The 115,343-nt window shown below is 70.5% G+C and carries 93 protein-coding genes, 1 tRNA gene, 1 other RNA gene and 1 riboswitch (1 of these 96 running past the window's edge); of the genes, 55 read left to right on the top strand and 40 right to left on the bottom strand.

The genetic code is table 11. The features are described 5' to 3' along the window. Window positions 1-669, top strand: the 3' portion of a protein-coding gene (locus ASF49_RS06280; RefSeq protein ID WP_056469469.1) for a di-trans,poly-cis-decaprenylcistransferase. 51 nt of this gene lie to the left of the window's left edge; the window shows 669 of its 720 coding nt (coding positions 52-720); its start codon lies beyond the left edge, outside the window; the stop codon is at window positions 667-669. Between the two features lie 80 nt (window positions 670-749). Here the strand turns inward: ASF49_RS06280 and ASF49_RS06275 are convergent, their stop codons facing one another. Further along, window positions 750-1,064: a hypothetical protein gene (locus ASF49_RS06275; RefSeq protein ID WP_056469465.1), complete on the bottom strand. Its 315-nt coding sequence runs from the start codon at window positions 1,062-1,064 to the stop codon at window positions 750-752. Between the two features lie 422 nt (window positions 1,065-1,486). On the opposite strand from ASF49_RS06275, the gene ASF49_RS06270 reads away from it, so the two are divergent. Next, complete coding sequence (locus tag ASF49_RS06270) at window positions 1,487-2,338, top strand: outer membrane protein (RefSeq protein WP_056469463.1); 852 nt, start codon at window positions 1,487-1,489, stop codon at window positions 2,336-2,338. Window positions 2,339-2,497: 159 nt separating this feature from the next. Here ASF49_RS06270 and parE read toward each other — a convergent pair whose 3' ends face one another. From parE to ASF49_RS23520, 7 genes are all read right to left on the bottom strand, one after another. Then, the gene (parE, locus tag ASF49_RS06265; protein WP_056469459.1) at window positions 2,498-4,552 is read right to left on the bottom strand and encodes a DNA topoisomerase IV subunit B; all 2,055 of its coding nucleotides are present in this window, start codon (window positions 4,550-4,552) and stop codon (window positions 2,498-2,500) included. Between the two features lie 267 nt (window positions 4,553-4,819). After that, complete coding sequence (locus ASF49_RS06260) at window positions 4,820-6,796, bottom strand: PhoX family protein (RefSeq protein ID WP_056469455.1); 1,977 nt, start codon at window positions 6,794-6,796, stop codon at window positions 4,820-4,822. Between the two features lie 80 nt (window positions 6,797-6,876). Then, the gene (locus ASF49_RS06255) at window positions 6,877-8,610 is read right to left on the bottom strand and encodes a methyl-accepting chemotaxis protein (protein ID WP_162240957.1); all 1,734 of its coding nucleotides are present in this window, start codon (window positions 8,608-8,610) and stop codon (window positions 6,877-6,879) included. A 286-nt stretch (window positions 8,611-8,896) separates the two neighbouring features. Further along, window positions 8,897-11,722, bottom strand: a complete 2,826-nt coding sequence (gene topA / locus ASF49_RS06250; protein WP_056469448.1) for a type I DNA topoisomerase — start codon at window positions 11,720-11,722, stop codon at window positions 8,897-8,899. Window positions 11,723-11,881: 159 nt separating this feature from the next. Continuing rightward, a complete protein-coding gene (locus tag ASF49_RS06245) occupies window positions 11,882-13,786 on the bottom strand; it encodes an AI-2E family transporter (protein WP_056469444.1) in 1,905 nt (634 codons plus the stop codon). A 95-nt stretch (window positions 13,787-13,881) separates the two neighbouring features. After that, entirely contained in the window at window positions 13,882-14,265 is a 384-nt protein-coding gene (locus ASF49_RS06240; RefSeq protein WP_056469573.1) for a response regulator, read from the bottom strand. 237 nt (window positions 14,266-14,502) lie between these two features. Continuing rightward, the gene (locus ASF49_RS23520; RefSeq protein ID WP_156652891.1) at window positions 14,503-14,823 is read right to left on the bottom strand and encodes a hypothetical protein; all 321 of its coding nucleotides are present in this window, start codon (window positions 14,821-14,823) and stop codon (window positions 14,503-14,505) included. A gap of 268 nt (window positions 14,824-15,091) precedes the next feature. On the opposite strand from ASF49_RS23520, the gene ASF49_RS06230 reads away from it, so the two are divergent. From ASF49_RS06230 to ssrA, 4 genes are all read left to right on the top strand, one after another. Next, a complete protein-coding gene (locus ASF49_RS06230) occupies window positions 15,092-16,264 on the top strand; it encodes a zinc-dependent alcohol dehydrogenase (RefSeq protein WP_056469441.1) in 1,173 nt (390 codons plus the stop codon). 154 nt (window positions 16,265-16,418) lie between these two features. Continuing rightward, on the top strand, window positions 16,419-16,610 hold the full coding sequence (locus ASF49_RS06225) for a hypothetical protein (RefSeq protein WP_056469438.1): 192 nt from the start codon (window positions 16,419-16,421) through the stop codon (window positions 16,608-16,610). 31 nt (window positions 16,611-16,641) lie between these two features. Further along, window positions 16,642-16,971 carry a hypothetical protein gene (locus ASF49_RS06220; protein WP_082510923.1) on the top strand — a complete coding sequence of 110 codons (330 nt, stop codon included), beginning with the start codon at window positions 16,642-16,644 and terminating at the stop codon, window positions 16,969-16,971. 5 nt (window positions 16,972-16,976) lie between these two features. Further along, window positions 16,977-17,356, top strand: a transfer-messenger RNA (tmRNA) gene (gene ssrA, locus ASF49_RS22930). Window positions 17,357-17,557: 201 nt separating this feature from the next. Here the strand turns inward: ssrA and ASF49_RS06215 are convergent. Beyond that, the gene (locus tag ASF49_RS06215; protein WP_056469432.1) at window positions 17,558-18,247 is read right to left on the bottom strand and encodes a hypothetical protein; all 690 of its coding nucleotides are present in this window, start codon (window positions 18,245-18,247) and stop codon (window positions 17,558-17,560) included. A 52-nt stretch (window positions 18,248-18,299) separates the two neighbouring features. Next, window positions 18,300-18,686, bottom strand: coding sequence for a PepSY domain-containing protein (locus tag ASF49_RS06210; protein ID WP_056469429.1), 387 nt, complete (start codon window positions 18,684-18,686; stop codon window positions 18,300-18,302). 439 nt (window positions 18,687-19,125) lie between these two features. On the opposite strand from ASF49_RS06210, the gene ASF49_RS06205 reads away from it, so the two are divergent. Continuing rightward, window positions 19,126-19,202 (top strand) — tRNA-Arg (locus tag ASF49_RS06205). 6 nt (window positions 19,203-19,208) lie between these two features. On the opposite strand, the gene ASF49_RS06200 is transcribed toward ASF49_RS06205, so the two are convergent. Beyond that, window positions 19,209-19,520 (bottom strand): hypothetical protein, encoded by a 312-nt coding sequence (locus tag ASF49_RS06200; RefSeq protein WP_156652889.1) that lies wholly within the window; start codon window positions 19,518-19,520, stop codon window positions 19,209-19,211. A 1,360-nt stretch (window positions 19,521-20,880) separates the two neighbouring features. Between ASF49_RS06200 and ASF49_RS23515 the strand changes: the two genes are divergently transcribed. Continuing rightward, window positions 20,881-21,045 (top strand): hypothetical protein, encoded by a 165-nt coding sequence (locus ASF49_RS23515; protein ID WP_156652886.1) that lies wholly within the window; start codon window positions 20,881-20,883, stop codon window positions 21,043-21,045. A gap of 177 nt (window positions 21,046-21,222) precedes the next feature. On the opposite strand, the gene ASF49_RS22925 is transcribed toward ASF49_RS23515, so the two are convergent. Continuing rightward, window positions 21,223-21,729, bottom strand: a complete 507-nt coding sequence (locus tag ASF49_RS22925) for an NUDIX hydrolase (protein WP_082510922.1) — start codon at window positions 21,727-21,729, stop codon at window positions 21,223-21,225. Window positions 21,730-22,373: 644 nt separating this feature from the next. On the opposite strand from ASF49_RS22925, the gene ASF49_RS06195 reads away from it, so the two are divergent. Next, window positions 22,374-22,751: a hypothetical protein gene (locus ASF49_RS06195; protein WP_056469420.1), complete on the top strand. Its 378-nt coding sequence runs from the start codon at window positions 22,374-22,376 to the stop codon at window positions 22,749-22,751. 33 nt (window positions 22,752-22,784) lie between these two features. Here the strand turns inward: ASF49_RS06195 and ASF49_RS06190 are convergent, their stop codons facing one another. Beyond that, entirely contained in the window at window positions 22,785-23,030 is a 246-nt protein-coding gene (locus tag ASF49_RS06190) for a hypothetical protein (RefSeq protein ID WP_056469418.1), read from the bottom strand. A 506-nt stretch (window positions 23,031-23,536) separates the two neighbouring features. Between ASF49_RS06190 and ASF49_RS06185 the strand changes: the two genes are divergently transcribed. Beyond that, window positions 23,537-25,510, top strand: coding sequence for an acyltransferase family protein (locus tag ASF49_RS06185; protein WP_056469414.1), 1,974 nt, complete (start codon window positions 23,537-23,539; stop codon window positions 25,508-25,510). Window positions 25,511-25,546: 36 nt separating this feature from the next. Here ASF49_RS06185 and ASF49_RS06180 read toward each other — a convergent pair whose 3' ends face one another. Further along, on the bottom strand, window positions 25,547-26,833 hold the full coding sequence (locus tag ASF49_RS06180) for an acyltransferase family protein (protein WP_082510921.1): 1,287 nt from the start codon (window positions 26,831-26,833) through the stop codon (window positions 25,547-25,549). A 169-nt stretch (window positions 26,834-27,002) separates the two neighbouring features. Then, window positions 27,003-27,191 (bottom strand): DUF2934 domain-containing protein, encoded by a 189-nt coding sequence (locus ASF49_RS06175; protein ID WP_056469407.1) that lies wholly within the window; start codon window positions 27,189-27,191, stop codon window positions 27,003-27,005. Between the two features lie 159 nt (window positions 27,192-27,350). Then, window positions 27,351-27,554: riboswitch (cobalamin riboswitch) on the top strand. A 446-nt stretch (window positions 27,555-28,000) separates the two neighbouring features. On the opposite strand from ASF49_RS06175, the gene ASF49_RS06170 reads away from it, so the two are divergent. From ASF49_RS06170 to ASF49_RS06160, 3 genes are all read left to right on the top strand, one after another. Next, on the top strand, window positions 28,001-30,115 hold the full coding sequence (locus ASF49_RS06170) for a TonB-dependent receptor (protein ID WP_243214853.1): 2,115 nt from the start codon (window positions 28,001-28,003) through the stop codon (window positions 30,113-30,115). Further along, window positions 30,115-31,530 (top strand): peptidase, encoded by a 1,416-nt coding sequence (locus ASF49_RS06165; RefSeq protein ID WP_056469403.1) that lies wholly within the window; start codon window positions 30,115-30,117, stop codon window positions 31,528-31,530. The genes ASF49_RS06170 and ASF49_RS06165 overlap by 1 nt, the downstream gene beginning before the upstream one ends. A gap of 134 nt (window positions 31,531-31,664) precedes the next feature. Continuing rightward, window positions 31,665-33,218 carry an FAD-dependent oxidoreductase gene (locus tag ASF49_RS06160; RefSeq protein WP_056469401.1) on the top strand — a complete coding sequence of 518 codons (1,554 nt, stop codon included), beginning with the start codon at window positions 31,665-31,667 and terminating at the stop codon, window positions 33,216-33,218. A gap of 174 nt (window positions 33,219-33,392) precedes the next feature. Here ASF49_RS06160 and ASF49_RS06155 read toward each other — a convergent pair whose 3' ends face one another. The 5 genes from ASF49_RS06155 to ASF49_RS06135 all read right to left on the bottom strand — a co-directional run bounded on the left by ASF49_RS06155 (window position 33,393) and on the right by ASF49_RS06135 (window position 39,232). Continuing rightward, window positions 33,393-34,280 carry an alpha/beta hydrolase gene (locus ASF49_RS06155; RefSeq protein WP_056469567.1) on the bottom strand — a complete coding sequence of 296 codons (888 nt, stop codon included), beginning with the start codon at window positions 34,278-34,280 and terminating at the stop codon, window positions 33,393-33,395. 118 nt (window positions 34,281-34,398) lie between these two features. Then, window positions 34,399-36,591 (bottom strand): TonB-dependent siderophore receptor, encoded by a 2,193-nt coding sequence (locus tag ASF49_RS06150; RefSeq protein ID WP_056469399.1) that lies wholly within the window; start codon window positions 36,589-36,591, stop codon window positions 34,399-34,401. 499 nt (window positions 36,592-37,090) lie between these two features. Beyond that, window positions 37,091-37,324: a hypothetical protein gene (locus tag ASF49_RS06145; protein WP_156652883.1), complete on the bottom strand. Its 234-nt coding sequence runs from the start codon at window positions 37,322-37,324 to the stop codon at window positions 37,091-37,093. A gap of 360 nt (window positions 37,325-37,684) precedes the next feature. Further along, window positions 37,685-38,560 carry an SDR family oxidoreductase gene (locus tag ASF49_RS06140; protein WP_056469394.1) on the bottom strand — a complete coding sequence of 292 codons (876 nt, stop codon included), beginning with the start codon at window positions 38,558-38,560 and terminating at the stop codon, window positions 37,685-37,687. An 84-nt stretch (window positions 38,561-38,644) separates the two neighbouring features. After that, window positions 38,645-39,232, bottom strand: coding sequence for a phosphatase PAP2 family protein (locus ASF49_RS06135; protein WP_082510915.1), 588 nt, complete (start codon window positions 39,230-39,232; stop codon window positions 38,645-38,647). Window positions 39,233-39,550: 318 nt separating this feature from the next. On the opposite strand from ASF49_RS06135, the gene ASF49_RS06130 reads away from it, so the two are divergent. After that, window positions 39,551-40,213, top strand: coding sequence for a DUF2147 domain-containing protein (locus tag ASF49_RS06130; RefSeq protein ID WP_056469388.1), 663 nt, complete (start codon window positions 39,551-39,553; stop codon window positions 40,211-40,213). Between the two features lie 81 nt (window positions 40,214-40,294). On the opposite strand, the gene ASF49_RS06125 is transcribed toward ASF49_RS06130, so the two are convergent. Next, window positions 40,295-41,521, bottom strand: coding sequence for a serine hydrolase domain-containing protein (locus tag ASF49_RS06125; protein WP_056469385.1), 1,227 nt, complete (start codon window positions 41,519-41,521; stop codon window positions 40,295-40,297). Window positions 41,522-41,755: 234 nt separating this feature from the next. Here ASF49_RS06125 and ASF49_RS06120 point away from each other — a divergent pair, with 234 nt between their 5' ends. Continuing rightward, window positions 41,756-42,874, top strand: a complete 1,119-nt coding sequence (locus ASF49_RS06120) for a metallophosphoesterase (protein WP_056469382.1) — start codon at window positions 41,756-41,758, stop codon at window positions 42,872-42,874. Between the two features lie 87 nt (window positions 42,875-42,961). On the opposite strand, the gene ASF49_RS06115 is transcribed toward ASF49_RS06120, so the two are convergent. Continuing rightward, entirely contained in the window at window positions 42,962-43,456 is a 495-nt protein-coding gene (locus ASF49_RS06115; protein WP_056469380.1) for a DUF427 domain-containing protein, read from the bottom strand. 160 nt (window positions 43,457-43,616) lie between these two features. On the opposite strand from ASF49_RS06115, the gene otsB reads away from it, so the two are divergent. The 10 genes from otsB to ASF49_RS06065 all read left to right on the top strand — a co-directional run bounded on the left by otsB (window position 43,617) and on the right by ASF49_RS06065 (window position 52,553). Beyond that, complete coding sequence (otsB, locus tag ASF49_RS06110; RefSeq protein WP_056469376.1) at window positions 43,617-44,372, top strand: trehalose-phosphatase; 756 nt, start codon at window positions 43,617-43,619, stop codon at window positions 44,370-44,372. Window positions 44,373-44,438: 66 nt separating this feature from the next. Beyond that, a complete protein-coding gene (locus tag ASF49_RS06105; protein WP_056469373.1) occupies window positions 44,439-45,449 on the top strand; it encodes a glucokinase in 1,011 nt (336 codons plus the stop codon). 14 nt (window positions 45,450-45,463) lie between these two features. Continuing rightward, entirely contained in the window at window positions 45,464-46,204 is a 741-nt protein-coding gene (locus ASF49_RS06100; protein WP_056469370.1) for a DUF2459 domain-containing protein, read from the top strand. Between the two features lie 86 nt (window positions 46,205-46,290). Further along, a complete protein-coding gene (locus ASF49_RS06095; RefSeq protein ID WP_056469367.1) occupies window positions 46,291-47,820 on the top strand; it encodes a Do family serine endopeptidase in 1,530 nt (509 codons plus the stop codon). Window positions 47,821-48,111: 291 nt separating this feature from the next. Further along, window positions 48,112-49,407 carry an aminotransferase class I/II-fold pyridoxal phosphate-dependent enzyme gene (locus tag ASF49_RS06090; protein WP_056469363.1) on the top strand — a complete coding sequence of 432 codons (1,296 nt, stop codon included), beginning with the start codon at window positions 48,112-48,114 and terminating at the stop codon, window positions 49,405-49,407. 64 nt (window positions 49,408-49,471) lie between these two features. Then, window positions 49,472-49,963, top strand: a complete 492-nt coding sequence (locus ASF49_RS06085) for a hypothetical protein (protein ID WP_156652881.1) — start codon at window positions 49,472-49,474, stop codon at window positions 49,961-49,963. Between the two features lie 39 nt (window positions 49,964-50,002). Continuing rightward, window positions 50,003-50,512, top strand: a complete 510-nt coding sequence (locus ASF49_RS06080) for a hypothetical protein (protein WP_056469359.1) — start codon at window positions 50,003-50,005, stop codon at window positions 50,510-50,512. A 9-nt stretch (window positions 50,513-50,521) separates the two neighbouring features. Next, a complete protein-coding gene (kdsA, locus tag ASF49_RS06075) occupies window positions 50,522-51,382 on the top strand; it encodes a 3-deoxy-8-phosphooctulonate synthase (protein WP_056469354.1) in 861 nt (286 codons plus the stop codon). A gap of 214 nt (window positions 51,383-51,596) precedes the next feature. Then, window positions 51,597-51,926: a hypothetical protein gene (locus tag ASF49_RS06070; RefSeq protein ID WP_056469351.1), complete on the top strand. Its 330-nt coding sequence runs from the start codon at window positions 51,597-51,599 to the stop codon at window positions 51,924-51,926. Between the two features lie 147 nt (window positions 51,927-52,073). After that, window positions 52,074-52,553, top strand: a complete 480-nt coding sequence (locus ASF49_RS06065) for a hypothetical protein (RefSeq protein WP_056469347.1) — start codon at window positions 52,074-52,076, stop codon at window positions 52,551-52,553. Window positions 52,554-52,619: 66 nt separating this feature from the next. Here ASF49_RS06065 and queF read toward each other — a convergent pair whose 3' ends face one another. After that, window positions 52,620-53,081, bottom strand: coding sequence for a preQ(1) synthase (gene queF / locus ASF49_RS06060; RefSeq protein WP_056469342.1), 462 nt, complete (start codon window positions 53,079-53,081; stop codon window positions 52,620-52,622). 126 nt (window positions 53,082-53,207) lie between these two features. On the opposite strand from queF, the gene ASF49_RS06055 reads away from it, so the two are divergent. The 4 genes from ASF49_RS06055 (at window position 53,208) to ASF49_RS06040 (ending at window position 56,107) form a co-directional block, all read left to right on the top strand. Beyond that, a complete protein-coding gene (locus tag ASF49_RS06055) occupies window positions 53,208-53,411 on the top strand; it encodes a hypothetical protein (RefSeq protein WP_056183260.1) in 204 nt (67 codons plus the stop codon). A 206-nt stretch (window positions 53,412-53,617) separates the two neighbouring features. Then, a complete protein-coding gene (gene eno, locus ASF49_RS06050; protein ID WP_055951092.1) occupies window positions 53,618-54,907 on the top strand; it encodes a phosphopyruvate hydratase in 1,290 nt (429 codons plus the stop codon). An 83-nt stretch (window positions 54,908-54,990) separates the two neighbouring features. Then, entirely contained in the window at window positions 54,991-55,401 is a 411-nt protein-coding gene (locus ASF49_RS06045) for a thiol-disulfide oxidoreductase DCC family protein (RefSeq protein ID WP_056469338.1), read from the top strand. Window positions 55,402-55,453: 52 nt separating this feature from the next. Beyond that, window positions 55,454-56,107 carry a DUF1345 domain-containing protein gene (locus ASF49_RS06040; RefSeq protein ID WP_056469335.1) on the top strand — a complete coding sequence of 218 codons (654 nt, stop codon included), beginning with the start codon at window positions 55,454-55,456 and terminating at the stop codon, window positions 56,105-56,107. Window positions 56,108-56,129: 22 nt separating this feature from the next. Here ASF49_RS06040 and ASF49_RS06035 read toward each other — a convergent pair whose 3' ends face one another. Further along, window positions 56,130-57,173, bottom strand: coding sequence for an endonuclease/exonuclease/phosphatase family protein (locus ASF49_RS06035; protein WP_056469332.1), 1,044 nt, complete (start codon window positions 57,171-57,173; stop codon window positions 56,130-56,132). 173 nt (window positions 57,174-57,346) lie between these two features. On the opposite strand from ASF49_RS06035, the gene ASF49_RS06030 reads away from it, so the two are divergent. The 4 genes from ASF49_RS06030 (at window position 57,347) to ASF49_RS06015 (ending at window position 63,765) form a co-directional block, all read left to right on the top strand. Next, a complete protein-coding gene (locus tag ASF49_RS06030; protein WP_056469329.1) occupies window positions 57,347-58,723 on the top strand; it encodes a pentapeptide repeat-containing protein in 1,377 nt (458 codons plus the stop codon). Between the two features lie 18 nt (window positions 58,724-58,741). Continuing rightward, window positions 58,742-59,512, top strand: coding sequence for a potassium channel family protein (locus tag ASF49_RS06025; RefSeq protein ID WP_056469326.1), 771 nt, complete (start codon window positions 58,742-58,744; stop codon window positions 59,510-59,512). Window positions 59,513-59,764: 252 nt separating this feature from the next. Continuing rightward, window positions 59,765-62,749, top strand: a complete 2,985-nt coding sequence (locus ASF49_RS06020; RefSeq protein WP_056469323.1) for a response regulator — start codon at window positions 59,765-59,767, stop codon at window positions 62,747-62,749. A gap of 71 nt (window positions 62,750-62,820) precedes the next feature. Further along, window positions 62,821-63,765 carry an aspartate carbamoyltransferase catalytic subunit gene (locus ASF49_RS06015; protein WP_056213529.1) on the top strand — a complete coding sequence of 315 codons (945 nt, stop codon included), beginning with the start codon at window positions 62,821-62,823 and terminating at the stop codon, window positions 63,763-63,765. Between the two features lie 22 nt (window positions 63,766-63,787). Here the strand turns inward: ASF49_RS06015 and purN are convergent, their stop codons facing one another. Together purN and purM are read right to left on the bottom strand one after the other, a co-directional pair. Continuing rightward, window positions 63,788-64,444, bottom strand: coding sequence for a phosphoribosylglycinamide formyltransferase (gene purN, locus ASF49_RS06010; protein WP_056469319.1), 657 nt, complete (start codon window positions 64,442-64,444; stop codon window positions 63,788-63,790). Then, on the bottom strand, window positions 64,444-65,511 hold the full coding sequence (purM, locus tag ASF49_RS06005) for a phosphoribosylformylglycinamidine cyclo-ligase (RefSeq protein ID WP_056469317.1): 1,068 nt from the start codon (window positions 65,509-65,511) through the stop codon (window positions 64,444-64,446). Before purM ends, purN begins: the two co-directional genes overlap by 1 nt. Window positions 65,512-65,732: 221 nt before the next feature. On the opposite strand from purM, the gene ASF49_RS06000 reads away from it, so the two are divergent. The 6 genes from ASF49_RS06000 (at window position 65,733) to ASF49_RS05975 (ending at window position 73,125) form a co-directional block, all read left to right on the top strand. Beyond that, window positions 65,733-66,824 (top strand): AI-2E family transporter, encoded by a 1,092-nt coding sequence (locus ASF49_RS06000; protein WP_056469315.1) that lies wholly within the window; start codon window positions 65,733-65,735, stop codon window positions 66,822-66,824. Next, window positions 66,825-67,604 carry a hypothetical protein gene (locus tag ASF49_RS05995; RefSeq protein WP_056469312.1) on the top strand — a complete coding sequence of 260 codons (780 nt, stop codon included), beginning with the start codon at window positions 66,825-66,827 and terminating at the stop codon, window positions 67,602-67,604. It abuts the gene before it with no gap. A gap of 137 nt (window positions 67,605-67,741) precedes the next feature. Next, the gene (locus ASF49_RS05990; protein WP_243214856.1) at window positions 67,742-70,204 is read left to right on the top strand and encodes an RNA degradosome polyphosphate kinase; all 2,463 of its coding nucleotides are present in this window, start codon (window positions 67,742-67,744) and stop codon (window positions 70,202-70,204) included. 22 nt (window positions 70,205-70,226) lie between these two features. Next, window positions 70,227-71,774: an exopolyphosphatase gene (gene ppx / locus ASF49_RS05985; RefSeq protein WP_056469309.1), complete on the top strand. Its 1,548-nt coding sequence runs from the start codon at window positions 70,227-70,229 to the stop codon at window positions 71,772-71,774. Between the two features lie 51 nt (window positions 71,775-71,825). Then, complete coding sequence (locus tag ASF49_RS05980; protein ID WP_056469306.1) at window positions 71,826-72,149, top strand: hypothetical protein; 324 nt, start codon at window positions 71,826-71,828, stop codon at window positions 72,147-72,149. A 226-nt stretch (window positions 72,150-72,375) separates the two neighbouring features. After that, window positions 72,376-73,125, top strand: coding sequence for a class I SAM-dependent methyltransferase (locus ASF49_RS05975; RefSeq protein ID WP_056469303.1), 750 nt, complete (start codon window positions 72,376-72,378; stop codon window positions 73,123-73,125). Between the two features lie 19 nt (window positions 73,126-73,144). On the opposite strand, the gene ASF49_RS05970 is transcribed toward ASF49_RS05975, so the two are convergent. Next, complete coding sequence (locus ASF49_RS05970; protein ID WP_056469300.1) at window positions 73,145-74,590, bottom strand: acetamidase/formamidase family protein; 1,446 nt, start codon at window positions 74,588-74,590, stop codon at window positions 73,145-73,147. A 203-nt stretch (window positions 74,591-74,793) separates the two neighbouring features. On the opposite strand from ASF49_RS05970, the gene ASF49_RS05965 reads away from it, so the two are divergent. Then, the gene (locus ASF49_RS05965) at window positions 74,794-76,239 is read left to right on the top strand and encodes a helix-turn-helix transcriptional regulator (protein WP_056469297.1); all 1,446 of its coding nucleotides are present in this window, start codon (window positions 74,794-74,796) and stop codon (window positions 76,237-76,239) included. 126 nt (window positions 76,240-76,365) lie between these two features. On the opposite strand, the gene ASF49_RS05960 is transcribed toward ASF49_RS05965, so the two are convergent. The 4 genes from ASF49_RS05960 to ASF49_RS05945 form a co-directional block, all read right to left on the bottom strand. Next, the gene (locus ASF49_RS05960; RefSeq protein WP_056469294.1) at window positions 76,366-79,188 is read right to left on the bottom strand and encodes a bifunctional transaldolase/phosoglucose isomerase; all 2,823 of its coding nucleotides are present in this window, start codon (window positions 79,186-79,188) and stop codon (window positions 76,366-76,368) included. A 107-nt stretch (window positions 79,189-79,295) separates the two neighbouring features. Continuing rightward, window positions 79,296-81,371 (bottom strand): transketolase, encoded by a 2,076-nt coding sequence (gene tkt / locus ASF49_RS05955; RefSeq protein WP_056469293.1) that lies wholly within the window; start codon window positions 81,369-81,371, stop codon window positions 79,296-79,298. Window positions 81,372-81,422: 51 nt separating this feature from the next. Beyond that, window positions 81,423-83,327, bottom strand: coding sequence for a glycoside hydrolase family 15 protein (locus tag ASF49_RS05950; RefSeq protein WP_056469292.1), 1,905 nt, complete (start codon window positions 83,325-83,327; stop codon window positions 81,423-81,425). A gap of 145 nt (window positions 83,328-83,472) precedes the next feature. Beyond that, window positions 83,473-84,021: a hypothetical protein gene (locus ASF49_RS05945; protein ID WP_156652879.1), complete on the bottom strand. Its 549-nt coding sequence runs from the start codon at window positions 84,019-84,021 to the stop codon at window positions 83,473-83,475. Between the two features lie 338 nt (window positions 84,022-84,359). Between ASF49_RS05945 and ASF49_RS05940 the strand changes: the two genes are divergently transcribed. The 10 genes from ASF49_RS05940 to cysG all read left to right on the top strand — a co-directional run bounded on the left by ASF49_RS05940 (window position 84,360) and on the right by cysG (window position 98,312). Further along, window positions 84,360-84,947 (top strand): ANTAR domain-containing response regulator, encoded by a 588-nt coding sequence (locus tag ASF49_RS05940; RefSeq protein WP_056469287.1) that lies wholly within the window; start codon window positions 84,360-84,362, stop codon window positions 84,945-84,947. A 13-nt stretch (window positions 84,948-84,960) separates the two neighbouring features. Next, window positions 84,961-85,977, top strand: a complete 1,017-nt coding sequence (locus ASF49_RS05935) for a CmpA/NrtA family ABC transporter substrate-binding protein (RefSeq protein WP_056469284.1) — start codon at window positions 84,961-84,963, stop codon at window positions 85,975-85,977. 411 nt (window positions 85,978-86,388) lie between these two features. After that, complete coding sequence (locus ASF49_RS05930) at window positions 86,389-87,678, top strand: CmpA/NrtA family ABC transporter substrate-binding protein (protein WP_056469281.1); 1,290 nt, start codon at window positions 86,389-86,391, stop codon at window positions 87,676-87,678. Next, window positions 87,678-88,559 carry a nitrate ABC transporter permease gene (gene ntrB / locus ASF49_RS05925; RefSeq protein ID WP_056469278.1) on the top strand — a complete coding sequence of 294 codons (882 nt, stop codon included), beginning with the start codon at window positions 87,678-87,680 and terminating at the stop codon, window positions 88,557-88,559. The genes ASF49_RS05930 and ntrB overlap by 1 nt, the downstream gene beginning before the upstream one ends. Before the next feature lie 12 nt (window positions 88,560-88,571). Beyond that, the gene (locus ASF49_RS05920) at window positions 88,572-89,366 is read left to right on the top strand and encodes an ABC transporter ATP-binding protein (protein WP_056469275.1); all 795 of its coding nucleotides are present in this window, start codon (window positions 88,572-88,574) and stop codon (window positions 89,364-89,366) included. 16 nt (window positions 89,367-89,382) lie between these two features. Further along, complete coding sequence (locus ASF49_RS05915; protein ID WP_056469272.1) at window positions 89,383-90,606, top strand: NAD(P)/FAD-dependent oxidoreductase; 1,224 nt, start codon at window positions 89,383-89,385, stop codon at window positions 90,604-90,606. A gap of 11 nt (window positions 90,607-90,617) precedes the next feature. Continuing rightward, window positions 90,618-92,408 (top strand): NirA family protein, encoded by a 1,791-nt coding sequence (locus ASF49_RS05910; RefSeq protein ID WP_056469269.1) that lies wholly within the window; start codon window positions 90,618-90,620, stop codon window positions 92,406-92,408. Continuing rightward, window positions 92,405-94,003 carry a sulfite reductase subunit alpha gene (locus ASF49_RS05905; RefSeq protein WP_056469265.1) on the top strand — a complete coding sequence of 533 codons (1,599 nt, stop codon included), beginning with the start codon at window positions 92,405-92,407 and terminating at the stop codon, window positions 94,001-94,003. The genes ASF49_RS05910 and ASF49_RS05905 overlap by 4 nt, the downstream gene beginning before the upstream one ends. Before the next feature lie 106 nt (window positions 94,004-94,109). Next, complete coding sequence (locus ASF49_RS05900) at window positions 94,110-96,779, top strand: nitrate reductase (protein WP_056469261.1); 2,670 nt, start codon at window positions 94,110-94,112, stop codon at window positions 96,777-96,779. Between the two features lie 39 nt (window positions 96,780-96,818). After that, window positions 96,819-98,312, top strand: coding sequence for a siroheme synthase CysG (gene cysG / locus ASF49_RS05895; protein WP_056469257.1), 1,494 nt, complete (start codon window positions 96,819-96,821; stop codon window positions 98,310-98,312). Between the two features lie 15 nt (window positions 98,313-98,327). Here the strand turns inward: cysG and ASF49_RS05890 are convergent, their stop codons facing one another. After that, window positions 98,328-99,266 carry an acyl-CoA desaturase gene (locus ASF49_RS05890; RefSeq protein ID WP_056469254.1) on the bottom strand — a complete coding sequence of 313 codons (939 nt, stop codon included), beginning with the start codon at window positions 99,264-99,266 and terminating at the stop codon, window positions 98,328-98,330. An 88-nt stretch (window positions 99,267-99,354) separates the two neighbouring features. On the opposite strand from ASF49_RS05890, the gene ASF49_RS05885 reads away from it, so the two are divergent. From ASF49_RS05885 to ASF49_RS05875, 3 genes are all read left to right on the top strand, one after another. Continuing rightward, window positions 99,355-99,699, top strand: coding sequence for a metalloregulator ArsR/SmtB family transcription factor (locus ASF49_RS05885; RefSeq protein ID WP_056469251.1), 345 nt, complete (start codon window positions 99,355-99,357; stop codon window positions 99,697-99,699). 113 nt (window positions 99,700-99,812) lie between these two features. Beyond that, window positions 99,813-100,394, top strand: coding sequence for an SCO family protein (locus tag ASF49_RS05880; RefSeq protein WP_056469248.1), 582 nt, complete (start codon window positions 99,813-99,815; stop codon window positions 100,392-100,394). Window positions 100,395-100,470: 76 nt separating this feature from the next. Next, on the top strand, window positions 100,471-101,355 hold the full coding sequence (locus tag ASF49_RS05875; RefSeq protein WP_056469246.1) for a dihydrodipicolinate synthase family protein: 885 nt from the start codon (window positions 100,471-100,473) through the stop codon (window positions 101,353-101,355). A 320-nt stretch (window positions 101,356-101,675) separates the two neighbouring features. Here ASF49_RS05875 and ASF49_RS05870 read toward each other — a convergent pair whose 3' ends face one another. Then, the gene (locus ASF49_RS05870) at window positions 101,676-103,535 is read right to left on the bottom strand and encodes a glycosyltransferase family 2 protein (protein WP_056469243.1); all 1,860 of its coding nucleotides are present in this window, start codon (window positions 103,533-103,535) and stop codon (window positions 101,676-101,678) included. A 45-nt stretch (window positions 103,536-103,580) separates the two neighbouring features. Between ASF49_RS05870 and ASF49_RS05865 the strand changes: the two genes are divergently transcribed. Further along, window positions 103,581-104,501: a transporter substrate-binding domain-containing protein gene (locus ASF49_RS05865; RefSeq protein WP_200930017.1), complete on the top strand. Its 921-nt coding sequence runs from the start codon at window positions 103,581-103,583 to the stop codon at window positions 104,499-104,501. 195 nt (window positions 104,502-104,696) lie between these two features. Here ASF49_RS05865 and ASF49_RS05860 read toward each other — a convergent pair whose 3' ends face one another. After that, the gene (locus tag ASF49_RS05860; RefSeq protein ID WP_056469240.1) at window positions 104,697-105,878 is read right to left on the bottom strand and encodes an MFS transporter; all 1,182 of its coding nucleotides are present in this window, start codon (window positions 105,876-105,878) and stop codon (window positions 104,697-104,699) included. Window positions 105,879-106,191: 313 nt separating this feature from the next. Between ASF49_RS05860 and ASF49_RS05855 the strand changes: the two genes are divergently transcribed. After that, window positions 106,192-107,865: a lysine--tRNA ligase gene (locus ASF49_RS05855; protein ID WP_056469237.1), complete on the top strand. Its 1,674-nt coding sequence runs from the start codon at window positions 106,192-106,194 to the stop codon at window positions 107,863-107,865. A gap of 339 nt (window positions 107,866-108,204) precedes the next feature. Here ASF49_RS05855 and ASF49_RS05850 read toward each other — a convergent pair whose 3' ends face one another. From ASF49_RS05850 to ASF49_RS05825, 6 genes are all read right to left on the bottom strand, one after another. Next, window positions 108,205-109,065 carry an SDR family NAD(P)-dependent oxidoreductase gene (locus tag ASF49_RS05850; protein ID WP_056469234.1) on the bottom strand — a complete coding sequence of 287 codons (861 nt, stop codon included), beginning with the start codon at window positions 109,063-109,065 and terminating at the stop codon, window positions 108,205-108,207. Between the two features lie 13 nt (window positions 109,066-109,078). After that, entirely contained in the window at window positions 109,079-109,258 is a 180-nt protein-coding gene (locus tag ASF49_RS05845) for a DUF1328 domain-containing protein (protein WP_056469231.1), read from the bottom strand. A 74-nt stretch (window positions 109,259-109,332) separates the two neighbouring features. Next, window positions 109,333-110,655 carry a chloride channel protein gene (locus tag ASF49_RS05840; RefSeq protein WP_056469555.1) on the bottom strand — a complete coding sequence of 441 codons (1,323 nt, stop codon included), beginning with the start codon at window positions 110,653-110,655 and terminating at the stop codon, window positions 109,333-109,335. A gap of 154 nt (window positions 110,656-110,809) precedes the next feature. Continuing rightward, complete coding sequence (locus tag ASF49_RS05835; RefSeq protein ID WP_056469228.1) at window positions 110,810-112,210, bottom strand: deoxyribodipyrimidine photo-lyase; 1,401 nt, start codon at window positions 112,208-112,210, stop codon at window positions 110,810-110,812. Window positions 112,211-112,628: 418 nt separating this feature from the next. Further along, window positions 112,629-113,741, bottom strand: a complete 1,113-nt coding sequence (locus tag ASF49_RS05830) for a TRAP transporter substrate-binding protein (protein ID WP_056469224.1) — start codon at window positions 113,739-113,741, stop codon at window positions 112,629-112,631. A gap of 169 nt (window positions 113,742-113,910) precedes the next feature. Then, the gene (locus ASF49_RS05825; protein ID WP_056469222.1) at window positions 113,911-115,047 is read right to left on the bottom strand and encodes a branched-chain amino acid ABC transporter substrate-binding protein; all 1,137 of its coding nucleotides are present in this window, start codon (window positions 115,045-115,047) and stop codon (window positions 113,911-113,913) included. Window positions 115,048-115,343 lie beyond the last annotated feature (296 nt).

Genomic DNA, 115,343 nt, shown 5'->3' with positions numbered 1-115,343 from the left:
AACGGCCGCTGGGCGACCGAGCGCGGATCGCCGCGGGTGGCGGGCCACAGGGCCGGTGTCGCGGCGACCCGGCGGGTCGTCGCGGCGGCGGCCGGGGCCGGCATCGGCACCCTGACGCTCTACGCCTTCTCCAGCGACAACTGGCGCCGGCCGCCGGACGAGGTCACCGGCATGATGGAATTGCTGCGCCACTACCTCCAGACCGAGGCCGCGCACCTGGCGCGGGCGGGGATACGCCTCAGCGTGATCGGCCGGCGGGATCGCCTGCCCGCGGGTCTCGCCGAGGCCATGGGCCGGGCGGAGCACCTGACTTCGGCCGGAAACGGCCTGCACCTGCGCATCGCGATCGACTATTCCGGCCGCGCCGCGATCCTGGCGGCGGCGGGCGCGCTGGCGGGCACGTCGACCGAGCCCGGCTCGCCATCGGCCGCCGCCTTCGGGCGGGCGGTCAGCGGCGAGCCGATCCCGGACGTCGACCTCGTGATCCGCACCAGCGGCGAGCAGCGCCTCTCGGACTTCCTGTTATGGGAGAGCGCCTATGCCGAGCTGCACTTCACGTCCACGCACTGGCCCGATTTCGGTCCGGAGGACCTCGCCGCCGCGCTCCGGGCCTTCTCGGGGCGAACCCGCCGTTTCGGCGGTCTCGCCGCGCCCGCCCGGGCCGCCTGAATCCCCGGGCTTCGGGGCCGGCAGCGCGGACGAGCCCTCGAGGCGCGCGGAGCGGGCGGCGCCCTCCTCGGCGCGCGTGCTCAGCGCCTGAGGTCGAGCGCCGTGCAGGGATCGAGGCGCGTGCGGGACGCCGCGGGGCCGATGGCGCCCGTGGTCTCGGGATCGGCGGCCGGGATCCGCGCCTCGCGCTGGCGATCCGGGCCGCGCTCCACGGCGCGGGACAGGTACTGGGTGGCGCCGAAGGCGCACACCGCGACGACCAGACCGACCTTGAGCGCCCAGGGCAGCAGGGTCGCCGGTCGCGGCGGCTCCGCCGCCCCGCGCCCGAACTCCGTCCTCGCCTCGCGGGCGAGCGCGTCCGCGGGCAGGTCGAGAGGGGGGCTGGGCAGGAGCATGGGCGCGATCGTCCGTCTGGCGGCGCGGACCCTGGCCGCGCGTCCCGAAGTCTCGCCCGGCATGGTTAAGGAGGACTTGCGCCGGCGGCGCTTCGAGACAGCGCCACCCCGCGGCGGACGGCAATAAAACGTGAGATCGACCCGCAATCCGGCACAATGCTGCAGGTAATTCGGATCTGAAGAAAGTCTTGCGGCGGGTCTTGATTTCAACAGGCGACGTCCAATGACGGGATCATTTGTCTCCCGAGGATGTGCGTGATGGCACCGACGTACAAAGCTCGAAATGACCGATCGCTAACCTTTACCCTTCTTTGACATCTGGGGTCCTAATAGGTGGCCTTGTTGCAGGAAAGCGACAGACCTCGCGTCGGCCAGGGACTACAAGCGCGCCGGCTCTCGCCAACCAGGACCAGGTTAAATCCATGAAAAGACTGCTTCTCGCCTCCACCGTGCTCGCCGGCCTGACTGCCGTCGCTTCGGCCGCCGATCTTCCGCGCCGCGCGGCTCCCCCGGTGTTCGTGCCGGTGCCGGTGTTCACCTGGACCGGCTTCTACGCTGGTTTCAACGCCGGTTACGGCTTCGACGCCTCGAATCGCCAGACCAACGTCTACAACAATGTCTTTCCGAACCTTGTGCAGCCGAGCATCGCAGGCGCTCAGATCGTCTACTCCAACAACTCGAACGAGGGTTTCACGGGTGGTGGCCAGATCGGCTACAACTATCAGTTCACCCCGGGCTCGGGTGTCGTGATCGGTGTTGAGGCCGACGCTCAGTACGTCGATTTCGGCCGTAGCCGGAACAACGCTCTCGTCGGTCCCGGCACCTTTGCAGCCACCCCTGGCGTCACCTTCGTCGATCCGCGCGGCACCGCCAGCCTCGACTACTTCGGCACCGTGCGCGGCCGCCTTGGCTATGCCTTCGACCGCACCCTCGTGTACGGCACCGGTGGCTTCGCCTACGGCGCTGGCAGCAATGAGCGCTCCTTCGGCGGCTTCCGCGGCAACGACGACTTCCGCACTGGCTGGGCCGCTGGCGGCGGTATCGAGTACGCCCTGCCGACCGACTCGTTCCTGAACTTCTTCAAGTCCTCGGCCGTCACGCTCAAGGTCGAAGGCCTGTACGTGAACCTCGAGAACAACAACCGCAACGCTGGCGTCTACGCTTACGACACCAACAACGTTCTCTACCGTCAGCCCGGCTTCACCAACCGCAACAGCGGCACCGAGTTCGCCGTCGTCCGCGCCGGCCTGAACTACAAGTTCGGCTCCTACTAGGATCCGAACGGCCGCCCGCGCGACCGATCCGGTCGCGCGGGCTCGGGCCAACGGGAAAGCCCGGCCTCGCGGCCGGGCTTTCGCGCGTCTGGGGCCCTGTCCGAGCGCCCGTCGATCGCCCGCGCCACCGGAATGCCGGAGGCGCGGGCGATCGCGTTCTCAGATGTCGAGCTCGGCCCCGTCGGCGAAGGCGGCGCGCTCGGAGATGAAGGTGAAGCGGGCCTCGGGCTTGTTGCCCATCAGCCGCTCGACCGCGTCCCCGGTGGAGTCGCGGGCCTCGTCCAGCACCTCGACCCGCAGGAGCGTGCGCTTCTTGGGGTCCATGGTGGTCTCCTTCAGCTGCGCCGGCATCATCTCGCCGAGGCCCTTGAAGCGGCCGATCTCGACCTTGCCGTTCTTGAAGACCGTCCGGATCAGCTGCGCCTTGTGGTCGTCGTCGCGGGCATAGGCCGTCTTGGCGCCCTGGCTGATCCGGTAGAGCGGCGGGATCGCCAGGTAGAGGTGCCCGCGGTCGATGAGCTTGGGCATCTGCCGGTAGAAGAACGTGATCAGCAGCGAGGCGATGTGGGCGCCGTCGACGTCGGCGTCCGTCATGATGATCACCTTCTCGTAGCGAAGGTCCTCCGAGCGGTAGCCCGCGCCGGTGCCGCAGCCGAGCGCCTGGGTCAGGTCCGAGATCAGCTGGTTGGCGCCGAGCTTGTCCCGGCTCGCCGAGGCGACGTTGAGGATCTTGCCGCGTAAGGGCAGGATCGCCTGGGTGGCGCGGTCGCGCGCCTGCTTGGCCGAGCCGCCGGCCGAATCGCCCTCGACGATGAAGATCTCCGAGCCGGCCATGCCCGCCTTGGAGCAGTCGGCGAGCTTGCCCGGCAGGCGCAGCTTGCGGGTGGCGGACTTGCGCGCGACCTCCTTCTCCTGGCGCCGGCGCAGGCGCTCCTCGGCCCGGTCGATCACCCAGTCGAGGAGCTTGTTGGCCTGGCCCGGGGAGGCGGCGAGCCAATGGTCGAAGGCGTCGCGGATCGCGGTCTCGACGATGCGCGAGGCCTCGACGGTGGCGAGCTTGTCCTTGGTCTGGCCCTGGAACTCGGGCTCGCGGATGAACACCGAGAGCATCGAGGCGCAGGTCGCCATGACGTCGTCGGTGGTCACCGCCGTCATGCGCTTGGCCTGGCCGACGCGCTCGGCATGCTCGCGCAGGGCCCGCAGCAGGGCGACGCGCAGACCGCTCTCGTGGGTGCCGCCCTCGGCCGTCGGGATGGTGTTGCAGTACGAGGCCGAGACGCCGTCGTCGGTCACCATCCAGGCGACGGCCCATTCGAGGGAGCCGTGTCCGCCGGGCTTGGTGATCTTGCCCGAGAAGATCGCGTCGGTGACGAGCTCCTTGCCCTCGAGGTCGCGGGCGAGATAATCGCGCAGGCCGCCGGGGAAGCGATGCACGGTCTCGGCCGGCACGTCGTCGAGGCCGTCGAGCAGGGCGGGCGCGCAGCGCCAGCGGATCTCGACCCCGCCGAACAGGTAGGCCTTGGAGCGCGCCATCTTGAACAGGCGGCGGGGGTCGAACTTCAGCGCCCCGAAGATTTCGGCATCGGGGTGGAAGCGCACGCGGGTGCCGCGCCGGTTCTGCACCCGGCCCACGGTCTCCAGCGGCCCCTGCACGTGGCCGCGCGAAAAGGTCTGGCGGTAGAGGGTCTGGCTGCGGGCGACCTCGACCTCGAGTTCGTCCGAGAGGGCGTTGACCACCGAGATGCCGACGCCGTGCAGGCCGCCCGAGGTCTCGTAGACCTTCGAGTCGAACTTACCGCCCGCGTGCAGGACGGTCATGATGACCTCGAGCGCGGACTTGTTCGGGTATTTCGGATGCGGGTCGACGGGGATGCCGCGGCCGTTGTCGGTGACGACGAGGTGGCCGCTCTCCTCCAGCTCCACCTCGATGAAGCTGGCATGGCCGGCCACGGCCTCGTCCATGGAATTGTCGATCACCTCGGCGAAGAGGTGGTGCAGGGCGCGCTCATCGGTGCCGCCGATATACATGCCGGGGCGGCGGCGCACCGGCTCCAGCCCCTCCAGCACCTCGATGGTGGAGGCGTCGTAGCCGGCCTCCGCCGAGACGGGCGGCGGCGCGAGCGGCGCCACGGCGGCCTCGAGCTTGCGGCGCTCGGCGGCCTTCGGCGCGGGCGCCTTGCCGCCGGCGAAGAGATCGCGTGCGGGGTCGCTCACCGGAGCGCCTCGCGCGGGTGATGGTGAGGCCGCGGGCTTCGCGGGCCGGATCGCAGAGGGAGACCGTGCAGCATTCGCCTTCATCCTCTCACCATACCGGAACAAACCGGAAACAGAAAGGGGTTCCCGCCCTGTGCGGCAGGGGCCGGAAGCCCCCGCCGCACAGGGCGTACCACCCCATGACATGGTATGGATGTGGTTAAGAAGGCCTGACGGTGGCGTGATCGGTGGATCGTCGCGGAACGGGCGCGCTTCCCGCGCCCCGCCTCAGGTCCCGACGCGGCCGCCGCCGCGGCGGGTGATCGTCAGCACGGCGGGGCGGGGCGGCATCGCCGGGTCGAAGTCGGGCCAGCGCGTGGCGGGCGCCTCGAAGGTGGCGGGCACCGCCTTCGGATCCTCCTCGTCGGCCTCGCCGGGATGCTGGACGGCCACGAAGAAGGTGGTGTCGTCCGGCGTGAAATAGGGGCCGCACATCTCGGCGCCGTCGGGCACGCGGAAGAAGTGCTTGCCCGTGCCGCGACCCGGCCCTTCCGTCTCCACCGCCCAGATGCCGTCGTTGCGGCCGGTGCGCGAGGGCGCGTTGCCGTCCGTGGCGACCCAGAGCCGGCCGAGGCCGTCGACCGAGCAATTGTCCGGCATGCCGAACCAGCCGTTCGCCGTGGTGGCCGACGAGAAGGTGGCGCCCACCGCCGCGACGCTCGGATCGCCGCAGCGGACCAGGATCTCCCAGGTGAAGCCGGGGGCGGCATGGTCGCCGTCGTCGGGGGTGAGCTCGACGATGTGCCCGAAGCGATTGTCGGCGCGCGGGTTGGCGGCGTCGACCTGGTCGGCCTTGCGCTTCCCGTTGTTGGTCAGCATCACGTAGACCTTGCCGGTCTTCGGATTGGCCTCGACGTCCTCGGGCCGGTCCATCTTGGTGGCCCCGAGGCGGTCGGCGGCGAGCCGGGCGCCGATCACCACGTCGGCCTGGCCGTGGAAGCCGTTCCCGGGCGTCAGCGGCCCCTGGCCGAACACCAGCGGCATCCAGGTGCCGCGCCCGTCGGCGTCGAAGCGGGCCACGTGCAGGGTGCCGGAATCGAGGAGGTCGCGGTCGCCGCTGTCGGCCCGGCCCGCGGTGACGAACTTGTAGACGTAGTCGAAGCGCTCGTCGTCGCCCTGGTAGATCACGTACTGGCCGCCCCTGGCGACGATGCCCGCCGCGCCCTCGTGCTTGAAGCGCCCCAGGGCCGTGCGCTTCTTCGGGGTCGAGGTCGGGTCGAACGGGTCGATCTCCACCACCCAGCCGAAGCGGTTGGGCTCGTTGGGCTCCTTCGAGACGTCGAAGCGCTCGTGGAAGCGGCCCCAGGCATAGGCGCTGGCCGGCAGGTTGAACCGCTTGTGGTTGGCGGCCTCCGGCGAGCCCTCGGCCGAGGCGCCCGAGAAGTAGTAGTTGATGTTCTCCTCGCAGGTCAGCCAGGTCCCCCAGGGGGTCGTGCCGCCGGCGCAGTTGTTGATCGTCCCGAGGACCGCCCGGCCGCCGGGATCGGCCGCGGTCCGCACCCGGTCGGTGCCGGCGGCCGGGCCGGTCAGGACCATCGGCGTCGTGGCCGTGAGGCGGCGGGCGTAGCGCGAATCCGGCACCACCGCCCACTTGCCGTCCTGCCGGCGGATCTCGACGACCGAGCCGCCATGGGCCGCCATCTCGATGTCGACGAGTTCCCGGGTCATGCCCTTGAAGGCGACGGCCTTGACGTCCTGGCGGCCGAGGCCGGGGAACATCAGCTCCTCGTTGGTGTATTCGTGGTTGACCACGAGGAGGCCGTGCGACGCCGGGTCGGCCGCCCCCGGCATGGGGAAGTAGCCCACGAAATCGTTGTTGTAGCCGAACTGCCGGCTCTGCGCGGCCGCCGTCTGGTTGCGCGGGTCGAAGGCCGGCGCGCCGGGCAATACCGGATCGCCCCAGCGGATCAGGATCTCGGCGTCGTGCCCGGCGGCGACGTGATGGTGCGCGTCCGATCCGGCCTCGATCTCGGCGAAGGGGAAGCGGGTGTCGGGGGCTTCGGCGGCCTGCGCCGCCCCGGCGGCCAGGGCGCGGGGCGTCACCACCGCCGCGATGGCGCCGACGCCGAGGAGCCCGCGCAGGAGGTCGCGCCGGTCGAAGCGCGCCGCCACGATGTCGCCGAAGGTCGGGTTGGCGCTGCCGTTCGACCCGCGATCCTCCGCCGCCTCCGCGGCCTGCGAGCGGGTTCGCGTCGGTTTGGTCATGCGTCAGGTCCGTGAAGGCGGGTGGCAAACCCTTCCGCTAGCCGGCACGCATGGCACCGGTGTGACAGCGCCCCCAGTGGTCAGAAGCGGTAGGCCGTCCGGCAGGCGCCCCAGTGACGGCCCTGGACGCGGATGGGCGCGTCGACCTCGCGCACCATGACGATGCGGTCGCCGACCTCGCGGCGATAGACCTGGACGGTGGCCGGGCGGGTGGAGCGCGCCGCGGTGATGCCGGTGCGGTCGTCGAAGATGCGCCGGTTGCGGCTGTGGGCGTTGTTCCAGACGGGGTCGCCGGGCCGCTGCGGCTGCGACACCGCGCGGTTGTGCACCGGCACGTAGCCGTTCCGGTCGGCCACGATGCAGAACATCATCGCCGGATCCTCGGCGAGCGGCGCCTCCAGCACCGGGCGCAGCAGGCGCTCCAGGACCTCGACCGAGCGGGTCGTGAACTGGCGCGGGTCGGTGTCGAGCACCGCCACGTAGTCGGTGTCGAACAGGAGGGCGGGGGAGAGGCGCCCGGCGGCGATCTCGGCCTGCATCAAGTCGCCGATGCGGCCGGCGAGGCCCTGGGCCCGGGCGACCAGGGGGGCGTACTCCGCCTGGATCGCCCCGAGCCGGTCGGCGAGCCTCGCGTCGGTTCCGGCATCGAGCCCGTCGAAGGCGCAGTGCAGACCCATGGGGCTCACCGCCGCCACCCGCGCCCGGACGGCGCCGATCGAGGCGATGTCGAGGTCGAGGCTCTGGCCGGCGGCGATCTCCGGCCCGACCTCGGGCCGGGCCAGCAGGGCGCCGCCCGCACTGAGGTCGATGGTGCGGGTGCGCGCGCCACCGCGGATCGCCACCGTCAGGTCGGCCGGGTAGCGGTCGGCCCGGCGCCGGTCTCCGATCTCGTTCTGGCGGATCACGGCGACGAAGCGGCGCCCGAGGCCGGCGGCCTCCTCGGCGGCCTGGCCGGCCGCGCTCTCCATGGCCTCGGCCCGTCGATCGAGGGCGACGGTGGCCGCGCTGGTCTCGCCGGCACCGGCGCTCACGTCCGCGATCAGCCCCGCCGTGCGCGTGGCCTCCGAGACCACGTGGGTGACGATGCCGACCTGCTGGTCGACGATGCCCCGCACGGTGCCGAAGGCGGGCCGGACCGCCTCGATCGCCTCCGCCGCCGCGCCGATGGCCGCGCTGGAGGCGGTCGCCCCCTCGCGCAGCCGCGCGATCCGGCTGCGGACGTCGTCGGCCGCCCGGGCGGTCTCCACCGCGAGGGCCTTCACCTCGGCTGCCACGACGACGAAGCCGCGGCCCGCCTCGCCGGCCCGGGCCGCCTCGATGGTGGCGTTCAGCGCCAGCAGGTTGGTCTGGCGCGCCACCGTCGAGATCGTGTCGACGATGCTGGCGATCTCGTTGCCGGCCGTCGCCAGGGCGCCGATCAGGGCCCGGGCCTCGGCGCCCCGGCTGCCCGCCTGGTCGAGATGCCCGGAGGCCTGGTCCATCGCGTCGGTGATGCGCGTCGAGACCGTGGACAGGCCCTCGGTCCGCCCGGTGAAGCCGGCGCTGGCCGCGCTCGCCGCCTCCGCCGCCTCGGCGAGGTGGCTCATGCGGGCGCGGATGGCGGCCAGCCCCGCCTGCATGTCCACGACCTCCGTGCGCGTGACCGCGATGGAATCGCCGACGTTGCCGATCGCCTTGAGGACGTCGCTCTCGATCGCGTCCAGCACATCGCCGTGGCCGGCCTGCGGCGACGGATCGGCCCCCGCCCGAAGCTCCGCGAGGGGCGGGGCGTGCGCGGGAGTCGCGGGGGGCCGGGCGGCCTGTTGTCTCGACAAGAATCGCATGTCCGCAATGTTCGGCACGATCCCGTAAGCAATCGCTAACAACGCGGCGCGCACCGGTCCGCAGCGCCCGGATTTCGAGCGCGGGACCGATCACGTGTTCGGGATTCGTCGGGACGGAATGCCGAGGCCGGCAGGGTCTCGCGTCCGGGGAACCTGTCGGCCTCCCACCGTCGAGCGGAGCGCAGTCCCCCGACCGTCGTGGTTTCAGATGAAACCGCAACGATCACGGAACGAAGGGGATGTCGACTTGCGCGGATCCCCCAGGCCTTCCTCCGCCTCAGGCCTTCTTGCGGGCCGCGGCGGCGGGCGTGTCGGCACTCTGCGCCGGCTCCTTGGAAGCGGACTTCGAGGCGGACTTGGAAGCGGACTTGGGCGCAGACTTGGCCACGGGCTTGGCCGCGACCTCATCGGCATCCGCCGCACGTCCCTCGGCCGCACTCGCCTTGGCCGGAGCCTTCTCGGCGGCCGCCTTCTTGGCTGGGGCCTTCTTGGCCGGCGCCTTCTTGGCGGGAGCCTTGGCACCCGCCGCCCGCTTCGCCGGAGCCTTCTTCTTGCCGCCGCCCGCGGCTTCCCGGGCCGCGATCAGCTCCAGCGCCTGGGGCAGGTCGACCGCCTCGGCGGCCATGGTCTTGGGCAGCGTGGCGTTGGTGGTGCCGTCGGTGACGTAGGGACCGTACTTGCCCGACTTCACCACGATGGGCTTGCCCGTCTCGGGGTGCTCGCCCAGCGGCCGGCCCGGATCGGCCGCCGGCCCGCGCCGGCCGCCGCCCTGCTCCTTGGCGACGATGAGGTCGATGGCCCGGTTGGCGCCGATCTCCAGCACGTCGTCGTCGCGGCCCAGATTCGCGTACATCTTGCCGTGCTGCACGTAGGGTCCGAAGCGGCCGAGATTGGCCAGGATCGGCTCGCCGGTCTCGGGATGCCGGGCGACCTCGCGCGGCAGGGAGAGCAGCTTCAGGGCCATTTCCAGGTCGACCGAGGACGGGCTGGTGCCCTTCGGGATCGAGGAGCGCTTGGGCTTGGGCGCCTCCTTCTCGGTGGAGGCCTCGCCGAGCTGCACGAAGGGGCCGAAGCGCCCGTCGCGCACCGTCACGGGCAGGCCGGAGACGGGGTCGTTGCCGAGGACCCGCGTGCCGGGCTGGCCGCCGTTCTCGGACGAGCCCTCGCCGTCGCCCTCGACGCCGGAGGCGGCGAGCTGGCGGGTGTACTTGCACTCCGGGTAGTTCGAGCAGCCCACGAAGGCGCCGAACTTGCCGAGCTTCAGGGAGAGCTGGCCGGAGCCGCAGGTCGGGCAGGTGCGCGGGTTCGAGCCGTCGGCCTTCTCGGGGAAGATGTGGGCGCCCAGGAGGTCGTTGAGGGCATCGAGCACCTCCGCGACGCGCAGCTCCTTGGTGCCGGCGATGGCCGCGGAGAACTCGCGCCAGAAGTCGCGCAGCACCTCGCGCCAGTCGATCTCGGCGTTCGAGACCCGGTCGAGCTGCGTCTCGAGATCGGCGGTGAAGTCGTACTCGACGTAGCGCTTGAAGAAGCTCTCGAGGAAGCCGGTGACGAGGCGGCCCTTGTCCTCGGCGACCAGGCGCTTCTTGTCGATGCGCACGTATTCGCGGTCGCGCAGGGTCTGCAACACGGCGGCGTAGGTGGAGGGGCGGCCGATGCCGAGCTCCTCCATGCGCTTGACGAGGCTCGCCTCGGAATAGCGCGGCGGCGGCTCGGTGAAGTGCTGGGTCGAGGCGATGCGCTCGCGCTTCAAGGGGTCGCCCGCCTTCATCGGCGGCAGGCGCCGGCCGTCCTCGTCCTCCTCGTCGTCCTTGCCCTCCTGGTAGAGGGTGAGGAAGCCGTCGAACTTCACCACCTGGCCGGTGGCGCGCAGCTCCAGCTTGCGCGGGCCGACCTGGGCGACGACGTCCACCGTCGTGCGCTCGAGCTCGGCCGATTCCATCTGGCTCGCCACCGTGCGGGTCCAGATCAGCTCGTAGAGCCTGGCCTGCTCGGCATCGACGGTGCGGGCCACCGTCTTCGGCAGCCGGCTCATGTCGGTGGGGCGCACGGCCTCGTGGGCTTCCTGCGCGTTCTTGGCCTTGACGCTGTACTTGCGCGGGCTCCCCGGCAGGTAGCGCTCGCCGTACTCCTTGGCCACGACCCGGCGCACGTCCTCAATGGCCTCCGGCGCCATGTCGACGCCGTCGGTCCGCATGTAGGTGATCAGGCCCACCGTCTCGCCGTCGATCTCCACGCCCTCGTAGAGCTTCTGGGCGGCGCGCATGGTCTGGGCCGGCGCCATGCCGAGCTTGCGGGAGGCCTCCTGCTGCAGGGTCGAGGTGGTGAAGGGCGGGGCGGGGTGGCGCTTGGCGGGCTTCGCCTCGACGCTGCCGACCGAGAAGGTGGCGAGTTCGAGGTCGCGCTTGAACGCCGCCGCCTCGTCGCCCGAGCCGACGTCGAGGCGCTGGATGCGCTTACCGTCGGCGCCGGTGAGGCGGGCCTCGAAGCTGGCACCGTTCTCCGTGATCAACGTCGCCACCAGCGACCAGTACTCGCGGGGCTTGAAGACCTCGATCTCGCGCTCGCGCTCGCAGACGAGGCGCAGCGCCACCGATTGCACGCGGCCGGCCGAGCGGGCGCCGGGCAGCTTGCGCCAGAGCACCGGCGAGAGGTTGAAGCCCACGAGGTAGTCGAGCGCCCGGCGGGCCAGGTAGGCGTCGACCAGGGCCTGGTCGATCTGCCGGGGCTGGCGCATGGCGGTCTCCACCGCCGCCTTGGTGATCGCGTTGAAGGTCACGCGCTCCACCGGCATGCCCTTGAGGGCGCGCCGCGCGGTGAGCGCCTCGACCACGTGCCAGGAGATCGCCTCGCCCTCGCGATCCGGGTCGGTCGCGAGAATCAGGCCGTCGGCGCCCTTGAGCGCCTTGACGATGTCGGAGACGCGCTTCGATCCGCGGTCGTCGAGCTCCCACAGCATGTGAAAGTCCGCCTCCGGATCGACGGAGCCGTCCTTGGCCGGAAGGTCACGGATATGGCCGAACGAGGCGAGAACCTCGTAGTCGCGGCCGAGATACTTGTTGATCGTCTTGGCCTTGGCCGGCGACTCGACGACGACGACTTTCATGTGCTGATACGAGCCTCTCGTCAGGGCCTGACCCGCGGCAACGACCGTGCGCAGATTGTGCGGGGGGCGTCGCCATCCGTCCGGAGAGGGGGTCGGCGCGGGGGAGAAGTGGGTCAAGCCCAGGGGGATGTCAAATGCCCCCCGCGGTCCGGACCGGTCTCACGCCCGCCTGGCGAAGGTCAGGGCCGCGTCCAGGGCGCCGTTCAGGGTGGTCACCAGCACGTCGGCGGAGAGGGTGCGGCGCAGGCGGTCGAGGGAGGCGGGATCGCGCTCGCGCCAGAAGCCGACCAGGACCCGGACACCGGGAATCGCCCGGCGCGCCTGGCGCACGTTCAGGCGGATCTGCGACAGGCTGACGGGCTCCAGGTAGGAGAAGCACACCAGGGCGATGCCCGAGAGGTCGTCCGGCGTCTCGCCCCGGCGCAGCTGCGCCATCGACATCACCTGGGCCCCGAGGCCGTGGCGGCCGAGGATCTGCCCGAGCATCAGCGTGGCCGCCTCGTCGAAGGGGCCGCGGCTGGAAACGCAGAGCACCGGCCGGGGCGCCCGCCAGCGGGCCGGGAGCTCGTCGGGGCGCAGAACCACCGCGGCGACCTGCCGGTCGGGTCCGATGGCCGCGATGGCCGCCGAGGTCTCCGAATTGCCGGCCGCGGCGGCGGACCCGCCCCTGCGGCCCACCGGCACGGTGCCGAGGCGGGCAACCACGGCGCGCAGGGCGGCGCCGACCTCGTCCTGCCGGGTCCGGTCGAGGGTGCCGCGCGAGAGGTCCTCCTGCGCCATCAGCAGGCCGGCCAGCACGACCTCGTCGTAATAGGTGACGAGGGCGCGGGCCTTCAGGAACATCCGGCCCTGGTCGATCGCCTCCTCGGGATCGCCCGCCAGCATGCGCTGGTAGAAGATCTCCGGCGGCGCCAGGGCCGGGCGGTCGCCCAGGAGGACGTCGAGGTACCAGAGCCGCTCGATGTGACGCCCCAGCACCACGAGGCAGACGGTGATAGGCGTGGCCAGCACGAGGCCGATCGGCCCCCACAGGAATGCCCAGAGCGTGGCGGCCAGGATCACCGCGATGGGCGAGAGGCCGGTGGAATGGCCGTAGAGCAGCGGCTCGACCACGTGGCCGGCGATGGGCTCCACCACCACGAACAGGATCGCGGTGGCGATGACCATGCTCCAGCCCGGATCGACGGCGCCGGCCACGATGAGGGGCAGGAGGGCGCTGATCGCCGCGCCGATATAGGGCACGAAGCGCATGATCGCGGCCAGCACCCCGAACAGGATCGGGTTCGGCACGCCGATCCACCACAGGCCGAAGCCGATCACGACGCCGAAGGCGATGTTCAGGACGAGCTGGGCGAGGAAGAAGCGGCTGAGGCGGGCCACCGCGTCGTCGATGGCCGCCGTGGTCCGCCGCAGATCCCCGGAGCCCGCCAGCCGGATCGCCCGGTTCCGCAGGTCCTCCCGCTGCAGCAGGATGAAGATCGTGAAGATCAGGATCAGGCCCGTGGTGGCGAGGGGATGCAGGATCGGCCCGGCCACGGCGCCGAGGGTGCCGAGCAGCCCCGCCTTGGCCGAGGCGATCTGCACGTGGAGGGGATGGGCGGGGCTGCCCGCGCTGCCCTCGGGGGCGGCGGCGTTCGGGTCCGGCTGCAGCTCGGCGCCGAGGTCCTGCACCATGTCGACCATGCGGGAGAGGGTGCCGCTGCCGGCGGTCGCCTCCTTCAGGGAGGCGATCTTCTCGCGCATCGTCACCTGGTAGCGCGGCAGGTCCGAGGCGAGCTGCGCCGCCTCGTTGGCGATGAGGAGCGAGATCCCGAGCAGCGCCCCGAAGGCCGTGAGCACCACGGCGAGGACGGCCAACGCCCGCGGCACCCGGATGCGGCGCAGGAGGCGCACCCCCGGCACCAGGACGAAGCTGAGCAGGATCGCCAGGGTCACCGGCACGAAGATGTCGCGGCCGAGATACAGGGCCGCCGCGATGGTGATCACGAGGAGGCAGGAGGCCAGGGTCGTGAAGACCGGCATCGCCTGCCGGAGGAGGCGGGCGGTGATAGGATCGTCGCTCATGGATGGGATGGGTCTCGTTGAGGTGAGCGACGCGGGCGCCCGGTGCCCGGGGCTCCGGGGACGCCGACAGGGGAGGCGCGGACCGGAACGGCGCCTCAGGCGACGGCGGGCGCCTGGGGTCCGACGGCGGCGTTGATCTGGGTCAGCAGCTTGGAGAAATCCACCGGCTTCGGATGGTAGTCGTTGCAGCCGGCCTGGATCGCCTTGTCGCGATCGCCCGACATGGCGTGCGCGGTCAGCGCGATGATCGGGATGCCCTTGGTGTCGCTGCCGGATTTCAGCACGCGGGCCGCCGACCAGCCGTCGAGGATCGGCAGGTTCATGTCGAGGAGGATGACGTCGGGCCGCCCGGTGCGCGCCTGCTGCACGCCGGACTCGCCGTCATGGGCGAGGATCACGTCGTAGCCGCGCCGCTTCAGCCGGCGGGACAGGAAGTCCCAGATCTCCTCGTGATCTTCCACCAGCAGGATTTTCGCCATCGCCCCCATACCCCTCGTTCGTCGCCGGCCCCGATTCCGCCCGGGACCCGAGGCCCCAAGACGCGGCCTCCCGAGCGAGACATGGGCTCGGGCCGTGCTGTGAACGCACGATCGGCCCGAACGGTCCATGGCAACCGACGCGATCCAGCGACACAGGGGCCGAAGAGAAACCGGGGTCGAAGAGAAGCCCCGAAGAGAAGAAGAGAAACCGGGGCGGTGCCGCGACGGCCGGGTCCGTCAGGGCGCGCGCGGGGGCGTGGGCATGGGAGGCGTGGGCATGGGAGGCGTGGGCATGGGAGGCGCAGGCATGGGCGGCGCAGGCATGGGCGGCGCAGGCATGGGCGGCGCGGGCAGGGGCGGGTCGAGGCTGGTATGGGGGCGGCTGTCGCTGAACCGGCCCTGGGTCCCGGGGAGGAGCCCGTTGTCCTGCATCCAGATCATCAGCATGGCGACCGCCAGCAGCGTCGCCAGGGAGGTGAGGCGGCCGATGTAGCGCCGCCGGACGACCATCAGCACCAGGGTCGCGAAGAGCAGGAGGAACAGGACGAGGAGCAGCATGCGGCCTTCGCAGGACAAGCGGATCCGGCGCGGACGCCCGGCGCGGACCGCGGGGCCAACGGGGCGAGGCCCGTCCCCGTTCCACCCGCCGGATCGATCCAGGGACCGGATCCCTGAGAGAACAGGGCCCGGAGAGAACTAGACCCGGAGGGAACAAGGCCCGGCGCGGGCGCCTTCTCGTCGGGACGGCCGGCTCACGGCCGCCGCTTCCCTCACAATCAGGCCTGCCGCGCGCCGGATTCCGGCCCCGGGCGGGCGGAGATCCGCCATGAAGGCACTGTGCTGGCACGGCAAGGGCGACATCCGCTGCGACACCGTCCCCGATCCGCGGATCGAGGATGCGCGCGACGTCATCATCAAGGTGACGTCCTGCGCGATCTGCGGCTCCGACCTGCACCTGATGGACGGGCAGATGCCCACTATGGAATCGGGCGACGTGCTCGGCCATGAGTTCATGGGCGAGGTGGTCGAGGTCGGGAGCGGCTTCACCAAGTTCCGCAAGGGCGACCGCATCGTCGTCCCCTTCAACATCAATTGCGGGGAGTGCCGCCAGTGCCGCCTCGGCAACTGGTCGGTCTGCCAGCGCTCCAACCGCAACGCCGAGATGGCGGCCGCCCAGTTCGGCTACACCACCGCGGGCCTGTTCGGGTATTCGCACCTCACCGGGGGCTATGCGGGGGGCCAGGCCGAGTATGTCCGCGTGCCCATGGCCGACGTCGCTCCGATGAAGGTCCCGGACGGCATGGACGACGAGTCGGTCCTGTTCCTCACCGACATCCTGCCCACCGGCTGGCAGGGCGCCGAGCATTGCGAGATCAAGGGCGGCGAGATCATCGCGGTCTGGGGGGCCGGGCCCGTCGGCCTGTTCGCGATCCAGTCGGCCAAGATCATGGGCGCCGAGCGCATCATCGCCATCGAGACCGTGCCGGAACGCATCGCGCTGGCCTGGAAATACGGCGCGACCGACGTCATCGACTTCATGAAGGAGGACGTCTTCGAGCGCATCAAGGAGATCAGCAAGGGCGAGGGCGCCGACGGCGTCATCGACTGCGTCGGCATGGAGGCCACCGCCGGCCACGGCATCGCCGGGGTGCTCAGCACCCTGCAGGAGAAGCTGACCTCGACCGAGCGGCCCTACGTGCTCGCCGAGGCGATCAAAGCCGTGCGCCCCTGCGGCATCGTCTCGGTGCCGGGCGTCTATGGCGGCCCGGTGCCGGTCAACATGGGCTCGATCGTGCAGAAGGGCCTGACCCTGAAGAGCGGGCAGACCCACGTGAAGCGCTACCTCGAGACGCTGACGGCCCTGATCCAACAGGGCAAGTTCGACATGACCTCGCTGATCACGCACCGGTCCAGCAACCTCGCCGACGGTCCAGACCTCTACAAGACTTTCCGCGACAAGAAGGACGGCTGCGTGAAGGTGGTCTTCCACCCGAACTGAGCCGGGACCGCCAAGACGGAGTCAGGATCTTCGAAGTCTGAACCCTGTCGCGCGTCGGATTTCGGCGCGCGACAGGACAACAGCCAAGGATATCTTCCATCCCTCGCCGCGATGTGCATTGCAGGCCGGCCCCGGCATCCGCTAAAGCCGAGCGATGTCAGACTTGGAATCCCTCCTCAACCGTCTCAAGGACGCTCAGAGGACCCTCATCACCGAAGCCGCGAAGATCGAGATGCTGCCGCCCGACAGCGTGCTGCGCCGCGTCGCCGATCTCGAGAACACCATCGCGGCCGTCGAGGCCCTGATCGAGGAGCAGGCCCATCGCCGCGGCCGCGCCACGGGGTAGGGCCGCGCCACGGGAGACGGCCGCCGCGCCGCTGGTGACGCCGGACGGACGCTACCTCGTCGTCCGCGGCCGGCTCTGGCGCCGGACCCGGCCCGACCTCGCGCCGGCCCAGCGCGATGCCTTCGTCGCCGCCCTGATGGACGCGCGCCGGGCGGTGAAGGCCGGCAGGGCGGCCGGGGACCCGGACGCCGTCGCGGCGGCCCGTCGCGCCGTCGACGCGGCCAAGCGGAGCCTCGGCGAACGCGGCCCCGTCTGGTGGGAGGACGGCGCGCCCGACCTCAACCGGCACATGGCCCGCACCACCTCCTACGCCGCCTGGTTCGCGCAGGCGACGGATCCCGGGACCGGTGCGGCGGGATAGCGCGCCGGCTGGACCCGCGGGGCGATCTCGCCTATATCGGGGCTGCGGTTGATGACCGGTTCGTAATAACGTTTCAGGACCCGGAGGGCAGTACTCCGGCGCCTCCACCACAAGCCCATCGCGCCCCGGCACGTCGCTGCGGCAGGCGGTCTTTTGATGGGGGCGAAATAGGATCGACTGGGCGGTAAAGGGATCGCGAGTTCGCTTTCACTTCGGTGAGGGACGATGCGGCTGTCGGTAAGGACTCGACCGGTTCGACGCAGGCAACCCCTGTTTCGAGCATTTGGCCAAAACTCTAAATGCCAACGATAACGTTGTCATGGATGCCCGCCTCGCGGCGTAAGCATCTTGCGGTAGGGTAACCGTCGAAACAGAACCCGGAGCTTCGGCTCCGGGACCCACCCTGTCCTCACCATGCGCAGATCGTCGAGAGATCGGGACCCGATGGCCCGGGGTGCGCCGTCGCGCCCACGCTCCGAAGCGCCATCCGTCCCATCCCGACACGAAGAGCCCCGGCGCCGAGGGCACCGGGGTTCTTCGGCTGTGTCGGACCGCCTGCGCGAAGCAGGCGGCCGCAATCCGCCGCTCAGACCGGGGTGGTCGGATAGGCACGCACACGGTTGCGACCCTCGACGGTGCCGCCCAGGGCGTTGCCCGGGATCGCATCCGGCGATGTCGCGGCGGCGGCCTGCGGGGCGGTCCAGCCCTCGGCCCGCCAGTTCTGCGCGCGCTCGTCGACGTCGATCGAGCCGTGCTCCTCGAGGATGTCCATCACCCGCGCGGCATGGGCCTGGTCGGCCCGGACCGTCACCAGGGTGCCGCCGCGGCGCACGCCCTCGCTGTAGGTATGGGCGTCGGACTCGCTGAGACCCGCCCCCGTGAGGCCGCCGGCGAGGCCGCCGGCCGCGGCGCCGATGCCCGCGCCCGTGAGCGTGGCCACGAGCCAGCCGGCCGCCACCACCGGGCCGACGCCCGGGATCGCCAGGAGGCCGAGGCCGGTCAGCAGGCCGGCGGCGCCGCCCAGGACCGTGCCGACGGTGGCACCCGCGCCGGCGCCGCTCGACGCCTTCTCGGGGGTGTCGCCATGGACCGCAGCGGTATGGCCGGGCGCATCGAGGTCGGTGGTGGTGCGCAGGCGCCCGGCATGCCGGTCGCCCTCGTTGCTGCTCACGATGCTGATGTCGCCATGCGCCACGCCGGCGGCCTCCAGCTTGGAGACGGCCGCGCTGGCATCGTTGTAGTCGTCGTACAGGGCGGTGATGGTCTGCTGGGCCATGGGAAACTCCTGTGGGCGGGCGAGGGGGTGCGGGCGGGTTTCGCGAACGGGCCTACTGCGCCGCCACGTTGCCCTTGAAGTCGACGCCGACCTTGACCGGCTTGCCGTCGAGCACCGCTTCGCCGCGCCAGATGCCCTTGTCGTCCTTGGTCAGGCCCTTGACGTCCTTGTAGCCGGCCTCGGTGAGGCGGTGCTGGGTCTGGGCCTCGGTGAAGCTGTTGGCGCCTTCCTCGAGCTTGGCGTTGGACGCGGCCTTGGCGGTGGCGGGCTTGGTGGCGTCGGGCTTGTCGGTGTTGGGGCGGGTCACCGCCTCCTGGCCGCCGGAGGTGGCGCTCGACTTCGCGTCCGGGGCAGGTGTGCCGGTGACGGTGGTCTGGGCGAAGGCCGAACCCGCACCGAGGACCGTCAGGATGGCGAGGGTGGTCAGGGACCGTTTCACGGCGTTCTCCTTGGATAAGTCTGCGACTGGCGGAAGTCCCTCTCAATCCCGCAGGAGGGGAAAGCGTTCCAGGCCAGAACCGAGGAATTCCCTTTCGAATGGCCACGCTGGAGCCTTGTCACAATTGTTCCACCTTGGCCTGACACAGATCATCGAATGAAACGCCAAGGTCAGGTTCCGGCAAAGCATTGGATTTGATCGACGCATACGCTGCGCATCGCGACCCGCATCGCTCAAGCGCGTCGAAACACCTGGTCCCGCCGCACGGTATCCCCGGATCGCGACCGGACGCGCCGCGGCGGCCTCGCCGGGCGCCGCACCAACCGGGCGCCACTCCCGCCCGTGCGAAAAATCTGTCCGGCCAGGGTTGCCAGCGCAAAAGGGAGCCTCTAAACACCCGCTCACACCGGGGCGGCACCAACCCGCCCACCGGTCGCAGGCGCCCGTAGCTCAGCTGGATAGAGCACCAGACTACGAATCTGGGGGTCAGAGGTTCGAATCCTTTCGGGCGCGCCATTCCCTTCAAAACCGCGAACCACAGGCAGCGATCCGGCTCGGTTCGCGGACACCGCGTGTGGGGCAGGCCGCGTCTGCGACACCGCGGAGAACGGCGTCGCCCGTCTCGATGCGATCGACGATGGTCGGCAGCCACGCAGTGCGCAACTGGATCGCGCCAGCCATGACGGGCTCGGGCATCGGCCTCCCGAATGGCTCGATCAGGTCCGGATCGATGACCAACGGCGGCCGTGACACCCCGCTCATGTGGTCGAGGGCCACGCGCGCCCGGCTCCGGTCGAGCTTCAAACCAGGGAAGCGTCCGTGCAGGATGGTCACAGATTCGATCAGGCCGCAGGGCCGCTCGAGTCTGTCATCGGCCGCTCGCATTTCCGCTTGCAGCGTCGAGACCTGCCCACCAATCCCGCCGCCTTCTGCCGCGCCGTAGCGGAGCCCATCTGGCCGTGAGCCGGTCGGGCAGGAGCCAACGCCGGACGAGGCTGTCGACCACCGGCGCCTCGAGCGTGTCCATGCGGATCGCCCGACCCTCGCAAGGACTCTTTCCCATGCGCCCGCGGGTCGAGCGGGAACAAGCTCAGCGCCCTCGTCCCAACGCGAGGACGCGGTGGACAGCGCCATCGGACCGCCGTGGGTCGCGCGAGGGCGAGTCCGGCCACGGGGATCGGACCGGTCACCACGCGCCGCGCAGCCACCCGCGGATCACGCCCCTCGCGATGTCTCGGACACATCGTACCTCGCCGTGGCCTGCTCCCTCGAACGTGGTCCTCCCCGAGGCAGGGCTTCGAGCATGTTTGGAGTTGACCCGGTTTCTGGTCCACGACCTCTGCAAGGTGTCGGTCGGCTCGCCCGGTCGTGAGAAGGCGATCTCGACCCCGTTCAGGTAGGCCCACGGGTCAAGTCTGACACGCCCATCTCGCCGCACGGGCCTCGTCCACCGTCGCACCCTTCTCCGCCTGCTGCAGGGCGAAGGCGATCGGTTCGTTCGTGAAGCGTTTGCGAGGCGTGGCATCCGCCCGCCTTCGGGGTTCGGGATGTCCAAACCCTTGCGCTCGGCGTGGACCGGTTTGCTGGGCCAGGATTAAACCTCAGCCTGCATCCCAAGCATCCTGCATGTTCTGTAAGGTACCCGACCTTTCTCATGAGACTCGAAAAGGTACTCATTTATTAGTTTTCAGAAGGGTGCCGCGCAGATATCGTAGGGCATCGCGGCTATCCACTCGGCGTTCCGCGCTTGTGAGACCTCGTGTGCTCGCGCCTCCTGCAAACCGGGGACCAAGTGTTTTGCTGCTTTTCGACATACATGATGGCCGGATGCACCACGTCGGTAAGGGTACGAACCTCACCGGTCCCGAGGGGCCGGTTGGCCTGCACAGAGGGCTAGCTTGCTAGAACGGCGCATGATGTGCCGAGGGGCGGCGAGCACCAGGTCTTTTCGGTGCCGGTGACGGCTGACAATGGGTGCCCGATCGTCTCGGCTGCCGTGATCCAAATCGTCACCGCGTTGATCCGTTGACCCATTCCGCTCCAGGGCAAGCGTCGCGGCCGGAAGGCTGAAAAGAGGCCGCCCTTTGCGGGGACGAGATCCGCCCGACAATCGGCATCGCTGTCTGAGCGCAAGTTTCGTCTCGAAAGAACGCCAGATTAACACTCGGCAAAGATAAACATCGACGGATATTCAATGAGCCTGACACAAGACGTCATCGAACTCATCTCAGCCAAAGCCGATAATCTTTATAATCTGTTTCAAGAGAAAATTTCTTCGACAAAAGTCAAACGAAAGAAAACTCGCAAAAAATCCGGTGCCGACCGAAGAATGGAACGTGCTCGCGACAATTTTGAATAGTTTATGATCTTCGAGATACACAGACTTATTATTGGATTGCATGCCAATGGCGGAGCTTGATCACACGTTCTACGGATAAGTATGCTTGGTGTATGACAGACGTTGACGCGTTGTTTCGAATGCCTAGCCAGGCGTGGTGAAGGAATGTCGGCGCGCGCACCAAGACTATTTCGAGCTCTAAGACTTTCCTCCTTTATTGCTTATAAGCATCCTGTCTCTGATATATGACGACAAATGAGGGATGATGTTCAGCCGGCAAGCGTCGCTCGGCGAAAACCATTTCGCGTCAATGATCTCACGGTTGTCTATTTTTATGAACGGCTTTTCTCTTGGGTGCCACTCGAACAAACTTACCTTGTCTGTGCGAAACCGAAAGCTGCGCTCGATGTCTCGAACGAACACCATTTCGCTCTGATCGATATCGAGTTCGATTTCTTCTTTGCATTCTCTGACGGCGGCTTCAATCAAGCTTTCAGACGCTTCGATCGCTCCTCCTGGCGCCGACCAACAGGGTTGATAGGAGTTGCGCACCAGCAAAACTTGATCTTGAAACCAAATCATCACGAGGGCTCCATGATGATTTGGGCGGCGTATAAACCACCAGACGCGCAGGTTCAGAAAAACAAAACTCAGTGCGATTTGATAGCAACGATCCAGAAGCGTCATTGGTGATTGGGATTTCATTTCTACGTTCTTTTTCTATAACCGTTCGGATTTTTGGCGTGACGGAACCCATCTAGCCGAGTCCACCAAAACTTATCAAGCATCCGGTCGGGGTGGATGGCGATAAAATATGGCAAAATATCGATTATAACGATCGGATCAGAGATCCGAATCTGCAATTTGCTTTTGCGATACAGAACATCGCAATGCGCCGTCTCCGATAAATCGATCTTATACAGATCGAATGCCGGAGATTCGATCCCGTTCCCGGCGTCGCGGATGAGGCTCGAGTGATGCCACCCCCCTCGGGCATGGCATCGCTCGAGCCCGTCGAGGGAGGCCGCGATGCGGAGGACGCTCATGCAGCCGATTGCGGTCTTCCCGTAGCGGGTCGCGATGGCGCGACCGGAGACGCGCGAGGACGCGTTGGTTCGCGACGTCGTCTCGCGCGCCGCAGCCGCACGCCGACGCGACCCGGCCGGGTCGGCCGGTCGCCCTGCTCCAGCGGGATCGCCAGCAGGGGCGTGACGCGCGCTAGGACCAGGGCCCGCCGTCGCCTGGACGACGGGGCATGGCTTGCGTTTTGTCTCTCGTGAGGCAGGAGGGGGGGATGGTCGCGCGCCGGCGGAGCCGCCCGCGACCGGCACGCGAGAGGGGGATTCGTCATGCCGCAGATCGGCGCCGTTCATCCGAGGCTGTTCCGCGCGGCGGCGTGGCTGTGCGTCGGCGCCCTCGTCTGGCTCTCGTGGATCCCGCGGGACTGGGAGGCGCGGACGTCGCTGCCCGGCCAGTTCGAGCACGCCATCGCCTATTGCGGGACGGCCGGCCTGTTCGTCCTCGGCTTCCACGGGCGGCCCTGGTGGCGCATCGGCCTTCCCCTCGTCGCCCTGGGCGCCGTCCTGGAGGTCGGGCAGCTCTGGATTCCCGGCCGGACCGCCCAGTTCATCGATTTCGCGGCGAGCGGCTCGGGAGCCGTCCTCGGCGCCCTGGGCGGCACGGTCCTGGCCCGGCTGCTGATCAGGGGCCGGATCCTGGGGCGCTGACCCTCGGCGGCGCTGGCCGGCCCGTGTCCCCGGTCAGGCCTTGTGATGGGAGACGGGCGACGGCTCGGCGTTCCAGAGCAGGGACGTCGCGACGTAGGTCGCCTCGACCGTCACCAGCATCCAGCCGGCATCCGCCAGCACCGCCCCGAAGGACCGCTGCTCCAGCACGCCCTCAAGTCCGATGGCCAGCGCCAGCACCAGGACGATGAGAAGAAGCCCGGGCAGGCGGACGGCTTGACTTGCGGCGGCACCGAGCGAGGCGAAACAGATCAGAAGCATTTCCACACCGACATCAACGCCAACCAGACTACCTAGGTATATGTAGGATACAAGAAGAAATAAAAGGCAGTTTTGTGCTTCGCAACATTTGAGTTGCACTGCAAACGTGGCCGTCACGTCAGGCATAGCCGAGCATCGGGAGCCTGGACCGGGGCTCCGGTCTCCAAGGGCCGCTCTCCACGGCGCCGGTCTCCAGAGCGACAGGCAGGCCCCCGGGCGCAGGGCCGGCAGGTTCGTGCTCCGGCACGGCCGAGACCCCGCGCGCGCCCGACCCCGCTGATCCTGCCGCCGATTCGCACAGGGCGAGCGTTCTTCGAAGATACCATTTGTTAAAGACAAGCACCCGAAGGACATTAACCGGCCCAAAGGCGCCACGTCCGAGGGCCGTAACTTTCTTCATGCGCCATCATTTGTTTCAATCAAATGATGTTACTTGTGGTATATTAGTTCCGAATTTTGAACGACAATCCTTTCGTGTATCACTCCGTTGACGACTGGAGTGGCGCATGTCTTTTCGATCCGAAATCAACGGGCTGCGCGCCATTGCTGTCGCTGCGGTCGTGCTGTTCCATTTCCGATTTACGTGGGCGAGCGGTGGCTTCACCGGCGTCGACGTGTTCTTCGTCATCTCAGGCTACCTGATGACGAAGATCATCTGCTCGCGCCTCGCGAACGACACGTTCTCGATCTGGACGTTCTACAAGGATCGCGCCCGCCGAATCGTCCCGGCCCTGATCGGGCTCTGCGCCTTCGTCCTGGTCTTCGGCTACCTCTTCGTGGAGCCGATCACCTACGCGCAGATCGGCAAGCACGCGCTCGCGGCCCTGACCTTCGTCTCGAACGTGGTGTTCTACCGGGAGTCCGGGTACTTCGACGCGCGCTCGGACAGCAAGTGGCTCCTGCACACCTGGTCGCTCTCCGCCGAGTGGCAGTTCTACATGGTGTATCCGCTGATCCTGGTCCTGATCCGGATGGTCGGGCGGCTGCGCCGGTGGCAGCGGCCGATCCTGTGGGCCGGATTCCTGCTCTCCCTCGCGACCTGCATCCTGGCGACGCCGATCCTACCCCAGGCGTCCTTCTTCCTGCTGCCCACGCGCGCCTGGGAGATGCTCGCCGGAGGCCTGGTGTTCCTCCATCTCGAGGGCCGGCCGATCGGCGCCGGGCGCGCCCGCGTCCTGGAACTCGCCGGGCTGGGCGCGATCGCGGTCGCGGTGCTGACCTTCGACGGCACCATGCCGTGGCCGTCCTACCGGGCGCTCCTGCCCGTCCTCGGCGCGTGTCTCGTCATCGCCGCACGGCGCCCCAACGCGCTCTGGTCCAGCAACCTGCCGGTCCAGGCCGTGGGACGCTGGTCCTATGCCATCTACATCTGGCACTGGCCGATCGTGGTCGGGTTCGCCTATTTCGACCTGCCCCAGAACCGCCCGGCGATGCTCGCCCTCCTGGTCGGCCTCCTGGCCGGCTGGGCCGGCCTGTCCCGGATCGCATCGCGCCACCGGCCGGCCGTCCGGCCGTCCGGGTGGACGACCGCCGGGATCGGCGGCGCCGGCTTCGCGGCGACGGCCCTCCTGGCGGGCCTCGTGTTCCTCGGCCACGGCCTGCCCGCCCGGGTGCCCGGCGAAACCTCGCGGTTCGCGGAGCTGGAGGCGGCCCGGAACGACGGCGACTACCCGCGCAGCTGCGGAGGCCTCGACAATTTCGGCGCCCTGCGGCCGTGCCGGCTCGGCTCCGGCGACGGGCCGAAGGTCCTCGTCATCGGCGATTCCCACGCGGAGATGATGTACGCGCGGTTCGCCGACGACGGTCACCGCATGCCGCGGGAGCGCCTGGAATTCATCACCGCGAACGGCTGCTCGCCGGTGCCGACGGTGGGCCGCACCACCAGCATCCGCTGCGACGTCTTCGCGGAGAAGGCGCTGGCCCAGGCCGAGACCGGGGGCTATGCGCGGGTCGTCCTGGCGTCGATCTGGACGCCCTACTTCGTGCCGCCCCTCCCCGGCACGATGCCCAGCGTCGACCGGACCTGCTTCATCGTCGGCGAACGATGCCTGACGGAAGCCGCGCCCGACATCTTCGAGGGGCGGGTCGACGCGGCCTTCGCCAGGCTCGAGGACCGGCTCCGGGCGATCCGGCAGCAGGGGACCGAGGTCGTCCTGGTCCTGCCGTTCCCGCGCATGAAGGACGACCTGACCCTGGAGATCGCGAAGCGGATCTTCCGCGGCAGCAGCATCGCCGACCTGCACACCATCGACCGTGCCGGCTTCGAGACCCGGAACGCCGCGATGGAGGCCCGGCTGCGCACGCTGGCGCGGCGGGTCGCGGCGCAGGTCGTCGATCCCGTCGCCTCCCTGTGCGGCCCCGAGACCTGTCCGGCCCTGGATGCGCGGGGCTACCCGCTCTACCGCGACTCCAACCACTTCCGCGCCACCGCCATCCGCACCGACCGGTTCCGGTTCCTCGACGGCATCGCGGACCTCTGAGGAGCCCGCATCCCCCCGGCGCGCGAGGGACCGTGGTCAGGCCCGTCTGGCGAAGGGCCGGAAGCGGAACGCCCGGAGCAGCGGCCGCTCGAGAACGACATGGACGGCCAGGCCGAAAAGGTTCGCGAAGACCAGCAGCAGGAGGATCCGCGCGAAGGCCTGGTCGATCGACAGCGCCCCGACCAGCATGAAGCCCCAGCGGATCGCGAAGGTGTGCACCAAATAGGTCGAGAACGACGCGTCCCCGAGGAGGTTCAGGGCTCTGGCGACGGGGGTCTCGGGAGCCCTGTGGGGGATCAGGCAGATCAGGATCGCCAGGACGGCCGCGACGTGCACGCTCCACTTCGCGAAGACCGAACGCGGCACCGAATCGTCCGTCAGGATCGCGAGGCCACCGACGAAGCAGAGCAGGAACGCGGCGAGGAGGGCGAGGCCGAGGGCGGGCGAGGTCGCCGGCAGGCGGGCGGCGAGCATCGGGCGGAGCAGCCCGGCGAGGGCGCCCCCCAGGAAGGTCAGGATGATCGGATCGGTGCAGAACTCCAGCGTGGTCGACGCGGACCGCGTGTCGAGCAGCGACTTCTGGGACAGCCCGATCCCGAACAGCGCGAGGAACACCGCGCAGAGCACGATGACCCCCGTCCGCTTCGCGAACAGCAGGCTGAACGCGAAGATGAGGTAGAACAGCATCTCGTAGTTCAGCGTCCATCCCTGGGGCAGGACGGGCCGGACCTCGCCGAGGGCATTGGTCACGGGCAGGAACAGGAACGACGCGAGGATCTCGTTCATCGGCGGCAGGGGGTGCTTCCGCACGATGGCGAACAGGAGCAAGGCGGTGATGAACCAGTAGAGGGGGATCAGGCGCTGGAAGCGCTTGCGGATGAACGTGGCCGGCGCCCCCCGCCGGCCGAACGCGTCCTGCGACGTCACCATCATCAGGCAGCCGCTGATCGCGAAGAAGGTTTCGACCCCGAGATCGCCGAACATCCACGCGATGCTCTTCAGATTGACGCCGTAGATCTCTTCCGTCGCAGAATACAGTAGGATATGATCCATGATCACGAACGATGCGACGAGGCAGCGCAGGATCTGAATGGAATAGAGCGGCGCGTGTTTCGATGCCTGGATCGGCCGATCGCGTGCGCGGCTGCCGACGTCTTGAAGCGAAATCGGTATATTGACCGACAAACTCAAATCCAGGCCTCCGACATCTTGCAAATCTGTTGCCGGCGCATCAGACAGCGTGACGCATGAGATCCGGCATACGCCCTGATCCGGGTCGAGCAAAGCCTCAATATTAGCATTTGATAGTCCGATCGCGGCCATCGTGCCTGATCGTACCGCATCCCCCCGCCGCCGGCGGGCCAGGAACGAGGCGGCCCGGCGCGGTCACGCGGGGGTGCGACTCCAGGCGCCGATGACCCGAGTCCCCCCGGCCCGAGTCCCCCCGGCCCGAGTCCCCCCGGCCCGAGTCCCCCGGCCCAAGTCTCTCGGCTCAGGATGCCGCGGACCTCTCCGGCTCCCGTGCGGCCGTCTTCGATTCGTTGCGGGTGCGCTCGGCGCGCAGCTCCCGCTCGGCCATCAGCCAGAACTCGACCTCGAATCCCTCGGGGCGGTGGTTACGCTCCCAGATCTCGTGGGCGCGCTCGCGGATCCGCTCGAACGTGATCTCCTCATCGGACATCGTGCTTCCTGCTCCTTCGGTCTCGGTCACAGCGCGCCGCGTCGACGCTGGGCCAACGCTCCAGGGCGGGATTTGTCCCCGGATTCCCGCCGCCCGGCGGCTTTCCCACAGGCGGCCGGCGCCGGCAGCCGACGCCGTTTGACCTCCGCCCCGGAAACCGCCTAGCTTGAATGCGACGGTTCCTCTTTATCGAGGATCAAAAGGGAACGCGGTGAGGGCGCAAGCCCGAGGCCGCGGCTGCCCCCGCAACTGTAAGCGGCGAGCCCATCATCAACACGTCACTGGGTGCCTTTCGCACCTGGGAAGACGATGAGAGGGCGGTGACCCGCGAGCCAGGAGACCTGCCGTCAGTCGTGGTCACACGCGAAACGCATCGGGCGGGGTGTCCTGGTGGGTGTCGGGGCGGAGGCCGTGCGGCATCCGGGCCGGCCTCGTTCGCGGTGACGTGCCACTTCGCGCGACCCGTCGCGTCAGCCGTCCCGTCGATGTCCGTCCTCGCCCGCGCCTTCCGCTTGCCCACGCCCGATCCGGCCGCCCCGCGCGGTCCGGACCGGGCTGTGCCGCGAACGGACCCGCATCCGGCACCGCTCAGCGATTGTAACATTATAACATACGCTTTAGCGAGGACGGCTCGTCGGCCCCGGCCGATGCCCGCGCCCTGTCCCGGTTGTCCCATGCCCGTCGCCCAGCCCCGTCTCCTCACCGCGAACGCCCGATGCGCGCGGCCGGATCGAGCCCCGCCGTCCCGCCGGATCCCGAGATCCCCGCCGGTCCTGCCCCTGGCGGCCCTGCTCGGCGGCCTGCTGCCGATGCCCGCCGAGGCCCAGAGCCGGGAGGTCCCGTCCGCCGTCACCCTGGAGACCCTGGAGGTCTCCGGGTCCGGGCGGGGCGGCCCGGCCCCCGCCGAGGGCCTCAACCTGCGCACCGTCGGCCGCAGCGCCAGCCGTCTCGGCCTGACGCCCCTGGAAACCCCCGCCAGCGTCGATGTGATCGCGGGCGAGACCACCCGCCTGCGCGGCCAGAACACGGTCGCCGAGGCCGTCACCCAGAACGCCACCGGCATCACCACGGTGGCGTCGCCCGGCAACGGCAACGGCGCCTTCACGGCCCGGGGCTTCGCCGGCCCGAACTCGATCCAGCAGCTCTACGACGGCACCCGTCTGTTCGTCGGCGCCGGCACCGTGACCTTCCCGTTCGACACCTGGAACGTCGAGCGCATCGAGGTCCTGCGCGGCCCGGCCTCCGTGCTCTACGGCGACGGCGCCATCGGCGGCGTGGTCAACGTGGTGACCAAGAAGCCGGTCTTCACGCCCCTCAACGAGGCCCGCGCCGCAATCGGCTCGGACGGCCTCGCGCGCCTCGCCCTCGATTCCGGCGGCCCCATCGGCGAGGCCCTGGCCTACCGCCTCAACGTCAGCGGCAACCGCGCCGAGGGCTGGGTCTCGCCGGACGGGAGCTTCCGCAACCTCGCGGTCTCGGGCGCCCTGACCCTGCAGGCGACCCCGGACCTCGCCGTCACCCTGAGCCATGATTTCGGCTACCAGGAGCCGGCCCGCTACTGGGGCACGCCCCTGGTGAACGGGCGCATCCGCGACGCCATCCGGTTCAACAACTACAACGTCCGCGACGCGCAGATCCTCTGGACCGACAACTGGACGCAGCTGCGCACCGAATGGAGCCCGAGCGCCGACGTCACCATCCGCAACACCGCCTACCGGCTCCAGAGCCGGCGCCAGTGGCGGGACGTCGAGCAATACGCCTTCAACCGGGACACCGGGCGGATCGACCGCTCGGACTACATCGAGATCTATCACAGCCAGGAGCAGGTCGGGAACCGGCTCGACGCGACCGTCCGGGGCACCCTGTTCGGGCTCCGCAACGAATTCCTGGCCGGGTTCGACGTGAACCACATCGCCTTCCGGCACACCAACAACTTCGCCTCCGACGGGGGCGGGCTCGTCACGAGCGTCGACCCCTTCGCCTACGACCCCGGCCTGTTCCCGGCCGACGGCCGCGCCACCCCGGCCTACGCCACCAGCACGCGCCAGGCCTCGGTCTTCGCCGAGAACCGGCTGATCCTGTCCGACCAGGTCTCCCTGCTGGCGGGCGTGCGCTACGACGCGCCCGTCCTGCACCGGACCAACCTCGTCACCGGCGCCGCCTTCGACCAGGATTTCCGGGCACTGAGCTACCGCTTCGGCGCCGTCTACAACCCGACGCCGCTGCTGGCGCTCTACGCGCAATACGCCACCGCCACCGATCCCGTCGGCAGCCTGATCTCGCTCTCGCAGAGCCTCGCCAACTTCCGGCTCTCCACCGGCGAGCAGGTGGAGGTCGGCGCCAAGGGCGTGACCTGGGACGGCCGGGCCGAGTGGACGCTGGCCGGCTACCGCATCGTCAAGGACAACCTGATCTCGACGGTGCCGGGCCAGCCGACGCTCTCGACCCAGGTCGGCCGGCAATCCTCCATCGGCGTCGAGGCGGCCCTGAGCCTGCACCTCGCCGAGGCCTGGCGCGTCGACGCCAACCTGGCGCTGCTGCACGCCCAGTACGACGCCTTCGACCAGGCGGTCGGCGGCGCGGTGGTGTCCTATGCCGGGCGCCAGCCCATCGACGTGCCCGAGCGCGTCGGCAACCTCTGGGTCAACTGGACCTTCGCCCCGGCCTGGGAGGCGCGAATCGGCCTGCAGCACGTGGGCGAGACCTTCAGCGACTTCGGCAACCGGGCCCCGCGCCCGGCCTACACCCTGGTCAATGCCGGGCTCGACCATCAGGTCACCCCGGCGTCCCGGCTGTCCCTGCGCGCCTACAACCTGTTCGACACGGTCTACGCGATCAGCGGCAACGCCGTGAACGGGGTCGGCACCAACTGGCTGCTCGGCCGGCCGCGCTCCGTCGAGCTGGCCTACAGCGTGCGGTTCTGATGCGGCTCAAATCCCTGAAGCGCTGGCTGATCCTCGGCCATCGCTGGCTCGGCATCGCCACGGGGCTGTTCCTCGCCGCCTGGGTGCTGTCGGGACTGGTGATGCTCTACGTGGCCTTCCCGGCCCTGACCGAGGCCGAGCGCCTGTCCCGCCTCGCGCCGATCGCCTTCGACCGGGTCCGGCTCGGCCCAGACGAGGCCCTGGCCCGGGCCGGGCTCGACCCGGCCCCGGGCGGCCTCTCACTGTCCATGCGGGCCGGGGCGCCGGTCTATCAGGTCACCGCGCGCGACGGCGCCCGGCACACGCTCTCGGCCGAGACCGGGCAGGCCCTCGGCCCCCTCGACGCGGCGGCGGCCCGGGCCCCGTTCGGGCCGGGCGCCACCGTGCGGGCGGTGAGCCGCGACCAGTGGACGGTGCGGGACCGCTACGACCCGCTGCGCCCCTTCCACGTGGTGGCGCTGGGCGACGCGGCCGGCACCGAGCTCTACGTCTCGGCCCGCACCGGCGCCGTCGTCCTCGACACCACCCGCCGGGAGCGCCTGTGGAACTGGCTCGGGGCGATCCCGCACTGGTTCTACCCGACGCCCCTGCGGGCGCGGGGCGAGCTCTGGCGCGGCAGCGTGCTGTGGGTCTCGGGCATCGCCGGCGCCGGGGTGCTCAGCGGCCTCGTCCTGGGGATCTGGCGCCTGCGCCTGCGCCGGCCCTACGCCTCCGGGGCGGTGACGCCCTATCGCGGCCTCGGGCGCTGGCACCACCTCCTCGGCACCCTCGGGGGCCTGAGCCTCCTCACCTTCGTCGCCAGCGGCTGGCTCTCCATGAACCCGAACCACTGGTTCTCGCCCCGCACGCCCCCGGCGGCGCTGCGGGAGGCCTATGCCGGGCCGCCGGCCAAGTTCGACCGGGCGGCCCTCGAGCACCCGGCGCGGCCGGGAACCGTGGAGGTCCGCTTCACGCAGGTGGGCGGCCGGCCCGTGCTGGTGGCCGCCGAGGCGCGGGGCGGGCGGGTGGTGGCGCCGCCCCAACCCGAGGCGGCCCTTCGCGCGGCCGCCGCCCGCGCCCTGCCGGAGGCCCGCCTCGCCGGGGCCGAGACCCTGACCGCCTACGACGCCTACTGGTATGCCCACCACGACACCCGGCCGCTGCCGGTGCTGCGCCTGCGCTTGGACGACCCGGCGGCGACCTGGCTCCACATCGACCCCGAGACCGGCGCGCTCCTCGACCGCCTCGATGCCAGCGGCCGGCTCCAGCGCTGGCTGTTCGAGGCGCCGCACCGCCTGGACTTCGGAAACCTGTTCCAGGCCCGCCCGGCCTGGGACGCGGTGATGTGGCTCCTCAACGGCCTCGGCGCGACCATCGCCCTCTCGGGCGTGGTGCTGGGCTGGCGCCGCCTGCGGCGCCCGGCGCGGATGGGGTAGGGGGCCGCGGCGCCCGTCGCGCCCGGCGGTCCCCAGGGCCGGCGAGGCCCTGCGACGTCGCACGCTGCAACCCGAACGGGTCCGGCGACTTGACCGGCCGGGTGCGACGGCGCCCGCCAGGAGGGATGCCAGCCATGTCCGGAACCGAGATCCGCCTCGCCCTCGACGCGATCCCGATGGGGGGCATGGCGGAGGGCACGGCCGGCGACGACACGGTGTTGTTCGTGCGCGACGCCGCGGGCGTCCGCGCGTTCCAGGCCAGGTGCCCGCATCTCGGCGCGCCCCTCGCCAAGGGCGAGATCTGCGGCGGACGCCTCTACTGCCCCTGGCACAAGGCCGCCTTCGCCCTGGCCGACGGGAGCCTGGAGGAGCCGCCGGCCCTCGACGCCCTGACCCGCTACCCCGTCCGCCTCGAGGGCGCCGAGGCCGTCGCGACCCTGACGCCGGAGCCGGCGCCGACGCGGACGGCGTCCGCGCCCGTGGAAAGCGTGCTCGTCGTCGGCTCGGGCGCGGCGGCCGTCGCCTGCGTGAAGACCCTGCGCCGCGAGGGCTACGCGGGCCGCATCACCCTGGTCGGCCGCGAGGCGCACCCGCCCTACGACCGGACCAAGCTCTCGAAGCAGTTCCTGGCCAAGCCGACCCCGCCGGAAAAGGTGCGGATCGAGCCCGACTTCGCGCCGGCCAACGGGGTCGAGCGTGTCACCGCGGAGGTCACCCGGGTCGAACCCGCCCGGCGCGCCGTCACCCTGGCGGACGGCCGGACCCTGACGGCCGACGCGATCCTGGTGGCCACCGGGAGCCGGGCGGTGATGCCGGACTTCCCTGGCCAGGACCTCGACGGGGTCTTCACCCTGCGCAGCCTCGACGACGCGATCCGCCTGAGCGAGGCGGCGGCCGAGGCCAGATCCGTGGTCGTGGTGGGGGCCGGCTTCATCGGCCTGGAGGCCGCCGCGTTCCTCAACAAGCGCGGGCTGTCCGTCACCGTGCTGGCCCGCGAGGACATCCCCTTCGCCAAGCGCTTCGGCGCGGCGGTGGGCGCGGCGCTCCAGCGCTACCATGCGGGCAACGGCGTCGCCTTCGAGACCGGCTCCGTCGCCAAGATCGCCGGCACCGGCCGCGTCGAGGGCATCGAGACGCAGGACGGACGGCGCCTGCCCGCCGACATCGTCCTCGTCGGCGCGGGCGCCGCGCCGGAGACCGGCCTGATCGCGGGGGTCGCGCCCGACGAGAGCGGCGGCCTCCCGGTCGGCGGCGACCTCGAGCTCGCGGAGGGCGTCTGGATCGCGGGCGACATCGCCGCCTTTCCGGAGGTGGCGAGCGGCGAGACCGCGCGGATCGAGCATTGGCGCCTCGCGCAGCAGCACGGCACGCACGTGGCCCGGGCCATGCTCGGCCGGGACGCCGCCTTCGCGGGCGTGCCGTTCTTCTGGAGCAACCAGGGCGACAAGCGGCTCGATTACGGCGGCTACGCCAAGGGTTTCGACCGGATCATCCTGCAGGGCGACCCCGCCGCCCTCGAGTTCATCGCCTATTACGTCACGGGCGACCGGGTGACCGCCGCCTGCAGCATCGGCCGCAACAGCGCCTTCACCGCCTTCCTGCACCTCCTCGGCCTCGGACGCCTGCCCCCGGCGGCCGCGATCGAGGCCGGGGCGGACCTGCCCGCCCTCGCGCGCGCGCCCGGCTAGGGGCGGGACGCTGGCGTTCGGGGGTGTCCCTGAACGTCGGCGCGGTGTGGGTCGGTGACGGGCGGCTCGCAGAACGTCGAGGCGTTGACGTCGGACGTTCGCGGGAGCGGCGACGACCAGCGCCACCCTCGTCCGCCTCGACGAGCGATCCGTGCCGAGGCCTTCGCCGCGAGGCTATCCCGATCGTTGCATGAAGAAGGCGACCGCCGCGTTGAGCGCTTCGGGCAGGACGGTCATGTGGGTTCGGCCTGGAATCAGGCCGAAGGTGCTGGTCAGGCCCGAGATCCGGCTCAACCGCTCCGTCATTTCACGGGTGAGTCCGACGGTGCGGGTCGAGGCGAGGCGGGCGCGGCGCGCCTCACGATCCGGAGCGTCCCGTTGGAACGGGGCGAGTGCTTCCTCGTAGGCACCTGCCAGCAGAAGCACGTGCGCGCCGTTCGGGGGGGCCCTCTCCAAGTCCGCGACGCTTCCGAGCAGCACAGCGTCTTCCCAGTAGATGGATGGGCTGGCGGCGATCCAGTGTGAGAAGGCCGCGGGCGCCCGCGTGAGGGCGTAGAGGACGAACAGCCCACCGAACGAGTGTCCGAACACCGCTTGCCGCGAAGGGTCGACCCGACAGCGCCGCGCGATCGCAGGCCGGAGGTCGTCCAGGACGAAGCGTAGAAACGCGTCGGCGCCGCCCGTCCGGATCGCGGGACCGCCGGGCTTCGACGGCGCGTAGGACCGTCCGGGCGGTGGCGTATAGTCCCAGGACCGACGCAGGCCATCGTAGGGCTCGTCCCCGGGATAGCCGATGCCGACGACGACGAAGCGCGTCCCGATACCCGTGGCGTCCGGATAGGGCGCCTGCACGCGCTCGATATCGATCGCCGTGGCCGTCACCGCGTTGCCGTCCAGCAGGTACAGAACGGGCCAACCGTCCGCGGGCACCTCGCCGGGCGGAACGTAGAGCGTGATCCGCCACGGCGCCCGCTCGCCGTGGCCGCCAAGATCGAAGGCGACCGCGCCGGTGAGCCGGGCCGGCTCGTCTGCAGCACCGCTGGCCAAGCTCGGCCTCAGCATCAGCCAGGCGGCCGACAGCGCCGCCAGGCCGCGCCGCGAGAGACCTGTCCTCATCGGACCCGGCTCGCGATGGCCTCGACGGATGCGGAGAGGGACGCCACGGTTCCGAGGACGCCGTCTACCATCGGTAGATCAGGCTGCCGATGACCGTTGCGGGCGCGCCGCGATAGCAGAATCCCGCCTGACAGGTGAAGTAGTCTCGATCGAAGACGTTGTTGGCGTTGATCTGGGCGCGAAAGCCTTTGTAAGCCGGATCGATGGCCGCAAAGTCGTAGGCCACCAGCGCATCGAACAGCGTGACGGTCGGGTTGCGGACGGTGTTCTCGTCGTTGGCAAAGCTGTTGGCGTTGAAGCGGATACCGCCGCCGACGGTCAGACCGCGCAGAGCCGAGCCCGGCGGGAACAGGTAGCTCAGGAACCCGGTGAACGTGTCTCCCGGAATGCCCGAGAGCGCGTTGCCGTCCAGGACCTGGCCCGCGAACGAGGTCTGACTGAGATACCGCAGATTGAGATGCGTATAGGCGAGCGTCAGGTTCGTTCCGGGTGCGAAGTTGGCGATGGCCTCCATCTCGAAGCCGCGGGACTCGACGGCGCCGGTCGCCACCTGAAAGGCGACGTTGTTCGGGTCCGTGCGCAGGACGCTGCTCTGAACGATATCGAACCCGGCGAACCCCGCCTGGATGTTCGTGCCGGGGATCAGGTATTTGACGCCGGCCTCGATCTGGTCCCCCGTCGCCGGTCGGAAGGCGCGCCCGGCCGCATCGACGCCCGGCTGCGGCGCGAAGGTGGTGGCGTAGCTGGCATAGGGGACCAGTCCAGGGGCCAGGAGATAGTTGAGACCGACCCGGCCCGTGAAGGCCTGGTCGTTCTGCTGGGTCGCGGCAGCGGGGGCGCTGGTCGTGCTCTGAGACACCCAGTCGTAGCGTCCGGTCAGGGTGAGGACGAAGCGGTCGAACTTGGCCTGCTCCTGCAGGTACAGCCCGACCTGATCCTGGCTCTGCGCGGTGCGCGGGCCGAGCAGCGGTGCGAGGATCGGCTGCTGGCCGTAATTGCGCGTGACGAGATTGAGGTCGGGAGCCGCGCCGAAGCCGAAGCGATAGTTGAAATCCGAATGCGCGTAGTCGAGACCCGCCACCAGCGTATGCGCGACCGGCCCCGTGGTGACATGCGCCTCGATCTGGTTGTCGAGCGTGATCTGGCTGAGGAACTGCCGCGAGTATCCCGTCGACCGGCTGGCGCTCAGGCCGTCGGGGCTGAGCGCGGCGATCGACGCGTAGCGATAGTCGTTGCTGATGTCGTAGAAACGGAAGTTCTGCCGGAAGACCAGATCCCCGTCGAAGCGGTGCTCGAACGCGTAGCCGACCCGCCCCTGCTGCTGCCTGAAGTCGTTGAAGGCCGGATCGCCCGAGTAGATCCGGGTCGGGCGCAGGTTCTGGTTGAAGTACGTCGTGCTGCCCGGAAGCTTGGTCTCCTGATACTCGCTCAGGAACGTGAAGGTGGTGTCGGCGGACGGCTTCCAGGTGAAGGACGGCGCGATGTAGCTCCGGTCGTCCGAGCCGCCGGGGATGAAGGTGTCTGACTGCCGCCGGATTCCGGTGACGCGGTACGCGAGCGTGCCGCCCGTACCCTCGACCGGACCACCGATGTCGAAATTGCCCTGGTAGCGGTCGAAGTTGCCGACCTGCATCTGGACCTCGCCGAAGGGCGTGAAGACCGGCCGCTTCGTGGTGACGTCGAGGATGCCGCCGGGCGAGCCGAGCCCATAGAGTCCGGACGCCGGTCCGCGCAGGATCGTGGCCGCCTCGATGCCGTAGGGCTCGATGCGCGGCACCGTCAGGCCGGCCGCGACCTGGCGCAGGCCGTCCCGGTAGATACCGTCGTAGGTCAGGCTGAAGCCGCGAACGAAGAACGAGTCGAAGCGCGGATCGAAGCCGAAGACGTTCGACGAGACGCCGGCCACATAGCCGATGGCCTCGTTCAGGGTCTGGACGTTGCGATCGTTGAGCGCCTCGCGGGTGAGCACCGTGACCGATTGCGGGGTTTCGAGCAGGGGCGTGTTGGTTTTGGTCGCCGTGGGGCTGACTCGGGCGGTGTAGCCGGTGACGCCGGACGGGCCTCCGCCGCCGCCGCTGGTCGCCGCCGTCCCACCATCACCGCCGCTGAGATTCACGCCGCTCCCGGCCGCCGGCCCAGGCGAAGCCCCCTCGACGGAGAGCTGGTCGAGCCGAACGCTGCGTTCCTGAGCCGTCGCGGCTCCGGTGAGTGCCGTTGTGGCGAGCAGCAGAGCAAGGAGGGAAGAGCGATGAGACATGGGGCACGCTGGCAGGCGCCTCGAACGGCGCAGTATCGTACTCATCGCGAGATACGACCCGCATGGCAAGTTGAAACCGTGCTATTTATCCCACATTTAGAGCACTTCAAATCTGAAGTCGTTCTAATCTAGCCCTGTATAGCATCGGACGATGAAATTTTACATCGCCCCATCATCACTGTCCTTCCTGGATACCTCCATCGATCTTGAGGCATCGCCGCACGTCAATGAAATGACCGATCGGAACGCTGAAGTCGGGTCGATGACGGAACGCCTCCTTCAGGACGAAGGGGCTCGGCCCGCAGGCACCAGCCGAGGTTGCCGGACAGCCGCGAAGGGCCGCTTTCGGGCATCGGCAACGGCTGTCGGCAGGGCCCACGGGACGGACAAACTCCGAAACGCGCGGTCGCCCGAGGCCGCGCGGCACCGGCCTCGACCGCACCCGTCTCACCGACCCACGGGCTGGCGCGGGTTCTCGCCGCCGCTGCGTTTCGGGCCTTCATTCCGCGAGGCCGGCTCGGTCCGGCGCGCGGATCTCGGTGTCGCGGCTGAGGGCGGCCGCCTCGGTCATCGCCGCGCGGCCCTGGCGCAGGGCGGCCTCCGCATCGGGCAGGGAATAGGGGGCGCTGCGCACCATCTGGTCCGCCTCCCGGACCGTCCAGCGGTACCGGGTGGCGTCCTCGGGGCAGGGCTCAACGTCCAGGGTGAGGAGACCCATCGCTTCGCGTGGCATCGTGACCTCCTGCGGTGCCGGGTTCAGGGGCTTCGGCGGAGGGCGGACAGTCGGGGAAGTCCATCCAGTCCGTGAAGGCCTCGGCCGGGTAGCTGTGCTGGCAGGAGGCGACGTGCCAGGGCCGGGGATCGCCGAGGCCCGCCGGGTCCCAGCGGATCACCGCCCGCCGGTCCGGATCGGACCGGTGGATCGCGATGATCCAGCGTCCGTCATGCGGGGCCCGGTCCATCGCCCTCCAGGTACGCATCCTGCCCTCCCCCTCCGAGGCAACAGGAACGCGCGAACCCGCCGAACCGTTCGGCACAATCCTTCCGGTCGGCCCCGGCGCTGCGGCCGGGGCCGGCCTTCGGAGCGCCGGCCTCAGAGGACCGGCATCGCCCCGGCCACGGTGACGAGGGCGCCGGAGGTGTAGCTGCTCTCGGCCGAGGCCAGCATCACGTAGGCGGAAGCGAGCTCCGCCGGCTGGCCCGGGCGCCCGAACGGGACCTGGCTGCCGAAGGACTTCACCGAATCCTCGCTCATCCCCGCGGGGATGAAGGGCGTCCAGATCGGTCCCGGCAGCACGCCGTTCACCCGGATGCCCTTCTCGGCCAGGAGTTGCGCCAGGCTCAGGACCATGTTGCTGAGCGCCCCCTTGGTGGCGCTGTAGGCCATCAGCGAGGGCATCGGGTGCTTGGAGTTCACCGAGGAGGTGAAGATCACCGAGGCGCCGGGCTTCAGGTGGGGCAGGGCGGCCTTGGTCACGTAGAACGGCCCGAACACGTTGGTGCGGAAATGGTCCTCGAAGACCGCGTCCTCGATGGCGTCGAGTCCCTGGTTCGGCTGCTGGAAGGCGCCGTTGTTCACGAGCACGTCGAGGCGGCCGAAGGTGGCGACGGTGCGCTCCACCAGAGCGCGGCCATGGGCCGGGTCCCTCAGGTCGCCCGGCAGCAGGAGGGCGCGCCGGCCGGCCTTCTCGACCCAGCCGGCCACCGCCTCGGCATCCGCCTGCTCCTCGGGCAGGTAGGCGATCGCCACGTCGGCCCCCTCGCGGGCGAAGGCGATCGCCACCGCCCGGCCGATCCCGGAATCGCCGCCGGTGATCAGCGCGGCCTGGCCCGTCAGCCTGCCCGAGCCGCGGTAGCTCGCTTCGCCGTGATCCGGCTCGGGCACCATCTTGCCGGTCCTGCCGGGGAAGCTCTGCGGCTGGCCCTCGAAGGGCGGGCGGGGATAGGTCGTCAGGGGGTTGTCGGTCACGCGGCGTCTCCGTTGGAATGCCGCGTCAACCGGGGGCCGCGTCGCCGCGTTCCCGGTGCGCGATGCCGCGCGACCTCGACACGATCACGCCGGTATACCGCGCGTCGCGAGGCCGGCGACGGCGTCCCGCCCGAGCGCGACCCGGTGGTCGACCGCCTCGGCCGCGAGCCCGACCAGCGCCCCGGCGGCCACGTCCGCCGGGAAGTGCGCGCCGCGCAGGACCTGGACCGCCACGACTCCGAGGGCCGCCGCGCTCGCGACACCCCGGACCTCGGGATAGGCCCGGCCGGCGGCCGTCGCCACCGCGACGCTCAGGGCCGAGTGTCCCGACGGAAACGACTGCCACGGCCCGACATTCGGCCCGAACCAGCCCTTCCGGTAGAGGCCCTCGTCCATCAGCACGTTGGGCCGGGTCCGATGCACGACCCGCTTCACCGTCGTCTTGGTGGCCGCCGCCAGGATTCCGGCGACGAGCATGTGCCGCCCGGCCTCGGCGAGACGCGGGTCCCGCCGCATCACGCCGAGCGCCAGGGTGCCGGTGGAGAGGGCGAGCAGCCACTTCCAGCCACCCGCCTCGCTCGCCGCCGCCAGCGCCCGCACCCGGCGGGTGTCCTTGGCCCGGGCGAGCGACACGCCGACGCGGATGTCCGCGGCCTCGAAGCGTCGGGCCATCCCGACCGATCCATCGCGCATCACACCGTCCGCCATCCCCGAGAAGCACGGCCGTAAACGCGGACCCTGGCGGATCGTTCGCGGCGCCTCTCGTCGGCCTCCCGGTGGCGATGGTCCGGTCGTCGTCGAGGCAGGCGAGGCCCGGCACCAGCGGCGCGGATCCTGCGGACGATCCCGGCGAATCTGCCGGATTCCCACGACGCCGGCCATGATCCCGTCACCTTCGCATCGGATGGCGAGCATCACGTGACAAGCGCTTGCCGTCCTGCGGACGAGGGCGGGTCGCCACGGGGCGAGCGCATGAGGGTTGTTGGAAGCATGACGAATCGATCCACCATCGCGGGCGCCGCGCGCCGGCTGGCGCCCCTGGCCGGCCTCGCCGCCGCCCTTCTGCCTGGTCTCGCAATGGCCGCCGCTCCCAACGACGCCAGCGGCACCTGGCTGACCGAGGATGGGCGCGCTCGCATCCGCACCGAGAAGTGCGGCCCGCAGAACACCAACCTGTGCGGCTACGTGGTCTGGCTGAAGGTGCCCCTGAACGACCAGGGCCAGCCCCGGATCGATTTCAAGAACCCCGATCCGAAGAAACAGTCCCGTCCCTCCCTCGGCCTCCAGCTGATCATGGGCCTGAAGCCGCAGCCGGACGGCCATTACGGCGGCAAGATCTACAACGCCGACGAGGGCAAGTTCTACGACGTGACGATGTGGTCGGATCAGCCGACGGAACTGTCGGTGCGCGGCTGCCTCCTCGGCTTCCTCTGCGGATCGCAGACCTGGAACCGGGTGAACGACGTGGTGCCGGGCCAGCTCACCGGCCCGACCAACGGCCCGGGCGGCCCGCGCGCCGATGCGGAATGGGCGCCCAAGGCGCCGACAACCGCCGGAGCGGGTGCGCCCGCCGCGACCGGTACGTCCAAGGCGCCGGCGCCGAAGCCGGCGGCCAAGCCGGGTGCCGCTCCGGCGGCGGCGCCTGCCGAGTAGGCCAGCGCCGCATCGCGCAAGGGGTTACGAAGCGCCGCCGTCCCGCCTCGGGCCGGCGGCGCTTCGCGTTTCGGAGGGCCTTCAATCCACCAGGGCCGCGTAGGTGAGCACCCGCAGCTCGCGCCGGAGCGGCAGGGCCGAGGAGGGGATGAGCTGCGTCAGCAGCACCACCGCGAGGTCCTCGGCCGGATCGACCCAGAAGGCGGTGCTGGCAAGTCCGCCCCAGGCCACCTCGCCCGGCGTACCGACGATCTGGGCGCGGGCCGGATCGAGCATCACCGAGAAGCCGAGGCCGAAGCCGATGCCCGTATAGGCGGTCTCGGAGAAGCGCGGCTGGCCCATCGCCGCCAAGTCCCCTTCGAGGTGGTTCATCAGCATGAGGTCGACGGTCTTGCGCCCGAGGAGGCGGGTGCCATCGAGCTCGCCGCGCCCGAGCAGGAAACGGCAGAAGCGCATGTAGTCGGAAGCCGTCGAGACGAGGCCGCCACCACCCGAGGCCAGAGCCGGCGGGCGGGCGAAGCGGCTGTCCACCGCATCGTCGTAGAGCTTCAGGGTGCGCTCCCGGAACAGGCTGTAGTTCGCGGCCAGGCGCGGCAGCTTGTCGGCGGGCACGTAGAAATCGGTATCGACCATGCCGAGGGGTTCGATCACCCGCCGGCGCAGGAAATCCGCGAAGTCCTGGCCCGAGACCACCGCCACGAGGTGGCCGAGGACGTCGGTGGCGTTGGAGTAGTTCCACTCCGTGCCGGGCTGGGCGAGAAGGGGTTGCCGGGCGAGGCGCCCCACCACCTCGGCGAGGCTCGCCTCCTGGGCCTCCCCGAAATCGACGCCGTTCTGACGGTAGAGGGCGTCGACCAGGGTCGCCTCCATGAAGCCGTAGGTCAGGCCGGAGGTGTGGGTCAGGAGGTCCCGGATCGTGATCGGGCGCCGGGCGGGCTCGCTGTCGAACTTCGCCCGGTTGCCGCCGGTGAGGACCCGCATGTCGGAAAACTCCGGCAGGAAGCGGGTGATCGGGTCGTCGAGCTGGAAGCGCCCCTCCTCGTAGAGCATCATCACCGCCACCGAGGTCAGCGGCTTCGTCATCGAGTAGATGCGCGCGATGGTTTCGGGCGCGAAGGGCGTGTCGCGGGCGATGTCGGCGCGGCCATGGGCGCGGAAGAACGCGGTTGTCCCGCCGCGGGCCAGCATCACCGAGAGCCCGGCGACCTTGCCGTCATCGACGAGGCGGCGCATCCAGCTGTCGATCCGCTCAAGGCGGTCCGGGCACAGCCCGAGGGCCCGCGGCTCGCTTGCGATCTCACCGTGCATCAAACCTGCTCCGCTCCGGCCCTTCGTCCCGCCGATCGCCCCGGCATAGCGGCGCTGCCGGACGACGCAAACCCCGGCGTGCGCCAGCGCGCAGACACGATCCACGGCATACCCCCATCCCGCCTTGCAGGCTGCCCGGCGCCTCCAGGCCGGCGCGCGCGGGTTCCGAGGCCTCCCCGTGCGCCCGAGCGGAAAGCTTTGCGCGCGGACCGTGCTCCGGTCCATGGAACAGCCATGATCCACCTGATCTTCAGCCTGCCCTGCCTCTATGTCGTTGCCCGGGGCCTCTGGCCGCTGCCCTGGCCACTTCCCCTCAAGCTCAGTCTCGCCGTGATCCTGCTGGTCGCCTCACAGTACCACCTGTGGAGCCGCCTCTCCTCCGGGTCCGTCTTCTCGCCCGAGTTCCCGCGGCCCGTGATCATGCTGTTCAGCGGGGCATTCGGCGCGATCATCCTGCTGACCCTTCTGCTGTTCGCGTTCGATGCCGCGGCCCTGGCCTCCCTGGCCCTGCCCGGCGGGGGTTGGGAGGTTCCCACCGCGTGGCGCATCGGGGCCGCCTTGGCGGTCGCGCTGCTGGCGGGGATCGCGGTCCAGCAGGCCGTGCGCGTGCCGCCCCTGAAGGACGTCGCAGTCGCGGTCGGGGACCTGCCGCCCGCCTTCGAGGGCTATACGATCCTGCACCTCACCGACCTGCACATCAGTCGCCTGTTCCCCGCAAAGTGGACGCAGGCGGTCGTCGTGCGCGCCAACCGGCTCGGCACGGACGTGATCCTCGTCACGGGGGATTTCATCGACGGCTCCTTCGCGGCGCGGCGGGCCGACGTCGAACCGCTGCGCGCCCTGTCGGCGCGGGACGGCGTCTGGGCCATCCCGGGCAACCACGAATACTTCTTCGACGTCGATGCCTGGATGCGCCACTTCGCCGACATGGGGATGCACATCCTCGCCAATGCCCATGCCGTCGTGAGGCGGGGCGGTGCCGCGCTCGTGCTGGCGGGGGTCACCGACCGCTCGGCGCCCGCCACCGGCCATCCGGGTCCCGACCTGGACGCTGCCCTGGCCGGCGCGCCCGCGGACGCGCCGATCGTGCTGCTCGATCACCAGCCGGCGAATGCCGCCCGGGCCGCCGCGCGCGGCGTGGCGCTGCAGCTGTCCGGCCATACCCACGGCGGCATGATCGTCGGGCTGGACCGGCTGGTGGCACGCGGCAACAACGGGTTCGTCTCCGGCGCCTACCGGGTCGGCGCCATGACCCTCTACGTCAACAACGGGACCGGCCTGTGGGCCGGCTTCGCGCTCCGGCTCGGCCGCCCGTCCGAACTGACCCGCATCACCCTGCGCCGCGCCACTTGATGGAGAGGGCACCCATACCCGGTGCCACCGCGTCGTTCGGCGGGATTTCGGACCGAGGGCCAGGGCCGGTGCGGTCCGGTCCACGCCTCACCAACCCATGCTGCCGGGGCCGCCCTTGAATGGGCCGACGATGCCAGGAATGATCCAGCCGCCGTAGAAGCCGCCGGGCTGCGGCGTCACCCGCGCATCGCCGACGAAGCAGGCCTCCATCGGGCCGGCATAGAAGGCGATGTAGCCCGTGATCGCGGTGAAATCCGGCGTCGGGTCGGGATAGGCCCAGGCGGCGCCCTCGGCGCGACGTCCGCCCGCCGCGACCTCGTACAGGACGGCGCGACCCTTCCACTCGCAGATGCCGGCCCGGCGGGCGGGCCCGAGCACTCCGGCCAGCACATCGCCGGGCGGGAAGTAATAGGTCGGCGGATGGCTGGTCTCCAGCACCCGGTAGCCGGCACCGGTGTCGGCGATGGTCCGGCCTGCGAGGACCACCCGCAGGCGCTCGGGGACTGCCTCGAGCCTGGGCGGGCGCGGATAGTCCCAGACGCTCTCCTCGTTCGGGCCGGGCGGGATCGGGGTGGGCCACATGCGATCGGGGACCTTGCCGTGCGAGGTCGGAAGTCCGGACAGATAGGGCAGGGTGTTGCGCCCGCCCCGGTTTCCCGCCTCCTGATTTCCCTCGTCCCGCGTTTTCCCCTGGCGCAGGGCATGCTAGCGCAGGCCCGGATCAGACGAAGGGACATCCCGCGTGACCGACCCGACCGGCTTCGCCCTCTATCTCGACTTCGACGGCACACTGGTGGAGATCGCGCCCAAGCCCGACCAGGTCCGGGTCGACCCGGTCCTCGCCCCGGCCCTGGAGCGGCTGCGCGATCGGCTCGGCGGCGCGCTCGCCATCGTCACGGGCCGGCCCATCGGGGTGATCGACGAATTCCTGACCCCCGCCCGCTTCGACATCGCCGGCCTGCACGGGGTCGAGCGACGGGTCGACGGCGTCGTCTCGGGCGGTTCCGCCGCGGATCACCCGGAGCTGCGAGCCCAGGTGCCGGCGCTTCACGCGGCCGTGGCCAACCTCGAGCACGTGCTGATCGAGGACAAGGGCGCCTCCGTCGCGGTGCATTGGCGGCTCGCCACGCCGAGCGACGCTGCCGCGGCCGAAGCGGCCGTGAAGGCCGCGGCCGATGCCCTCGGATCCGCCTATCGTCTGCAGCTCGGCAAGGCTGTCGGCGAGATCGTCCCCGCCTCCGCCACCAAGGGGCACGCCATCCGGGCGCTCGCCGAGAACCCGCCCTATGCCGGCCGCCGGGCGATCTTCCTCGGCGACGACCTCACGGACGAGAAGGCCTTCGCGGTGGTCAACGCGGATGGCGGCGTGAGCGTCCGCATCGGCGGGGCCGAGACGATCGCCGCCCGTCGCCTCATCGATCCCGAGGACGTGCGCCGCCTGCTCTACGCCTGGGCCGACGGGGCGGAGATCGACCCCGACGCCCTGCCGGCCGCCTGAGACGACCTCCTCGACCGATCCCCTCCACCCCCGTTCTCTCCCGGGCCCCAGACGGAAGCGGCGCACATGTTCGAATTTCCCGTCCTCGTCGGCGACATCGGCGGCACCAACGCCCGCTTCGCCCTGGTTCCCGAGGCGGGGGCGAAACCGGTTCTCCTCTCCCACGAGGAGACGGCCGGCCACCCCGACCCGAGTGCTGCGATCCGTGCGTCGCTGGCCAAGGGGACCGGCACGGCCCCGCGCTCGGCCATCCTGGCGGTAGCGGCCCGGGTCGACGGGCCGGCGGTCCAGCTGACCAATGCCCATTGGGTGATCGAGGGCGCCCGGATCGGACAGGATTTCGGCCTGTCGCGCTCGGTGGTCGTCAACGACTACGTGCCGGTGGCGGCGGGTGCCGCCGGGATCAGCCCCTCCGAGCTGACGCCCATCGGCCCCGACCGGGAGGAGGGAAGGGCCGGGGACCAGGGGGCACGCCTCGTCCTCGGGCCCGGCACCGGATTCGGTGCGGCGGCCCTGCTGCCGGTGGGACAGCGCCTGGTCATCGTCTCCACGGAGAGCGGCCACGTGGATTTCGGGCCGAGCTCGCCGGCCGAGCTTGCCCTCTGGCCGCATCTGGAGCGGGTGGAAGGCCGCGTCACCGTCGAGACCCTGCTCTCCGGGCCCGGCCTGACCCGGCTCCATGCCGGCCTGCACCGGTTGCGGACCGGCACGGACGGACCGCGGCTCGACCCCGCCGCGATCACAGAGGCCGGGCTGGCCGGTGCCGATCCGGACGCGGCGGCGGCCCTCAACCTGTTCGCCAAGCTCCTGGGCCGCGTCTGCGGCGACCTGGCGCTCACCTTCCTGGCCACCGGCGGCGTCTATATCGGCGGCGGTATCGCGCCCCGGATCGTCGAGGTCCTCCGGCGCGGCGCCTTCCGCGCGGCCTTCGAGAACAAGCCGCCCTTCGTCGCGCAGATGCAGGCGATCCCGACCAGCGTCATCGCGGTGCACGATCCGGCATTGACGGGGCTCGCGGCCCTGGCGAGTCAGCCCGACCGTTTCGACTATCACGGCCAGGTCTGGCAGGCGTCCTGACCGATCGCGCCGCCGTGCGCGCCGGCCGGGCATTGGCGGCCTTGGCCGGCGGCGTCGCCACCCTGGTCGGCCTCCTCGTCCTCGCCGCGCTGCTGACGGCGCGGCCGGGCGACCCCGACCTCTATCCGGCGCCGGATGCGGAGGGCACCGTGATCGCGCTGGTGTCGCACGGCTGGCATTCCGGCCTCGTGCTGCCGCGGGCCGTTCTGACCGGGGCGGGAAGCGGGCCAGCCCTCGCCAGCATCGCCACGCGGTTTCGCGCCTATCCGGAGATCGAGTTCGGCTGGGGGGAGGCGCGATTCTACCGGGCGACCCCGACCCTGGCCCAGTTCGATCTCGCCCTCGCCCTCGCGGCCCTGTTCACGCCGGGCGGCCGGGACGGGATCGTCCAGGTGGTCGGCCTGGAGCGGCCGGCCCGCGACAGCTTCCCGGCTTCCGACCTCGTTCCGCTCCGGGTCTCGAAGCAGGGTCTCGCGCGCTTCCTCGCGCGCCTGGAGGCGAGCTTCCGCCTCGTGGACGGGCAGCCGGTGGCCGGCGGCCCGGGCCTCTACGGACCGAGCCTGTTCTACGACGGAGCGGGACGCTTCTCCTACACCAATGTCTGCAATCATTGGGCGGCGCGCCTGCTGAACGCCGCCGGTCTGCCCGTCACCCCGGTCCTCGACACCCACCCGGCGGGGCTGCTCCTCGACCTGCGCTGGCGGGCCGGCCTCGTGCCTCTATCGCCGCCGACCGCGAACCTGTCCAAACCGTAATCTTCACGCCACGCCCGGGTCAGGCGCCGCGCCCTACAAACCGGATCACGGCCTGCCGATGGCGGCCCCCCGATCCGGAGACCCCTATGACCGCTCAGCCCAATCGCCTGCGCCGCAACGCCCTCGCCTCGGTCGCCGTGGCCGCCCTCGTGGCGACCGGTGCCGCCGGTGTCGGCCTGACCCAGCCGGCTACCCCGGCCTACGCCCAGTCCCTCTCCAAAAACCCCATCGAGACCCCCGACCACCCGCCGGGCTCCTTCGCCAGCGTCGTTGACAAGGTGAAGCCCGGTGTCGTCGCCGTGAAGGTGAAGCTCGACGACAGCGCCGATTCCGACGACGAGGACGGCCCCGGCCAGAACCAGCAGGTTCCGCCGCAGCTGCGCGAGTTCTTTAAGCGCTTCGGTCAGGGCGGACCGGGCCAGGGTGGTCCGGGCCAAGGCTTCGGCATGCCCAAGCGCCAGGGCCAGCGCGGCGCCATGGGTTCCGGCTTCATCATCTCCGCCGACGGCTACGTGGTCACCAACAACCACGTGGTCGACAAGGCCAAGTCCGTGCAGGTGACCCTCGACGACAACCGTACCCTCGACGCCAAGGTGATCGGCAAGGACCCCAAGACCGACCTCGCGCTCCTCAAGATCACCGAGGGCGGCACCTTCCCCTACGTCTCGCTCAGCAAGTCGGCGCCCCGCGTCGGTGACTGGGTCGTGGCCATCGGCAACCCGTTCGGCCTGGGCGGCACGGTGACGGCGGGCATCGTCTCGGCCCGCGGCCGCGACATCGGCGCCGGCCCCTATGACGACTTCCTGCAGATCGATGCACCGATCAACAAGGGCAATTCCGGCGGCCCGACCTTCAACGTCGGCGGCGAGGTGGTGGGTGTGAACACCGCCATCGCGTCGCCCTCCGGCGGCAGCGTGGGCCTGGCCTTCGCCATCCCGGCCGAGACCGTGCAGGCGGTGGTCGACCAGCTCCGAGCCGACGGCAAGGTGGCGCGCGGCTACCTCGGCGTGCAGGTCCAGCCGGTGACGAAGGACATCGCCGACGGCCTCGGGCTCGACAAGGCCAAGGGCGCTCTGGTGGACCATGCCGAGGTGGGCACGCCAGCGGCGAAGGCGGGCCTGAAGTCCGGCGACGTGATCGAGTCGGTCAACGGCACGCCGATCAACGACGCCAAGGAGCTGTCCCGCAAGATCGCCGGCATCAAGCCGGGGGCCAAGGTCGAACTCACCTACCTCAGGGGCGGCAAGTCCGACACCGCGTCCGTGGAGCTCGGCGTCCTGCCCAACGACACCAAGGTGGCGAGCACCGACCGCGGCTCCTCGGCCAATGGGCAGCCGCGCCTGGGTCTCAGCCTCGCTCCGGCCTCCGAGGTCGGCGCCGGCTCCGAGGGTGTGGCGGTGATGGAGGTCGATCCCGACGGCCCGGCCGCGGCCAAGGGCATCGAGCAGGGCGACATCATCCTGGATGTCGCCGGCTCCAGCGTCTCGCAGCCTTCGGAGGTCGCCGAGCGCGTCCGCTCCGCAGAGTCGAGCGGCCGCAAGGCGGTGCTGATGCGGGTCAAGAGCGCCAAGGGCGTCACCCGCTTCGTCGCGGTCGCCCTGAACAAGGCTGGCTGATCCGGGGCGGGCGCCTCACCGCTCGGCTGCTTCCGGCAGACCGCCGAAGCGCCGGTCCTCTCCCGAGGGCCGGCGCTTTCGCGTCTGCGACGGACGATCCCTCGATTCTTCGAGCGGCAGCCATTCCCAACCGGGGCAGGCGCGGCGAACGTGCAGGGCCGCACCGCCTGGCATGCCACGCAACCCTGAGACCCCGAGCCCCGCGCCCGCGCGGGGTGACGCGGGCGGCGCGAGGCGTCATGGTGCGCGCGCTTAGACCGCTCGCAGACGCCTATCCGGACCTGACCCAGCATGACGACGATCGCCGACCGCAGCACGGCTGAACTCGCGGACCTGCACGCGCAGGCCCGGAGCGCCTACGACGCCTTCAAGGCCCGGAGCCTCAAGCTCGACATGACCCGCGGCAAGCCCGCGCCCGAGCAGCTCGACCTGTCCACCGGCATGCTCGCCCTGCCGGGCAACGGCGACTACACCACCGCGGCCGGCGAGGATGCGCGCAATTACGGCGGCCAGCAGGGCCTGCCCGAGTTGCGGGCGCTGTTCTCCCACCTCATCGATGCACCGGCCGACCAGATCGTGGTCGGCGGCAATTCCAGCCTGGCACTGATGCACGACACCATCGTGTGGGCGCTCCTGAAGGGCGTCCCGGGCTCCGAGCGGCCGTGGTCGCAGGGTGAGACGCCGGTCTTCCTCTGCCCGGTCCCGGGCTACGACCGCCACTTCGCCCTCTGCGAGGAGTTCGGCATCCGCATGATCCCGGTGCCGATGACGGGGCAGGGTCCGGACATGGACCTGGTCGAGGAGCTGGTCGCCGACCCCGCCGTGAAGGGCATGTGGTGCGTGCCGAAATACGCCAACCCGTCGGGCGAGATCTTCTCCGACGAGACGGTGCGGCGCCTCGCCACCATGAAGACCGGCGCCCCCGACTTCCGCCTGTTCTGGGACAACGCCTACGCGGTGCACCACCTCACCACCGATCGCCACCCGGTGCGCGACATCCTGGCGGGATGCGCCGAGGCCGGCCATCCGAACCGGCCGTTCCTCTACGCCTCGACCTCGAAGATCACGCTGGCGGGAGCCGGTCTCGCGGTCTTTGCGGGTTCGCCCGAGAACACCCGTTGGTTCCTGGCCCGTGCCGCCAAGCAGACCATCGGTCCCGACAAGCTGAACCAGCTCCGCCACGTGCGTTTCCTGCGCGACGGCGCCGGTCTCCAGGCCCACATGGACGCTCACCGCGCCCTCATCGCGCCGAAATTCGCGGCCGTGCAGGAGGCCCTTGAGCGCCACCTCGCCGGCACCGGCGCCGCGCGCTGGACGCGGCCCGAAGGCGGCTACTTCATCACCGTCGAGGCTCGCGAGGGCACCGCCACCGAGGTGGTGAGGCTCGCCAAGGAGGCCGGGATCGCCCTGACCCCGGCCGGTGCGACTTCGCCCTATGGCCGTGATCCCAAGGACAGCGTCCTGCGCCTCGCGCCGACCTTCCCCAGCCTCGGCGACGTGACGAAAGCGGCCGAGGGCATCGCCCTCTGCATCCTTCTTGCATCTCTTGAGGCCGAGCACCGGGCTCGCGCCCGCACGGCGGCCTGACACTCTGTCGCAATCCGGAAACCTCAGCGCCGGATGATGCGGCGTTCATCCGGGAGGCAACGCGATGGTGACCCCGAGGACGGTGGCCGCGGCGACGTTTTTTCAGTGTTCCGGCGCACGGGTCCTGCTCGGCCTGGCCCTCGGCATCCTCATGGCCGAGGCGGACCCGGCCCAGGCGCGTACCACCTGGGCATCCGGCACCTTCGTCTATGCCGACCTCTGCACCCTGCCGGAGAGCGGCGCACGAACCGGCCAGCGCATCACCCTGCGGCGCTCACCCAATGGCGACGGGTTGACCTACGAGGGGGCCGAGCATCCCGGCCCCCGCGCGGCCGCCGAAGTCACTCTCGACGATGCCACCAAAGCGATCAGCTTCGCAGTGGAGACCGAGGCCGGCCCGCTCCATTTCCAGGGCGTCGCCGGTGCCGATGCGCTCACCGGCACCTTCGAGGACGAGGCCGGCTCGCATCCGGTGCACCTGCCGCGAGTCCTGCGCTCCCATGCCCACGAGGCCTGCCCAGGTGAAGCCACGGGTTCGATCGTCCAGCGGCGGTAGGTGGTGGGCGGTCGACGCCCCCTGCGCTAGATCGAGCCGATGATGCTTTCCCTCCGGCTCGCCGCGATCACGATTCCCCTGGCTTTCGGGGCGGCGACGCCGGCGGCGGCCGATGCCTGCGATGCCCTGACGGCGCGGATGATCCGCGCCACCGGCGCGTCGCTCGCCGGGCGCGAGGGGTCCCGTGCCGTGTTTCGTGCGGCCGATGCCGAGCGGATGAGCCTCGACTGCCGGGTCCGCCGGATGGCCTTCTCCGCCCTGGAGCGCGAGCCGCCCCGTCGCTACTATGCGCTGATCGGCCTCGCCGCGGAAGCGCTCACCGGGGCGAAACCCGAAGCGGTCGAGGCCCTCGCCCTCGCCCTGCACCAGGATGCCCTCGTCACGGGACAGCCGCAGCAGGGCATCGCCGGGCGGGCAGCGCTCCGCTGCGAGACGGCCCCCGACGCCGATCCGTTCGCGTCGCCGCGCACGCGCTGCGTGCTGGTCCCGAGCGCCCGGGTCGGGCTTCGCCGCCGCGCCGGCCTTCCCGCGGGAGCCCGGGCGGGCTAGACCGACCCCATGTCCGAGACCTCTCCTTCCGCCGCCCCCATCGTCACCGCTGGTGCGGCCGCCTTCGCGAATCACCTGCCCTTCGCACTTATTGCCGGCCCATGTCAGCTCGAGAGCCGCGACCACGCGATCGAGATCGCGGACGCCTTGAAGGCGATGACGGACCGGCTCGGGATCGGCCTCGTGTTCAAGGCCTCGTTCGACAAGGCGAATCGGACCTCGGGCACCACCGCGCGCGGCCTCGGCCTCGCCGGGGCGCTGCCGATCTTTTCGGAGATCAAGGCGCGCTTCGGTCTGCCCGTCCTCACCGACGTGCACGAGGCATCGCAATGCGTCCCGGCGGCCGAGGTGATCGACGTGCTCCAGATCCCGGCCTTTCTCTGCCGGCAGACCGACCTGCTGCTCGCGGCGGCCGCCACAGGACGGGTGGTGAACGTCAAGAAGGGCCAGTTCCTGGCGCCCTGGGACATGGCTCACGTGGCCGCCAAGGTCACCGGGGCGGGCAACCCGAACGTGCTGGTGACCGAGCGCGGTGCCTCGTTCGGCTACAACACCCTCGTCTCCGACATGCGCAGCCTGCCGATCATGGCGCAGGTCACGCACGGCGCACCGGTGGTGTTCGATGCGACCCACTCCGTGCAGCAGCCGGGCGGACAGGGTGCCACCTCGGGCGGGCAGCGGGAATTCGTCGCCGTGCTCGCCCGCGCCGCCGTGGCGGTGGGGGTCGCGGGTCTGTTCATCGAGACCCATCCCGATCCGGACCACGCCCCCTCCGACGGACCCAACATGGTGCCGCTGAAGCAGATGCCAGCGTTGCTCGCCGAATTGCAGGCCTTCGATCGGCTCGCAAAGGCGCGCACCGCCCCTTAGGCACCACCAGCCCTCGCGACTTCGGGCATTGCGGGGATTCCGGCCCTGACACGGCAAGTTGAGGGAGGGCCGTGGCGCACGCGATCGGCCCGGAATGATTCACCAAGACCGATGATGCGGGCCGTGCATCTTCCGCTCCGGAAGACCCGAGGGAACGATCACGTCAGCTTGACGTTGGCATATCCAATACGTTCTCGAACACCGAAGGATAACCATGCGCAAGCTCGCCCTCGTTTCTGCCCTGACCCTTTCGCTCGGCGGCCTCGCGGCCGCGACCTCGGCCGAAGCCGGCCCGCGCGGCCACGGTTACGGACATGGCGGCTACGGCCACGGCCATGCCTATGGCGGTCGTGGCTACGGCCGCGGTTACGCCTATGGTGGCCGTCGCCGCGGGATCGGAACCGGCGCTGCCGTCGGCCTTGGCATCGCGGGCCTCGCGGCCGGTGCGATCGCTGCCGGTGCCGCCCGTGACGCCTATTACCGTGATGGCTACGCCCGTCCCGCCTACGGCTACGGCGCACCGGCCTACGGCTACGGTTACTGAGTTCTCGGGTTCTGCCCGATCGGCGAGGGCAGTCGGCGCAAGCCGGCTGCCCTTTTCCGTGGGTGCCGTCGGCCCCTCTCAGCTTGTAAAATTCCCGCCAAGGTTGCATCAGGGCGCATGCCGTGAATCTCCGACAGGCGGACCACGATGCCCTTTCTCCTCGCGGTCGCCGGCTTGATCATCACGGGACTGACCGGCTGGATCCGCTATGGGAACGGCTTGGCTCATCTCGACCATGCCCTGAACGACTTGCGCAGGGACCGCCGCCGCAGGGCAGGCGACGTCCAGCAGTGCTTGGCGCCGCTGCGATCGATGCGAAACCCGGCGGATGCCGCCGGAGTGTTGATGATGCTGGTCGCTCGCCAGCGCGGTTTGGCGACGCCGGAGCAGGAGCATGAGATCCTGTCCCGGATGCGTTCAGTGACAGCAGCGTCGGAGGAGGACCTCGCGACGCGCATGGCTGTGATCCGCCATGCGGCGGACCAGACCCGCGAACCGCAACTCGCGATCAGGGCCGTGGCCCCGCTGCTGCATGACCGGCTCACGCCCTCCGAGGTCGAAGACCTCGTCGACATGCTTCGGGCCGTCGCGTCCGTCCATGGCGGTCCGACAGCGGCACAGAACTAGCTCGTCGAGCAGGTTCGGCGGGCCATCCTGGAGGACAGGTAGGTCGATTTAGGCGACCGGTGTTCTTCAACGCGCCCGGTAGGGCGGCACGCCGGGATCAGGCAGCCAGACGGATTTCGGCGGCTCGCCGGTCTGCCAGAATACATCGATGGGAATCCCGCCGCGCGGATACCAGAATCCCCCGATCCGCAGGTAGCGGGGCCCCAGGAGTTCGGTCAGGCGCAGGCCGATGCCGACCGTGCAATCCTCGTGGAAGGCCCCGTGATTGCGGAAGGCGGTGAGGTAGAGCTTCAGCGACTTCGATTCGACGAGCCACTGGTCCGGTACGTAGTCGATCACCAGGATCGCGAAGTCCGGCTGGCCGGTGACCGGACAGAGGGACGTAAACTCCGGCACGGTGAAGCGGGCGAGATAGTCGGTACCCGGATGTGGGTTCGGCACCCGGTCAAGGCGGGCCTCCTCGGGCGAGGCGGGCAGGGGGCTCATCTGCCCGAGTTGCAGGCCCTCGGGCCCTGAATGCTGGGTCATGAACGAAACTTTCGGGGCCGACGGCGGGAATTCGGTCATCGGCGTCGGGACGAGAAAACGATCAATTCACCACCCAAGTGATGTCCATGAGTGGCAGGCGCCGAATCCGCGTGCCATATGGGGACCATGAGCGACGAAAACACGGCTACCTACCCCTACACCCTGGAGATCCAGCCGCCCAAGGCCCCGGGCTCCCCCTACCAATGGGCGATCCGCCGGAAAGGGAAGCTGATCCAGCGGTCGGATCGCAATCACCCGACGGAGGCCAAGGCCCGCGAGAACGGGATGGCGCAGATCGAACTGCTCCTGTCGGGCGCGGGCGACCGCTAGAACGACCGGCCTTCAAGGGTCCGATCGCGGGATTCGAGCCTTCCGGCACGTGCAGGCTGCGCAGAGCGCTTGCCGGAGGCCAAGCGTTGACGGATAAGCCTCGGCGGAATCACCCTGTCCCGGATGCGGCCATTCGGCTCATCGGGGGCGGATCCGGCCCCGCCGTAGGGGCCTCGACACGCCGTAACGTCCGAGAAGGCGCCTGCATGACCGCGATCACCAACATCGCCGCCCGTGAGATCCTCGACAGCCGGGGCAACCCGACCATCGAAGTCGACGTGCTGCTCGAGGACGGTTCCTTCGGCCGCGCGGCCGTGCCGTCGGGCGCCTCCACCGGCGCGCACGAGGCGATGGAGCTGCGCGACGGCGACAAGGGCCGGTATGGCGGCAAGGGCGTGCGCAAGGCGGTCAACGCCGTGCAGTCCGACATCCTCGACGCCATCGGCGGCATGGATGCCGAGGACCAGATCGCCATCGACGAGGCGATGATCGAACTCGACGGCACCCCGAACAAGAGCCGCCTCGGCGCCAACGCGATTCTCGGCGTCTCGCTCGCGGTCGCGAAGGCGGCGGCCGAGACCGCCGGTCTGCCCCTCTACCGCTACATCGGCGGCACGCAGGGTCGGGTGCTTCCCGTCCCGATGATGAACATCATCAACGGCGGCGCGCATGCCGACAACCCGATCGACTTCCAGGAATTCATGATCATGCCGGTGGGCGCGTCCTCGCTCGCCGAGGCCGTGCGCATGGGCGCAGAGGTGTTCCACACCCTGAAGGGCGCCCTCAAGAAGGCCGGCCACAACACCAACGTGGGTGACGAGGGCGGCTTCGCCCCGAACCTGCCGTCGGCCGAGGCCGCCCTCGACTTCGTGATGCAATCCATCCAGGCCGCCGGCTTCAAGCCCGGCACCGACATGGTCCTGGCCCTCGACTGCGCCGCCACCGAGTTCTTCAAGGACGGCGCCTACCACTACGAGGGGGAGGGCCAGACCCGCGATATCGAGGCGCAGGTCGCCTACCTCGCCGGCTTGGTCGACGCCTACCCGATCCTGTCGATCGAGGACGGCATGTCCGAGGACGACTGGGAGGGCTGGAAGCTGCTCACCGATCGGGTCGGCGATCGCTGCCAGCTCGTCGGCGACGACCTGTTCGTCACCAACGTGACGCGCCTGTCACGCGGCATCGCCGAGCAGACCGGCAACTCCATCCTGGTGAAGGTCAACCAGATCGGCTCCCTCACCGAGACGCTGGCCGCCGTCGATATGGCCCAGCGCGCGGGCTACACCGCCGTCATGTCCCACCGCTCCGGCGAGACCGAGGATTCGACCATCGCCGATCTCGCGGTCGCGACGAATTGCGGACAGATCAAGACCGGCTCGCTGGCCCGCTCCGACCGGTTGGCCAAGTACAACCAGCTCATCCGCATCGAGGAGGGCCTCGGCTCCCAGGCCCTCTATGCCGGCCGCAACGCCCTCAAGGCGCTCGCCCGCCGCTGAAGCCAGCGCCCGAGTGGATCCGACACGGCCGCGAAGCGATTCGCGGCCGTGTCGCGTCGTGGGCAGCGCCCTATGTCCCTGGGATGCCCGCCTCCCAGACCGCGCCCCCTTCGCTGATCGTCTATTACGACGGGGCTTGTCCCCTCTGTGCCGCGGAGATCCGGGTGTACCGGCGCTCCGCGGGAGCCGAGCGGGTCGCCTGGGTCGATGTCGGCGCCGAGGGTCCGGCTCAGCTCGGGCCGGACCTCGCCCGCGGTGCCGCGCGGGCGCGATTCCACGTCCGACGCCCCGATGGCACGCTGGTCTCGGGCGCCGCCGGCTTCGCCGCGCTCTGGGCCGTGCTGCCCCGCTGGCGCATCCTCGCCCGCCTCGCCCGCCTGCCGGGCGTGCTCGGCCTGGGCGAGGTCGCCTACCGCCTCTTCCTGCCGTTGCGGCCCCGGATCGCCCGGCTCGTTCGGGGCGGTGGACCAAGCTGCGACAAGGCTTGCGGATAGGGCGCCCGCGGGCGCAGGAGCGGGGAAGGGGCTCACTCCTTCGAGGCGGCGCATGCTTAATCCCATCCAGGCCTTCTGGCTTCGGCCGCGCCTCCTCGCCAGTGTCGGGCTCACCTTGGTGCTCGCCCTGGTCCTGCCCTTCGCCGACCTGTCGGTCCGGCTCCTCATCGGCTGGTGCCTCGGCGTCCTCGTCTATTGCGGGCTCATCGTCGGCAAGGCGGCGCGTCAGTCGCAGGATTCCCTGCGGGCCGAGGCCTCGCGCCTCGACGACAGCGCCTTCGCGGTCTCGCTCTTCGCGATCCTGGCGGCAGCGGCGAGCTTCGGTGCGGTGGCCATGCTCGTCCTCGGCGGCAACGGGAGCGAGGCCTATCGCCTGAGCCATCTCGCCCTCGCCGCCGCGACCATGATCTGCGCCTGGCTCTTCGTGCAGGTCGTGTTCACGGTGCACTACGCGCACCTCTACTACGGCGAAGACGACGACACGTCCCGCGGGGGGCTCGACTTCAACGGCGACGAGAACCCGGATTTCTGGGACTTCTTCTACTTCTCCGTCACCATCGGGGCGACGTCCCAGACCTCGGACACCGACATCACCAGCAAGGCGATGCGCCGGGTCGCGACGGTGCAGACGATCTACGCCTACGTCTTCAACACCAGCGTCCTGGCCTTGGCGATCAACATGGCGGCAGGCGTCGCGCAGCATTGAGCGCGCCGGCGACCGCCGGCCTTCAGGGCGCGGCCTCCAGAGCCTCCCGGGCATCCGCATGATCCTCCGCCGTGGCTTCCGGTGCCTCCTGCAGGTGCGGGGCCTTCTCGCTGCGGTACAGGCTGATGAGAATCGGAAAGTGGTCGGACTGGATATGGCCGAGACGTTCGATTCGGCCGAGCAGGAAGTCGTCGCTGAAGAAGATATGATCGAGGGGCCAGCGCAGCAGCGGCCACTTCGCGTTGAAGGTCGGGTAGAGGCCGCGCCCGATGCGCGGGTCGAGGAGCCCGCTGATCCGCTGGAAGAGATCGTTGGTCTTGGACCAGGCAACGTCGTTGAGATCCCCCGCCACCACCGCCGGGCGCCCCTCCGCCTTCACCTCGCGCGCCACCAGGACGAGTTCGGCGTCGCGCGCGGCGCTGCTCTGGCCCGGATGGGGCGGGCGCGGATGGACGCCGAAGAAGGTGAAGGTCTCGCCCGAGCGCAGGGTCACGCCGGTTCGGACCGAGGGAACGTCGTCCTCCAGGAGGAAGCGCACCTGCGGGTCGATGAGGGGGAGCTTCGAGTAGAACATCAGCCCGTAGGTGTTGCCCTGAGGCTGGGCCAGCACGTGGGGATAGCGCGTCCGCAGGGGTTCGAGCGCCTGCGCCCAGGCCGCATCGGTCTCGACGAGCAGCAACAGGTCGGGATCCTGCGCGGCGACGAGATCGAGGATCGGCGCGTAGGCGCGGTTGGACTCGAGCACGTTGGCGATCATGATCGACACGCCGGCCTCGGAGCGGCGCGCGCCGGTCTCCGCCGCCACCGCCTGCGGCGAGACCAGCCGCGTGAACGGGTAGATGCAGGCCACCTGGTAGGCTAGGGCTGCGACGAGGCTCACGGCCAGCGTCAGCCCCGCAGCATCGCGGGCGACGAGCAGCAGGCCCAGGACGACCGGCACGATCAGGGCCGCAATCTGCAGTCGCGGGAAATCGAAGGTGCGGATGAAGCCGGAATTGCTGGGAATGAACGGCAGCAGCGTCGCCGCCACGAGGAGCATCCCGAAGGCCTTCAGGCCGAGTGCCATCCACGTCCCCGCCACACGTCACCTCCGGTGCCATCGCTGGCGCGCCGTGGCCAAGCGTTGCGGAACGCCTCAGGGCCGGAATGGTGCCCGCGCGGCCCGCCGGGAGGCCAGTCATCGGGAAGCCAGTCATCGGGAAGCCAGTCATCGGGAAGCCAGTCATCGGGAAGCCAGTCATGGAGCCTGACGCGGGGGAGGCCGCCGCAGCGCGCGCGCGGGTCGACGCGCTCCTCGCCCGCTTCGAAGGCGGGAGTCTCACCGGCTTTCCCGGCGGCGAATCCCGCGACCTCGGCGGACTGCCCCTGGGACGCGATGCCCTCGCGGCCCGGCTCGGCGAGAGCCCGGACCCACCGGCCTGGTGGGACCCGAAGCAGGCCGGCCTCGCCCTGGCCGGGGTGGACCTCACCGATGCGCACCTGGAGAACACGGACCTCACCGGGGCCAACCTCGCGGGTGCCGCCCTCGGCGGCGTCCTCGGACGCTCCGCGCTCTTTGCCGGTGCCACGGTGGAGGAAGCGAACTTCGCCGGGGCCGATCTCAGCGGCGCCCGCTTCACCGGCATCGCCGGGGGCGAGGCCAACTTCGACGACGCGATGCTGGAGGATGCGCATTTCGGCGGCGCCGCCATGCGCTTCGCCAAGCTCCGCCGCACGCTCCTCGACGGAGCCAACTTCGACGGAGCCGACCTCTGGGGCGCCGACTTCACCGGCGCGGATGCCGACTACACGCATTTCCGCGGTGCCCGCCTGGACGAGGTCAAGCTCGTGGGCGTCAACCTCACCTACGCGGATTTCGAGGGCGCGAGCCTCAAGAAGACGCAGCTCAGCGGCTCGCGCCTGCGGGGCGCCAACTTCACCGGAGTCAAGCTCGACGGGGCTGACCTATCGGGAGCGGATCTCTCCGAGACCAGCCTGGTCCGGCTCAACCTCTCCACCTGCGACCTGCGCCACGCACGCTTCGCCGGGGCCTGGCTCAACGGCACCCGGATGCGGGTGGATCAGCTCGGCGGCGCGGTGGGCGAAGAGGTCGCCCGGGACTACGTGGCGGCCCAGGCGAGCTACCTCGCCCTGGAGCAGAACTTCAAGAGCATCGGCAGCCAGGATGCGGCGAGCTGGGCCTACAAGCGCGGACGCCGGATGGGGCGGTTCCACGCGGGCGCGCAGGCGCGGGCGGCGTGGGAGCGGCGTGCGGGTCCGGACTTGGCTCGGCACGGCTATCAATGGGTCGCCGATCGCTTCGTGGAATGGCTCTGCGACTACGGCGAGAGCCTGTCGCGCATCGCCCGCGCTTTCGTCATCCTCATCTTCGTGTTCGCGGGCCTCTACGGCCTCACCGGCGGCCTCATCCCCGAAGGAAGCGACGGCCGGGCGACCTACAACCCCCTCGATCTCGTGAGCTACAGCGCCCTCAACATGATGACGGCGAACCCGCCCGAGATCGGCGTCAAGCCGGTGGGCCGCGTCACCAACCTTCTGGTGGGCATCGAGGGGGCGGCCGGCATCATCCTGATGGGCCTCTTCGGCTTCGTCCTCGGCAACCGCCTCCGGCGCTGAGGAGCCCGCTCCACCGCCATGATTTCGCTCGCCGCGCGCCTCGCCGGCCTCTACGAGGGTTCGACCGACCGGGCCCACCGCTTCCGCTACGGCCTCCTCGTCTTCGACGCGGCCACGGTGGTCTGGGTCGTGGCGACCTCGTTCCTGCCGCGCCAGGCCTGGATCGAGGGGATCGACGTCGCCCTGGGCCTCGTCGTACTCCTCGACTTCCTGGCCCGTCTCGCCATCAGCCGGGACCGGGTGCGGGAGTTCCGACATCTCTCGACCTGGGCCGATATCGCCGCGGTGGTCTCGTTCCTCGCGCCGGTGGTGGGGGAGGGCGTCGGCTTCCTGCGCATCCTGCGGACCCTGCGCCTGCTGCGGACCTACCAGCTCCTCGACCGGATGCGCGCGGACAGCGCCTTCTTCCGCGCCAATGAGGACGCGATCCTGGCGGGCACCAATCTGGCGGTCTTCGTCTTCGTGATGACCGGGATCGTCTACGCCACCCAGCACGGCAGCAACCCGGCGATCGGCAACGCCGTCGACGCGCTCTACTTAACCGTGACCTCCCTGACGACCACCGGCTACGGCGACATCACGCTGCCGGGAACCTCGGGGCGCCTTGTCTCGGTCGCGGTGATGATTTTCGGGGTCACACTTTTCCTGCGCCTCGCCCAGGTGTTGTTCCGCCCGCCCAAGGTGCGCTTCGCCTGTCCGGCCTGCGGCCTCCAGCGCCACGAGACCGATGCGGTCCATTGCAAGGCCTGCGGGACGCGCCTCGCCATCCCCGACGAGGGCGGCGATTGAGTACTCTTGAACGGAGTGCCGCCGGCACGCGGTGCGGCGAGACGCGGGATGAACGGAAGCGAAGCCGGCGCGTTTGCGAGCGTCGGGACCGTGGTCCTGCCACTGCGACGGTCCTACCGCTACGACGCCTGCTCCCGCGCTCCCGGCTTCCTGCGCTCCCGACGCAGGGAGACCGCACGCGGGACGCCGTCGCCGCGCTCGGCCGGTTTTTCCTCTCGCCCGACAGGGCGCCAACCCCGTGAATCGTATCACATGACCAGCGCCTTCCCGAAGCGTCCCGAGCGTGGTTGGCGCAAGCCGCGCCTTCTCGCGGGCATACCGAGCTCGCCCCTCGCCCTGTTGCTGATCGGCATCGCGGTGGCAGCCGGGGTGGGAAACTACCTTGCCAGCGAGGCGAGCCGCATCGACGGCGCGCGTCAGCACGCGATCCTCAGCGAGAGTGAGCGCCTGCTCTCGAACATGGTCGAGCTCGAGACCGGGATGCGCGGCTACGTGCTGTTCGGCGAGGAGCCCTACCTGGAGCCCTACCAAGCGGCACAGAACACCATCGATGGGCAGCTCGACGCCATCGAGGCCCTGTCGACGGAGACCGATGCGCAGGGCCCCGAGCACATGCGTGACCTGCGCCGGTTCGTCGAGGCCAAGCGAAGCTACGCCGCGCACGTCATCGACCTACGCCGCACCCAGGGCTACGACGCCGCCGTCTCGCTGGCCCGGATGGGCGAGGGCAAGCGCACCATGGACGGCGTGCGGGCGGCCGCCAAGGCCGTGCAGAACCATGCCAACGCCGTCCTCGCCACGGGCGAGGAGCGCGACCGCGTGCTCTCCCTGGTGCTGTTACTGGTGTCGATCGCCTCGGCACTCGGCGCCGTCGGGCTCCTCGGGCGCCTCGCCCTGGTGCGCCGGCGCGACGAGCAGCGCACGGCGGCCCTCCTCGACGGGGTCTTCGCCAACGCTCCCGTCGGCCTCGGCTTCCTCGACCGCGACCTGACGATCCAGCACATGAACCGGGCGCTCGCCACCATGAACGAGCGCGGCTTCGGGGCCGATCTCGGCGCGCCGATCTGGGCGAACGTGCCGATGCTCCAGGAACAGCTGATCCCGAAGCTCAAGGCGGCCCGCGACGAGGGCCTCGTGACCACCAACGTCGACGTGGCGGTGCCCACGCCGAGCGCCCCGCGCGGCGTGCGCCACTTCCAGATGAGCTTCTACCCTCTGCGCGGCCGCACCGGCTCCGCACGTTCCGACGGCGTCCAGGCCGACGGCGTCGGGCTCGTCGTCTCCGACGAGACTCTGCGCAAGCTCTCCGAGGAGCGCATGCGCCACAGCGAGGAGCGTTTCCGTTCCCTGACCGAAGCGACCACCGCCATCGTCTGGACGACCAATCCCGAGGGCGGCTTCGAGGTGACGCCGTCCGAGTGGACACGCTTCACCGGCCAGACGCCCCAGGAGGCCGCCGGAGCCGGATGGCTCGGTTCGATCCATCCCGACGATCGCGAGCGCACCGGCGCGGCCTGGCAACAGGCGCTGGAGACCCTCTCGCCCTACGAGATCGAGCACCGCGTCCGCCGCCAGGACGGGGTCTGGCGGATCATGTCGGCCCGCGCGGTCCCGATCCTGGAGGAGAACGGCAGCATCCGCGAATGGGTCGGCACGCATTCCGACGTGACGGCCCGCAAGGAGGCGGAGCTCGCCCTGGAAGCCGCCAAGGAGGCCGCCGAGGAGGCCAACCGGGCCAAGAGCCAGTTCCTGGCCAATATGAGCCACGAGCTGCGCACCCCGCTCTCGGCGGTGATCGGCTATTCCGAGATGCTGCAGGAGGAGATCGAAGACCTCGGCGAGGAAGGGCTCCTCGCCGACATGCGCAAGATCGAGGCGAATGCCCGCCACCTGCTCGGCCTCATCAACGACGTCCTCGACCTCTCGAAGATCGAGGCCGAGCGCATGGAGATCTATGCCGAGACCTTCCCGGTGGCCGAGACCGTGCGCGACGTCGCCGCCACCGTGGAATCCCTGGTCGACAAGAAGGGCAACAGCCTCGCCCTGGAGATGGCGGACGACCTCGGCGAGGCGCAGACCGATCAGACCAAGCTGCGCCAGTGCCTGATCAATCTCTTGAGCAACGCCGCGAAGTTCACCGAGGCCGGTCGCATCACCCTGTCGGTCGCCCGCGCCCCGCGCGCGGGAGCCGACTGGCTCGTCTTCCGTGTGACCGACACCGGCATCGGCATGAATCCCGAGCAACAGGCCAAGCTGTTCCAGCGCTTCACCCAGGCCGACGCCTCCACCACCCGCCGGTTCGGTGGCACCGGCCTCGGCCTCGCCATCACCCGCGCCTTCGCCGAGATGCTGGGCGGCCGGATCGAGGTGGAGAGCGAGGAGGGGGCCGGCACCACCTTCACCCTGGCGGTCCCCGCGACCTATGTGCCGCCGAATCCGGTCGAGACGGCCCACCAGGACCTCGACGTCCTGCACCGGACCGGCGAGGCGCGGGCGATCCCCGGGGGCCATGTCCTGATCATCGACGACGACGCGGCGACGCGCGATCTCCTCGCGCGCTTCCTGGAGCGCGACGGCTTCACCGTGGCCACCGCGCGCGACGGGCGCGAAGGCGTCGAGCGGGCGCGCGAGCTCCGGCCCCGGGTCATCCTCCTCGACGTGACGATGCCACGGATGGACGGCTGGTCGGTGCTGCGCACCCTGCGGGCCGATCCCGAGCTCGGCGCAACCCCGATCATCATGGTGACGGTGCTCGACGAGCAGAACCTCGCCTTCTCCCTCGGGGCCACCGACTACCTGCAGAAGCCGATCGAGTGGGGTCAGCTCAAGTCGGCCATGGAGCGGTTCAAGCCCTCCGAGCACAAGGGTCCGGTGCTGATCATCGACGACGACCCGGATGCTCGCGAGCGCCTCTCCGCGATGCTGACCCGCGAGGGCTGGCGCGTGGCCGCGGCCGAGAACGGCGTGGCCGGCCTGGAGGCGACCGCGGCCAAGAAGCCCTGCCTCATCCTTCTCGACCTGATGATGCCGGAGATGGACGGCTTCGGCTTCCTGCGAGCCCTGCGCGAGCGGGCGGAGTGGCGCGACATTCCCGTCGTGGTGCTGACCGCCAAGGACATCACCGCCGACGACCGCCGGCGGCTCGCGGGACGCGCCGACCGGGTGCTGCAGAAGGGCGGCCTGAGCCTCACCGACCTGGCCGAATCCCTGCGGCCCTTGGTGGCGCCCGGAGCCTGACGGCACCCCGAGCGCACCTGCCGGGTGCGCTTGCCGCCCTTGGCAGGGCGGCCTATAGCCCTGGACCCAGCATGACAGCCGCGCCTCCCAGCTTCCCCCACCGGCACCTGCTCGGGATCGAGGGGCTCACTCGACCCGACATCGAGATCCTGCTCGACCGGGCGGAGGACGCCGTCGCCCTCTCGCGCCAGGTCGAGAAGAAGCGCACCACCCTGCGCGGACGCACCCAGATCAACCTGTTCTTCGAGCCGTCCACGCGCACGCAGAGCTCTTTCGAGCTGGCGGGCAAGCGCCTCGGGGCCGACGTGATGAACATGTCGGTGGCCTCGTCGTCGGTGAAGAAGGGCGAAACCCTCATTGACACCGCCGCCACCCTCAACGCCATGCGGCCCGACATCATCGTGGTGCGCCACCACGCGGCCGGCGCCGTGCACCTTCTGGCCCGCAAGGTCGACTGTGCCGTGGTCAATGCCGGCGACGGCGCCCACGAGCACCCGACACAGGCGCTCCTCGACGCGCTGACGATCCGGCGCAACAAGGGCCGGATCGAGGGTCTGCGGGTCGCGATCTGCGGCGATGTCCTGCACAGCCGCGTGGCGCGCTCGAACCTGATCCTGCTCCAGGCTCTCGGCGCGCGGGTGCGGGTGATCGGACCCTCGACCCTGCTGCCCACCGGCATCGAGCGCTTCGGCGTCGAGGTCTTCACCGACATGCGCAAGGGCCTGGAGGGCTGCGACATCGTCATGATGCTGCGCCTGCAGCGCGAGCGCATGAACGGCTCCTTCGTGCCCTCCGTGAAGGAGTATTTCCGCTATTTCGGCCTCGATGCCGATAAGCTGCGGCTTGCCGCCCCCGATGCCCTGGTGATGCATCCCGGCCCGATGAACCGGGGCGTCGAGATCTCCTCGGAGATCGCCGATGGGGCGCAGTCTCTGATCCGCGAGCAGGTCGAGATGGGGGTGGCCGTGCGCATGGCGGTGCTCGAAGCGCTGGCGACGCACCTGCCGAACGCGTGATCCGGCCGCGGCAGCCGTCCGGCTACAGGCTCAGCAGCGCCCCTTCCGCGCCCGATACGTCCGCCGTGAACACCACCCGTGCGCCGTCGAGGGCGACGCGCCCGCCCGCCACGAGAGCCAGGGCCTGGGGATAGAGCCGGTGCTCCTGCACCAGGATGCGGGCCGCCAGCGCGTCGGCATCGTCGCCGGGCCGAACCGGCACGGCCGCCTGCGCGATGATCGGGCCGGCATCGAGCTCGGGAACGACGTAGTGCACGGTGCAGCCATGCAGGCGCACCCCGGCGGCCAGGGCCTGCTCATGGGTGTGCACGCCCTTGAACAGCGGCAGGAGAGAAGGGTGGATGTTGATCATCCGCCCCGCCCAGGCCTCGACGAAGCCGGCGGAGAAGATCCGCATGAAGCCGGCCAGGCACACGAGGTCGATATCGGCCGCCTCCAGCTCGGCGTTCAGCGCCGCGTCGAAGGCCTCCCGGCTCGGATAGGCCTTGTGATCGATGGCGCGGGTCGGGATGCCGCGTTCCGCCGCGTAGACGAGGCCGGGCGCCTCGGGACGGTTGGCCGCCACCAGCACGATCTCGGCCGGGTGGTCCGGCGCCCGCGCCGCCGCGATCAGCGAAGCCATGTTCGAGCCGCGCCCCGAGATGAGGATCGCGACGCGGGTCCGTCTTGCGGGCGCCATCAGAAGGGGAGCCGCCCTTCGAAGGTCACCGGCTCGGCCCCCCGCGGAGTGATCCGGCCGAGGCGAACCGGGGAGGCGCCGCCGAGGTCGAGGGCCTTCGACACGGCGCTCACGCTCTCGGGCGCCACCACCACCACCATGCCGATCCCGCAGTTGAAGGTGCGCAGCATCTCGGATTCGGCGACCCCGCCGACCTCCGAGAGCCAGCCGAAGACCGGCGGCGGGATGATCGCGTCGAGGTCGATGCTGATGCCGACGCCGTCGGGCAGCACGCGGGGCAGGTTGTCGGGGAAGCCGCCGCCGGTGATGTGGGCGAGCGCCTTGATCCCGTCCGTGGTGCGCAGGGCCGCCAGCAGCGGCTTCACGTAGATCTGGGTCGGCTCCAGCAGGGCCTCGCCGAGCGTCCGGGCGGGCTCGAAGGGGGCTGGGTCGTCGTAGGACAGGCCGCTGCGCTCGACGATCCGACGCACCAGCGAGAAGCCGTTGGAATGGACGCCCGAGGAGGGCAGGCCCAGCACCACGTCGCCGGGCACGATGTTGCCGCGCGGCAGCAGGGTGCCGCGCTCGGCCGCCCCGACGCTGAACCCGGCCAGATCGTAGTCGGACCCGTCGTAGAGGCCCGGCATCTCGGCGGTCTCGCCGCCGATCAACGCACAACCGGCGAGCCGGCACCCGGCCGCGATGCCGCGCACGATGTCGGCGCCGACCCCCGGCACCAGCTTGGCGGTGGCGAAGTAGTCGAGGAAGAACAGCGGCTCGGCGCCCTGCACGATGATGTCGTTCACGCACATCGCCACGAGATCGATGCCGATGGTGTCGTGGCGGTTCGTCTCGATGGCGATCTTGACCTTGGTGCCGACACCGTCGTTGGCCGCCACCAGGATCGGATCCTTGAAACCCGCGGCCTTCAGATCGAACAGGCCGCCGAAGCCGCCGATCTCGGCATCGGCCCCCGGCCGGCGGGTGGCGCGCACCAGCGGCTTGATCGTCTCGACCATGGCGTTGCCGGCGTCGATGTCGACGCCCGCCTGCGCGTAGGTCATTCCGTTTTTGGGCTCGCCGGTCATCCGCGCCGCTCTCCGAGGGTCCGTGTTCCGCGACCTCTAACCGCTCCCGCGCGCCTCCGCGAGTCCGTCGTCGCGGGTAGCGGGTATTCGTGCCCCGATCGGCGCCCAGGGGCCGATGCGAGCGAGGGAAGGCGCGTCGGCATGCATCCCGCAGCCTTGACCCCATCCCCTCCCGTTCCCACTGTTGGTCCGCGAACGACGACGTGAACGGGGAACGGCCGATGCGCGGCAGGGCGATGATCGGGCTGATGGCCCTCGTGGGCCTCGCCCTGCTGGTCTACCTCCTCGCCGACGTGCTGCTGCCCTTCGTGGCGGGCCTGGCCCTGGCCTACCTTCTCGATCCGATCGCCGACCGGCTGGAGCGCCTCGGGCTTGGACGACTGGCCGCCTCGCTCCTCATCCTGGCGGTGTTCGTGGTCGGACTCGTGGTCGTCCTGCTCATCGCGGTGCCGCTGGCCGCCAACCAGATCTCGGCCCTGATCGCGACGCTGCCCGGCATGGTCTCGCGGCTGCAGGGCATCCTGGCGGACCGGGCGGGGCCGCTGCTGCAGCGGGTGGGCGGAGCCGACGTCCTCACCGACCTGCAGTCGCAGGTCGGGACCCTGGTCGGGCAGGGGGGCACCTGGTTCCTCGCCTTCCTCAAGTCCCTGTGGTCGGGCAGCCAGGCCCTGATCTCCATCGCGTCGCTCCTCGTGGTGACGCCGGTGGTGGCGTTCTACCTCCTGGTCGACTGGGACCGGATGATCGCGACCCTCGACCGGTGGGTGCCCCCGCGCCACCGCCCGGTGGTGCGGCGCCTCGGGCGCGAGATCGACGGGGCGGTCACGGGCTTCGTCCGCGGCCAGACCCTGGTCTGCCTCATCCTCGGCACCTTCTACGCCGTCGGCCTGTTCCTGGTCGGCTTGAACTTCGGCGTGCTCATCGGCCTGATCGCGGGCTTCCTGACCTTCATCCCGTATGTCGGGACGCTGACCGGGTTCCTGCTCTCGGCCGGCGTCGCGCTGGCGCAGTTCTGGCCGGATTCCGATTGGCTGCATATCGGGCTGACCATCGGGGTCTTCGTCGTCGGACAGTTCCTCGAGGGCAACATCATCTCGCCCAAGCTGGTCGGCGAGTCGGTCGGCCTGCATCCGGTCTGGCTGATGTTCGCCCTCCTCGCCTTCGGCTCGCTGTTCGGCTTCCTCGGGCTGCTGCTCGCGGTCCCGGTGGCGGCCTCCATCGGCGTGCTCGTCCGCTTCGTCCTGGAGCGTTACCTCCAGAGCCCGCTCTACTACGCGGACGCGCCCGTGCTCCTGTCCAAGCCCGAACCCTGAATGGCAACCCGCGACACCGTCCCCCCGAAGCAGCTGGCCTTCGATCTGCCGGCCGACCCGCGCTACGGCCGCGAGGACTTCCTCGTGGGACCGGCCAACGAGGCCGCCTACGCGCTCATCGAGGCCTGGCCCAACTGGCCCGACACGGTGTGCCTGCTGACCGGGCCGCCGGGCAGCGGCAAGAGCCACCTCGCCTCGATCTGGGCGACGCGCTCCCACGCCTGGACCGCGCAGGCCACGGAGGTCACGGCCGCCACGGTCCCGCGCTTCCTCTCCAACGGCGCCCTGGTGATCGAGGATATCGACCGGGCGGGAGCGGACGGAACCGCGCCCCGCGACGAGGCGGCCCTGTTCCACCTCCTCAACCTCGCCCGCGAGCGCGGCTGCCCGGTGCTCGTCACCTCCGCCACCTCGGTGGAGGGCCTGGGTCTGACCACGGCGGACCTGCGCTCGCGCCTGCGTCTCGCGCCCGGCGCCACCATCCTGCCCCCCGACGACGCCCTGCTGCGCGCCGTCCTCGTCAAGCTGTTCGTCGACCGGCAGTTGGTGGTGGACCTCGCCATCGTCGAGGCCCTGGCCCTGCGGATCGACCGCTCCCTGGGGCGGGCCCGCGAGGTCGTCACCGCCCTGGACCGGGATGCCCTGAGCCGGGGCCGGCGCATCACCAAGCCCCTGGCGCTGGCGGTGCTGGAACGCCTCGGCTTAGGGGCCGAAGCGCCGGACGACGAGGAACCGGAGGATGAGGATCAGCCCGGGCCCGAGGACGAAGGGCTTGCGTGAGGACGAAGGGCTTGCGTGAGAATGGCGCGCCGGCTCGTCCGGCGACCGACGATCGTCATTCAACTGTCACAAACGCCGACCCGGGCCGTGCTACGACGCCGACCCCTCAACCTGTAGGAGAAGACCTCTTGGCGGATATGGACTCGGACGCGACCGCAGCGGATGACGGAACCCCGCGTGTCACCGAGGGCCGCGCCCGGGCGGCCCGTCCGACCGCTCGGCGGACCGCGCCGCCCGTATCGGGGGCTCCCAAGCCGCGGCCGGGGAAGGCGATCCAGGAGGTTCTGACGGAGGCGAGGGGGCCGGTGTCCGGAGCCCCGCGCTCGGAAGCCCCGACGTCCGAAGCTTCGGCCTCGGACGCCCTGCCCGACGCCGATCTCGACCTGCCGCCGCCCGGAGACCTGCCGCCGCCCGCCGAGGTCCTGCCCGGCGCCGAGGCACGGGACTCCGTTCGCGAGGCGGGGCTCGCCCTGCGGCACTCTCCCGAGCGCTTCGTCAACCGCGAACTGTCCTGGCTCCAGTTCAATCGCCGGGTGCTGGAGGAGGCCTCGAACGCGAACCATCCCCTCCTGGAGCAACTTCGCTTCCTCTCGATCTCGGCCAACAACCTCGACGAGTTCTTCATGGTGCGCGTCGCCGGCCTGCACGATCAGGTCCGCGCCGGCCTCGTCCTGCCCTCGCAGGACGGCCTGACCCCGGCCGAACAGCTCGCCCGGGTCGGAACCGAGGTCTCGCACCTCGCCCTCGACCAGCAGGCGCGCTGGCGCGAGCTGCGCGGGGAACTCCTCGGCGCCGGCATCGAGCTCCTGGAGCCCGCCGGCCTGACTCAGGTGCACAGGGCATGGCTGGAGGATTACTTCCTCAACCTCGTCCTGCCGGTGCTGACGCCGCTGGCGATCGACCCGGCGCACCCGTTCCCGTTCATTCCCAATCTCGGCTCCACGATCGCGCTGATGCTGGTGCGTCCGCGCGACGGCCGGACCCTGCGCGCGCTGATCCGGCTCCCGGCTGTGCTCGACCGGTTCGTGCGCCTGCCGGATGCCGAGAACGATGCGACCGCCCGCTTCATCGCCATCGAGCAGGTCATCGTGCTGTTCACCGGGCGGCTCTTTCCCGGCTACGCCGTGCGCGGACAGGGCGCGTTCCGCGTCATCCGCGATTCCGACCTCGAGATCGAGGAGGAGGCCGAGGACCTCGTCCTGCATTTCGAGACGGCCCTCAAGCAGCGCCGGCGCGGCGTCGTCATCCGGCTGGAGGTCGAGGCCGGCATGCCCGAGGACCTGCGCGCCTTCGTGGCCGACGAGCTCGAGATCGGCAGCGACGCGGTGATCTTCGTGGAAGGCATGCTCGCCCTCAACGAGCTGTCGCAGATCGTCGGCATCGACCGGCCGGACCTGAAGTTCAAGTCCTACAATCCGCGCTTCCCCGAGCGCATCCGCGAGAGCGGCGGCGACGTCTTCGCGGCGATCCGGCAGAAGGACTTCATCGTCCACCATCCCTACGAATCCTTCGACGCGGTGGTGCAGTTCCTCGCCCAGGCCGCCCGCGACCCCAACGTGGTGGCGATCAAGCAGACGCTCTACCGCACCTCCTCGAACTCGCCGATCGTCGCCGCCCTCGCGGAAGCCGCCGAGCTCGGCAAGTCGGTGACCGCCCTCGTCGAGCTGAAGGCCCGCTTCGACGAGGAGGCCAACATCCGCTGGGCGCGCAACCTGGAGAAGGCCGGCGCGCAGGTGGTGTTCGGCTTCATCGAGCTGAAGACCCACGCCAAGCTGTCGATGGTGGTGCGCCGGGAGGGCGACCGCCTGGTCACCTACTGCCACGTCGGCACCGGCAACTACCACCCGATCACCGCGCGCATCTACACCGACCTCTCCTTCTTCACGGCCGATCCGGCGGTGGCGCGGGACGTCAGCCGGATCTTCAACTTCATCACCGGCTATGCGGAACCGGCCGAGCTGGAGCGGATGTCGGTCTCGCCGCTGACCCTGAAGCCGCGCCTCCTCGAGCACATCGAGGCGGAGGTGGCCCACGCGAAGGCGGGCCGGCCGGCCGCGATCTGGATCAAGTGCAACTCGCTGGTCGACCAGCAGATCATCGATGCGCTCTACGACGCCTCCCAGGCGGGTGTGCAGATCGACTGCGTGGTGCGCGGCATCTGCTGCCTCCGGCCCGGCATCCCGGGGCTCTCGGAGACGATCCGGGTCAAGTCGATCGTCGGGCGCTTCCTGGAGCACGAGCGCATCTACTGCTTCGGCAACGGCGTCGGGCTGCCCCATCCGAAGGCGGTCGTCTACATCTCGTCCGCCGACCTGATGAGCCGGAATCTCGACCGCCGCGTCGAGGCGCTCCTGCCGATCACCAATCCGACGGTGCATCAGCAGGTGCTGGACCAGATCATGCTGGCCAACCTCCTCGACAACCGACAGAGCTGGCGTGTACTGGCGTCGGGTGCCAGCGAACGGATCCAGCCCGCAGAGGGGGAAGAGCCGTTCAATGCGCACAAGTATTTCATGACGAACCCGAGCCTGTCCGGGCGCGGCAAGTCGTCGAAGAAGTCCAGCCCGCGCGCCCTGAGCCGACGCGCGCAGCGTGGCTGACGGACCGTCCAGAGGAGCCCGCATGGGCCTCGACCCAGCCCGCCCCACGCCCGTTCGGGCAGCCGCCTCGCACGGGGCCGGGGACCACATCGAGCCGGTGGCGATCATCGACATCGGCTCGAACTCGGTGCGTCTCGTCGCCTATGACGGCCTGACCCGGGCCCCCACGCCGCTCTATAACGAGAAGGTGCTGTGCGGCCTCGGCCGCAACGTGCTCTCCACGGGGCGCCTCAACGAGGAAGCGGTCCGCCGCGCCCTCGTGGCGCTCGCGCGCTTCCGGGTGCTCTGCGCCACCATGCGGGTCTCGCGGACCTTCGTGTTGGCGACCGCCGCCGCGCGCGACGCCGAGAACGGCCGGGAATTCCTCGCGGCCGCGGAAACCGCCTGCGGCCAGCGCATCGAGCTGCTCTCCGGCCGGCGCGAGGCCGAACTGTCGGCGCTGGGGGTCGTCTCCGGCTTCCACGCGCCCGATGGGGTCGTCGGCGATCTCGGCGGAGGCTCCCTCGAACTCGTGGACGTGCGCGGTGCCACCGTCGGGATGGGGGTGACGATGCCCCTCGGCGGCCTCGCCCTCCAGGATCTCTCGGGCGGCTCGGTCAAGAAGGCGCTCAAGATCGTCCGCGAGAACCTGAAGAAGGCCGCGCCGCAGCTGGAGACCCTGCGCGGGCGCAGCTTCTACGCCGTCGGCGGGACCTGGCGGGCCCTCGCGCGGCTGCACCAGTCGGCCCGGGGCTATCCGCTCCACGTCATGCACGGCTACAGCGTCGAGCCCTCGGACGAGCTCAACTTCCTCGAGGTGGTGGAGCGCACCGACGCCGCCCTGCTGCAGGATGTCGAGAGCGTCTCGGAGGCGCGCCGCCCGCTGCTGGCCTACGGCGCGGTGGTGCTGGAGGAGATCATACGGATCGGGCGTCCGCGGGAGCTCGCGATCTCGGCCAGCGGCGTGCGCGAGGGCCTGCTCTACGAGCAGCTCGACCGCGACGCCCGACTCGCCGATCCGCTCCTGGCGGCGGCGGCCGAGCTCAATGCCCTCCGCGCCCGCTCGCCGGGCCATGCCGGGGACCTCATCGCCTGGAGCGACCGCTTCATCGCCAGCCTCGACCAGCCCGAGACCGCCGACGAGCGCCGTCTGCGCCACGCCGCCTGCCTGCTCTCGGACATCGGCTGGCGGGCCCATCCCGACTATCGGGGCGAGCAGAGCGTCAACGTCATCACCCACGCGGCTTTCGTCGGCATCGATCACCCGGGCCGGGCCTATCTCGCCCTGGCCATCTATTTCCGCCACGAGGGCATCGCGCCGGAGAAGGCGAGCCCGATGCTGCGCAGTCTCGCGGGTCCCCGCCTGTTCGAGCGCGCGCGCCTGCTCGGCGCCCTGTTGCGCCTCGCCTTCCCGCTCTCGGCCGGAATGGCCGGCGCCCTCGGGCGCATTCCCGTCACGGTCGAGGGTGGCCGGGTGACGCTGACGCTTCCGGCCGACCAGGGCTCCCTGCCCGGCGACCGTATCCTCAACCGGGTGCGCGGCCTCGGCCGCCTGTTCGGCCTCGAGGGTCGGATCGTCGAGGCCGATTGAACCAAAACGCGAGCGGAACTGTTTTTCGCGGCCGGTAAGGAGAAATTCGAGATGAAGTCACTTTGTGCAGCAGCGGTTCTTGGGCTGGCGGTCCTCGGCTCGATGAGTCCGGTCCTGGCCCAGCCCTATCGCGGCTACGACGACGGCTATCGCGGCCGCGACGACGGCTATCGGGGACGGGACGACGGGTACCGCGACCGTGACGGCGATTTCCGGGACCGCGGCCGTGGCCGGCGGGACTACGGCTTCGACGAGGGAGAGTACCTGCGCTGCAATCCCGATGTGCGCCGGGCGGTGAACCGGGGCCAGATGGAGTCCGGCGCCGCGCATTACCGGGTCTTCGGCCGTCGCGAGGGTCGCCGCCTGAGCTGCTGAGGCGCGCGCTCGAGACCGGAGCCTTGCTGGGACGATCCGCGCTTCGGAGGCCCGATGTCCGGGGACTTGCCCCCGGGCATCGAACGCACCGGGCATCGGGAGCCCCTCGAGCCGGGTCCCTGTCGATCCGTGACGCGTCGCAACGCGCGGACGCCGATCGAGACGCGGCGGCCAAGGGCCAGGGTCGTCGACGGATGCGGGTTCCAGCGCGGGTGCCTCATCGGCGATGACGATCTTCAAGGATCATTTCTCGGCCCAGTCGGCCGGATATGCTGCACATCGGCCGACCTATCCGCGAGACCTGGTCGACGCCCTCGCGGACGCCGCGCCGAGGCAGTCCCTCGCGCTCGACTGCGCCTGCGGCACGGGGCAGCTCTCGGTCCTGCTCGCCAGCCGGTTCGAGGCGGTCGTCGCCACCGATGCCAGCGCAGAGCAGATCGCCCATGCAACGCCGCATGCCCGCATCCGCTACGGCACGGCGCCCGCCGAGCGGAGCGGCCTCCCGGAGTCCAGCGTCGACCTCGTCACCGTCGCCCAGGCAGCGCACTGGCTCGAACTCCCGGCATTCTACGCCGAGGTCCGGCGGATCGCGCGCCCGGGTGCGATCCTGGCCCTGGTCACCTACGGCGTGCTGCACGTGGACGACCCTGCGGTCGACGCCGTGATGCAGCACTTCTACGGCCAGACCCTCGGACCCCACTGGCCGCCGGAGCGCCGACATGTCGAGGATGGGTATCGCGCGCTTCCATTCCCGTTCCCGGAAATCGGGATGCCGGATCTCGCGATCGCGCTGTCCTGGAATCTGCCGGATCTCATCGGCTACACGGAGACCTGGTCGGCGGTCCGGGCCATCGAGAGGGCCATCGGCCGCGCGCCGATCGCCGCGTTCCAGGATGCTCTGGCCTCGGCCTGGGGCGACCCCGACGCGCAGAGGGCCATCCGCTGGCCCTTGTCGCTGCGCGCCGGTCGCCTCTGACCGGGTCGAGGCCCGTGGGTCAGGTCGTCCGCACCGGGAAGATCGTCTTCTTGACGATGGCGTGAACGCCCCAGTTTCCATCCACCACCTGGGTGATGCCGAAATCCACCGCGATGGACATCAGGGAGATCGCCTCGTCCTCGGTCAGGCCGTGCCCATGCATGAGGAACTGGCGCATCTTGCGGAACGCGTCGCGCATGGCGAGGTCGATGGAGGACTTCGCGAAGATCGCGTTCTGTGCGTCGGGACCGAGATCGGCGAGGTAGTTCGGGTAGCTGAAGCCCGAGAGCACCCAGTCGTCGGCTGTCTCGATCATCGGAAAGTCGAGGGTCTCCAGGGCGGTGCCGGGGAGATCCGCCTTCTTGTGCAGGATGAACTGGAAGGTGCCGGTGAGGGAGCACTCGATGGCGGTGCCGCAGAGCTCGGAATCGCCCTGGCTCGCATGGGGGTCGCCCACCGAGAACAGGGCACCCGGGACGGCCACGGGATAGTAGAGAGTGGCGCCCTTGCCGATGCGCCAGTTATCGATGTTGCCGCCGGTGTAGCTGGGAGGAATCGAGTTCACCATCTCGGTTTCCTTCGGCGCCAGGCCCATCGTGCCGAAATGCGGACGGATCGGCACGCGAAAGCCCTTGAGCACGTCGAAGTTGCGCTGCGTCCTGGCGTGGTCCACCGGCAGGCCCGGGTAGTCGATGGTCGGGTGGGCGACGCCGTTGGGGTCGGTGACGCCGGGCCAGCGGAAGCTGTAGACCGCCTGCGCCCAGTCGCGACCGCCCGTGGCGTCGACCTCGTAGATCGTCACCACCTCGCGCGGCCGATCGCCCGTGACCATGTCCTTGTAATGGTAGCCCCAGTTCGCGGCGGCGTTGCTGCCGAAGGTGCGGCCCTTGAAGGCCGGGTTGGCGCAGGGACGGGGCGCCACGTCGAGGATGCGCACCTCCAGCACGTCGCCGGGCTCCGCCCCCCGGATCGCCACCGGACCCGTGCAGATGTGGACGCCGAGGCCGCCGCCCGGTCCGAACTTGGCGTCCTCCGGCCCCGCCCCGCGCCGGGCGACGCCCTTCCTGTCCTTCGTCCAGAGGAAGACGCTCTCCGCGCCCGGATCGCCCGTGACCATGCGCTCGGCATCGTCGTTGGCGTGGTGGGTCAGGGTCTCGATGGTGACGTAGTCGCCGGACTCGATCTCGACCTGCGGCTTGAGGCTGCGGCTGAAATAGCCCCAATGCACCGTCTCCGCCGTGGCCGGGAGATGATAATGCGTCGTCTGCTTCAGGCTTCGCTTCGCGCTCGCCTCGGCGAGGGCGGGGCCCGGCAGAGTGAGGCCGCCGGCCATCAGGGCCGCCGCCCCGCCCGAGGCGACGAAGCCGCTCTTCAGGAAGGCGCGCCGCTCCGGTGCGAGATCCCCGAGAAAGCGGCGGCGATGCTCGGCGAAGTGGTCGCAACTCGGATCGTCACCCTGGCACATCGCGATCTCCTGTGGTCCCATTCAGCAGGAATATTGCATGCAAAGCAGCGGCCACGCTTCCCTTGCCGGGACATTTCGGCAACGAGTCCGACGCTCCCGCGTTTGTTCCTCGGCGGCCGGGCTGGCCCGCATGAGGGGCGCCGTCGCACCCGGGCGTCCCCTCCGGTGACCGCGCCGCTTCTGTACACAGGATGCCAAGACCTTTGACGACGGGCGTCGACCGTTCCCAGCTGCACCAGATCATCGCCGGCCTCACCGAGGGCGTGATCCTCATCGAGCCCGATCAGCGCATCACCTGGGCCAATGCGGCGGCCCTGGCGATGCACGGGGCGGCCGACCTCGCCGAGCTCGGTGGAACCGTCTCGGCGTTCCGCGAGACCTTCGTGCTGCGCTACCGCAACAATCACGTCATCACCCGCACCCCGATCGAGCGGGTGCTGGCCGGCGAGACCTTCGACGAGGTCATCGTCAACGTCCGGCGAACGGACCGGCCTGATTTCAACGCCATGCAGCGCATCCGAAGCCTCGTCATCACCGACGCGGCCGGCGTCCCCGATTGCCTCGTGCTGATCCTGGCCGACGTGACGTCACAGTTCGAAGCCGAGGAGCGCTTCGAGAAGACCTTCAGCGCCAACCCGGCCCCGGCCGTGATTTGCCGCCTGTCGGACCTGCGCCACGTCAAGGTCAATCTCGGCTTCCTGGAGATGACGGGCTACCGCAGCGCCGACGTCATCGGGCGCAGCGTCTACGAGATCGACGTGCTGAACGAAGCCCGCAGCCGGGACCTCGCGATCGCCCGCCTCAATGCTGGCGAGACGATCCCGCAGATGGAGGCCTGCCTGCGCCTGCCGGACGGCGGCACCCGGTTCGTCATCGTGGCGGGCCAGCCCATCGACATGGGCGACGAGCCCTGCATGCTGTTCACCTTTGCGGATCTCGAACTGCGCAAGAAGGCGGAGACGGCCCTGCGCCACAGCGAGGAGCGCTTCGCCACGGCGTTCCGCCTCACGCCCGTGCCGACCCTGCTGTGCCGGGCCGGCGGCCTCGCCGTGATCGGGATCAACCAGGCCTTCAGCCGGACCTTCGGCCACGACGAGGACGCGGTCGTCGGGCAGGAACTCGACGCGATCGGGCTGTGGGCCGACGACGCCCAGCGCGAACGCTTCGGGGCGGACCTCTCCGCGCAGGGGAGCGTCCTCGGATTCGAGGCCTGCCTGCGCAGCCGCGACGGCGCGGAGCTCGACTGCCTCGTCTCGGCCGAGAGCGTCACCATCGGCGACGAGGCCTGCCTCCTCGCGGTGCTGCAGGACATCAGCGACCGCAAGCGCTCCGAGCGCGAACTGTTCGACGCGATCGAGACCGTGATGGCCGACACCTCGTGGTTCAGCCGCGGCCTGATCGAGAAGCTCGGCAGCCTGCGCCAGCCGCGTTCGTCCGAGCCCGCGCCGGTCAGGCCCGATCTCACCCGCCGCGAGGGCGAGGTGCTGCGCCTGATCTGCCAGGGCCTCGGCGATGGCGCCATCGCCAAGCGCCTGAGCCTGACGCCCAACACGGTGCGCAACCACACCGCCGCGCTCTACCGCAAGCTCGGCATTCACCGCCGCGGCGAGGCGATCATCTGGGGCCGGGACAACGGTTTCGCGTCTTAGGCCAGGGCCTCGCATCCGAAGGCCGCCCCCCGCTGGCGACGGCTTCGGATCGCCTGCCAACGCGCCGCCCCGCCCGTTTCCTGCCGGGAACGGGCGGGGCGGGGGTTCGTCGCGCAGCGACCGCCGCTACAGCGCCGCCCGGATCGCGGCGGCGATGCGCTTCAGGCCGGGCTCGACACCGCCGCCCTTGATGTGGATGCGCAGGGCCCGGCGCCTGCGCTCGGCCAGGACCGCGAAGTCGCCCCGGGCCTGGGCCGCCACCACCGTGCCGAAGCCGAGGCTGCGGCCGGGGATCGCGAGATCGGCCGAGGGGTCGGCGGTGATCTGCAGGAACACGCCGGTCTCGGGGCCGCCCTTGTAGGCCTGCCCGGTGGAGTGCAGGAAGCGCGGCCCGAATTCGAGGCAGGTCGCGAGGCGGCGCTTGTCGCGCAGAGCCACTCGGGCCTCCTGCAGGATCGCGTGGTGGCTCGGATTGCGCGCCACGTAGGCCAGCAGCGCCACGTAGTCGCCGTCCTTTGCCCGCGCGAGATGGGCGGCGATGGCCGCCTCCAGCCCTTCGGTGGCCTGGGGCAGGGCGCCGGCATTGCCCGCATCCGCGTAGAGGGCGATCGTCGCGTCGGCGAAGATCGGCGTTTCGCCCGGCAGGGCGCCGCTCTTCTCGGCCGCGTCGAACAGCTTCTTCGTCTCGATCTTGCTCGCCTCGACGTCGGGCTGGTCGAAGGGGTTGATGCCGAGCATCGCACCCGCCACCGCCGTGGCGATCTCGAAGCGGAAGAATTCCTGCGGCAGCTGCTCCTCGTTGGCGAGCGTGATGTGCGCCACCGGATGCCCCTCGCGCTCGAGGTTGCGGACGGCCTCGTCCTGGTGGGGATCGGCGCGTCCGTCGAGGCGCAGGTAGACGAAGAAGCGGTCGCGCCCGTAGACGGCGGGCACGTCGACCGGCTCACCGTCGATGGGGATCAGGCCCTTGCCCGCCTTGCCGGTGGATTCGGCGATGAGCTGCTCGGCCCAGGCGCCGAAGGTGTCGATGCCCGGCGAAGCGATGATCGTGACCTTGTCGCGGCCGGCGGTGAGCGCGGCCGCGCCCAGGGCGGTGCCGAGCAGGACGCCCGGGTTCTGGGCCGGCGGCACGGCCGGGCCGCAGGAGCGGACCATGGTCCGGGCGGTGTCGAGGAAGGTCTTCACGTCGATGCCCGAGGCCGCCGCCGGCACCAAGCCGAACGCCGACAGCACGGAATAGCGCCCGCCGATCTGCGGCACGCCGTAGAAGATCTTCCGGAAGCCGTCGGACTGCGCAGCCTTCTCCATGGCCGAGCCCGGATCCGTGACGGCGACGAAGTGCGCGCCGGCCTCGTCGGCGCCGACCGTCTCCTTCATCCGGCCGAGGAAATAGTCGCGGAAGACGTTGGGCTCGAGGGTCGAACCCGACTTGCTCGCCACGATGAACAGCGTCGTCGGCAGATGGATCGCGGCCTCGGTCTCGCGGACCTGATCCGGGTCGGTGGAATCGAGGATGCGCAGGGTCGGAAAACCCTCGCGGCTGCCGTAGGTCTCGGCGAGCACCTCCGGGCCGAGGCTCGAGCCGCCCATGCCCAGCACGACGACGTCGGTGAAGCCGCCCGCGCGAACCTCCTCGGCGAAGGCCTCGTATTCGGCGATGCGCTCCAACTCGTCCTCGACGATGCGCAGCCAGCCGAGCCAGCGATCCTCGTCGGCCCCGCTCCAGACGGTCTTGTCGTGGGCCCAGAGCCGGCGGATCTTGCCAGACGCGCGCCACTCCTCGACCGCCTTCTTGGCGGCGGCACCGAGCGTTTCCCCCAGCACCAGGGTCTGTGCGTCGAGCTTGGGCCCGAGGAGGTCGATCCGCTTGGCCGCCACCGCGCCGAGGAGCTTGTCGGCGGCATCGATGAAGAGCTGCACGCCCTCGTCGACCAGGGTGTCGGCGACCGTCTCGATGTCGATGCCGGCCTCGGCGAGGCGCGCCATCACGGCCTGCGCGCCCGCGACGTCGCTCTCGATGGCGGCCTTGACGGTGCCGTGGTCACGGAACGCGTCCATGGTGGCCGGCGGCATGGTGTTGACGGTGTCGGGGCCGATCAGCTCCTCGACGTAGAGCACGTCGGAATAGGCCTTGTTCTTGACGCCCGTGGAGGCCCAGAGCAGGCGCTGGGCCTTGGCTCCCTTCCGTGCGAGCGCCTGCCAGGCCGGCTCGGCATGGATGGCCTTGTAGCGCTGGTAGGCGAGCTTGGCGTTGGCGACGGCGACCTTGCCCTTGAGGTCGTCGAAGCCGCCGGCCTCGTCCAGGGCCTTGTCGACGGCCACGTCGATGCGGCTGATGAAGAAGCTCGCCACGCTGGCGACCTTCGAGACGTCGCCGCCCTTGGCCGCGAAGGCCTCCAGCCCGGCGATGAAGACACGGGCGACCGCCTCGTAGGTGCCCACCGAGAACAGCAGCGTGACGTTGATGCTGATGCCCTCCGCGGTCAGGGCCTGGATCGCCGGGATGCCCTCGCGCGTGGCCGGCACCTTCACCATCAGGTTGTCGCGGGCCACCATCCGGTGGAGGCGGCGGGCCTCCGCCAGGGTCTCCTCGGTGTCGAGGGCGAGGTAGGGCGAGACTTCCAGGCTGACGTAGCCGTCGGCGCCGTCGGATCCGTCGTAGACCGGGCGCAGCACGTCGGCGGCGGCCTGGATGTCGGCCACCGCGCAGCCCTCGTAGAGGTCGATGACGCGGGCATCCCCCGTGTCCATCACGGATTTCAGGGCCTCGTCGTATTCCGAGGAGCCGCCGATGGCCTTCTCGAAGATCGAGGGGTTCGAGGTGACGCCGCGCAGGCCGTCCTCGTCCACCAGGGCCTTGAGCTTGCCCTGCGCCACGAAGCCCCGGGCGACGAAATCGAGCCACACGGCCTGACCCTGTTCGGGGAAGAGAGCCTTGAGCGGGTTCATGGAAAACTCCTCGTCGTCCGGGCGCCGGGCCTGGAGCCGCGTCGCCGATAGATATCACCGGTTGTGCCCTCTCCCCATGAAGGGAGAGGGGACCACGTTCGTGAGCCCTAGCGTTTGTGCCGGGCGATCTGGTCGCGGGCGGCCTGGAGCACCTTCTCGGGGGTGAAGCCGAACTTCGTCTGCAGGTCCTTGATCGGTGCCGAGGAGCCGAAGGTGTGCATGCCGATGATCGTGCCGGCCGAGCCCGCGTAGCGGTCCCAGCCGATGACCGAGCCCTGCTCGACGGCGACGCGGGCCAGCACGTCGGGAATCAGCACGCTGTTGCGGTAGGCCTCGTCCTGGCGCTCGAACAGGTCCCAGGACGGCATCGAGACGACGCGGGCCCTCACGCCCTCGGCCTTCAGCGCCTCGTAGGCGCCGACGCAGAGCTGGACCTCCGAGCCCGTGCCGATGAGGATGACCTCCGGCGTGCCCTCGCAATCGGCCAGCACGTAGGCGCCTCGCGCCGTGCCGGAGGCGGGGGCGTACTTCGTACGGTCGAGGGTCGGCAGGGGCTGGCGGGAGAGCGCCAGCACCGCCGGCTGGTCCTTCAGGCCCATGATCACCCGATAGGATTCGGCGACCTCGTTCGCGTCCGCCGGGCGGAGGGTGACGAGGCCGGGGATCGCCCGCAGCGTCAGCAACTGCTCCACCGGCTGGTGGGTCGGGCCGTCTTCGCCGACGCCGATCGAATCGTGCGTGAAGACGTGGAAGACCGGCACCTCCATCAGCGCCGCCAAGCGGATCGGCGGACGCATGTAGTCGGCGAAGACCAGGAAGGTGGCGCCGTAGGCGCGCAGGCCGACGAGACCGAGACCGTTCACGATCGAGCCCATCGCGTGCTCGCGCACGCCGAAATGGATGTTGCGCCCGCCCGGCTCGAAGGGCGTGAGCGAGCCGGCGCCCTCGAAGGTCAGGTTGGTCTTGTTGGACGGCGCGAGATCGGCCGAGCCGCCGAGCATGAACGGCACGTGCTGCGCGATGGCGTTGAGCACCTTGCCGGAGGATTCCCGGGTGGCGAGGCCCTTGGCGTCCGCCGCGAAGACCGGGATGTCCCGGTCCCAGCCGTCCGGCAGCCGGCCTTCGAGATACGCGTCGAGCTCCTCGGCATGGGTCGGGTCCGCCGCCTTGGCCTCATGGAAGAAGCCCTCCCAGGTGGCGTAGAGCTCGGCGCCGCGCTTGCCGATGCCGTTGCGGAAATTGTCGTGGACGCCGTCCGGCACCAGGAACTGCGCGTCCTCGGGCCAGCCATAGGCGCGCTTGGCGCCCTTGACCTCGTCCTCGCCGAGGGCGTCCGAGTGGGCCTTGGCGGTGTTCTGCTTCTTGGGCGCGCCGTAGCCGATGATCGAGTTGACGACGATCAGCGTCGGGCGATCGCTGGACTGGAGGAAGGTCTCCAGGGCGGACGAGACCGCGTGGACGTCGTTGGCGTCGGCCACGCGCAGGACCTGCCAGCCATAGGCGAGGAAGCGGGCCGCGACCTCCTCCGAGAAGGCCAATTCCGTATGGCCCTCGATCGTGATGGTGTTGTTGTCGTAGATCCAGCACAGGTTCGACAGGCGCAGGTGCCCGGCGATGGAGGCGGCCTCCGAGGCGACGCCCTCCATCAGGTCGCCGTCCGAGCAGATGGCGTAGACGTTGTAGTCGAACAGCGGCAGGTCGGGCCGGTTCAGGCGCTCGCCGAGGAAGCGGCCGCCCATCGCCATGCCGACGGAGTTCGCCACGCCCTGGCCGAGGGGGCCGGTGGTGGTCTCGACGCCGGTGGTGAAGTGGTACTCGGGGTGGCCCGGGGTCCGGCTGTCGAGCTGGCGGAAGTTCTTGAGGTCGTCGATGGTCAGAGCGGGTGCGTTGCCGCCGTCCTTCTCGGTGACACCGGCGAGGTGGATCAGCCCGTAGAGCAGCATCGAGGCATGGCCGGCCGAGAGCACGAAGCGGTCGCGGTTCGGCCAGTGCGGGTGCGCCGGGTCGTAGCGCAGGTAGCGGTTCCACAGGGTGTAGGCCACCGGCGCCAGCGCCATCGGGGCGCCGGCATGGCCCGAATTGGCCTTCTGCACCGCGTCGATGGCGAGCGTCCGGAGCGTGTCGATGCTGAGCTTGTCGATCTCGCTCAGGGCCGCGTTCGGCTTGGTGTCTGCTCCGCTCATTGCTCGTCGTCCTTCATCTCTGGGCTTGTTCGCCGTGGGCGTCCGGAACGCTCAGGCGTCGCGCCGTTGGGGGGCGGGCGGAGCCGCACCCGGGGATCCGGCATCCGCGGAGCCGCTGCTCCGCTCCTTGGCCGGACCCTCGGCCCGGCTGTAGTTGAGAATGGTGTTCACCAGCGTGACGTGGCTGAAGGCTTGCGGGAAGTTTCCCACCAGGCGCCGGGCCTTCACATCATACTCCTCCGCCACCAATCCGACATCGTTGCAGACGCCGATCAGCCTCTCGATCAGCGCACGCGCCTCCGCGCAGCGCCCGAGGCCGATGAGGTTGTCGGCGTACCAGAAGGAGCAGGGCAGGAACGCGCCCTCGTCGCCGGGCAGCCCGTCGGTCGTCTGGTTCTCGGTGTCGTAGCGCAGCACGAAGCCGTCCCGCATCAGGGTCCGCCCGATCGCCTCCACGGTGCCGACCACCCGGGGATCGTCCTGGGGCAGGAAGCCCATATGGGCGATGAGAAGCAGGCTCGCGTCGAGGCGCTTCGAGCCGTAGGACTGCACGAAGCTGTTCAGCTCCGGGTCGAAGCCCTTGGCGCAGACCTCGGCGTGAATCTGGTCGCGGATCTCGCGCCAGCGTCCCACCGGGACGTCGCGGGCGCGGCTCGGCCGATGGCTGAGGCCGGTGGTGCGGATCTCGTCCTGCTCCCGGGTCTCCGCCTCCTCGAAGGAGCGGATGGCCCGGTCGAAGGCGACCCAGGCCATGACCTTCGAATGCACGAAGTGGCGGCGCCCTCCGCGGACCTCCCAGATGCCCTCGTCCGGGGTGCACCAGACCTTCTCCAGGTGGCGCAGCAGCGCCTCGCCGACCCGCCAGCCATCCGCGTCGCCCTGGAGACCGCGCTGGCGCGCCTGGTAGAGCGCGTCGAAGATCTCGCCGTAGACGTCGAGCTGGAACTGCTCCACCGCCGCGTTGCCGATGCGCACGGGCTTCGAGTTCTCGTAGCCCGGGAGCCAGTCGAGCTCGATCTCGGGCAGCATGCGCTCGCCGGCGATGCCGTAGAGGATGTGCGCCTGCTCCGGATTGCCGGCCACCGCGCGCACCAGCCAGTCGCGCCAGGCGCGGGCCTCGTCGATGTAGCCGCCATCCATCAGGGCGATGAGGGTGAAGGTGGAATCGCGCAGCCAGCAGAACCGGTAATCCCAGTTGCGCACGCCGCCGAGATCCTCCGGCAGGGAGGTGGTGGGTGCGGCCACGATGCCGCCGGTGGGCTGGTAGATCAGCGCCTTCAGGGTGAGCAGCGAGCGCTTCAGGATCGCGTCCCAGGGTGTGCCCGAGGCCGCCCGGCTCGACCAGTCGCGCCAGTAACGGTCGGTCTCGAACAGCACCTTGCGCGGCTGGATCGGCGCCGGGTCGTCCTCGTGGGAGGCGCCGTAGCTCAGGGTGAAGGCCACGCTCTGGCCGGCCGCCACGGTGAAGTCGGAGACGGTGGTCTGGTCCTCCCCGTGGGTGGGCACCAGGGTGCGCAGCACCACCTTGTGCGGCCCCGAGATCGCGCGCAGGTCGCCGAGTTCGTTGTGCGAGACCCAGGGCACCGCCAGCCCATAGTCGAAGCGCACGCGCAGCCGCATCCGCATGGGCACGGAGCCCTCGAGGCCCTCGATGATCCGCACGAGATGCGCGCCGTCGTTGGCGGGCATGTAGTCGGTCACCCGCACGCTGCCGCCGGCGGTCTCGTGCCGGGTCTCCAGGACCAGGCTGCCCTCGCGGTAATGGCGCGTGGTGGTGGCCTCCTCGACGGGGCCGAGCTTCCAGTAGCCGTGATCCTCGGTGCCGAGGAGGGCGGCGAAGCAGGCGGCGGAGTCGAAGCGGGGCCAGCAGAGCCAGTCGACGCTGCCGTCGCGGGCGATCAGCGCAGCCGTGCGGCCATCGCCGACGAGCGCGTAATCCTCGATCCGTCCGGCCATCCAGGTCCTCGTGTCCGCGCAGCCGGCCGTCACGCGGCGCGCGGCGGTGCATCATCGCTGGCGTCCACCTAGTCCCCGAACGGGGCAGGGTCCAGGGTCGGCGAGGCAATTGCCGGCTGCATTCCGCGCGAAACGGTGACCGGCCTCAGCGCAGGCGCTCGACCCAGCCGGACACGGCGGCTCCGAGGCTGGCGGTCCCGGCCCCCAGCGCCGCGCCCTGCGCACCCACGAAGGCACCGGCCGCCGCGCTGGCGCGCGTCACGGCGCGGATCGTCGGCGCGAAGGGCAGGGCGGCTTCCGGCAGCACGCCCTCGTCCCCGTCGGAGACGGCGCTGGCGGCCTCGACCTCCGCCACGAAGGGCAGCGGCTTGTCCGCCGGAGAGGTCTTGACGGCGACACGGGGCGCCTCGACCCGGCGGGGGGCCGTCAGGCGGGTCGCCGTCCGGGGCGTGGACCGGTGGGCCTGGACGACGGGCGCCGGTTCCGCCTGGGCCACCATCGCCAGCGGAAACTGAGTCTGGAAGGCGAGGGGCGCCGGGATGTGGAGCGTCTCGGCCTCGGCCTCGGGCGCGGCCGCGACGGCCGTCGCCGGAACCGATGCGGGAGGCGCCACGGCCGCGGGCTCATGACAGAGATAGGAGGCGGCGCCGAGGATCACCGCCATCATCAGGGTGGGCAGGAGGGGCGGGGTCACGCCGCGCGCCGTGCCCGTGTCGAACGCCGAGGGAGCGGGGGGCGTGCACGCTGACATTCGGGTCACCTCGCTACGTGATTCGACGATCGGTCCGATGGCCGACGGCATTAGCCCGTCCGTTTGCGGCGGAACCTGGGCTGTTTCCTCTCCCGACGGTAACGGTCGTCCGGGTATGGCGCTTGGCTAGACGCTTATCCAGGCATGGCGCTTGCCTGGGCAAGCGCCATGCCTGGAAATTTTCTCTCAGGTCCTCCTGTCGTCCGCCGACGGAACATGGCAGTCCTCAGCCCGGCAGCGACCTGCCGCATCTCTCCAGTCCGATCCATTCTCAGACCCCGATGACCGAGCCGACCCTCACCGTCGCCGTGATCGATCCGAGCCGGGCGCGCGCCGCGATCCTCGAGGAGGGGCTCACGGCGGCGGGCTTCACCCGCGTCGTGGTCCTGCCGGACACGGCCGACCTGCCGGCCCGCGTGGCGGCCCTGAACCCGGACGTGGTCGTGATCCACCTGGAGAGTCCGAGCCGGGACATCCTGGAGCAGATGTCGGGCCTGTCGCGCCACGTGGAGCGGCCGGTGGCGATGTTCGTCGACCGCTCGGACGTGCCGATGATGCAGGCGGCGATGGATGCGGGCATCTCCGCCTACGTCGTCGACGGCCTCCAGCCCCAGCGCATCCGTTCGATCCTCGACGTGGCGATCCTGCGCTTCAACGCCTTCGCGCGCCTGCAGCGCGAATTGTCGGAGGCACGCGGCGAGCTCGCCGATCGCAAGCTCATCGAGCGGGCCAAGGGAATCCTGATGACGGCCAAGGGCCTCTCGGAGGAGGAGGCCTACCGGACGATGCGGCGCAAGGCCATGAACGAGAAGCGCAAGATCGCCGACATCGCCCGCGCGATCGTCACCGCGGCGGACCTCCTGGGATGAGGGGCCCGCGCGGATGAGACTCGCCCTCGGATACGTCCCGCTCATCGACGCGGCGCCCCTGATCGCCGCCGTGGAATGCGGCTTCACCGCGGCCGAGGGGCTGGCGGTGGACCTCGTGAGCGAGCCCTCCTGGGCGACGCTCCGGGACAAGCTGGCGCTCGGCCACCTCGACGGGGCCCACATGCTGGCGCCCCTCGCCCTCGCCAGCGCCCTCGGCATCAGCGGCCCCGAGACCGACCTGGTCGTGCCCCTCGGGCTCAGCCTCAACGGCAACGCCGTCACGGTCTCGCGCCCGCTCTGGGCCGAGATGGCGCCTGAGGCCGACGATCTCGACACGATCGCCCGCGCATTCGCCCGTGTCGCGCGCGGACGGGTCGCGCGGGGTCGACCCCTGACGCTCGGCACCGTGCACCCGTTCTCGTGCCACACCTACCAGCTCCGGATCTTCGCGGCCCGCGGCGGCCTCGACCTCGACGCGGACGTCCGGCTGGTGGTGATCCCGCCGCCCTGGATCGCCGAGGCCCTGCGCTCGGGACAGATCGACGGGTTCTGCGTCGGGAGCCCCTGGAACAGCGTCGCGGTGGCGGAGGGCTACGGCCGCATCGCCGCCTTCGGTTGCGACCTCGCCCCCGATTGCCCGGAAAAGGTGCTGGCCCTGCCGGCCTTCGCGGCGGAGACGAGCGCGCCCCTGATCCGGGCGGTGCACCGGGCCGGGCACTGGTGCGCGGCGCCCGAGAACCACCGCGAGCTGGCGAGCCTGCTCGCCCATCCGGGCCACCTCGGCATCGATCCGGGCCTCGTCCGCCGGGCTCTGGCCGGCGCGGTGGTGGTCGACCCCGATGGAACCGAGCGGCGCGCCGGGCGCTTCGTGATGTTCGGCGCGGAGGCGGCGGCGCCGTCGCCCGGACACGCGGACTGGATCCTCGGCCAGATGGAATCCGCCGGCCAGATCACCGCGACCCAGGCCCAGGCCGAGCGCGCGCGGGCGATCTACCGGCCCGACCTCTACGCCGCGGCCTTCGGGAACTGAGCCGGGGCCCTGCTTCCCGCACCGGCAACCTGCCCGCGGATTGTGCAGTGCGACAAGTGGCGCGCGGCACGGCAGGCGCGCGATGGCGCGCGCCCTTCGAAGGAGGCCTCCGAAGGCTCCGACGGCGGCGCAGAGACCCGGGCGCGGTGAGGCATTCTCGACAAAAGCCTGTGCCACGAAGATCTTGGAACGATTCCGATCGAACCCGCATCGCCTTGATCCGACTGGCGGGCCGGACCTGGCACGCCCCATGCAGATGCAGGACGGCTCGCCAACGATGACGAGCCTTATCCGTCGGCAGAGCCGCTGACCCGAGTCCCCCACGGAACGCCAATCCGGCGTTCGATGGATGTGCTTGGTCGGCGGTTTTTTCTTTGGCGGGTCTCCATGCTTTCAAAGGTGTCGGGTTCGATGACTGACGGTTTCCGCAACGACCGCCGTGATCTGCTGAAGGGCGCCGCCGCGACCCTGTCCCTGGCAGCCCTCGCCCGCACCGCCCTGCCGGGCGGCGCCTTCGCGCAGGGCGCCGGCCCGGAGGTGAAGGGAGCCAAGCTCGGCTTCATCGCGCTCACCGACGCGAGCCCGCTCTTCGTGGCGAGGGAGAAGGGCTTCTTCGCCAAGCACGGCATGCCCGACGTCGAGGTGCTCAAGCAGGCGTCCTGGGGCACCACCCGCGACAACCTCGTCCTCGGCTCGGAGGGCAACGGCATCGACGGCGCCCACATCCTGACGCCGATGCCCTACCTGATCTCGGCCGGACGGGTGACGCAGAACAACGTCCCCGTGCCGATGCAGATCCTGGCCCGTCTCAACACCAACGGCCAGTGCATCTCGGTGGCCAAGGAATACCTCGACCAGAAGGTCGCCCTCGACGCGAAGGTGTTCAAGGCCGCGATCGAGAAGAAGAAGGCCGCCGGCAAGTCGGTGAAGGCGGCCATGACCTTCCCGGGCGGCACCCACGATCTCTGGATCCGCTACTGGATGGCCGCCGGCGGCATCGACCCGGACAAGGACATCGAGACCATCGTCGTGCCGCCGCCCCAGATGGTGGCGAACATGAAGGTCGGCACGATGGACTGCTTCTGCGTCGGCGAGCCGTGGAACGCGCAGCTCGTGCAGCAGGGCCTCGGCTACACCGCGCTCACCACCGGCGAGCTCTGGAAGGACCATCCCGAGAAGGCCTTCGCCATGCGGGCCTCCTTCACGGAAAAGTACCCGAACGCCACCAGGGCGCTGCTGATGGCCGTGCTCGAAGCCCAGCAATGGTGCGACAAGCCCGAGAACAAGGACGAGGTCGCCGCCATCGCGGCCAAGCGCCAGTGGATGAACGTGCCGGTCTCGGACGTCGCCGGCCGCATCAAGGGCACCATCGACTACGGCGACGGTCGCGTGGTCGAGAACAGCCCGCACATCATGAAGTTCTGGAACGACAACGCGTCGTATCCCTACCAGTCCCACGACCTCTGGTTCCTCACCGAGGACATCCGCTGGGGCAAGTTCGACGCGCAGACCGACACCAAGGCCCTCATCGCCAAGGTGAACCGCGAGGATCTCTGGCGCGAGGCGGCCAAGGCGCTGGGCGTGACCGCGGTCCCGGCCTCCACCTCGCGCGGCAAGGAGACCTTCTTCGACGGCAAGGTCTTCGATCCGGCCGATCCCGCCGCCTACCTGTCCAGCCTCGGCATCAAGAGGATCGCGTGATGGCCAACACCACCACCATCGCCGCCAGTCCCGCCGCCGCCGCGAAGGCGACCAAGCCCGCCCGCGCGCCCCTGGTCACGATGGCGACCCTGAACACCCTCGCCAAGAACCTCGCCAAGAACCTGATCCCGCCCGTCGTGGTGCTGATCGCGTTCCTGGTGATCTGGGAGATGCTGTGCTCGCGCCCCGGCGCCGGCCTGCCGCCGCCCTCGCGCGTCGTCACCGAGGCCTGGGACATCATCGCCCACCCGTTCTACGACAACGGCGGCACCGACAAGGGCCTGTTCTGGCACATCGCCGCCAGCATCCAGCGCGTGGCCCTCGGCTTCGCCCTGGCCACCATCGTGGGCATCCTCACCGGCACCCTGATCGGCCAGTCGGAATGGGCCATGCGCGGCCTCGACCCAATCTTCCAGGTGCTGCGCACGATCCCGCCCCTGGCCTGGCTGCCCCTCTCCCTCGCCGCTTTCCGGGACGGCCAGCCCTCGGCGATCTTCGTGATCTTCATCACCTCGATCTGGCCGATCATCATCAACACGGCGGTGGGCATCCGGAACATTCCGCAGGACTACCGCAACGTCTCGGCGGTGCTGCGCCTGAACCCGCTGGAGTTCTTCGCCAAGATCATGCTGCCCTCGGCGGCCCCCTACATCTTCACCGGCCTGCGCATCGGCGTCGGCCTGTCCTGGCTCGCCATCGTGGCGGCCGAGATGCTCATCGGCGGCGTCGGCATCGGCTTCTTCATCTGGGACGCGTGGAACTCCTCCCACATCTCCGAGATCATCGTCGCCCTCGTCTATGTCGGCATCATCGGCTTCATCCTCGACCGCTTCGTCGCCTTCGTCGGCACCCTGGTCACCCGCGGCACCGCGACGGCCTGAGGAGGGATTCCCATGAGCTATCTCAGCATCGAGAACGTCGGCATCAGCTTCACCCGCTCGGGCCGGACCAACGAGGTCCTGCGCGACGTCAGCGTGAAGATCGACAAGGGCGAGTTCGTCTCGCTGATCGGGCATTCGGGCTGCGGCAAGTCGACGGTGCTCAACATCGTCGCCGGCCTGCTCAAGGCCTCCACCGGCGGCGTGCTCCTCGAGGACAAGGAGGTGAACAGCCCCGGTCCCGACCGTGCCGTGGTGTTCCAGAACCACTCGCTCCTGCCCTGGCTCACCGTGCGCGAGAACGTGGCGCTCGCCGTCGACAAGGTCTTCAAGGGCAAGAAGTCGAAGGCCGAGCGCAACGCCTGGATCGACCACAACCTGTCGCTCGTGAACATGACCCACGCCGCCGACCGGCGCCCGAGCGAGATCTCGGGCGGCATGAAACAGCGCGTCGGCATCGCCCGCGCCCTGGCGATGGAGCCGAAGGTCCTGCTCCTCGACGAGCCCTTCGGGGCCCTGGACGCGCTCACCCGCGCCCATCTCCAGGACTCGCTCATGGACATCCATGCCCGGCTGAAGAACGCCGTGATCATGATCACCCACGACGTCGACGAGGCGGTGCTCCTCTCCGATCGCATCGTGATGATGACCAACGGGCCCTCGGCCACCGTCGGCGAGATCCTGCGGGTCGACCTCGAGCGGCCGCGCCGCCGCCTCGACCTCGTGGAGGACCCGACCTACACGCACGCCCGCGCCGAGGTGCTCGAATTCCTCTACGCGCGCCACGCCAAGCCCGCCATCGCGGCCTGAGGACGGGTCTCGGACGATGCGGGAACGGCTGGTGGTGATCGGCAACGGCATGGCGTCGTTGCGCTTCCTGGAACGCCTCACCGAACGGGCGCCGGGCCTGTACGACGTCACCGTCGTCGGGGCGGAGCCGCAGGCGGCCTACAATCGCGTGCTGCTCTCCTCGCTGCTCGGCGGCGAGGTCGACGAGGCGGGCTGCGCCTTCCGCGGCCTCGACTGGTACGCGGGCCACGGCATCCGCCTAATCACCGGCGCGCCGGTCACCGAGATCGACCGGGAGAACGCTCTCGTGATGGTGGGGGAGACCCACGTCCTGCCCTTCGACAAGCTCGTGCTCGCCGTCGGCTCCCTGCCGATCCGCCTGCCGAAGCCCGGCATGGACCTGCCCGGCGTGCTCACCTTCCGCGATCTCGCGGACGTCGCCGCCATCCGCAGGGCGGCCGTCGCGCATGCCAGGGCCGTCGTCATCGGCGGCGGTCTCCTCGGCCTGGAGGCCGCCGTCGGCCTCGCGCGGCTCGGCGTCGAGACCACGCTCCTGCACGTCATGGACCGGCTGATGGAGCGCCAGCTCGACCACGCCGCCGCCGGCCTCGTGAAGCGCGCCATGGAGGCGCGCGGCGTGAAGGTGCTGCTCAAGGCCGATACCGCGGCGGTCGAGGGCGCGGGCCGGGTCGAGCGCCTGGTCCTGTCCGACGGCACCGTGCTGCCCGCCGACCTCGTGGTGATGTCGGTGGGCGTGCGTCCCAATGCGGGGCTGGCCCAGAAGGCCGGGATCGAGACCGGGCGCGGCATCAAGGTCGACGACCGGATGCAGTCGTCGGATGCCCGCATCTACGCGCTGGGCGAATGCGCCGAGCACCGCGGCATGGTCTACGGCCTCGTGGAGCCCGCCTACGAGCAGGCCGAGACCCTGAGCCGCCACCTCGTCGGCGAGGACGCGGCCTACACGGGCACGTCCCTGTCGACGAGCCTCAAGGTCTCGGGACTTCCGGTCTTCTCCGCCGGCCAGATCGAGGCGCCGGAGGGGGCCGAGACCGTGCTGATGTCGGATCCCGGCCTCGGCCTCTACCGCAAGCTCGTCGTCGCCGAGGATCGCCTCCTCGGCGCGGTCTTCGTCGGCGACATCGCCGAGCAGGGCTGGTGCAAGGAGCTGATCCGCACCGGCGCCTCCATCGCCGAACATCGCGACGATCTCATGTTCGGGCGTCCCGTCGCGCCCGCACCCCAACCCCTCGCAGCGTGAGGAGCCTAGCCATGGCCGACGCATTCAACGCCGAGCAGAAGCGCTACCTCGAAGGTTTCGCCTCCGGCATCGCCGCCGCGCGGGTGACCGGCGGTCTCGCCCTCGGGACCGGGGCCTCCGCCCCGCCGGCCGAGCCCACCGGCCCGGACGCGATCCACATCAAGGCGCAGGACGCCACGATCAAGGCCGGCGGCAAGCTCTGCGAGCAGGAGAAGTGGAAGCGGGCCGAGAACCCCTTCGACGGGCACAACCGGCTCATCGCGGAGGCCGCGACGGGCAAGGGTCCGAAGCCCGAGGACAATTTCCGCTGGCGCTACCACGGCCTGTTCTGGGTGGCCCCCGCCCAGAATTCCTACATGTGCCGCCTGCGCATCCCCAACGGCATCCTGCACCACTGGCAGTTCGCCGGCATCGCGGACCTGGCCGACGCCCATGGCGGCGGCTACAGCCACGTCACCACCCGCGCCAACCTGCAGGTCCGCGAGATCGCCCCGGAGCACGGCCAGCCCTTCCTCGACGGGCTGATCGACCTCGGCCTCACCGCGCGCGGTGCGGGCGCCGACAACATCCGCAACGTCACCGGATCGCCGGTGGCCGGCGTCGACGCGCAGGAGCTCCTCGACACGCGCCCGCTCGCCAAGTCCTGGCACAACCACATCCTCAACGACCGCTCGCTGTTCGGCCTGCCGCGCAAGTTCAACGTCGCCTTCGACGGCGGCGGCGTGATGCCGGTGCTGGAGGAGACCAACGACATCGGCTTCCAGGCCGTGCGGGTGCTGGAGGGCGCCAGCGTCGCCCCGGGCGTCTGGATGCGCCTCGTGCTGGGCGGCATCTCGGGCCACCGGGATCTGGCCCGCGACACCGGTGTCGTGCTGAGGCCGGAGGATTGCAACAAGGTCGCCGACGCCATCCTGCGCGTCTTCATCCAGAACGGTGACCGCACCAATCGCAACAAGAGCCGGATGAAGTACGTCCTCGACGCCTGGGGCTTCGACAAGTACCTCGCCGCCGTCGAGGCGGTGCTGGGCTACACGCTCGACCGGGTCGACCCGGCCCACCTGGCCCCGCGCGGACCGATGGACCGCTTCGCCCATGTGGGCGTCCACCGCCAGGTCCAGGACGGCCTGAACTGGATCGGCGTGATCCTGCCGGTGGGCAAGATGACCACCGACCAGATGCGCGCTCTGGCCAAGATCGCCGCCGAGTGCGGCGACGGCGCCATCCGCATGACGGTCTGGCAGAACTTCCTGTTCTCCGGCGTGCCCGACGCCAAGGTGGCCGAGGTCCAGGCACGGGTCGCCGCCCTGGGTCTCACCACGGAGGCCTCCAGCATCCGCGCCGGCCTCGTCGCCTGCACGGGCAACCGCGGCTGCAAGTTCGCCGCCTCCGACACCAAGGGCCACGCCCTGGTCATCGCCGACTACATCGAGGCGAACCTGAAGGAACTCGACGTGCCGGTGAACGTCCATCTCACCGGCTGCCATCATTCCTGTGCCCAGCACTACATCGGCGACATCGGGCTCATCGGGGCCAAGGTCGTGGTCTCGGAGGAGGGCGACACCGTCGAGGGCTACGACATCGTCGTCGGCGGTGGCTTCGGCGAGTCCCCGAAGATCGGCACCGAGATCTGGAAGGCCGTGAAGGCCGAGGATTGCCCGACCCGCATCGAGGCCCTGCTGCGCAGCTACCTCGCCCGGCGCACCGGCCCGGACGAGAGCTTCCAGGCCTTCACCGCCCGCACAGGCCCCGAATCCCTGCGCAACATCGCCGAAGAGCAACCCGTCCTGAAGGCCGCCGCATGAGCGAGCACGTCACGCCCCCCCTGGTCCTCATCCCCGAGACCGCCCCGTTCGACCCGGACCAGCGCGCCTGGCTCTCGGGCTACTTCGCGGCGCTGCTGGGTCCCGCCGTCGAGGGCGCCACGGCGCTGGCGCCCGGTGACGCGCCGGGCGGCGCGCAGAAACTCGCCGACAACGACGATGCGCCCTGGCACGACCCCTCCCTGCCGCTGCCCGAGCGCATGGAGATGGCCAAGGAGCGGCCCGAGGCGCAGAAGCTGATGGCCGCCATGGCGCAGCAGGATTGCGGCCAGTGCGGCTACAACTGCGCCGACTACGCGAACGCCATCTTCCTCAAGAACGAGGAGCGCCTGAACCTGTGCCAGCCCGGCGGCAAGGACACGCTCCGGATGCTGAAGAAGCTCGAAGAGGAGTTCGGCGCCGGTGGCGGCGCGCCGAAGACGTCCGAGGATTCCGCGCCCAAGGCCGCTCCCGAGCTCGGCCCCCTCGGCTACTGCCGGGAGAACCCCGTGGAGGCGACCTTCGTCTCGCGCACGCGCCTCAATGCGCCGGGCGGCGAGAAGGAGACCTGGCACATCGAGATCGACCTCACCGGCACGCCGATCGACTACGTGGTCGGCGATTCCCTCGGGCTGTTCCCGGCCAACGCCCCGGCCCTGGTCGACGCGGTCATCGCCGAGCTCGGCGCGCGGCCCGAACGCAGGATCGGGGGCAAGACCCTGCGCGACCGGCTGCTGACCGACTATGCCCTCGGCGGCGCGCCCGACGGACTCTACCAGCTGCTCTCGCTTCTCACCTCGGGCGAGGCCCGCAGGAAGGCGCAGGCGCTGGCCGCCGGCGAGGACCCGGACGGCGACGCCGCCCATCTCGACGTGCTCGGCGCGCTCCACAAGTTCCCCGGCGCACGCCCCGATGCCGAGGTCTTCCTGGAAGCGCTCGACGAGTTGCAGCCGCGGCTCTACTCGATCTCGTCCTCGCCCAAGGCCGATCCGGGCCGGGTCTCGCTCACGGTCGACGCGGTGCGCTACAGCCACCGCTCGCGCCTGCGCCTCGGCGTCGCCTCGACCCATCTCGGCGAGCGCATCCCCGAGGGCATGAAGGTCAAGGTCTACCTGCAGAAGGCCCACGGCTTCGCCCTGCCGGAGGATCTGGGCAAGGACGTCATCATGGTCGGCCCCGGCACCGGCATCGCGCCCTTCCGCGCCTTCCTGCGCGAACGCGACGCCACGCAGGCTCCGGGCCGCAACTGGCTGTTCTACGGCCACCAGAAGCAGGCCTCCGACTTCTTCTACCGGGACGAGCTGAACGCCCTGAAGGACAAGAAGTGCCTCACCCGCCTGTCGCTGGCCTGGTCCCGCGACGGCGCCGAGAAGACCTACGTCCAGGACCGCATGCGCGAGAACGGTGCCGAGCTGTGGAAGTGGCTCGAGGGCGGCGCGCATTTCTACGTCTGCGGCGACGCCAAGCGCATGGCCAAGGACGTGGAGCGGGCGATCATCGACGTCGCCGGCCAGTTCGGAGGCAAGAACCCCGACGAGGCCGTGGCCTACCTCGCCCATCTGAAGAAGACGGGTCGCTATCAGGCCGACGTGTACTAGCACGCCATCCCGACCCTCCCCCTCTGCGGGGGAGAGTGGGCGTTCCGCCTCGGCCCGTCTCTTGCTCCCATCCAGGCCGCCACAAGAATCCGCCGAGGATCCCGCCATGAACGCGCACGTCCAGGCACCCGCCCCCGTCAAGACCACCTGCCCGTATTGCGGCGTCGGCTGCGGCGTGCTCGCCACGCCGGATGGGCAGGGCGGCGCGGACATCGCCGGCGACACCGCGCACCCGGCCAATTTCGGCCGGCTCTGCTCCAAGGGCTCGGCGCTGGGCGAGACGCTCTCCCTCGACAACCGCCTGCTCCACCCGCAGGTGGACGGCGCCCGCGCGAGCTGGGAATCGGCGCTCGGCACCGTGGCGGGGTCCCTGCGCCGCATCGCCGAGCGGCACGGGCCGGACGCGATCGCGTTCTACCTCTCGGGCCAGCTTCTCACGGAGGATTATTACGTCGCCAACAAGCTGGCGAAGGGCTTCCTCGGCACGCCGCACGTCGACACCAACTCGCGCCTCTGCATGTCGAGCGCGGTCGCCGCCCACCGGCGCGCCTTCGGCTCGGACACCGTGCCGGGCTGCTACGAGGACCTCGACGAGGCCGATCTCATCGTGCTGGTGGGGTCGAACACCGCCTGGTGCCACCCCATCCTGTTCCGCCGGATGGTCGACGCGCGGGCCAAGCGCGGCACGAAGCTGGTGGTGATCGACCCCCGCCGCACCCAGACCGGCGAGGAGGCCGACCTCTTCCTCGGCCTGAAGGCCGGCTCCGACACCGCCCTGTTCTCCGGCCTGCTGGTGCATCTCGCCAGCACCGGCTCCCTCGACGACCGCTTCGTCCTCGACCACACGAGCGGCCTCGACGGCGCCCTGGAGCGGGCGCGCGCCATCGCGCCGACGATTCCCGCCACCGCCGCCGCCACCGGCCTGTCCGAGGCCGACGTGGCCCGGTTCTTCGAGATGTTCGCCCGCACGAAGCGGGTGGTCACCGCCTTCTCGCAGGGCGTGAATCAGTCGGCGCAGGGCACCGACAAGGGCAACGCGATCATCAACTGCCACCTCGCCACCGGCCGCATCGGCCTGCCCGGGGCGGGCCCCTTCTCGCTGACCGGCCAGCCCAACGCCATGGGCGGGCGCGAGGTCGGGGGGCTGGCCAACATGCTCGCCGCCCACATGCACTTCACCCCCGAGGAGGTGGACCGGGTCCGCCGCTTCTGGTCGGCGCCCAACATCATCACCGGCGAGGGCATGAAGGCGGTCGCCCTGTTCGAGGCGATCGAGCGCGGCAAGATCAAGGCCCTGTGGGTGATGGGCACCAACCCGATCGTGTCGATGCCGCGGGCCGACCGGATCCGCGAGAGCCTGAAGTCCCTCGACCTGTACGTCGTCTCGGAGGCGGTGGCCGACAGCGACAGCGCCCGGGCGACGGGACGCAGGACCGTCCTGCTCCCGGCCCTGGCCTGGGGCGAGAAGGACGGCACGGTGACGAATTCCGAGCGCCGGATCTCGCGCCAGCGCAGCTTCCTGAAACCGCCCGGCGAGGCCCGGGCCGACTGGCAGATCATCTGCGACGTCGCCAAGCGCCTTGGCCACGCCGACGCCTTCGCCTATTCGGGCACCGCCGCGATCTTCCGCGAGCATGCCGGCCTCTCGGCCTTCGAGAACAACGGCACCCGCGACTTCGACATCGGCGCCGTCAGCGACATGGCCGATGCGGCCTATGCGGCGACCGCCCCGCTGCAATGGCCGCTGCCCAGGCGCGGCAAGGCCAAGGCCCGGCTCTTCGCGGACGGCCAGTTCTACACCTTCGACAAGCGCGCCCGCTTCGTGGCCGTGCAGGCCCCGGCGCTCGCCCAGGCGGTCGATGAGGCCTATCCCCTCGTCCTCAACACCGGCCGCGTCCGCGACCACTGGCACACGATGACGCGGACGGGAAAGAGCCAGCGCCTCTCGGCGCACCGCTCCGTGCCCTTCGTGGAGATCCATCCCGACGATGCCGCGCCGCTGGGCCTGAAGGAGGGCGATCTCGCCCGGATCGCCACACCGCACGGCACCGCCACCCTGGAGGCGATGGTCACCGACGCGGTGCGGCCAGGCAACCTGTTCGCGGCCTTCCACTGGAGCGCGGCCACCGCCTCCGACGCCCGCGTCGGCGCCCTGGTGCGCGGCGTGCCCGATCCGGTTTCGGGACAGCCCGAGTTGAAGGCAACGCCGGCCGGCATCGCACCGGTGCCCTACCGCAACCGCGGCTTCCTCCTGACCCGCGGCGAACAGACCCTGCCCAAGGGCTGGTGGTGGGCCAGGGCGACGATCTCCGGCGGCTCGGGCCTGCAATTCGCCACGCAGGAGAGCTCCCGCGCCGTGGCGCTGATGATGCGCGGCCTGTTCCAGGGCCTCGAACTCGCCGAGTATGCCGACCACGCCCGCGGGCGCTACCGCTGCGCCGTCTACGAGGACGGCCGCCTCGTCGCCTGCCTGGCGCTCGGACCCGCCGAGGCGCGACCGGGCTGGGACGAGGCCAAGGCCCTGTTCGCCGAGCCGGCGCCGGAGGCCCCGGCCCGGCGCGCCCTCCTGTCGGGCCGCGCCGAGACCGCCGCGGCCGGCCCCACCGTCTGCGCCTGCCACGGGGTCGGCCTCGACATCATCACGGGGGTCATCGCGGCGGGGGCCGGCACCGTCGAGGCGGTGGGCGCCGCCTGCAAGGCCGGCACGAATTGCGGCTCGTGCATCCCCGAGATCCGCAAGCTGCTGCCCGAGGCGCTTGCACGCAACGCCGCATAGGCTCAATTTGGTCCACATCGACCCCCATTTCCGAGCACCATGAGCACGCCCCGCACCCCCCGCGAAACCCGGCCCGCCGGCATCGATCCGGCCGGCGGTGCCGGCCCGGCCGGCCTGGAGCCCCTGGCCGTCCTGCCCGTCTTCGTGCCGCTGCACGGCAAGCGCGCGGTGCTGGCCGGCTCCAACGGGGGCGCCCCCTGGAAGGTGAAGCTCCTCGCCGCCGCCGGGGCCCACGTGGACGTCTACGCGCCCGAGCCCAGCGAGGAGCTGCGGGCCGTGCCGGGCGAGATCGTCGCGGGCTCCGTCGCCTTGCACGAGCGCCAGTGGCGGCCCGAGGACCTCACGGGCGCGGCCTTCTGCATCGGGGCCATGGAGGACGAGGCCGACTGCATCGCCTTCGTGGCCGCCGCAAGGACGACCGGCGCCATCGTCAACGCGGTCGACCGGCCGCATCTCTGCGACGTGAAGTTCGGCGCCATCGTCAATCGCTCGCCCATGGTGGTGGGCATCTCGACCGAGGGGGCCGCCCCGGTCTTCGGGCAGACCGTGCGCGCCCGGATCGAGGGCATGCTGCCGCGCGGGTTCAAGGCCTGGATCGGCGCCGCCCGCGACTGGCGCGAAGAGGTCACCAGCCGCTTCCACGGCTTCTCCGACCGCCGCGCCTTCTGGGAGCGCTTCACCGACCGCGCCTTCGCCGAGCCCGACCGGGTCCCCACGGACCAGGATCTCGCCGAGCTCCTGGGGCAGACCGAGGCCGCCCCGAAGGGCGGGGCGGTGACGCTGGTCGGCGCCGGCCCGGGCGATGCCGAACTCCTCACCCTCAAGGCCCTGCGCGCTTTGCGAAACGCCGACGTGATCCTGTACGACGACCTCGTCGCGCCCGAGATCCTCGACTATGCCCGCCGCGAGGCCCGCACCATGCTGGTGGGCAAGACCGGGCACGGCCCGTCCTGCCGCCAGGACGACATCAACGCGCTGATGGTGCAGCTCGCCAAATCCGGCAAGCAGGTCGTGCGCCTGAAATCCGGCGACCCCCTGGTGTTCGGCCGGGCCGGCGAGGAGATCGAGGCCTGCCGGGCCGCCGGCATCCCCGTCAGCGTGGTTCCGGGCGTCTCGGCGGCGCAAGGGGCGGCGGCCTCGCTCTGCGTCTCGCTGACGAACCGCGACGCGGCGCGGCGCCTGCAATACGTCACCGGCCACGACCGGCGCGGCGCCCTGCCGGAGGACCTGAACTGGGGCGCCCTGGCCGATCCGAGCGTCACCACCGTGGTCTACATGCCCAAGAAGACCCTCGGCGTGCTGCTCGAGCGGGCGATCGCCGAGGGCCTCGCGCCGTCGACCCCGGCGCTGCTCGTCTTCAACGCCACCCGCCCGAACCAGCAGGTGGTGGAGGCCGGCGCCGCCGACCTCGCCGACCGGGTCGAGGCCTCGGGCCACGAGGGACCCGCCCTGCTGATGGTGGGCGAGGCCCTGCGCCGCCTGGGCACCCAGGCGGCGATCGCCGCGATCGAGCCGGGCAAGCTCGCGATCTGAGGGCAGGGGGCCCGATCACGCGGCTCGGGCTGGCGGCCCCTCCGCCGTGACGCGGCGCACCCCGGCCCGGGGCTCCAGGTTGCACGGCTGCTTCAGGTCCCAGACGAGACCCAGGCGCTCCAGCACCCGCAGGACTCGCCAGCCCGCATCGGCCTGTCCCGGTTCGGCTCCGAGGCGCGCCGAGTCCGGCCAGGCATGGTGCGTCGCATGCCACGCCTCGCCGAAGGTGAGCCAAGCCGCAGCCGGCAGGTCGTGCCCCTGGACGGATTCACCGTCGACCACCCAACCCTGCGGGCCATCGCGGTGGGTGAGGTGCACGACGAGCCAGTGCCCGGTCAGCGACACCGCGATGCGGACGGGAATGCCCCAGATCATCCACGGCCATCCACCCACCGCGTAGAACAGCACGGCCCAGGGCAGCTGCTGCAACATCCAGGTCGCCTCCAGCCATCGGAACACCCGGTCCGTCCCGACCTGCGGCTCCAGCAGGAAACGCGGCGGGTGCGTGAGGATCAGCTCGGCGTGCATCTGGAGGAGCGCGTCGTGCAGCATCGGCAGCCGATTGGCATGCAGGTTGTGACAGGCGGCCTGCCGCTGCGCCCAGTCCCGCATGTCGTGCAGGCGGATCATTCCCACCGGCCCGGCCATGCCGACCAGGGTTCCAAGATAGACCAGGAGATATTCGACCCAGGGCTTGGCCGAAAAGCTGCGATGCACCAGCAGCCGGTGCATGCCGACCGAATGTCCGGCGCAGAGGGTGACGATCGTGGTGACGGCGAACAGCGCGACGGCACCGGGGGTGACGAAGACGGGTCCGAGAAGCAGAGCCGCGCCCACCATTCCGGTGATCCAGAGTGACTTGGCGGGCGCCCAGTCCAGGCGTCCCGCCACGGCGGAGGTGTCCGCATCGGCGATCATGCGGGCGGTCGAGGTGCAACGGGGCGCATCGCGCATGTCGATACCTGTTCACTAATTAGGAAATCACCTAATCGATGGCCGGTTATCGCTTGTCAATGGTTAGCTCATCGCCTAACCCATCCGCATGCAGCGCGTCTTCGAAGCCCTGTCCTCGTCCGTTCGCCGGAAGATCCTGGCCTATCTCGCCCATACCGAACTCAGCGCCGGCGAGATCGCCGGGCGATTTGCCATGTCGAAGCCCTCCATCTCCCAGCATCTCGCGGTGCTCGAATCGGCCGGGCTGATCGCGGGCGAGAAGCGCGGACAGTTCGTCTTCTACCGGCAGGTGGAGGACAGTCTCCTCAACACCCTGAACGGGTTCGTTCAGGAGGCCTGTCCGGTCGGCCGGCCGCTCAAGCGCGAGAGCGCGGCCCTGGCGGAGGATCGGCGCCAAGCGAAGCCGGGCACGGACGAGCCGCAACCCGGCTGAGCCGTCCGGCCACGGTCTGGTGGCGACGGTTTGGTGGCGACGGTTTGGTGGATTGCCGGGGCGCGGTGCCTGTGGTCTGAAGCGGCCCCATCCCTCGATCGCAAGGCCGTCCCATGCGTCGCACGCTCCTGCCCCTCCTCGCCTTCGCGGTCGGCCTCGTGGGGCTCTGCGTCGCCGCCTTCGTGGTGCTGGCGCCGAAGACCCAGGAGGCCGGGACGAGCAGCGTCGGCGGCCCCTTCACCCTGACCAATCAGGACGGGCAGCGCGTCACCGAGCGCGACTATGCGGGGCGGACGCACCTCGTGTTCTTCGGCTTCACTCACTGCCCCGACGTCTGCCCGACCACGCTGCAGCAGATCGGCGACGTGCTCCAGGCCCTCGGGCCGAAGGGCCGGGACACCCGCGCGCTGTTCATCGCGGTCGACCCCGAGCGCGACACGCCGGCCGCCCTGAAGACCTACCTGGCGAGCTTCGACCCGCGCATCGTCGGCCTGACCGGCTCGCCCGAGGAGGTGAACGCGGCGGTCAAGGCCTACCGCGCCTATGTCCGGAAGGTGCCGACCAAGGATGGCGACTACACCATGGAGCACACCGCCCTCGTCTACGTGATGAACGGCCAGAATCGCTTCCTGAACGCGCTGAACCTTGCCCGCCCGCCCGAGGAGGCGGCGGGCGAACTCGCCAAAATGCTCTGACCGCCGAGATGCTGTAAGCCTTCGGGACCGACGACCGGGGCTGCCGCCTCCCGTCTCGCCTGCCCCCGGAGCGACCATGACCATCCTGTCGGCCTTCCCGATCACGCCCACGAATGCCGACGGCCAGGTCGACCTCGGCGCCCTGCGTACCCTGCTGCAGCCCCTGGTCGCGGCCGGCGTCGGATCGATCGGCCTGCTGGGCAGCACCGGCACCTATCCGTTCCTCGCACGCCATCAGCGCCGCCGGGCCGTGGAAGCCGCCGTCGAAGCGGTGGCGGGCCGCCTGCCGGTCCTCGTCGGGGTCGGCGCCCTGCGCACCGACGAGGCGGTGCGGATGGCCCAGGACGCCAAGGGCGCCGGGGCCGAGGCCGGGCTCCTGGCGGCGATGTCCTACACGCCGCTGACCGAGGACGAGGTGTTCGTGCACTGCGAGACGGTGGCACGGGAATCCGGCCTGCCGCTCTGCCTCTACGACAATCCCGGCACGACCCATTTCCGCTTTACCCCGGCCCTCATCGGCCGCCTCGCCCGGGTTCCGGGAATCGTCGCGATCAAGAGTCCGGCCCCGGAGCCGGACGGGGCGGCGGAGCACATCGCCGCGCTGCGCGCCGTGGTGCCGGCCGGGTTCTCCCTCGGCTATAGCGGCGACTGGAACGCCGTCGCGGCGCTGCTGGCGGGCGGCGAGGCCTGGTACAGCGTCATCGCCGGGCTGTTCCCACACACCGCCCTGGCGATCGTCCGGGCGGTCGAAGCGGGAGACGCCGCCGAGGCGCGCCGCCTCGATGCCCGGCTCAAGCCGCTTTGGGACCTGTTCCGGACCTATTCGAGCCTGCGGGTGGTCTACGCCTGTGCCGACCTCCTCGGTCTCTGCCGGGCGGAGCCGCCGCGCCCGATCCTGCCGCTGGGCGGGGAGGCCCGCCAGCGGGTGGCCGACACGCTCGCAGCGCTGGAACTGGGCTGACCGGCTCGCCAAGCGAAGATCGACAGCCCAAGCGTTCACACCTTCGTGGCAGGTCGATTGCGATACGCTCGCAGTCACCCGCCCGGAGAACGGCAATGGCCCGAAGTGAAACAGACAACGTACCGGAAGAAGAAAACCGCTTCCTACTGCTCGTCCTCTTCCTGATACTCGCAGCGGGCGTGGTGTTCGCCGAAGCCGCCGCGATGACTCGGCGTGGATGGATCGCGCTGTCGACCTGGACTCCGATGCGTCAAAGTTAATACTTCGGCAATTGTAAGCTTAAACACGCGGGCGGTGGCGGCGGTGGTCGGGTCCGGCCCTCACTCCGCGCGCAACGCGCCGGTGCGGGAGGTGCGGGCGAGGCCGTGCTCGGTCTTGTTCCAGCGGTTGGGTGCACGGACGAGCTCGTACAGGCCCGACCAGGCGGCGAGGCTGACGAGCAGGAAGTAGATCGGCATCCACGGCACGAAGGCGAGCAGGTCGAACCAGTTGCGCCGGACGCAGCCGAGGGCTGCCGGCAGCAGCATGGCGAGCAGTCCGGCCACGAACAGCGTGACGGCGGCGCCGGTGGGAAAGTTCGCCCAGAAGCCCCCGGGCGCCGGGAAGCCGTTCCAGACGAAGACCGCGAAGTCGTAGGCCGCGCGGCCCATCAGGAAGGGATAGGCGAGGGCGGAGATCACCGTCCCGGGCACGAGGGCGACGGCGCAGAAGGTCCCGAGAATGCCGAGCTGCCGCGCGGTCCGGCGCGGCGACCGCGCATGGGTGAGGCTGGTCTGCAGGAAACCCTTCATCCAGCGGGTGCGCTGGTGCAGCCAGGACCGGACGGTGCGCGGCGCCTCCTCCAGGGTGTCGCTGCGCAGGTCGCCGACGCGGTAGCCCGCCCTTGCGAGGCGGATGCCCAGATCGGCGTCCTCGGTGACGTTCCAGGCATCCCAGCCGTGGAGCTCGCGCAGGATACGGGTGCGGAAATGCGTCGACGTACCTCCGAGGGGGATCGGCACGCACCAGGAGGCGAGGGCCGGAATCAGGACGTCGAACAGGGCCGCGTACTCGATCGCGAAGCAGCGGGTGAGGCGCCCGTCGTCCATGTTGTCGATGACGAGGCGGCCCTGCAGGCAGGCGGTGGTGCGGGAGGCGCGGGCGAAGCGGGTCGCGGCGGCGCGGAGCTGCCCCGGATCGGGCACGTCCTCGGCATCGTAGACCACGAGGCAGGCGCCGCGCGCCAGGGGCAGGGCGGCGTTGAGGGCGCGGGGCTTGGTGCGGGGCAGGCCCGCCGGCACCCGGACGACCTCGAACCGGGCCGGGAGGCCGGCCGCCTCGAGGGCCGCGTCCGTCTCGTGGTCGTCGGCCTCGATCACCAGCTTGAGGTCGAGCTTGGCCACCGGGTAGTCGAAGCGCGAGAGGGCCGCCACGAGGCGGGGCACCACCCGGGCCTCGCGATGGAGGGCCACCAGGACGGTGTAGACCGGCAGGGCGGTGTCCGGCAGCGGCACCTCGGGGGCCGCCTCGGCCTCGACGCTGACGGCGGCGATGCGGACCGTCACCATGGCCAGGAAGCCGACTTGCACCAGCGTCCAGGCGCCGATCAGCACGGCCCCGGGGATGAGGCCGGCGACGAGGCCGACGGCTCCGGCAACGAGGCCGACGATGGCGAGGCGTGGCGCCTGGCTGCCGGCCTCCAGGGCCCAATCGGGCCTGTGGCGCTGGAGCGTATCGGCGGCGTAGGCCGCGATGCCCGCCGGATTGGCGGCGAACACCGCCGCCTGCAGGGCCCGCGGCGTGGTGATGGCCGAACGGGTCCCCGTCCGCAGCAGCGCCGCGATGGCCGCCCCACGCGGGGCGCGAACCGTGCGCGGTCCGTGGAACGCCAGGGAACCCTTCGGGGAGAGCGGCGCGATCCCGGCCACGAGACTGTCGGGATAACGCGTGTCCTCGCCGAGGCGGAGATCGCCGGCGAGGAACGGGACGCCGAGGGCGGCGGCGAGGGCACGGTAATAGGCCTCTTCGGAGATCAGGTCGGCCTGGATCAGCGCCGTGGCGGCGTCGCTCCCGCAGGCCCGCGCCAGGGCGGCGGCCTGCGCCAGACGGCCCGGGTCGAAGCCCTGGCGCGCGAGGAATCCGATTTCGGGCGGCAGCGGAGCGGGCCGTCGATCGGAGGTGCCGAAACCGAGGAGCGACACCGCGCGCGGCCTCCCGGCGGCCCGCGGATGTGCTAGGGGAGGGCCGTGAGCCAGTCCGTTTCCACGCGCAGCCCGCGCGCCACCAGAACAACTTCTGCGGTTATCCGCCGAAAGGCAAGGCGGCTCCGGGGCCGGGCTGCCGCTTGTGCACTGGCGGCGCTGTCCTGCCTCGCCGCCGCTGCGCCGGCCCGGGCGGAGGGCGTGACGATCCCCAACTTCTGGAATCCGCGCGCCCGCCAGGAGCGCATGGAGACCCCGCCGAGCGCGCGCACGGTCCGCTTCCTCACCGACGACGACTTCCCGCCCCTTCACTTCGCCGGCCCGGACGGCACGCCCACGGGCTTCGTGGTCGAGCTCGCCCGCGCGGTCTGCGAGCGCTTGGCCATGACCTGCACGGTCCAGGCCCGGCGCTTCGACACCCTGCTCGACGCCCTGGCCGACCGGCAGGGCGACGTCGTCGCCGCCGCGATCCCGCTGACCCCGGCCCTGCGCGCGCGCTTCCTCGCCACCCGGCCGTATTTCCGCTGGCCGGCGCGCTTCGCCGCCCGCACCGACAAGGGCCTGCCCGCCCCCTCCGCGGGCGCCCTCGCGGACCGGAGCGTCGGCGTGGTCGGCGGCACCGCGCACGCGGCCTACCTGAAGGCCTTCTTCCCCAAGGCGACGGCCAAGGACTTCACCGATCTGGCGACGGCCGAGGGCGCGCTGCGCCGGGGCGAGGTCGACTACGTCTTCGCGGACGGCCTGAACCTCGCCCTCTGGATCGGTGGCGTCGACGCCGCGGGCTGCTGCGCCTTCACGGGCGGCGACTACCTGGAGAACCGCTACTTCGGCGAGGGCATCGGCCTCGTCACCCGCCCCGACGACCCGGCCCTGTCGCGGGCGCTGGACGACGCGCTCCAGCGCCTGTGGGACGAGGGGAAATACGCCGAGCTCTACCTGCGCTTCTTCCCGGTGAGCCCGTTCTGAAGGATCGGGCGGCGGCTCAGCCTTCGGGTCTTCAGGCCTGGCTCTCGGACCGCCTCGGCATAGCCGATCGATTCGGCGGCGCGCGCTTCGGCCGGGCCGCCGCGGCGGCCCCGATGGTCGATCGCTCGGGCGGCGGTGCCGGCGGGCCTGCGCGCCGGCGACCGCCGCTTCGCCTGGCCGGATCCGGAGGCCGTCTCAGATGCGCAGATGCCGGGCGCCGGCCGCGACGGCGAGGAGGAGGGTGGCCACCGCCAGGAAGGCGAGGGTCAGGCTGGTGGCGTGGGCGAGGAGCCCGATGGCGGCGGGGCCGGCGAGCACGCCGGCATAGCCCAGCGTGGTCACGGCCGGGATCGCGAGGGCGGCGGGCACCGCCTCCTGGCGGCCGGCGGCCGTGAACAGGACCGGCACGATGTTGGCGCAGCCCGCCCCCACCAGGGCGTAGCCGAGGAGCGTCACCGGCCAGAGGGGCACGGCCGTGGCGAGGCCGAGGCCGGCCGCCGCCAGCAGCGCGCCCAGGACGACGATGCGGCGGCGCCCGATCCGGCGCACGAGAGCGTCGCCGGCGAGGCGGCCCGCCGTCATGGTCAGCGAGAAGGCCGCGTAGCCGAGGCCGGCCCGGGCCGGATCGAGGCCGCGCTCCTGGATCAGGAAGACGCCGCTCCAGTCGAGGGCCGAGCCCTCCGTGAGGAAGACCACGAAGCACAGGAGCCCGATGCGGAGCACCGGCCCCCGCGGCAGGGCGAAGGCCGGGCCTCGGGGGCCGTCCGCCCTCGTCGCCAGGATGCCCGGCAGGGCGGCGAGGAAGGCGACCGCGATGGCGGCGACCACCACCAGGGTCGCGGCCGCCGGTTCCAGGCCGAGGCTCAGGAGGGCACTGAAGCCGGCCGCGCCCAGGATGCAGCCGAGGCTGTAGAGGCCGTGGAAGCCCGACATCATCGGCCGTGCGGCCCGGCGCTCCACCGCCACCGCCTGCAGGTTCATCAGGCAGTCGAGGAGGCCGAGGCCGATCCCGAGCGCGGTGAGAGCCACGGCGAGGACGGGCAGGCCAGCGGCGCGGGACAGGGTCATCAGAGCCGCCCCGGTCACGAGCACGGCGGCGGCCAGCACCGGGCGGGTGCCGAAGCGCCCGGCCAGGGCGCCCGCCACCGGCATGGTGGCGAGCGACCCGACGCCGAGGCAGAGGAGAAGCAGGCCGAGGGTGCCGTCGTCCAGGCCCGCCCGCGCCTTCACGAGGGGCACCAGGGGCGCCCAGGCGGCGACGCCGAAGCCGACGATGAGGAACAGGAGCCGGGTTGCGCGCGCCTCGACGGGGCCGGCCGCGCGGGTGAGTCGGCACGCGGCGGGCGCCGCGCTCGTGATCGTCGAGCTTGAGGTCATGACGCCTTTCGGGCGCGCCGGCCGGGGCCGCGCAGCGGGACGGGCCGACCTCTCGCAGGCGGACACGGCAAAGGTGTGAAGCCGGGCCTCTCCAGGACTGCGCCGGGTTCGCCTCAGGTCTGCAGGCGTTGCATCGGGACGCCCGGCGTGTCAGCTGCCGGGGATCGCGGGGCCGGACCGGCGCAGGACCCGCGCAACGGTGTCGCCGCCGCGACCGCCAGCGCACGCGTTGACCCTCCCGGTCGCCCTCCCTACGGTGCCGCCCTTCGCGATCCCCTGTCCCGACCATCCTCGTAGAACTGACGCTGTCCCCATGCCGTCCCCGCTTCCCTCCGACCCCGATCTCATTGCGGCGGCCGCCACCGCCGCGGCCTGGCCCTTCGAGGAGGCGCGCAAGCTGGTGGCGCGGCTGGAACGTCGCCCGAAAGCGGAGGTCCTGTTCGAGACCGGCTACGGGCCGTCGGGCCTGCCGCATATCGGCACCTTCGGCGAGGTCGCCCGCACCTCGATGGTGCGCTACGCCTTCCGGGTTCTCACCAACGACAGCGTGCCGACCCGGCTGATCGCGTTCTCGGACGACATGGACGGCCTGCGCAAGGTGCCGGACAACGTGCCGAACAAGCCCCTGCTGATCGATGCCCTGAACCAGCCCCTGACCCGCGTCCCGGACCCGTTCGGCACCCATGACAGCTTCGGCGCCCACAACAATGCCGAACTGCGCCGCTTCCTCGACGCCTTCGGGTTCGACTACGAGTTCCGCTCGGCCACGGAATGCTACCGCGCGGGCGTGTTCGACACGGGCCTGCTCACGGTGCTGGAGCGCTACGACGCCGTGATGGCGATCATGCTGCCGTCGCTGCGGGCCGAGCGCTCGGCGAGCTACTCGCCGTTCCTGCCCATCCACCCGGTGACGGGCGAGGTGATGCAGGTGGCCATCGACGAGGTCCGCGTCTCGGCCGGCACCCTGGTCTGGCGCGACCCCAAGACCGGCGAGGGATACGAGACCCCGGTGACCGGCGGCCACGCCAAGCTGCAGTGGAAGCCCGACTGGGCCATGCGCTGGGTGGCGCTGGGCATCGATTACGAGATGGCCGGCAAGGACCTCATCGATTCCGTCAAGCTCTCGGGCGAGATCGCGCGCGCCCTGGGTGGCGAGCCGCCGGAGGGGTTCAACTACGAACTCTTCCTCGACAAGGACGGCAAGAAGATCTCCAAGTCGAAGGGCAACGGCCTCTCGATCGACGACTGGCTGGTCTACGGCACCGCCGACAGCCTGGCGCTGTTCATGTACAACAAGCCCCGCGAGGCCAAGCGCCTGTTCGTGGAGATGATCCCGCGCCAGGTCGACGACTACCTGAGCTTCCTGGAGAAGTACCCGGGCCAGGAGCCGGCGCAGAAGCTCGGCAACCCGGTCTGGCACCTGCATGCCGGGCACCCGCCGGCAGCCGAGGCGGTCGGCAAGGGCGGTGCACTGACCTTCGCCATGCTCCTCAACCTCGCGGCGGTGGCCAACACCGAGGATCCGGCGGTGCTGTGGGGCTTCATCCGCCGCTACGATCCGGATGTCGGGCCGGAGACCCACCCGGTGCTCGCTCGCCTGGTCGGGCACGCGCTCGCGTATTTCCGTGATCTCGTGCGGCCGGCCAAGACCTACCGGGCCGCCACCGAGGCAGAGCGCGCGGCGCTGGAGGATCTTTCCGCCACGCTCGCCGCGCACGAGGGCTCCGTCGATCCGGAGGGATTGCAGGCGGTGGTCTACGAAGTCGGGCGCCGGCACTTCCCCGACCTGTCGGGCAAGGCCAAGAGCCCGGACGGGCGCCCCGGCGTCTCGCAGGCCTGGTTCGGCACGATCTACAACGTCCTGTTCGGCGAGGCGCGCGGACCCCGTTTCGGCTCCTTCATCGCCCTGTACGGTGTCGCCGAGACCCGGGCATTGATCGGACAGGCCTTGTCCGGTGCCTTCCTGGCGCAGATGCCGGCCGCGTGACGCCAGGATTTCCGTAAATCCAAGCCGCCTGTGCCGGTCTCACGGAGGCGGCGCAGGATAATGTCTGCGTGTCGCGGTGTGATTGCGCACAATTGTGCTTGTCGGAGCGCCGAGGGGCAGATAAAACGCCCATCCACTGGACAGAAAAAAGGCCGCCCCGGTGAGGGAGCGGCCCGAAGTCTAGGGAGGAAACGCCCAAGAAGGGCACACCGCGGCGACGCCATCGCCGCGGTGCATGGCGCTCAGATGCCATGCCGCACCGCACCATGCAATCGCTTCCCGTGGCGGAGCGGGTATGCGCGGGTTGCATGAAACCGAGGCTCAGGCCTCGGCGGGCTGTCAGACCTTGGCGGGCTGGATGTCCGGCATCCCGAGCTGCCCCAGGCTGTAGGCCCAGACCCGCTCCTGCAGCGCCGTGTCCCGGCCCAGGGCCGAGGGGGCCACCGCCCGGCATCGATCGAAGTAGAGACCGCTCACGCCGTCGACCTCCCGGGAGGTCGCGAGATACAGCGACGTGGCGGCGCCGTCCTCGGGCTTCGACAGGAAGGGGCGCACCAGGCGCCAGCCGAGGCCGAACCAGCCGCCGGTGCCCGAGGCGAACCCGCTGGCAATGACGCCGGGATGGAGGGCGTTGCTCGTGACGCCGGTGCCGGCGAGCCGCCTTGCGAGGGCGGCGCTGAAGAGCACGTTGCCGAGCTTGGCCTGCGAATAGCTGGCGATCGCGCTGTAGCGGCGAGCGTGGCCGATATCGTCGAAGGCGATCCGTCCCCGCCGATGCGCCATCGAGGCGACGCTGACAATGCGTGCCGGGGCGCTGGCCTTCAGGAGGTCGAGGAGCTCGAGGCTGAGATGCAGGTAGGCGAGGTGGTCGAGCGCCCAGGTCCGTTCGATTCCGTCCACCGTCGCGGCGTGGCGGTCGAAGATCGCGCCGGCATTGTTCACCAGGACGTCCAGGCGCGGATACCGCGCCCGGACCTCGCCGGCGAGGCGGCGGATCCCGGCCTGCGACGCGAGGTCGGCCACGAAGCCGTCGATCACGGCACCGGGCACGGCTTCCCGGATCCGGGCGGCGGTCCGGCCGGTGCGATCGGCATCCCGGCCGACGAGGCCGACGCGGAACCCCGCCCGCGCAAGGCCGAGGGCGGTCTCCGCGCCGATGCCGGAGGTCGCTCCGGTGACGAGGGCGATCCGCTCCGGCATCGCCTGGCTCACGCTAGAACACCGCCTGCCCGATGGCGAAGGCGACGACCACGATGACGATGGCCACCAGCAGGAAGAGGCCGAACAGGATGCGGGCCAGGGAGCCGGCGCCGGACGCGATGCCGGTGAAACCGAGGCCGCCCGCGATGAGGGAGATCACGAAACAGATGAGGGCCCATTTCAACAGGGTCATGCGCAACACTCCAGATCGCGGAACCGACCGTCAACCGCCTGCGCCCGCAAGCGTTCCGCCCAAGCTCGGCTGTTTTACGATGGCGCCCCGGGCCGGGCCGGGGCCGCCGCGCGCGCCTCCGCGCCGGCCCGCTCCAGGAGGAGGTGGGCCAGGGCGTGATAGAGCCCCTCGCGGCAGACCGCCTTCGAGACCGCGTCGGCGATCAGCGCCGCCACCATAAGGGGGATCATCAGGGCATGGTCCTGGGTCATCTCGGTGACGATGACGAAGGCGGTGATCGGCGCCTGCAGGGCGCCGGTGAGGTAGGCGACCATGCCGATGAGCACCAGGGCAGCCACGGGAACGCCGGAGAACCAGCCGTGCAGGGCGGCGCCGAGGCCGGCCCCGACGCTGAGGGACGGAGCGAAGAGGCCACCGGGAATGCCGCTGATCGCCGAGAGCAGGGTCGCGACGAACTTGAGCGGCGCGAAGTCGGGATGGGGCTCGGCCGTGCCGTGCAGGAGGGCGCGCGCCTCCTCGTAGCCGGTGCCGTAGACCGTGCCGCCCGAGGCGAGGCCGCAGAGGGCGACCCCGAGGCCGCAGGCGGCCGCGAAGGCGACCGGGCGCGCGGCGATGGCCGCCCCGAGGCGTCCGGGCAGGCCCCGCGCGAACAGGATGACGATGCGGGCGAAGCCGCCGCCGGCCAGACCCCCCAGCGCCCCGATCACCGGCACGGCGATCCAGCCCGGCCCGAAGGGCAGGGCGGCGCTGGAGGTGCCGAAATAGGTGTAGTTGCCGGTCAGCGCCATCGCGGTCAGGCCGGCCGCCACGATGGCGGCGACGATGAGCCCGCCGGTGCGGGCCTCGTAGGCGCGGCCGAGTTCCTCGATCCCGAAGACGATGCCGGCGAGCGGGGTGTTGAAGGCCGCGGCCACGCCGGCCGCGCCGCCGGCCAGGATCAGTCCCGGCACCCGCTCCGGCGTGAGGTGACCGGCGGCCGCCATGATCGCGGCGCCCACCTGCACCGTCGGCCCCTCGCGCCCGGTGGAGGCGCCGAACAGCAGGCCGAGGCTCATCACCACGATCTTGCCCGCCGCGACGCGCAGGGAGACGAGGGCGCGGCGCAGAGCGAGGTGACCGGTCTGGCGGGCCGCGATCACCTGAGGAATGCCGGACCCCTGCGCGTTCGGGAACACCGCGCGGGCGAGCCAGGCGCAGAGGGCGAACCCGAAGGGCGTCAGGCCGAGGGCCACCAGGGGCGAGAGGCCGAGCACGCGCCGGAAGACGCCCTGGGCCGCATCGGCCAGCCCGGCCATCAGGACGGCGGCGAGCCCGACGCCGATGCCGCCGACGAGGAACAGGAGGCGGTGGCGCCACAGCCCGAAGGCGTCGAGGGTGGCCCCGCGCAGGCGCCGCATGCGCGGCACGACCCCGGACCGGACCCTGGCCCTCAGAACCTTGACGCGCAGCACCTTGGCGGGACGGGTGGGGGGCATGCGATCGAAGGCTCGGATGGGAACGCGGGAGAGGGCGTCGGGCGGGCGTCAGGCAAGGGGCATACCCCGGGGAGCCTTAAGCCTTGTCCCCGCCTTCCGCCCTGCAGAGCGCCTCGACGGTCCGCAGATAGGCCTTCGCGTCGAATTTCCGCAGGGAATTCTCGCTCTGGTAGCGCACCGTCCCGAAGATCTTGCGCCGCGCCCAGGGGCGATCGTGCAGCCCGTAGACCCAGGCGACGTTGGTGAAGGAGTTCGGGTCGCGCCCGTCGAGGAAGTAGCGGTTGTTGAGCCGCAGCGTGCGGGCGAAGCCCTCCTCGGGCGTGGGCGACCATTCGAGGATCTTCTTGCCCCAGTACATGCGCAGGTGGTTGTGCATGTAGCCGGTCTCGCGCATCTCCGCCTGGGCGGCGTTCCAGTAGACGTCATGCGTCCTGCCCTCCGCGAGTTCGGCCTCGGTGTAGGTCTTCGGCCTCGGGTCGTCGGCATGCTCGGCCAGGACCTTGCGGGCCCATTCGGGAACGGCGCGCGCGTAGCTGTCGTAGCCTTCCGTGTAGTGGACATGGTTCATCGCCAGTTCGCGGCGGATGACCACCTCCTCGACATAGGCCGCCTTGTCCTCGCGGCCGCCGGCCCTAGCGGCCCGGACCGCCCGCACGATCTCCACGGGCGAGATCTGCCCGAAATGCAGGTAGGGGCTCATGTGCGAGGCCGCCCCGGCCTCCGGCCGGTTGCGGTCGCTGCCGTAATCGGCGAACGGGCCTTCGAGATAGGCCTCGAGGCGCCGGCGCGCCTCGGTCTCGCCGCCGGTGAAGCGGCGCACCGGGCCGACGATGCGGTCGAGGCTCATGCCGGCCAGCACCGCCGCCGGGTCGGCGATGTCCACCTCGGACTTCGGCAGGCCGCGCCCGGCCGGGTGCTTCACCCTCCGGGCGGTCAGGGGCGCGACGTAGTCGTCGAGGTGCCTGTGCAGCTTCGGGCGCAGGGTACGGGCGGCGTATTCGTGCTTGGCGGACGCGACCTCCACCGGCACCACGACGTCGCCCTCCACCTGCACGATCCGCGCGTCGATGCCCTCGACGATCTCGGCGTACCAGCGCTTCTGGATCGCGAGGTAGCCCCGGTCGAGGACCAGGAGGGCGGCATCCTCGGCCAGGTCGATCGCCACCTGGGCGGGCGAGGCCTTGCGCAGGCAGAAGCCGATGCCCCGGGCCTTCAGGCCGGACGCCGCGTCGGCGAGCCCCTGGAGCAGGAAGGCGTAGTGGCGGGCATTGGCCTCCGGAAAACCGTTCTTGCCGTCGAGCAGCCCGAAGCATGCGAGGACCGGCAGGCCGAGCCGGTTGGCCTCCTCGATCGCCAGCTCGAGGGCCGGGTTCTCATGGGCACGATTCGCCTGCTGCAGGAGATAGAGCACGTAGCGCCCCTCCGCCCTGGGCTCGGCGTCCTTGAGGAGTCGGATCCGTCCCGCCTGAATCGCCATCGCCGCTCATCGTCTCCCGGTTCGTCGTGAAAGGTCGGGCCGCCGCACCCGTACGGCACCCGAGGCCGGATGGATCTCCCGGACCAACCCCGCCATGGCGAGCCCAGCAGACGCAGCCGCGAAAACTGAATTCGACCAATCCTTTGATGCAGGCTCATCTGGGTCGGAAGCCGCGCGACGCCATGAGCATTTGCCGCTGCTCGGGTGCGTCATTTTGGATACAGAAATAGGGCAATGTGTGCCGCGGCACCAAAAGCGACATGGATGCTGCCCTATCCGCCTTGCAATTTCGCGGGAGAGGTTCAGATTGTGCATTGCGGGAACGCGATGGCGTCGCGGTCCTGCTGCCCTCCTTGGGCGTTTCCTCCCTAGACTTCGGGCCGCTCTTCGGAGCGGCCTTTTTTCTTGTCCGGTCTCCTCAGCCACGGGCGCGGGCGCGGATCATGAAGTTGTCGTAGGTGTATTCCGCCACCTGGAACCAGAGGTATTCCTCGTTCCGGAAGGTCTTCATGGCTTCGTGGACGCGCTTGAAGTCGGCATTCTTGGAACCGATCTCGGCATAGACGTCGTTGGCGGTCTTGAGGGCGGTCTCCATCACCTCCTGCGGGAACGGGCGCAGCTGCGCCCCGGCCGCCACGAGACGGCGCAGGGCGCGCGGGTTGCGCGCATCGTACTTCGCCTGGACGTCGGCATGGACCTGGGCGGCGGCGGCCTGGAGGATCGCCCGGTAGCTCTTGGGCAGCCCCTTCCAGGCCTCGGCCTGGATCCAGAGATGGACCGTCGAGGCACCCTCCCAGAAACCCGGATAGTGATAGGTCGGCGCCACCTTCTGCAATCCGAGCTTCTCGTCGTCGTAGGGACCGATCCACTCGGCGGCGTCGATCGCCTTGGAGTCCAGGGCGGCGTAGATGTCCGGCCCCGGAGTCGCCTGCGGCACCACCCCGAGCTTGGCCAGCACCTGCCCGCCGAGGCCGCCGATCCGCATCTTCAGCCCCTGGAGATCCGCCTGCGCCTTGATTTCGCGGCGGAACCACCCCCCCATCTGCGCCCCGGTATTGCCCGCCGGCAGGGCGACCAGCCCGTGCCGGGCGAAGATCTCGCCGAACAGGTCGGCGGCGCCGCCCTGAAGCCACCAGGCGCTCTGGCCGCGGGCGTTCAGGCCGAAGGGCAGGGCGGTGGCCAGGGCGAAGGTCGGGTCCTTGGCCAGGCCCAGGGTCGCCGGGCCGTAGCCCATCTCGACCGTGCCGGCGGCCACGGCCTCGAGGAGCCCTTCGGCCGGCACCGGCTCGCCCGGCCCGGAGGGCTGGATCTGGAACCGGCCGTCGCTGGCCTCGGCGACGATGCGGGCGAGCATGTCGGTGGCGCCGAACAGGATGTCGAGGTTCCTGGGGAAGGCGCAGGCGAGGCGCCAGCGCAGGTCCGGCGTCGCCTCGGCCCGCACGGGCGCGGCGAGGAGGGCGGCCGCGCCGCCGAGGCCTGCGGTGAGGAGAGCACGGCGCCCGGAAGTCGGGAGCGCGGAGGATGGGGGCATGGCGCCTCGCTGATGGATCCGGACTCGTCCCGTCGCGGCCGGCTCCCGCCCCGAACGTCCGCCGTTCACGAACGACGGACGGCCGGAAACGATCCCGAAACGTTCGGATGTCTCCGTTGGCCGCCCGGACGACGACCGGGCGGACGCGCGGCGACTCAAGCCCGGTGAACTACTTGGCGTACGTGAAGGTGCCGTCGTTCCAGACGTAGAGGACGTAGCCCTGGGCGGTGACGTCGCCCTTGCCGTCGAAGCCGACCGAACCGAGCACGAGGTCGAAGCGCTCCGCGTGCAGGGTGGCGGCGATGCGCTTCGACTCCGCCGTATGGGCGAAGTTGCCGGCCGCCACGAGGGCCTGGAGGGCCGCGTAGCCGTAGATCGTCGATCCTTCGGGCTCGACCCCCTCGGCCTTGAAGGCCGCGACCACGGCGGCGGCCTCCGGCTTGCGGCGCGGATCGAGGTAGAAGGTCATCAGCACGCCGTTGCTCGCCGGCCCGGCGATGGTGGCGAATTCCTGCGTGGCGATGGCGGAGGTCCCGAACCATTGCGGCTTGAAGCCCCGCTCGGCCGAGATCCGCACGAGGCGGCCCATCTCGCGGGCGTCCCCGCCGTAATAGGCCACCGCGATCCCGGCCTCCTTCAGGCGGTCGGCCAGGGCCGCATCGTCGGCGTCGCCCGCCGCGAAGGCGGTGGCGATGGCCTCGTTGATGCCGATCCGGTTGAGGTTTTCCTTGGTGGCGGCGGCGAGGTTGCGCGAGCCCGGCGTCAGGTCGTTGAGGATGGCGATCTTCTTGTCGCGGAACCGCTCCGCGAGCACGGTGGCCGAGAGCTTGGCCTGGTCGTCGTCGCGGCCGCACACCCGGAAGATCGTCGGCAGGCCCCGGTCGGTGAGCTTGGCGGCGACGGAGGCGGCGGTGATCATCACCGTGCCGTTGGCGGCGTAGACCTCGGAGGCCGCCAGCGACGCGTTCGAGCAGACGTGGCCGACCACGAGGCGCACCCCCTGCGTCGCGTAGTGGTTGGCCACCGCCACGGCCTTGTTGGAATCGCAGGCGTCGTCCTGCACATCGAGCACGATGGTCTGGCCGTCGAGGCCGCCCTTGGCGTTGGCGTCGCGGGCCGCGGCCTGGACCCCGCGCAGGACCTGCTCGCCCACCGCCACGTAGGCACCGGACCGGGGGACGGCGACGCCGATCACCACGTCGGCCCGGGCCGGCGTCACGCCGGCGAGCGCCGCGGCGCCGAGGAACAGGCTGCCAGCCAAGCCGCCGGCGCGCCCGAAGCGCCGGGCCGCGCGTCTGAACCTCATCTCGCCCCGTCTCACGCCTCGGTCGACCTCGCTCAAGAATAGAGGCGGATCGGCCAGCCGCCAAGGTTCGGCGCGCACCGCGTCCACGGCCCGGTACCTCCGGCATCGATCCGGACCGCGCGACCCGTGCGCGATGCCGCGCGAGAACGCAAGAGGGACCTTCGGCGCGGGCGCGGGGAGCGCTCGACGTCCGCGCCCCGCCCGCGGGTCTAGCGGGCGGTTGCGTAGAGGGAGGCGCCTGCGGAGACGGGTGCGGTGATGGTGGAGAAGACGGAGAGGACCTTCTGGACCTCGGT

This window comes from Methylobacterium sp. Leaf104 (assembly GCF_001422885.1).
GTDB lineage: Bacteria > Pseudomonadota > Alphaproteobacteria > Rhizobiales > Beijerinckiaceae > Methylobacterium.
Note: the sequence above shows the minus strand (reverse complement) of the source record. Positions and strands in the feature narration are given on the sequence as shown.

Coding starts and splice junctions, on each gene's coding strand:
- ASF49_RS05860 (WP_056469240.1), bottom strand. CDS start 105,878: ATGACCTCAAGCTCGACGATCACGAGCGCGGCGCCCGCCGCGTGCCGA.
- ASF49_RS05885 (WP_056469251.1), top strand. CDS start 99,355: ATGCAGCGCGTCTTCGAAGCCCTGTCCTCGTCCGTTCGCCGGAAGATC.
- ASF49_RS06125 (WP_056469385.1), bottom strand. CDS start 41,521: ATGCACGGTGAGATCGCAAGCGAGCCGCGGGCCCTCGGGCTGTGCCCG.
- ASF49_RS06175 (WP_056469407.1), bottom strand. CDS start 27,191: ATGTCCGATGAGGAGATCACGTTCGAGCGGATCCGCGAGCGCGCCCAC.
- ASF49_RS06040 (WP_056469335.1), top strand. CDS start 55,454: ATGCTTAATCCCATCCAGGCCTTCTGGCTTCGGCCGCGCCTCCTCGCC.
- ASF49_RS05975 (WP_056469303.1), top strand. CDS start 72,376: ATGACGATCTTCAAGGATCATTTCTCGGCCCAGTCGGCCGGATATGCT.
- ASF49_RS06270 (WP_056469463.1), top strand. CDS start 1,487: ATGAAAAGACTGCTTCTCGCCTCCACCGTGCTCGCCGGCCTGACTGCC.
- ASF49_RS06105 (WP_056469373.1), top strand. CDS start 44,439: ATGTTCGAATTTCCCGTCCTCGTCGGCGACATCGGCGGCACCAACGCC.
- ASF49_RS05915 (WP_056469272.1), top strand. CDS start 89,383: ATGCGGGAACGGCTGGTGGTGATCGGCAACGGCATGGCGTCGTTGCGC.
- eno (WP_055951092.1), top strand. CDS start 53,618: ATGACCGCGATCACCAACATCGCCGCCCGTGAGATCCTCGACAGCCGG.
- ASF49_RS06275 (WP_056469465.1), bottom strand. CDS start 1,064: ATGCTCCTGCCCAGCCCCCCTCTCGACCTGCCCGCGGACGCGCTCGCC.
- ASF49_RS06095 (WP_056469367.1), top strand. CDS start 46,291: ATGACCGCTCAGCCCAATCGCCTGCGCCGCAACGCCCTCGCCTCGGTC.
- ASF49_RS05950 (WP_056469292.1), bottom strand. CDS start 83,327: ATGGCCGGACGGATCGAGGATTACGCGCTCGTCGGCGATGGCCGCACG.
- ASF49_RS05875 (WP_056469246.1), top strand. CDS start 100,471: ATGACCATCCTGTCGGCCTTCCCGATCACGCCCACGAATGCCGACGGC.
- ASF49_RS06135 (WP_082510915.1), bottom strand. CDS start 39,232: ATGGCCCGACGCTTCGAGGCCGCGGACATCCGCGTCGGCGTGTCGCTC.
- ASF49_RS06120 (WP_056469382.1), top strand. CDS start 41,756: ATGATCCACCTGATCTTCAGCCTGCCCTGCCTCTATGTCGTTGCCCGG.
- ASF49_RS06180 (WP_082510921.1), bottom strand. CDS start 26,833: ATGGCCGCGATCGGACTATCAAATGCTAATATTGAGGCTTTGCTCGAC.
- ASF49_RS05825 (WP_056469222.1), bottom strand. CDS start 115,047: ATGAGGTTCAGACGCGCGGCCCGGCGCTTCGGGCGCGCCGGCGGCTTG.
- purN (WP_056469319.1), bottom strand. CDS start 64,444: ATGGCGCCCGCAAGACGGACCCGCGTCGCGATCCTCATCTCGGGGCGC.
- ASF49_RS06230 (WP_056469441.1), top strand. CDS start 15,092: ATGAAGGCACTGTGCTGGCACGGCAAGGGCGACATCCGCTGCGACACC.
- ASF49_RS23520 (WP_156652891.1), bottom strand. CDS start 14,823: ATGCTGCTCCTCGTCCTGTTCCTCCTGCTCTTCGCGACCCTGGTGCTG.
- ASF49_RS06085 (WP_156652881.1), top strand. CDS start 49,472: ATGGTGACCCCGAGGACGGTGGCCGCGGCGACGTTTTTTCAGTGTTCC.
- ASF49_RS05910 (WP_056469269.1), top strand. CDS start 90,618: ATGGCCGACGCATTCAACGCCGAGCAGAAGCGCTACCTCGAAGGTTTC.
- ASF49_RS05940 (WP_056469287.1), top strand. CDS start 84,360: ATGACCGAGCCGACCCTCACCGTCGCCGTGATCGATCCGAGCCGGGCG.
- ASF49_RS06130 (WP_056469388.1), top strand. CDS start 39,551: ATGACGAATCGATCCACCATCGCGGGCGCCGCGCGCCGGCTGGCGCCC.
- ASF49_RS05980 (WP_056469306.1), top strand. CDS start 71,826: ATGAAGTCACTTTGTGCAGCAGCGGTTCTTGGGCTGGCGGTCCTCGGC.
- ASF49_RS05835 (WP_056469228.1), bottom strand. CDS start 112,210: ATGGCGATTCAGGCGGGACGGATCCGACTCCTCAAGGACGCCGAGCCC.
- ASF49_RS06240 (WP_056469573.1), bottom strand. CDS start 14,265: ATGGCGAAAATCCTGCTGGTGGAAGATCACGAGGAGATCTGGGACTTC.
- cysG (WP_056469257.1), top strand. CDS start 96,819: ATGAGCACGCCCCGCACCCCCCGCGAAACCCGGCCCGCCGGCATCGAT.
- ASF49_RS06115 (WP_056469380.1), bottom strand. CDS start 43,456: ATGTGGCCCACCCCGATCCCGCCCGGCCCGAACGAGGAGAGCGTCTGG.
- ASF49_RS06070 (WP_056469351.1), top strand. CDS start 51,597: ATGCGCAAGCTCGCCCTCGTTTCTGCCCTGACCCTTTCGCTCGGCGGC.
- ASF49_RS05920 (WP_056469275.1), top strand. CDS start 88,572: ATGAGCTATCTCAGCATCGAGAACGTCGGCATCAGCTTCACCCGCTCG.
- ASF49_RS05890 (WP_056469254.1), bottom strand. CDS start 99,266: ATGCGCGATGCGCCCCGTTGCACCTCGACCGCCCGCATGATCGCCGAT.
- ASF49_RS06170 (WP_243214853.1), top strand. CDS start 28,001: ATGCCCGCCGAGGCCCAGAGCCGGGAGGTCCCGTCCGCCGTCACCCTG.
- ASF49_RS06035 (WP_056469332.1), bottom strand. CDS start 57,173: ATGGCACTCGGCCTGAAGGCCTTCGGGATGCTCCTCGTGGCGGCGACG.
- ASF49_RS06045 (WP_056469338.1), top strand. CDS start 54,991: ATGCCCGCCTCCCAGACCGCGCCCCCTTCGCTGATCGTCTATTACGAC.
- ASF49_RS05930 (WP_056469281.1), top strand. CDS start 86,389: ATGACTGACGGTTTCCGCAACGACCGCCGTGATCTGCTGAAGGGCGCC.
- ASF49_RS05900 (WP_056469261.1), top strand. CDS start 94,110: ATGAACGCGCACGTCCAGGCACCCGCCCCCGTCAAGACCACCTGCCCG.
- ASF49_RS05880 (WP_056469248.1), top strand. CDS start 99,813: ATGCGTCGCACGCTCCTGCCCCTCCTCGCCTTCGCGGTCGGCCTCGTG.
- ASF49_RS06190 (WP_056469418.1), bottom strand. CDS start 23,030: ATGCTTCTGATCTGTTTCGCCTCGCTCGGTGCCGCCGCAAGTCAAGCC.
- ASF49_RS06155 (WP_056469567.1), bottom strand. CDS start 34,280: ATGCTGAGGCCGAGCTTGGCCAGCGGTGCTGCAGACGAGCCGGCCCGG.
- ASF49_RS06260 (WP_056469455.1), bottom strand. CDS start 6,796: ATGACCAAACCGACGCGAACCCGCTCGCAGGCCGCGGAGGCGGCGGAG.
- ASF49_RS06030 (WP_056469329.1), top strand. CDS start 57,347: ATGGAGCCTGACGCGGGGGAGGCCGCCGCAGCGCGCGCGCGGGTCGAC.
- ASF49_RS05970 (WP_056469300.1), bottom strand. CDS start 74,590: ATGTGCCAGGGTGACGATCCGAGTTGCGACCACTTCGCCGAGCATCGC.
- ASF49_RS06225 (WP_056469438.1), top strand. CDS start 16,419: ATGTCAGACTTGGAATCCCTCCTCAACCGTCTCAAGGACGCTCAGAGG.
- queF (WP_056469342.1), bottom strand. CDS start 53,081: ATGACCCAGCATTCAGGGCCCGAGGGCCTGCAACTCGGGCAGATGAGC.
- ASF49_RS06160 (WP_056469401.1), top strand. CDS start 31,665: ATGTCCGGAACCGAGATCCGCCTCGCCCTCGACGCGATCCCGATGGGG.
- ASF49_RS06145 (WP_156652883.1), bottom strand. CDS start 37,324: ATGCCACGCGAAGCGATGGGTCTCCTCACCCTGGACGTTGAGCCCTGC.
- ASF49_RS05845 (WP_056469231.1), bottom strand. CDS start 109,258: ATGACCCTGTTGAAATGGGCCCTCATCTGTTTCGTGATCTCCCTCATC.
- ASF49_RS06025 (WP_056469326.1), top strand. CDS start 58,742: ATGATTTCGCTCGCCGCGCGCCTCGCCGGCCTCTACGAGGGTTCGACC.
- ASF49_RS05995 (WP_056469312.1), top strand. CDS start 66,825: ATGGCAACCCGCGACACCGTCCCCCCGAAGCAGCTGGCCTTCGATCTG.
- ASF49_RS22925 (WP_082510922.1), bottom strand. CDS start 21,729: ATGAAATCCCAATCACCAATGACGCTTCTGGATCGTTGCTATCAAATC.
- ASF49_RS05960 (WP_056469294.1), bottom strand. CDS start 79,188: ATGAACCCGCTCAAGGCTCTCTTCCCCGAACAGGGTCAGGCCGTGTGG.
- ASF49_RS23515 (WP_156652886.1), top strand. CDS start 20,881: ATGAGCCTGACACAAGACGTCATCGAACTCATCTCAGCCAAAGCCGAT.
- ASF49_RS06065 (WP_056469347.1), top strand. CDS start 52,074: ATGCCCTTTCTCCTCGCGGTCGCCGGCTTGATCATCACGGGACTGACC.
- kdsA (WP_056469354.1), top strand. CDS start 50,522: ATGTCCGAGACCTCTCCTTCCGCCGCCCCCATCGTCACCGCTGGTGCG.
- purM (WP_056469317.1), bottom strand. CDS start 65,511: ATGACCGGCGAGCCCAAAAACGGAATGACCTACGCGCAGGCGGGCGTC.
- ASF49_RS05850 (WP_056469234.1), bottom strand. CDS start 109,065: ATGCCGGAGCGGATCGCCCTCGTCACCGGAGCGACCTCCGGCATCGGC.
- ASF49_RS05840 (WP_056469555.1), bottom strand. CDS start 110,655: ATGCGGCGCCTGCGCGGGGCCACCCTCGACGCCTTCGGGCTGTGGCGC.
- topA (WP_056469448.1), bottom strand. CDS start 11,722: ATGAAAGTCGTCGTCGTCGAGTCGCCGGCCAAGGCCAAGACGATCAAC.
- ASF49_RS06080 (WP_056469359.1), top strand. CDS start 50,003: ATGATGCTTTCCCTCCGGCTCGCCGCGATCACGATTCCCCTGGCTTTC.
- ASF49_RS06195 (WP_056469420.1), top strand. CDS start 22,374: ATGCCGCAGATCGGCGCCGTTCATCCGAGGCTGTTCCGCGCGGCGGCG.
- ASF49_RS06055 (WP_056183260.1), top strand. CDS start 53,208: ATGAGCGACGAAAACACGGCTACCTACCCCTACACCCTGGAGATCCAG.
- ASF49_RS05905 (WP_056469265.1), top strand. CDS start 92,405: ATGAGCGAGCACGTCACGCCCCCCCTGGTCCTCATCCCCGAGACCGCC.
- ASF49_RS06185 (WP_056469414.1), top strand. CDS start 23,537: ATGTCTTTTCGATCCGAAATCAACGGGCTGCGCGCCATTGCTGTCGCT.
- ASF49_RS06215 (WP_056469432.1), bottom strand. CDS start 18,247: ATGGCCCAGCAGACCATCACCGCCCTGTACGACGACTACAACGATGCC.
- ntrB (WP_056469278.1), top strand. CDS start 87,678: ATGGCCAACACCACCACCATCGCCGCCAGTCCCGCCGCCGCCGCGAAG.
- ASF49_RS06020 (WP_056469323.1), top strand. CDS start 59,765: ATGACCAGCGCCTTCCCGAAGCGTCCCGAGCGTGGTTGGCGCAAGCCG.
- ASF49_RS05855 (WP_056469237.1), top strand. CDS start 106,192: ATGCCGTCCCCGCTTCCCTCCGACCCCGATCTCATTGCGGCGGCCGCC.
- ASF49_RS05990 (WP_243214856.1), top strand. CDS start 67,742: ATGGACTCGGACGCGACCGCAGCGGATGACGGAACCCCGCGTGTCACC.
- ASF49_RS06090 (WP_056469363.1), top strand. CDS start 48,112: ATGACGACGATCGCCGACCGCAGCACGGCTGAACTCGCGGACCTGCAC.
- tkt (WP_056469293.1), bottom strand. CDS start 81,371: ATGAGCGGAGCAGACACCAAGCCGAACGCGGCCCTGAGCGAGATCGAC.
- ASF49_RS06015 (WP_056213529.1), top strand. CDS start 62,821: ATGACAGCCGCGCCTCCCAGCTTCCCCCACCGGCACCTGCTCGGGATC.
- ASF49_RS06165 (WP_056469403.1), top strand. CDS start 30,115: ATGCGGCTCAAATCCCTGAAGCGCTGGCTGATCCTCGGCCATCGCTGG.
- ppx (WP_056469309.1), top strand. CDS start 70,227: ATGGGCCTCGACCCAGCCCGCCCCACGCCCGTTCGGGCAGCCGCCTCG.
- ASF49_RS06000 (WP_056469315.1), top strand. CDS start 65,733: ATGCGCGGCAGGGCGATGATCGGGCTGATGGCCCTCGTGGGCCTCGCC.
- ASF49_RS05935 (WP_056469284.1), top strand. CDS start 84,961: ATGAGACTCGCCCTCGGATACGTCCCGCTCATCGACGCGGCGCCCCTG.
- ASF49_RS06245 (WP_056469444.1), bottom strand. CDS start 13,786: ATGAGCGACGATCCTATCACCGCCCGCCTCCTCCGGCAGGCGATGCCG.
- ASF49_RS06150 (WP_056469399.1), bottom strand. CDS start 36,591: ATGTCTCATCGCTCTTCCCTCCTTGCTCTGCTGCTCGCCACAACGGCA.
- ASF49_RS05830 (WP_056469224.1), bottom strand. CDS start 113,741: ATGCCCCCATCCTCCGCGCTCCCGACTTCCGGGCGCCGTGCTCTCCTC.